Annotated in this window: 98 protein-coding genes and 1 riboswitch (1 of these 99 running past the window's edge); of the genes, 17 read left to right on the top strand and 81 right to left on the bottom strand. The window is 71.4% G+C overall.

What is annotated here, in order from left to right; translation table 11 throughout:
- Positions 1–239: 239 nt before the first annotated feature.
- From argH to AC2YHB_RS05750, 19 genes are all read right to left on the bottom strand, one after another.
- A complete protein-coding gene (gene argH / locus AC2YHB_RS05840) occupies positions 240–1,664 on the bottom strand; it encodes an argininosuccinate lyase (protein WP_036542885.1) in 1,425 nt (474 codons plus the stop codon).
- Positions 1,661–2,146, bottom strand: coding sequence for an NUDIX hydrolase (locus AC2YHB_RS05835; RefSeq protein ID WP_257026950.1), 486 nt, complete (start codon positions 2,144–2,146; stop codon positions 1,661–1,663). The genes argH and AC2YHB_RS05835 overlap by 4 nt, the downstream gene beginning before the upstream one ends.
- Positions 2,146–3,576, bottom strand: coding sequence for an argininosuccinate synthase (gene argG / locus AC2YHB_RS05830; protein WP_036542880.1), 1,431 nt, complete (start codon positions 3,574–3,576; stop codon positions 2,146–2,148). Before argG ends, AC2YHB_RS05835 begins: the two co-directional genes overlap by 1 nt.
- Positions 3,573–4,088, bottom strand: coding sequence for an arginine repressor (locus tag AC2YHB_RS05825; protein ID WP_487353652.1), 516 nt, complete (start codon positions 4,086–4,088; stop codon positions 3,573–3,575). Before AC2YHB_RS05825 ends, argG begins: the two co-directional genes overlap by 4 nt.
- A 2-nt stretch (positions 4,089–4,090) precedes the next feature.
- Entirely contained in the window at positions 4,091–5,017 is a 927-nt protein-coding gene (gene argF, locus AC2YHB_RS05820) for an ornithine carbamoyltransferase (protein ID WP_487353651.1), read from the bottom strand.
- A complete protein-coding gene (locus tag AC2YHB_RS05815; protein ID WP_487353650.1) occupies positions 5,014–6,219 on the bottom strand; it encodes an acetylornithine transaminase in 1,206 nt (401 codons plus the stop codon). Before AC2YHB_RS05815 ends, argF begins: the two co-directional genes overlap by 4 nt.
- Positions 6,216–7,151 carry an acetylglutamate kinase gene (gene argB, locus AC2YHB_RS05810; RefSeq protein WP_487353649.1) on the bottom strand — a complete coding sequence of 312 codons (936 nt, stop codon included), beginning with the start codon at positions 7,149–7,151 and terminating at the stop codon, positions 6,216–6,218. Before argB ends, AC2YHB_RS05815 begins: the two co-directional genes overlap by 4 nt.
- Positions 7,148–8,305 carry a bifunctional glutamate N-acetyltransferase/amino-acid acetyltransferase ArgJ gene (argJ, locus tag AC2YHB_RS05805; protein WP_036542868.1) on the bottom strand — a complete coding sequence of 386 codons (1,158 nt, stop codon included), beginning with the start codon at positions 8,303–8,305 and terminating at the stop codon, positions 7,148–7,150. Before argJ ends, argB begins: the two co-directional genes overlap by 4 nt.
- Before the next feature lie 23 nt (positions 8,306–8,328).
- Positions 8,329–8,742, bottom strand: a complete 414-nt coding sequence (locus AC2YHB_RS05800; RefSeq protein WP_036542865.1) for an ACT domain-containing protein — start codon at positions 8,740–8,742, stop codon at positions 8,329–8,331.
- On the bottom strand, positions 8,739–9,794 hold the full coding sequence (argC, locus tag AC2YHB_RS05795) for an N-acetyl-gamma-glutamyl-phosphate reductase (RefSeq protein WP_487353648.1): 1,056 nt from the start codon (positions 9,792–9,794) through the stop codon (positions 8,739–8,741). The genes AC2YHB_RS05800 and argC overlap by 4 nt, the downstream gene beginning before the upstream one ends.
- Positions 9,795–9,844: 50 nt before the next feature.
- On the bottom strand, positions 9,845–12,322 hold the full coding sequence (gene pheT, locus AC2YHB_RS05790) for a phenylalanine--tRNA ligase subunit beta (RefSeq protein WP_487353647.1): 2,478 nt from the start codon (positions 12,320–12,322) through the stop codon (positions 9,845–9,847).
- Positions 12,319–13,443 (bottom strand): phenylalanine--tRNA ligase subunit alpha, encoded by a 1,125-nt coding sequence (gene pheS, locus AC2YHB_RS05785; protein ID WP_036542855.1) that lies wholly within the window; start codon positions 13,441–13,443, stop codon positions 12,319–12,321. The genes pheT and pheS overlap by 4 nt, the downstream gene beginning before the upstream one ends.
- Before the next feature lie 59 nt (positions 13,444–13,502).
- Positions 13,503–14,114: a DinB family protein gene (locus tag AC2YHB_RS05780; protein ID WP_487353646.1), complete on the bottom strand. Its 612-nt coding sequence runs from the start codon at positions 14,112–14,114 to the stop codon at positions 13,503–13,505.
- A gap of 4 nt (positions 14,115–14,118) precedes the next feature.
- Positions 14,119–15,162 (bottom strand): sensor histidine kinase, encoded by a 1,044-nt coding sequence (locus AC2YHB_RS05775; RefSeq protein WP_308645663.1) that lies wholly within the window; start codon positions 15,160–15,162, stop codon positions 14,119–14,121.
- On the bottom strand, positions 15,159–15,941 hold the full coding sequence (locus AC2YHB_RS05770; protein WP_051931851.1) for a TrmH family RNA methyltransferase: 783 nt from the start codon (positions 15,939–15,941) through the stop codon (positions 15,159–15,161). The genes AC2YHB_RS05775 and AC2YHB_RS05770 overlap by 4 nt, the downstream gene beginning before the upstream one ends.
- 12 nt (positions 15,942–15,953) lie before the next feature.
- Positions 15,954–16,340 carry a 50S ribosomal protein L20 gene (gene rplT, locus AC2YHB_RS05765; protein ID WP_036542847.1) on the bottom strand — a complete coding sequence of 129 codons (387 nt, stop codon included), beginning with the start codon at positions 16,338–16,340 and terminating at the stop codon, positions 15,954–15,956.
- 40 nt (positions 16,341–16,380) lie between these two features.
- Positions 16,381–16,575 (bottom strand): 50S ribosomal protein L35, encoded by a 195-nt coding sequence (rpmI, locus tag AC2YHB_RS05760; RefSeq protein ID WP_028654205.1) that lies wholly within the window; start codon positions 16,573–16,575, stop codon positions 16,381–16,383.
- 33 nt (positions 16,576–16,608) lie between these two features.
- On the bottom strand, positions 16,609–17,229 hold the full coding sequence (infC, locus tag AC2YHB_RS05755) for a translation initiation factor IF-3 (protein ID WP_373366957.1): 621 nt from the start codon (positions 17,227–17,229) through the stop codon (positions 16,609–16,611).
- 302 nt (positions 17,230–17,531) lie between these two features.
- On the bottom strand, positions 17,532–18,122 hold the full coding sequence (locus AC2YHB_RS05750) for an SseB family protein (protein ID WP_487353645.1): 591 nt from the start codon (positions 18,120–18,122) through the stop codon (positions 17,532–17,534).
- Between the two features lie 26 nt (positions 18,123–18,148).
- Here AC2YHB_RS05750 and AC2YHB_RS05745 point away from each other — a divergent pair, with 26 nt between their 5' ends.
- The 4 genes from AC2YHB_RS05745 to AC2YHB_RS05730 are packed head-to-tail and all read left to right on the top strand — an operon-like array spanning position 18,149 to position 22,174.
- Positions 18,149–19,393, top strand: a complete 1,245-nt coding sequence (locus AC2YHB_RS05745) for an alanine racemase (RefSeq protein WP_487353644.1) — start codon at positions 18,149–18,151, stop codon at positions 19,391–19,393.
- Positions 19,371–19,928: a uridine kinase family protein gene (locus tag AC2YHB_RS05740; protein ID WP_487353643.1), complete on the top strand. Its 558-nt coding sequence runs from the start codon at positions 19,371–19,373 to the stop codon at positions 19,926–19,928. The genes AC2YHB_RS05745 and AC2YHB_RS05740 overlap by 23 nt, the downstream gene beginning before the upstream one ends.
- A gap of 23 nt (positions 19,929–19,951) precedes the next feature.
- Positions 19,952–20,842 carry an aldose 1-epimerase family protein gene (locus tag AC2YHB_RS05735; protein WP_487353642.1) on the top strand — a complete coding sequence of 297 codons (891 nt, stop codon included), beginning with the start codon at positions 19,952–19,954 and terminating at the stop codon, positions 20,840–20,842.
- 60 nt (positions 20,843–20,902) lie between these two features.
- Positions 20,903–22,174, top strand: a complete 1,272-nt coding sequence (locus AC2YHB_RS05730; RefSeq protein ID WP_487353641.1) for a hypothetical protein — start codon at positions 20,903–20,905, stop codon at positions 22,172–22,174.
- Between the two features lie 110 nt (positions 22,175–22,284).
- Here AC2YHB_RS05730 and AC2YHB_RS05725 read toward each other — a convergent pair whose 3' ends face one another.
- From AC2YHB_RS05725 to ribD, 13 genes are all read right to left on the bottom strand, one after another.
- Positions 22,285–23,145 carry a hypothetical protein gene (locus AC2YHB_RS05725; protein WP_487353640.1) on the bottom strand — a complete coding sequence of 287 codons (861 nt, stop codon included), beginning with the start codon at positions 23,143–23,145 and terminating at the stop codon, positions 22,285–22,287.
- Between the two features lies 1 nt (position 23,146).
- Positions 23,147–24,262 carry a cysteine protease StiP family protein gene (locus AC2YHB_RS05720; RefSeq protein WP_487353639.1) on the bottom strand — a complete coding sequence of 372 codons (1,116 nt, stop codon included), beginning with the start codon at positions 24,260–24,262 and terminating at the stop codon, positions 23,147–23,149.
- Entirely contained in the window at positions 24,259–25,539 is a 1,281-nt protein-coding gene (locus tag AC2YHB_RS05715; protein WP_487353638.1) for a phosphoribosyltransferase domain-containing protein, read from the bottom strand. Before AC2YHB_RS05715 ends, AC2YHB_RS05720 begins: the two co-directional genes overlap by 4 nt.
- Positions 25,536–26,693 carry an HpcH/HpaI aldolase/citrate lyase family protein gene (locus tag AC2YHB_RS05710; protein WP_179651091.1) on the bottom strand — a complete coding sequence of 386 codons (1,158 nt, stop codon included), beginning with the start codon at positions 26,691–26,693 and terminating at the stop codon, positions 25,536–25,538. Before AC2YHB_RS05710 ends, AC2YHB_RS05715 begins: the two co-directional genes overlap by 4 nt.
- 64 nt (positions 26,694–26,757) lie before the next feature.
- Positions 26,758–27,378: a TerD family protein gene (locus tag AC2YHB_RS05705; RefSeq protein ID WP_036542830.1), complete on the bottom strand. Its 621-nt coding sequence runs from the start codon at positions 27,376–27,378 to the stop codon at positions 26,758–26,760.
- 215 nt (positions 27,379–27,593) lie between these two features.
- A complete protein-coding gene (locus AC2YHB_RS05700) occupies positions 27,594–28,169 on the bottom strand; it encodes a TerD family protein (RefSeq protein ID WP_036542827.1) in 576 nt (191 codons plus the stop codon).
- A 165-nt stretch (positions 28,170–28,334) separates the two neighbouring features.
- Positions 28,335–28,793: a PH domain-containing protein gene (locus tag AC2YHB_RS05695; RefSeq protein WP_036542825.1), complete on the bottom strand. Its 459-nt coding sequence runs from the start codon at positions 28,791–28,793 to the stop codon at positions 28,335–28,337.
- A 5-nt stretch (positions 28,794–28,798) separates the two neighbouring features.
- Positions 28,799–29,641, bottom strand: coding sequence for an ATP phosphoribosyltransferase (gene hisG, locus AC2YHB_RS05690; protein WP_036542823.1), 843 nt, complete (start codon positions 29,639–29,641; stop codon positions 28,799–28,801).
- An 11-nt stretch (positions 29,642–29,652) separates the two neighbouring features.
- Positions 29,653–29,916 (bottom strand): phosphoribosyl-ATP diphosphatase, encoded by a 264-nt coding sequence (locus AC2YHB_RS05685; protein WP_036542821.1) that lies wholly within the window; start codon positions 29,914–29,916, stop codon positions 29,653–29,655.
- 59 nt (positions 29,917–29,975) lie between these two features.
- Positions 29,976–30,464 carry a 6,7-dimethyl-8-ribityllumazine synthase gene (gene ribH / locus AC2YHB_RS05680; protein ID WP_036542819.1) on the bottom strand — a complete coding sequence of 163 codons (489 nt, stop codon included), beginning with the start codon at positions 30,462–30,464 and terminating at the stop codon, positions 29,976–29,978.
- Between the two features lies 1 nt (position 30,465).
- The gene (locus tag AC2YHB_RS05675; protein ID WP_036542816.1) at positions 30,466–31,722 is read right to left on the bottom strand and encodes a bifunctional 3,4-dihydroxy-2-butanone-4-phosphate synthase/GTP cyclohydrolase II; all 1,257 of its coding nucleotides are present in this window, start codon (positions 31,720–31,722) and stop codon (positions 30,466–30,468) included.
- A complete protein-coding gene (locus tag AC2YHB_RS05670) occupies positions 31,719–32,339 on the bottom strand; it encodes a riboflavin synthase (RefSeq protein ID WP_036542813.1) in 621 nt (206 codons plus the stop codon). The genes AC2YHB_RS05675 and AC2YHB_RS05670 overlap by 4 nt, the downstream gene beginning before the upstream one ends.
- 2 nt (positions 32,340–32,341) lie before the next feature.
- Positions 32,342–33,355 (bottom strand): bifunctional diaminohydroxyphosphoribosylaminopyrimidine deaminase/5-amino-6-(5-phosphoribosylamino)uracil reductase RibD, encoded by a 1,014-nt coding sequence (ribD, locus tag AC2YHB_RS05665; RefSeq protein ID WP_487353653.1) that lies wholly within the window; start codon positions 33,353–33,355, stop codon positions 32,342–32,344.
- A 138-nt stretch (positions 33,356–33,493) separates the two neighbouring features.
- Positions 33,494–33,650: riboswitch (FMN riboswitch) on the bottom strand.
- A gap of 83 nt (positions 33,651–33,733) precedes the next feature.
- Between ribD and AC2YHB_RS05660 the strand changes: the two genes are divergently transcribed.
- A complete protein-coding gene (locus AC2YHB_RS05660; RefSeq protein WP_179651089.1) occupies positions 33,734–33,877 on the top strand; it encodes a hypothetical protein in 144 nt (47 codons plus the stop codon).
- Between the two features lie 32 nt (positions 33,878–33,909).
- Positions 33,910–34,404 carry a cupin domain-containing protein gene (locus AC2YHB_RS05655; protein ID WP_179651088.1) on the top strand — a complete coding sequence of 165 codons (495 nt, stop codon included), beginning with the start codon at positions 33,910–33,912 and terminating at the stop codon, positions 34,402–34,404.
- Positions 34,405–34,416: 12 nt separating this feature from the next.
- Here the strand turns inward: AC2YHB_RS05655 and AC2YHB_RS05650 are convergent, their stop codons facing one another.
- The 5 genes from AC2YHB_RS05650 to AC2YHB_RS05630 are packed head-to-tail and all read right to left on the bottom strand — an operon-like array spanning position 34,417 to position 39,080.
- Positions 34,417–35,589, bottom strand: a complete 1,173-nt coding sequence (locus tag AC2YHB_RS05650; protein ID WP_036542805.1) for a lipid-transfer protein — start codon at positions 35,587–35,589, stop codon at positions 34,417–34,419.
- Positions 35,586–35,993, bottom strand: coding sequence for a MaoC family dehydratase (locus AC2YHB_RS05645; RefSeq protein WP_179651086.1), 408 nt, complete (start codon positions 35,991–35,993; stop codon positions 35,586–35,588). The genes AC2YHB_RS05650 and AC2YHB_RS05645 overlap by 4 nt, the downstream gene beginning before the upstream one ends.
- Positions 35,993–36,379, bottom strand: a complete 387-nt coding sequence (locus AC2YHB_RS05640) for a Zn-ribbon domain-containing OB-fold protein (RefSeq protein WP_179651084.1) — start codon at positions 36,377–36,379, stop codon at positions 35,993–35,995. Before AC2YHB_RS05640 ends, AC2YHB_RS05645 begins: the two co-directional genes overlap by 1 nt.
- Positions 36,376–36,915 (bottom strand): FAS1-like dehydratase domain-containing protein, encoded by a 540-nt coding sequence (locus AC2YHB_RS05635; RefSeq protein WP_487353637.1) that lies wholly within the window; start codon positions 36,913–36,915, stop codon positions 36,376–36,378. Before AC2YHB_RS05635 ends, AC2YHB_RS05640 begins: the two co-directional genes overlap by 4 nt.
- Entirely contained in the window at positions 36,912–39,080 is a 2,169-nt protein-coding gene (locus AC2YHB_RS05630) for an acyl-CoA dehydrogenase family protein (RefSeq protein WP_487353636.1), read from the bottom strand. The genes AC2YHB_RS05635 and AC2YHB_RS05630 overlap by 4 nt, the downstream gene beginning before the upstream one ends.
- Positions 39,081–39,114: 34 nt before the next feature.
- Between AC2YHB_RS05630 and AC2YHB_RS05625 the strand changes: the two genes are divergently transcribed.
- Positions 39,115–40,041, top strand: coding sequence for an alpha/beta fold hydrolase (locus AC2YHB_RS05625; protein ID WP_179651078.1), 927 nt, complete (start codon positions 39,115–39,117; stop codon positions 40,039–40,041).
- A gap of 85 nt (positions 40,042–40,126) precedes the next feature.
- Here the strand turns inward: AC2YHB_RS05625 and AC2YHB_RS05620 are convergent, their stop codons facing one another.
- Together AC2YHB_RS05620 and AC2YHB_RS05615 are read right to left on the bottom strand one after the other, a co-directional pair.
- Positions 40,127–41,236: a DUF475 domain-containing protein gene (locus AC2YHB_RS05620; RefSeq protein ID WP_036542789.1), complete on the bottom strand. Its 1,110-nt coding sequence runs from the start codon at positions 41,234–41,236 to the stop codon at positions 40,127–40,129.
- Between the two features lie 74 nt (positions 41,237–41,310).
- On the bottom strand, positions 41,311–42,711 hold the full coding sequence (locus AC2YHB_RS05615; RefSeq protein WP_487353635.1) for a WS/DGAT/MGAT family O-acyltransferase: 1,401 nt from the start codon (positions 42,709–42,711) through the stop codon (positions 41,311–41,313).
- A 66-nt stretch (positions 42,712–42,777) separates the two neighbouring features.
- On the opposite strand from AC2YHB_RS05615, the gene AC2YHB_RS05610 reads away from it, so the two are divergent.
- On the top strand, positions 42,778–44,079 hold the full coding sequence (locus AC2YHB_RS05610) for an alpha/beta hydrolase fold domain-containing protein (protein ID WP_487353634.1): 1,302 nt from the start codon (positions 42,778–42,780) through the stop codon (positions 44,077–44,079).
- A gap of 36 nt (positions 44,080–44,115) precedes the next feature.
- Here AC2YHB_RS05610 and AC2YHB_RS05605 read toward each other — a convergent pair whose 3' ends face one another.
- Positions 44,116–46,155, bottom strand: coding sequence for an acyl-CoA dehydrogenase family protein (locus AC2YHB_RS05605; RefSeq protein WP_487353633.1), 2,040 nt, complete (start codon positions 46,153–46,155; stop codon positions 44,116–44,118).
- Positions 46,156–46,247: 92 nt separating this feature from the next.
- On the opposite strand from AC2YHB_RS05605, the gene AC2YHB_RS05600 reads away from it, so the two are divergent.
- Positions 46,248–46,925: a class I SAM-dependent methyltransferase gene (locus AC2YHB_RS05600; RefSeq protein WP_487353632.1), complete on the top strand. Its 678-nt coding sequence runs from the start codon at positions 46,248–46,250 to the stop codon at positions 46,923–46,925.
- On the opposite strand, the gene AC2YHB_RS05595 is transcribed toward AC2YHB_RS05600, so the two are convergent.
- The 3 genes from AC2YHB_RS05595 to AC2YHB_RS05585 are packed head-to-tail and all read right to left on the bottom strand — an operon-like array spanning position 46,896 to position 50,073.
- On the bottom strand, positions 46,896–48,041 hold the full coding sequence (locus AC2YHB_RS05595; RefSeq protein ID WP_487353631.1) for a prenyltransferase: 1,146 nt from the start codon (positions 48,039–48,041) through the stop codon (positions 46,896–46,898). The two genes, AC2YHB_RS05600 and AC2YHB_RS05595, sit on opposite strands and share 30 nt — an antisense overlap.
- Complete coding sequence (locus AC2YHB_RS05590) at positions 48,038–48,787, bottom strand: class I SAM-dependent methyltransferase (protein WP_487353630.1); 750 nt, start codon at positions 48,785–48,787, stop codon at positions 48,038–48,040. Before AC2YHB_RS05590 ends, AC2YHB_RS05595 begins: the two co-directional genes overlap by 4 nt.
- A gap of 2 nt (positions 48,788–48,789) precedes the next feature.
- Positions 48,790–50,073 carry a glycosyltransferase family 4 protein gene (locus AC2YHB_RS05585; protein ID WP_207010625.1) on the bottom strand — a complete coding sequence of 428 codons (1,284 nt, stop codon included), beginning with the start codon at positions 50,071–50,073 and terminating at the stop codon, positions 48,790–48,792.
- 151 nt (positions 50,074–50,224) lie between these two features.
- Here AC2YHB_RS05585 and AC2YHB_RS05580 point away from each other — a divergent pair, with 151 nt between their 5' ends.
- Entirely contained in the window at positions 50,225–50,836 is a 612-nt protein-coding gene (locus AC2YHB_RS05580) for a TetR family transcriptional regulator (protein ID WP_036542775.1), read from the top strand.
- A 77-nt stretch (positions 50,837–50,913) separates the two neighbouring features.
- Here AC2YHB_RS05580 and AC2YHB_RS05575 read toward each other — a convergent pair whose 3' ends face one another.
- From AC2YHB_RS05575 to AC2YHB_RS05505, 15 genes are read right to left on the bottom strand one after another with little or no spacing between them, the layout of a single operon-like run.
- Complete coding sequence (locus AC2YHB_RS05575; RefSeq protein ID WP_487353629.1) at positions 50,914–51,666, bottom strand: SDR family NAD(P)-dependent oxidoreductase; 753 nt, start codon at positions 51,664–51,666, stop codon at positions 50,914–50,916.
- The gene (locus AC2YHB_RS05570; protein ID WP_179651068.1) at positions 51,663–52,568 is read right to left on the bottom strand and encodes a 3-oxoacyl-ACP reductase; all 906 of its coding nucleotides are present in this window, start codon (positions 52,566–52,568) and stop codon (positions 51,663–51,665) included. Before AC2YHB_RS05570 ends, AC2YHB_RS05575 begins: the two co-directional genes overlap by 4 nt.
- 2 nt (positions 52,569–52,570) lie before the next feature.
- On the bottom strand, positions 52,571–52,765 hold the full coding sequence (locus AC2YHB_RS05565) for a ferredoxin (protein WP_036542766.1): 195 nt from the start codon (positions 52,763–52,765) through the stop codon (positions 52,571–52,573).
- Between the two features lie 11 nt (positions 52,766–52,776).
- A complete protein-coding gene (locus tag AC2YHB_RS05560) occupies positions 52,777–53,244 on the bottom strand; it encodes a pyridoxamine 5'-phosphate oxidase family protein (protein ID WP_207010623.1) in 468 nt (155 codons plus the stop codon).
- 1 nt (position 53,245) lies between these two features.
- Positions 53,246–54,238: an NAD(P)/FAD-dependent oxidoreductase gene (locus AC2YHB_RS05555; RefSeq protein WP_487353628.1), complete on the bottom strand. Its 993-nt coding sequence runs from the start codon at positions 54,236–54,238 to the stop codon at positions 53,246–53,248.
- A 19-nt stretch (positions 54,239–54,257) separates the two neighbouring features.
- Positions 54,258–55,088 (bottom strand): hypothetical protein, encoded by an 831-nt coding sequence (locus AC2YHB_RS05550; protein WP_487353627.1) that lies wholly within the window; start codon positions 55,086–55,088, stop codon positions 54,258–54,260.
- A gap of 17 nt (positions 55,089–55,105) precedes the next feature.
- Positions 55,106–55,687: a hypothetical protein gene (locus AC2YHB_RS05545; RefSeq protein ID WP_051931839.1), complete on the bottom strand. Its 582-nt coding sequence runs from the start codon at positions 55,685–55,687 to the stop codon at positions 55,106–55,108.
- Positions 55,684–56,955: an MCE family protein gene (locus tag AC2YHB_RS05540; protein WP_036542756.1), complete on the bottom strand. Its 1,272-nt coding sequence runs from the start codon at positions 56,953–56,955 to the stop codon at positions 55,684–55,686. Before AC2YHB_RS05540 ends, AC2YHB_RS05545 begins: the two co-directional genes overlap by 4 nt.
- Positions 56,952–58,298 carry an MCE family protein gene (locus AC2YHB_RS05535; RefSeq protein WP_308645660.1) on the bottom strand — a complete coding sequence of 449 codons (1,347 nt, stop codon included), beginning with the start codon at positions 58,296–58,298 and terminating at the stop codon, positions 56,952–56,954. The genes AC2YHB_RS05540 and AC2YHB_RS05535 overlap by 4 nt, the downstream gene beginning before the upstream one ends.
- Positions 58,295–59,539 carry an MCE family protein gene (locus AC2YHB_RS05530; RefSeq protein WP_179651060.1) on the bottom strand — a complete coding sequence of 415 codons (1,245 nt, stop codon included), beginning with the start codon at positions 59,537–59,539 and terminating at the stop codon, positions 58,295–58,297. The genes AC2YHB_RS05535 and AC2YHB_RS05530 overlap by 4 nt, the downstream gene beginning before the upstream one ends.
- A gap of 5 nt (positions 59,540–59,544) precedes the next feature.
- Positions 59,545–60,525 (bottom strand): MCE family protein, encoded by a 981-nt coding sequence (locus tag AC2YHB_RS05525; protein WP_036542750.1) that lies wholly within the window; start codon positions 60,523–60,525, stop codon positions 59,545–59,547.
- The gene (locus AC2YHB_RS05520) at positions 60,525–61,631 is read right to left on the bottom strand and encodes an MCE family protein (protein ID WP_179651058.1); all 1,107 of its coding nucleotides are present in this window, start codon (positions 61,629–61,631) and stop codon (positions 60,525–60,527) included. The genes AC2YHB_RS05525 and AC2YHB_RS05520 overlap by 1 nt, the downstream gene beginning before the upstream one ends.
- Positions 61,628–62,947, bottom strand: coding sequence for an MCE family protein (locus AC2YHB_RS05515; protein ID WP_036542743.1), 1,320 nt, complete (start codon positions 62,945–62,947; stop codon positions 61,628–61,630). Before AC2YHB_RS05515 ends, AC2YHB_RS05520 begins: the two co-directional genes overlap by 4 nt.
- Before the next feature lie 7 nt (positions 62,948–62,954).
- A complete protein-coding gene (locus tag AC2YHB_RS05510) occupies positions 62,955–63,794 on the bottom strand; it encodes an MlaE family ABC transporter permease (RefSeq protein ID WP_179651056.1) in 840 nt (279 codons plus the stop codon).
- On the bottom strand, positions 63,794–64,516 hold the full coding sequence (locus AC2YHB_RS05505) for an MlaE family ABC transporter permease (RefSeq protein WP_051931936.1): 723 nt from the start codon (positions 64,514–64,516) through the stop codon (positions 63,794–63,796). The genes AC2YHB_RS05510 and AC2YHB_RS05505 overlap by 1 nt, the downstream gene beginning before the upstream one ends.
- Before the next feature lie 254 nt (positions 64,517–64,770).
- On the opposite strand from AC2YHB_RS05505, the gene AC2YHB_RS05500 reads away from it, so the two are divergent.
- Positions 64,771–65,466: a potassium channel family protein gene (locus AC2YHB_RS05500; RefSeq protein WP_242530637.1), complete on the top strand. Its 696-nt coding sequence runs from the start codon at positions 64,771–64,773 to the stop codon at positions 65,464–65,466.
- Here the strand turns inward: AC2YHB_RS05500 and AC2YHB_RS05495 are convergent.
- The 16 genes from AC2YHB_RS05495 to AC2YHB_RS05420 form a co-directional block, all read right to left on the bottom strand.
- Positions 65,438–66,751, bottom strand: coding sequence for an MFS transporter (locus AC2YHB_RS05495; RefSeq protein WP_487353626.1), 1,314 nt, complete (start codon positions 66,749–66,751; stop codon positions 65,438–65,440). The genes AC2YHB_RS05500 and AC2YHB_RS05495 overlap by 29 nt on opposite strands.
- Positions 66,752–66,856: 105 nt before the next feature.
- Positions 66,857–68,986, bottom strand: coding sequence for an excinuclease ABC subunit UvrB (gene uvrB, locus AC2YHB_RS05490; protein ID WP_257026947.1), 2,130 nt, complete (start codon positions 68,984–68,986; stop codon positions 66,857–66,859).
- A 34-nt stretch (positions 68,987–69,020) separates the two neighbouring features.
- Positions 69,021–69,581: a carboxymuconolactone decarboxylase family protein gene (locus AC2YHB_RS05485; protein ID WP_487353625.1), complete on the bottom strand. Its 561-nt coding sequence runs from the start codon at positions 69,579–69,581 to the stop codon at positions 69,021–69,023.
- The gene (locus tag AC2YHB_RS05480) at positions 69,578–70,465 is read right to left on the bottom strand and encodes an SDR family oxidoreductase (RefSeq protein WP_179651052.1); all 888 of its coding nucleotides are present in this window, start codon (positions 70,463–70,465) and stop codon (positions 69,578–69,580) included. Before AC2YHB_RS05480 ends, AC2YHB_RS05485 begins: the two co-directional genes overlap by 4 nt.
- A gap of 15 nt (positions 70,466–70,480) precedes the next feature.
- Entirely contained in the window at positions 70,481–71,743 is a 1,263-nt protein-coding gene (locus AC2YHB_RS05475; RefSeq protein WP_242530634.1) for a phospholipase D-like domain-containing protein, read from the bottom strand.
- Between the two features lie 30 nt (positions 71,744–71,773).
- Positions 71,774–72,334: a hypothetical protein gene (locus AC2YHB_RS05470; RefSeq protein WP_036542725.1), complete on the bottom strand. Its 561-nt coding sequence runs from the start codon at positions 72,332–72,334 to the stop codon at positions 71,774–71,776.
- Between the two features lie 71 nt (positions 72,335–72,405).
- Positions 72,406–73,494 (bottom strand): MlaD family protein, encoded by a 1,089-nt coding sequence (locus AC2YHB_RS05465; RefSeq protein WP_179651049.1) that lies wholly within the window; start codon positions 73,492–73,494, stop codon positions 72,406–72,408.
- 1 nt (position 73,495) lies between these two features.
- The gene (locus AC2YHB_RS05460; protein WP_487353624.1) at positions 73,496–74,716 is read right to left on the bottom strand and encodes an MCE family protein; all 1,221 of its coding nucleotides are present in this window, start codon (positions 74,714–74,716) and stop codon (positions 73,496–73,498) included.
- 17 nt (positions 74,717–74,733) lie between these two features.
- On the bottom strand, positions 74,734–75,762 hold the full coding sequence (locus AC2YHB_RS05455; RefSeq protein ID WP_179651046.1) for an MCE family protein: 1,029 nt from the start codon (positions 75,760–75,762) through the stop codon (positions 74,734–74,736).
- Positions 75,762–76,739 (bottom strand): MCE family protein, encoded by a 978-nt coding sequence (locus AC2YHB_RS05450; RefSeq protein ID WP_179651044.1) that lies wholly within the window; start codon positions 76,737–76,739, stop codon positions 75,762–75,764. The genes AC2YHB_RS05455 and AC2YHB_RS05450 overlap by 1 nt, the downstream gene beginning before the upstream one ends.
- The gene (locus AC2YHB_RS05445) at positions 76,736–77,752 is read right to left on the bottom strand and encodes an MCE family protein (RefSeq protein ID WP_179651042.1); all 1,017 of its coding nucleotides are present in this window, start codon (positions 77,750–77,752) and stop codon (positions 76,736–76,738) included. Before AC2YHB_RS05445 ends, AC2YHB_RS05450 begins: the two co-directional genes overlap by 4 nt.
- Complete coding sequence (locus AC2YHB_RS05440; RefSeq protein ID WP_487353623.1) at positions 77,749–78,792, bottom strand: MCE family protein; 1,044 nt, start codon at positions 78,790–78,792, stop codon at positions 77,749–77,751. Before AC2YHB_RS05440 ends, AC2YHB_RS05445 begins: the two co-directional genes overlap by 4 nt.
- A gap of 9 nt (positions 78,793–78,801) precedes the next feature.
- Positions 78,802–79,671, bottom strand: a complete 870-nt coding sequence (locus AC2YHB_RS05435; protein WP_036542713.1) for an MlaE family ABC transporter permease — start codon at positions 79,669–79,671, stop codon at positions 78,802–78,804.
- Positions 79,671–80,495, bottom strand: a complete 825-nt coding sequence (locus tag AC2YHB_RS05430; protein WP_036542710.1) for an MlaE family ABC transporter permease — start codon at positions 80,493–80,495, stop codon at positions 79,671–79,673. Before AC2YHB_RS05430 ends, AC2YHB_RS05435 begins: the two co-directional genes overlap by 1 nt.
- Positions 80,495–81,454, bottom strand: coding sequence for an SCP2 sterol-binding domain-containing protein (locus AC2YHB_RS05425; RefSeq protein ID WP_487353622.1), 960 nt, complete (start codon positions 81,452–81,454; stop codon positions 80,495–80,497). The genes AC2YHB_RS05430 and AC2YHB_RS05425 overlap by 1 nt, the downstream gene beginning before the upstream one ends.
- A gap of 81 nt (positions 81,455–81,535) precedes the next feature.
- The gene (locus AC2YHB_RS05420) at positions 81,536–82,474 is read right to left on the bottom strand and encodes a DNA-3-methyladenine glycosylase family protein (RefSeq protein ID WP_487353621.1); all 939 of its coding nucleotides are present in this window, start codon (positions 82,472–82,474) and stop codon (positions 81,536–81,538) included.
- Positions 82,475–82,561: 87 nt separating this feature from the next.
- Here AC2YHB_RS05420 and AC2YHB_RS05415 point away from each other — a divergent pair, with 87 nt between their 5' ends.
- The 4 genes from AC2YHB_RS05415 to AC2YHB_RS05400 are packed head-to-tail and all read left to right on the top strand — an operon-like array spanning position 82,562 to position 86,375.
- Complete coding sequence (locus tag AC2YHB_RS05415) at positions 82,562–83,170, top strand: TetR/AcrR family transcriptional regulator (RefSeq protein WP_036542703.1); 609 nt, start codon at positions 82,562–82,564, stop codon at positions 83,168–83,170.
- 16 nt (positions 83,171–83,186) lie between these two features.
- A complete protein-coding gene (locus AC2YHB_RS05410; RefSeq protein ID WP_487353620.1) occupies positions 83,187–84,707 on the top strand; it encodes an ATP-dependent DNA ligase in 1,521 nt (506 codons plus the stop codon).
- 59 nt (positions 84,708–84,766) lie between these two features.
- Positions 84,767–85,465, top strand: coding sequence for a TetR/AcrR family transcriptional regulator (locus tag AC2YHB_RS05405; RefSeq protein ID WP_179651032.1), 699 nt, complete (start codon positions 84,767–84,769; stop codon positions 85,463–85,465).
- Positions 85,466–85,502: 37 nt separating this feature from the next.
- Positions 85,503–86,375 (top strand): hypothetical protein, encoded by an 873-nt coding sequence (locus tag AC2YHB_RS05400; protein ID WP_487353619.1) that lies wholly within the window; start codon positions 85,503–85,505, stop codon positions 86,373–86,375.
- 97 nt (positions 86,376–86,472) lie between these two features.
- Here AC2YHB_RS05400 and AC2YHB_RS05395 read toward each other — a convergent pair whose 3' ends face one another.
- A complete protein-coding gene (locus AC2YHB_RS05395; protein WP_179651027.1) occupies positions 86,473–87,753 on the bottom strand; it encodes an acetyl-CoA C-acetyltransferase in 1,281 nt (426 codons plus the stop codon).
- A 97-nt stretch (positions 87,754–87,850) separates the two neighbouring features.
- Here AC2YHB_RS05395 and AC2YHB_RS05390 point away from each other — a divergent pair, with 97 nt between their 5' ends.
- Both AC2YHB_RS05390 and AC2YHB_RS05385 read left to right on the top strand, forming a co-directional pair.
- Positions 87,851–89,185, top strand: coding sequence for a 3-oxoacyl-ACP reductase (locus tag AC2YHB_RS05390; protein WP_487353618.1), 1,335 nt, complete (start codon positions 87,851–87,853; stop codon positions 89,183–89,185).
- A gap of 1 nt (position 89,186) precedes the next feature.
- Positions 89,187–90,032: a MaoC family dehydratase gene (locus AC2YHB_RS05385; protein WP_179651023.1), complete on the top strand. Its 846-nt coding sequence runs from the start codon at positions 89,187–89,189 to the stop codon at positions 90,030–90,032.
- A gap of 178 nt (positions 90,033–90,210) precedes the next feature.
- On the opposite strand, the gene AC2YHB_RS05380 is transcribed toward AC2YHB_RS05385, so the two are convergent.
- The 6 genes in view from AC2YHB_RS05380 to dxs are tightly spaced (at most 53 nt apart) and all read right to left on the bottom strand, a layout consistent with a single transcriptional unit that may run on beyond the window.
- Positions 90,211–92,304: an elongation factor G-like protein EF-G2 gene (locus tag AC2YHB_RS05380; protein WP_179651021.1), complete on the bottom strand. Its 2,094-nt coding sequence runs from the start codon at positions 92,302–92,304 to the stop codon at positions 90,211–90,213.
- Positions 92,305–92,349: 45 nt separating this feature from the next.
- Positions 92,350–93,222, bottom strand: a complete 873-nt coding sequence (locus AC2YHB_RS05375) for an acyl-CoA thioesterase (RefSeq protein ID WP_340674251.1) — start codon at positions 93,220–93,222, stop codon at positions 92,350–92,352.
- Complete coding sequence (locus tag AC2YHB_RS05370) at positions 93,219–94,169, bottom strand: PAC2 family protein (RefSeq protein ID WP_487353617.1); 951 nt, start codon at positions 94,167–94,169, stop codon at positions 93,219–93,221. Before AC2YHB_RS05370 ends, AC2YHB_RS05375 begins: the two co-directional genes overlap by 4 nt.
- Entirely contained in the window at positions 94,166–95,665 is a 1,500-nt protein-coding gene (locus AC2YHB_RS05365; protein ID WP_487353616.1) for an amino acid permease, read from the bottom strand. Before AC2YHB_RS05365 ends, AC2YHB_RS05370 begins: the two co-directional genes overlap by 4 nt.
- A 53-nt stretch (positions 95,666–95,718) precedes the next feature.
- Positions 95,719–97,005, bottom strand: a complete 1,287-nt coding sequence (locus AC2YHB_RS05360) for a gluzincin family metallopeptidase (RefSeq protein ID WP_487353615.1) — start codon at positions 97,003–97,005, stop codon at positions 95,719–95,721.
- Positions 97,006–97,021: 16 nt separating this feature from the next.
- Positions 97,022–97,148, bottom strand: partial view of a 1-deoxy-D-xylulose-5-phosphate synthase gene (gene dxs, locus AC2YHB_RS05355; protein ID WP_487353614.1) — the final stretch only. Its footprint extends 1,784 nt past the window's final position; the window shows 127 of its 1,911 coding nt (coding positions 1,785–1,911); its start codon lies off the right edge, out of view; the stop codon is at positions 97,022–97,024.

The raw sequence follows: 97,148 nt of genomic DNA, 5'->3' as shown, positions 1-97,148 counted from the left end.
ATCCGCGCTTCGGACCCTGTCGGGCCTTCGGTCGCGGGGCAACCTGTGAAACGTTACTGGTTCAGGTCCTGGTCGTCAACTCCGGCGAACCGGGCTGTCGGACCGGGGGTCCGAACCGTGTCGCGGACATGGCGAAGACCTCTTGTTTGGGCCCTTGGCCCGGAGGTTTTCGCCGCGTTCCCCGCGACGAGAAGAACATTAACAGCACACGTCCCCCTCGTTGCAAATCGGGGTGCCCCTCAGCTTGCGGAGCGGGCCTCCTGAACGCGTTTGCGCAGGTCAGCGAGCTGTTCGGCCACTCGCACGGGTGCGGTGCCCCCCCGCCCGGAGCGCGACGCGACCGATCCCTCGACCGTCAGCACGAGTCGAACCTCGGGGGTCAGCGCCGGGGAGATGGCTGCGAACTCGTCATCGGTGAGGTCGGCGAGCTCCACTCCCCGGGCCTCCGCGACCCGGACACAGGCGCCAGCGACCTCGTGCGCCACCCGGAACGGGGTGCCCTCACGTACGAGCCACTCGGCGATGTCGGTCGCCAGGGAGAAGCCCTGCGGTGCCAGCTCGGCCATCCGCGCGGTGTTGTAGACCAGGGTCGCGACCTGTCCCGTGAAGGCGGGCAGCAGCACCTCGAGGGTGTCGATGGAGTCGAAGACCGGCTCCTTGTCCTCCTGGAGGTCGCGGTTGTACGCGAGCGGCAGGGCCTTGAGCGTGGTGAGCAGCCCGGTCAGGTTGCCGACCAGGCGCCCGGCCTTGCCCCGGGCGAGCTCGGAGATGTCCGGGTTCTTCTTCTGCGGCATGATCGACGACCCGGTGGACCACGAGTCGTGCAGCGTCACGAAGTCGAACTCCTTCGTCGCCCACAGGATGATCTCCTCGGCGATCCTGCTGACGTCGACACCGATCTGCGCGGCGACGAAGGCGAACTCCGCGACGAAGTCGCGCGAGGCGGTGCCGTCGATCGAGTTGGCCGTCGAGCCGGTGAAGCCCAGCTCGCGCGCGACCAGCTCCGGGTCGAGACCCAGGCTCTGGCCAGCGAGCGCCCCGCTGCCGTACGGCGAGTCGCTGACCACCCGCGCGTGCCAGTCCCGCAACCGGTCCACGTCGCGCAGCAGGGCCCACGCGTGGGCCAGCAGGTGGTGCGACAGCAGCACCGGCTGGGCGTGCTGGAGGTGCGTGCGTCCGGGCATGATCGCGCCCAGGTTGGCCTCGGCCTGGTCGGCGAGCGCCTGGACCAGGTCGAGGACGAGGCCGCTGACGACCCGTTCGTGGTCGAGCAGGTAACAGCGGAAGAGGGTCGCGATCTGGTCGTTGCGGGACCGCCCGGCGCGCAGCTTGCCGCCGACCTCCGGGCCGACCTCCTCGATCAGCATCCGCTCGAGGGCGCCGTGGACGTCCTCGTCGGAGTCCGCCGCCCACAGCTGTCCGGAGGTGTACCGCTCCGCGAGGACGTCGAGCCCGCGGTGCAGCTCGAGCTCCTCCTCCCCCGTCAGCAGCCCGGCTGCGCCCAGTGCCTTGGCATGGGCGTGGGAGCCGGCGAGGTCGTAGAGCGCGAGCCGCCAGTCGAAGTGGGTCGAGCGCGACAGCGCCTCCAGCTCCGGCGAGGGGCCGCCCTCGAACCGGCCGCCCCAGAGCTTGCCCTCGTTGGTCCCGCTGAGCTCGTTGCTCATTGCACTCCTCCCCGGACGTGCGCGATCGCCGCCCGCATGTGGTCGATCAGGCGCGGGTCCGCCGCGCGTCCGTCGTCGTCGAGCTCCTCGGGGGTCCACCAGCGGGCCTCGAAGATCGACTGCGACTCCAGGTGGTCGAGGCCGTCGAAGCTCACGGGTGTCTCCTCGAGCGCGACGGCGAAGAGGGTCGAGTCGTTGACGTAGGCACGGCCGTTCCAGGAGAAGCCGACCTCGAAGGTGCCGAACGGCTCCCCGAGGGCCGAGGGATCCACGGCGATGCCGGTCTCCTCGCGCAGCTCCCGCACGCCGGCGACGGCGAGCGACTCACCGTCGTCGGCGGCGCCGCCGATGGTGAACCAGTACCGGACGTCGGGCACCGCCGGGTCACAGCCGAGCAGGAGCAGGACCCTGCCCTCGCTGCTGACCGGCAGCACCCGTGCGACGGTACGACGGGTCGGTTCGCCCGGAAGGCCCGTGGACATCAGTCGGTGCCGATCTCCATCGCCACGTCCTCGAGGATCGCCTCGCCCTCGTCGCCGCCGTCGGGGTTGGCGGTGATCTGGTCGTAGCCGCCCGCCGGGAGCTCGCCGAAGAGGGTGCCGTTCTCGACGAGGACCGTGCCCTGGTCGAGCGGCTGGCCGGCGTACAGCTCGAGCTTGGCGCGCGAGTCGGCGATGTCGAGGTTGCGCATGGTGAGCTGGCCGATCCGGTCGGTGGGACCGAAGGCGGCGTTCTCGACGCGCTCCATCGACAGCTTCTCCGGGTGGTACGAGAAGTGGGGGCCCTCGGTCCGGAGGATCGTGTAGTCGTCGCCGCGGCGCAGCCGCAGGGTGACCGTGCCGGTGACCAGCGAGGCGATCCAGCGCTGGATGGACTCCCGCAGCATCAGCGCCTGCGGGTCGAGCCAGCGCCCCTCGTAGAGCAGCCGGCCGAGCTTGCGGCCCTCGAGGTGGTAGTTGGCGAGGGTGTCCTCGTTGTGGATCGCGTTGAGCAGCCGCTCGTAGGCGGCGAAGAGGAGCGCCATGCCGGGTGCCTCGTAGATGCCGCGCGACTTGGCCTCGATGATGCGGTTCTCGATCTGGTCCGACATGCCCAGGCCGTGGCGGCCGCCGATGGCGTTCGCCTCCAGCACGAGGGCCACCGCGTCGTCGTACCGCTGGCCGTTGATGGCGACCGGGCGACCGGCCTCGAAGGCGATCGTGACGTCCTCGGTCTCGATCGCGACGCTCGGGTCCCAGAACTTCACGCCCATGATCGGCTCGACGATCTCCAGCGAGACGTCGAGGTGCTCGAGCACCTTCGCCTCGTGGGTGGCGCCCCAGATGTTGGCGTCGGTGGAGTACGCCTTCTCGGTCGAGTCGCGGTAGGGCAGGCCGTGCTCGACGAGCCACTCGCTCATCTCGTGGCGGCCGCCGAGCTCGCGGACGAACTGCTCGTCGAGCCAGGGCTTGTAGATCCGCAGCTCGGGGTTGGCCATCAGGCCGTAGCGGTAGAACCGCTCGATGTCGTTGCCCTTGTACGTCGACCCGTCGCCCCAGATGTTGACGCCGTCGGCCTGCATCGCCCGCACCAGCAGGGTGCCGGTGACGGCGCGGCCCAGCGGCGTGGTGTTGAAGTAGGCCTTCGCGCCGGAGCGGATGTGGAACGCACCGCAGGCGAGCGCGGCGAGGCCCTCCTCGACGAGCTGCGGCTTGATGTCGACGGCGCGGGCGATCTCCGCGCCGTACTGCTTCGCCCGGACGGGGACGCCGGCGATGTCGGGCTCGTCGGGCTGGCCGATGTCGGCCGTGTAGGTGCACGGGATCGCACCCTTGTCGCGCATCCACGCCACCGCGACGGAGGTGTCGAGGCCGCCCGAGAAGGCGATGCCGACGCGCTCTCCCACGGGAAGGGAGGTCAGGACCTTGCTCAACTTTCGTTCCTTTCGGCAAGGGAGGTGAATCGGTGGGCCAGGGTGTCTCCCCCGGCGGGGTCGCGCCCGATGACGAGCACGGTGTCGTCGCCGGCGATGGTGCCGAGGACGTCGGAGATCTCGACCTTGTCGATCGCGCTGGCCAGGAACTGCGCCGCTCCGGGCGGGGTGCGGAGCACGACCAGGTTGGCGCTGGACTCGGCACTGACGAGCAGCTCCGAGCACAGCCGGGCGAGGCGGTGCTGCGAGGCAGGGCTCTCGCCGCCGACCGGTGTCCGGTCCCCGCCCTCGGCGGGTACGGCGTACACGAGCGCCCCGTTCGCCGAGCGCACCTTGACCGCGTCGAGCTCGACGAGGTCGCGGCTCAGCGTGGCCTGCGTGACGTGGACGCCACGCTGGCCGAGGAGGTCGGCGAGCTCGGGCTGCGAGCGCACGTCGCGGCTCTCCAGCAGCTCGACGATCATCGCCTGGCGGGCGTTCTTCGTCAGCGGGGTCAGGGCGTGCTCGCTCATGCTCAGACCTGCTCCGCGTGCGCCTGGAGCCAGGCCATGACGGCCTTCTGGGCGTGCCGGCGGTTCTCGGCCTCGTCCCACACGACGCTCTGCGGACCGTCGATCACGTCGGCCGCGATCTCGGAGCCGCGGTAGGCGGGCAGGCAGTGCATCACGATCGCGTCGGGCTTCGCGTGGGCGACCAGGTCGGCCGTGACGGCGTACGGGCCGAAGACCTCGCGCCGGGCGGCGGCCTCGTCCTCCTTGCCCATCGAGACCCAGGTGTCGGTGACCACCACGTCGACGCCATCCACGGCGGCCACGGGGTCGTCGAAGACGGCGACGGTTCCACCCGCGTCGAGGCCGGCGGCCCGCTCGAGGACCTCCGGGTCGGGCGCATAGCCCTCGGGGCACCCGAACCTGACGTGCATCCCCGCGGTGGCGCCCGCGAGGGCCCAGGAGTTGCCCATGTTGCAGGCGGCGTCGCCGAGGAAGGCGACGGTGAGGCCGGCGAGCGAGCCCTTGTGCTCCTGGACGGTCAGCAGGTCGGCCAGGAGCTGGCACGGGTGGAACTCGTCGGTGAGGGCGTTGATGACCGGCACACCCGACATCGCGGCCATCTCGTCGAGGTTGGTCTGCGCGTAGGTGCGCCAGACGATCTGCGAGGCCTGGCGACCCAGCACCCGGGCGACGTCGGCGACGGACTCGCGCTTGCCGATGCCCGCGAGCGACCCGTCGACGAGCATCGGGTTGCCGCCGAGCTCGGCGATCCCGGCCGCGAAGGACGCCTGCGTGCGCAGTGTCGCCTTGTCGAAGACCATCGCGACGGTGCGCGGGCCGGCCAGCGGCTTGTGGTCGTAGGGCTCGGCCTTGAGCTTCGCCGCGAGCGCGAGGACCTCGGCCTGCTCGGCCGGGGTCAGGTCGTCGTCGCGGAGGAAGGACCGGATCATCCCTGCACCCCCGCGCTGTCGAGGATGCCCGGCCACGCGGCGCCGAAGGCGTCGATGTCGGCGTCCGTCAGCACCAGCGGCGGCGCCATCCGCACCCGCTCGGGGGTCGCGCCGTTGACGATGAAGCCGGCGTCCTGGGCGGCCGTGACGACCTCGGCGGACTTCGGCTCGGCCAGCGTCAGGCCGACGAGCAGGCCGGCGCCGCGGGTCTCGACGACGCGCCGGTCGGCCGCCGCGACGGCCGTGAGCCGCTCTCCCGCCTCGGTGACCCGGGCCAGGAAGCCGTCCTCGCCGATCACGTCGAGGACCGCCAGCGCGGCCGCGGCGGCGATGGGGTTGCCGCCGAAGGTCGTGCCGTGGTTGCCGGGGTCGAAGAGCTTCCCCGACCCGTGGGTGGCGAGGCAGGCACCGATCGGGATGCCACCGGCAAGGCCCTTGGCCAGCGTCACGATGTCCGGTACGACGGGCGCCGAGACCAGGTCCGGGTGCTGGTGCGCGAACCACGCGCCGGTCCGGCCGATGCCGGTCTGGATCTCGTCGAGCCACAGCAGCGCGCCGTGGTCGTGGGCGATCCGCTGCGCAGCGGGGAGGTAGTCGCGCGGCGGCACGATCACCCCGGCCTCGCCCTGGACCGGCTCGATGAGCACGGCTGCCGTCGTGTCGTCGACCGCGGCCTCGAGGGCCGCCACGTCGCCGTACTCGACGAAGGTGACGTCGCCGGGCAACGGCTCGAACGGCTCGCGGTAGGCCTGCTTCGAGGTGAGCGCGAGCGCGCCCATCGTCCGGCCGTGGAAGGAGCCCGTGGTGGCGACGATCCGCGTCCGGCCGGTGCGCCGGGTCAGCTTGAAGGCCGCCTCGTTGGCCTCCGCGCCCGAGTTGGTGAAGAACACCCGGGCCTCGGTGCCGAGCAGCCCGACCAGCCGCTCCGCGAGCGCGATCTGCGGCTCGCTGGCGAAGAAGTTCGAGATGTGGCCGAGCGTCTGCAGCTGGGTCGTCACGGCCTCGACCAGCCGCGGGTGGGCGTGGCCGAGGGCGTTGACGGCGATGCCGCCGAGCAGGTCGACGTACTCACGGCCGTCGGCGTCCCAGACGTGCGCGCCCTCGCCGCGCGTGAGCACGAGCTTCGGCGGGCCGAAGGTGTTCATCAGCGCGCCGGTGTAGCGCTCGGTCCACGCGGCGTTGCCGGCGTCGGTCGCGGTCACTGGACGATCTCCCGGGCCTTGCGGGTCTTGGTGGTCACGCCGGGCAGCACCTGGGTGCCGACGCCCTCGTCGGTGAACAGCTCCAGCAGCACCGCGTGCTCCTGCCGGCCGTCAACGACCGTCGCGCGGCCGACCCCGCCGCGCACGGCCTGCAGGCAGGCGCTCATCTTGGGGATCATGCCGCTCGCGAGCGTCGGCAGGATCTCCTCCAGCGCCTCCGGGCTGATCTCGCCGATGACCTCCTCGGGGTCCGGCCAGTCGAGGTACAGGCCCTCGACGTCGGTCAGCACGAGCAGCTTCTCGGCACCCAGCGCGATCGCGAGCGAAGCGGCGGCGGAGTCCGCATTGACGTTGTGTACGACGCCGTCCGCATCGGGCGCGACGCTGGACACGACCGGCACGCGGCCGGCCTCGATCAGGTCGAGCACCGACTCGGGGCGGACCTGGGCGACCTCCCCCACCAGGCCGAGGTCGACCTCCTCACCGTCGACGACGGTGCCGGTCTGCTCGGCGGTGAACAGGTGGGCGTCCTCGCCCGAGAGGCCGACGGCCAGCGGGCCGTGCTCGTTGATCAGCCCGACGAGCTCGCGCTGGACCTGGCCGACCAGCACCATCCGGACGACGTCCATGGTCTCCGGCGTGGTCACCCGCAGGCCGCCCCGGAACTCCGACTCGATGCCGAGCCGGTCGAGCATCTGGGAGATCTGGGGGCCGCCGCCGTGGACGACGACGGGCCGGAAGCCGGCGAAGCGGAGGAAGGCGATGTCCTCGGCGAAGGCCCGCTTGAGCTTGTCGTCGGTCATGGCGTTGCCGCCGTACTTCACCACCACGACCTTGCCGTGGTAGGCCTTCAGCCACGGCAGGGCGCCCGCGAGGGTCGCCGCCTTGTAGGGGTCCGGCTTGCCGGGCTCGCTCATCTTGTCCTCGCTCATGAGCTGTAGGCGCTGTTCTCGTGGACGTAGGCGTGGGTGAGGTCGTTCGTCCACACCGTGGCCTCCGCGTCGCCGGCCTTGAGGTCGATGGTGACCGTCACGGCCCGGGGGCTCAGGTCGACGAGGGACGGGTCCTCGGCGGGGGTGCTGTTGCGGCACACCCAGACGCCGTTCATCGCGACGTCGAGGTCGGCGGGGTCGAAGGCGGCGCTCGTCGTACCGACCGAGGCCAGGACCCGGCCCCAGTTGGGGTCCTTGCCGAACACGGCGGCCTTGAAGAGGTTGCTCCGCGCCACGCTCCGGCCGACCTCGACGGCGTCGTCCTCGGTGGCGGCGTTCAGGGTGGTGATCGCGATCTCGTGGTCCGCGCCCTCGGCGTCGGCGAGCAGCTGGCGGGCGAGCTGGGTGCACAGGTCGGTCAGCGCCGCGGTGAACTCCTCGGCCGTCGGCGTCACCCCCGACGCGCCACTCGCCATCAGGGTCACGGTGTCGTTGGTCGACTGGCAGCCGTCGGAGTCGAGCCGGTCGAAGCTGACCCGGGTCGCGGCCCGCAGCGAGGCGTCAAGCTGCGCGGCGGGCACGACGGCGTCGGTTGTGATGACGACGAGCATCGTGGCCAGCGCCGGGGCCAGCATGCCGGCCCCCTTGGCCATGCCGCCGATCGACCAGGCGCCGTCGGGACCCTCGACGACCACCTGCTTGCTGACGGTGTCGGTCGTCATGATCGCCTCGGCCGCGTCGTTGCCGCCGTCGGCGGACAGCTGCGCGTGCAGGGTGTGGACACCGTCGAGCAGCTGCTGCCGGTCGTTGGCCAGGCCGATCAGCCCGGTCGAGCAGACCACGACGTCGCCGGCGCCGATGTCGAGGACCTTGCCGACCTCCTCGGCCACCTGGTGGGTGGTCAGGAAGCCCTCGGGACCGGTGTAGCAGTTGGCGCCACCGGAGTTGAGGATGACGGCGCGCACGACGCCGTCCTTGACGACCTGCTCGCTCCACAGCACCGGGTTGGCCTTGCACCGGTTGCTGGTGAAGACGGTCGCGGAGTCGAAGGTGGGACCCTGGTTGACGACGAGGGCGAAGTCCTTGTTGCCGCTGGCCTTCAGGCCGATCGCGGCGCCGGCGGCGACGAAGCCGGCGGGGTGGGTGACGCTCATGGTGGTGGTTCCTTTGCGGAGGGCTAGACGGGGACGGCGGGGGCGACGGTGTGCCCCGATCGTCGCCACGCCTCCTCGGCCCGGTCCGCGGCCGCGGTCGGCACCAGGATCCAGTCGGTGTCGAAGGTGGAGATGACGAAGACGTTGATGTCGTCGTCGGCCAGTGGGTTCAGCAGCCGGACCAGGATGCCCGGCACGGTCAGGTCGAGGGTGCCGTCGACGGCGAACGCCGTGAGCGGCTTCTCGTGGCGCGCCTTCTTCGGGACGCTCCGCCCGGCACAGACCAGGGACGTCTCGGTCGCGGTCGCGGTGATGGAGAAGACCGACGAGGACTCGGCCCACGTCGGGATCTCCGCGCCGGCGGGCAGCCGGACGACCGCGAGGGTCTCCGGGTAGCGCGAGAGGGAGAGTGGCTGCTCGGCCGCGGGGGTGCTCATGGTGCCAGTCCTACCGTCGTCAGGCCGGTGGTCTCGTCGAGACCGAGGGCGAGGTTCATGCACTGCACGGCGGCGCCGGCGGTGCCCTTGGCGAGATTGTCGACCGCTCCGACGGCGACCAGCCGGCCGGCCGCCGCGTCGACGGTGACCTGCAGGTGCACGGCGTTCGAGCCGAGGACCGCCTGCGTCTGCGGCCACTGGCCCGGGGGCAGCACGTGGACGAAGGGCTCGTCGGCGTAGGCCTTCACGTAGACGTCGTACGCCTCCTCGACGGTGACGTCGCCGGCGAGCGGGGCCGAGCACGTCGCGAGGATGCCCCGCGACATCGGCACCAGCAGGGGCGTGAAGCTGACCTTGACCGACTCCGGGCCGCCGGCGGCGAGCCGGCCGAGGTTCTGGGTGATCTCGGGCGTGTGGCGGTGGACTCCCCCGACGCCGTAGGCGCTCGTGTTGCCCATCACCTCGCTGCCGAGCAGGTGGGTCTTGGCGGCCTTGCCCGCACCGCTCGTCCCCGAGGCGGCGACGACCACGACGTCGGGGACGACGATGCCCGCGGCGACCGCGGGGGCCAGGGCCAGCGACGAGACCGTCGGGTAGCAGCCGGGTACGGCGACCCGGCGGGTCCCGCGCAGGGCCTCACGGTTGCCGGGGAGCTCGGGCAGGCCGTAGGGCCAGGTGCCGGCGTGGGCGCTGCCGTAGAACCGCTCCCACGCGGCCTCGTCCTCGAGCCGGAAGTCGGCGCCGCAGTCGACGACCACGACGTCGGCGTCGCGCTCCGTGAGCTCGGCGGCGAGCGCTCCCGACTGCCCGTGCGGCAGGCCGAGGAACACCACGTCGTGCCCGGCGAGGACGTCGGCCGTCGTCGGCTCCAGCACCCGGTCGGCCAGCGGCACGAGGTGCGGCTGGAGGGCGCCGAGGCGCTCGCCGGCGTTGCTCGCCGCCGTCAGGGCGCCGATCTCGACGCCGGGGTGGCCCAGCAGCAGCCGCAACACCTCGCCGCCGGCGTACCCACTGGCACCGGCGACCGCGACCCGAACCTTGCTCATGTGCATGAACATACAGGATGCTGCATGTTCTTGTGCAACCGGCTCACCGGTCGGACTCAGCGCTGGACGGCGCCCACCCGCTCGGCGGCCGCGGCGACCGCGGCGTCGCGCGCAGCGCCCGTCTCGGCCTCGGTCAGCGTGCGGTCCGGGGCCCGGAACCGGAGGGCGAAGGCCAGCGACTTCCGGCCCTCACCGACCTGCTCACCCCGGTAGACGTCGAACAGGCGCACCGACTCCAGCAGCTCCCCCGCGCCCTCACGCAGCGCGGCCTCCACCGCGGCGACGGTGACGGCGTCGTCGACGACGAGGGCGACGTCCTCCTTCGCGAGCGGCATCGTTGAGAAGACCGGGCCGGGCACGACGTCGACCGCAGCGGCCATCAGGGCGTCGAGGTCGACCTCGACCGCGGCGCTGCGCGCGGGCAGGCCGAACGCCTTGCACACGCTCGGGTGCAGCTCGCCGGCGTGGCCGATCACGACCTCGTCGACGGAGATCACGGCACAGCGGCCGGGGTGCCACGGCATCCGGGCGGCGCTGCTGACCTCGATCGCGACGCCGAGCTCGTCGGCGAGGCGGCGGACCACGGCCAGCGCGTCGCTCCAGCCGGCCTCGACGCCGCCCCCCCACCAGCCGGAGCGCAGGCGCTCGCCGGCGAGGACGACGGCCAGGTGCAGCGGCTGCACGGGCAGGGCCTCGAGGAGCTTGCCGAGCTCGGCCTCGGAGGGCCGCGTGTGCACGCCGTAGATCGGCGCCGGGCCGTTGTCCGACGGGAACGCGACGGTGCCGGTCTCGAAGAGCCCGACGCCCGGGGCGCCGCGGCTGATGTTGCGACCGGCAGCCTCGAGCAGGCCGGGCAGCAGCGTCGTCGTGTACGACGGCTCCTCGCTCGACAGCGGATTGGCGAGCCCGACCGTGGTGCGCAGCGGGTCGTCCGCCGGCAGGCCCAGGCGGTCGAAGGTGGCCGGCCCCACGAACGGGAAGCTGACGACCTCGACACAGCCCGCACCGGCGAGCGTGCGGCCGATCCGGCGACGCAGGCGCTGCGGGCGGGTCAGGCCGCGCCCGGTCGCCCGGCGCGGGAGGACGCTCGGGACCTGGTCGTAGCCGACGATCCGGACGACCTCCTCGACGAGGTCGTAGGGGTCGTTGACGTCGGGGCGCCAGGTCGGCGGGACGACCTCCAGGGCACCCGACTCGTCCTCGGTGACGGCGGCGCCGATCGCGCGGAGGTTCTCGACGGTCGTCATCGCGGAGATGTCGATGCCGCTGAGCCGGGCCGGCAGGTCCGGCTCGATGGTGATGGTCGGGCGCCCGGGCGCCGTGCCGACCAGGGTGAACCCGGGCTCGGCGGTGGCGCCGCCGTGCTCGACCATCAGCTCGACCACGCGGTCGGCCGCGACCCCGGGCAGCAGCGGGTCGACGCCGCGCTCGTTGCGCTTGCCGGCCTCGGAGGTCAGCTTGTGGCGCTTGCCCGTGCGGAACATCGACACGGCGTCCCAGTGCGCGGCCTCGACGAGCACGCGGGTCGTCGTCTCCGACATCTCGGTGGTGGCACCACCCATCACGCCGGCGAGGCCGATCGGACCGGAGTCGTCGGTGATGACGAGGTCCTCGGGGCTGAGCTCGCGCACCACGTCGTCGAGCGTGGTGAGCTTCTCGCCCTCCCGGGCGCGGCGGACGCCCAGCGCCCCGGAGACCTTGTCGGCGTCGTACCCGTGGATCGGCTGGCCGAGCTCGAGCATGACGTAGTTGGTGATGTCGACGGCGAGCGAGATCGACCGCATGCCGGCCTGCTCGACGCGGCGTTTCATGAACTCCGGCGTCGGGCGGCTCGGGTCGAAGCCGCTGACCAGGCGCGCGGCGAAGACCGGGCAGCCGGCCGGGTCCTCGACGTCGACCTGCCACGCCTTGCCGTCGACCTCCGGCACGGGCCGGTCGGCGGGGTCGGCGAACGGGACGTCGAAGCCGAGCGCGGCCTCACGCGCGACGCCGCGCAGCGAGAGCGCGTAGGCGCGGTCGGGGTTGATCTCGAACTCGATCACCTCGTCGTCGAGGCCGAGCAGGGCGAACACGTCGTCACCGGGCTGGCCGGCGTCGGGCGGCAGCACGATGATGCCGTCGTGGTCGTCGCCGAGGCCGAGCTCGCGCGCGGAGCAGATCATGCCGGCCGAGAGGTGGCCGTAGGTCTTGCGCTCGGAGATCGCGAAGCCGCCCGGCAGCACGCCGCCGGGCAGCACGACGACCACGAGGTCGCCCGGCCCGAAGTTGTGGGCACCGCAGACGATGCCCTGCGGCTCGCCGGTGCCGTTGGCGTCACCGACGTCGACGGTGCACCAGTTGATGACCTTGCCGTTCTTCTGCGGCTCCTTGTCCTGCGTCAGGACGCGGCCGATCACCAGCGGACCGGTGATGTCGGCCGCCTCGATCGCCTCGAGCTTGAGCCCGAGCGCGGTCAGCCGGTCGGTGAGGACCTCCGTCGTGACGTCGGCCGGCAGGTCGACGAGCTCGCGGATCCACGAGACTGGGGCCTTCACAGTTCACTCCCGAATGCAGTCGTGAAGCGCACGTCGCCCTCGAAGAGGGTGCGCAGGTCCTCGAGGCCGTGCCGGAACATCAGGGTCCGGTCGATGCCCATGCCGAACGCGAAGCCGGAGTAGCGCGTCGAGTCGACGCCACAGGCCTGGAGGACGCGCGGGTTGACGATGCCGCAGCCACCCCACTCGATCCAGCCCTCGCCGCGACAGGTGCGGCACGGGTCGGAGCCGGCGTCGTTGAGCCCGGTGCCCCGGCAGACGAAGCAGACCAGGTCGACCTCGGCCGACGGCTCGGTGAACGGGAAGTACGACGGCCGGAAGCGCGTCGTGATGCCCTCGCCGAACATCTGGCTCGCGAAGTGGTCGAGCGTGCCCTTGAGGTGGGCCATCGAGATGCCCTCGTCGATGGCGAGGCCCTCGACCTGGTGGAACATCGGCGAGTGCGTGGCGTCGTACTCGTCGGTGCGGAAGACGCGACCGGGGCACACGACGTAGATCGGGGCCCCTTCGCTGACACCGCGGGTCAGCATGGTGCGCGCCTGGACCGGGCTGGTGTGCGTGCGCAGGACGAGGTGGTCGTCCGCGGGGTCGGTCCAGAAGGTGTCCTGCATGGTGCGGGCCGGGTGGTCCGGGCCGAGGTTGAGCGCGTCGAAGTTGAGCCACTCGGCCTCGATGACCGGACCCTCGGCGACCTCCCAGCCCATGGCGACGAAGATGTCCGCGATCAGCTCGGAGCCCGTGGTGAGCGGGTGGCGCGCACCGACCGGGTCGCGGTCCGTGGGCAGCGTGACGTCCACGGCCTCCTCGACGAGGATGCGCGCCTCGTTCTCGGCCTCGAGCTCGACCTGCCGGGCGGCGAGCGCCTGGTTGACGGCACCCCGGGCCTGGCCGACCCGCTGGCCGGCCTCCTTGCGGGCCTGCGGCGGCAGCGCGCCGATCTCGCGGTTGGCCAGCGCCAGCGGAGAGCGGTCGCCGGCGTGCTCGGTGCGCACCGCCTTGAGCTGCTCCAGGTCGGCGGCGGCGGCGATCGCGGCCAGTGCGGCGTCGCGCGCGGCCTCCACCTCGGCAGGGCTCACGGCGGCGACCTCCACGGGGTCGTAGTCAGTGTTAGGGCCAGACATCGTGCGGCAAGTCTAGGAAGCAGGGGCCCCTGCCCGCGAACCGGTATCGGCTGGCGTCCTCAGCCGGCGTCGTCAGCCGGGAACTGCTCGGCGATCGTGGTGACCCGGGCGACGTACGACGGCCACCCGGCGGCGTCGGGGAGGTTGGGGACGGCGGGGGTCAGCCCGGCGGCGCCGTCGATGCCCTCCCGGAGGATGTCGGCGTGCCCCGCGTGGCGGTGCAGGTCGGCCAGCACGTGCACCGCGACCTGGTGCAGGCTCGCCTCGGCACGGCCCTCCGGCCACCACGGCACCCGGCCCCTGGCGTCGAGTGGGAGCTCGTCGAAGGCCGCGTCGGTGAAGGCGGCGACCCGGCCGTAGAAGGCGACGAGCTCGGCCGTGGAGATCTCGGCGGGGACGGTCCAGTCGGCCTGCGGGTCGGTGTCGTAGGCGTCCTCGGGCACGACCGCCGGGTGGTCGCGCTCCGGGAAGGTCCGCCCGAAGGCGGGGCCGAAGTAGCCGATCTCGACGTTGGCGCAGTGCAGCACGATGCCGAGCAGGCTGGTGCCCGTCGGCGTGCGCGGCAACCGCACCGCCCGCTCCCCCAGCCCGTCGAGCTTCCAGAGGATGGCCTCGCGCGCGCGGGCCAGGTAGGTCCGCAGGTCGTCGGCGGGCTGCGGCAGGTCGGTCATGTCGTCATTGTGCCGATGCCGCACCAGCGGCGACCGGCCACGCGGTGGTGACCCGCGCGCCCCCGCCCGGCCGGTCGTCGACGGTGACGACCCCGCCGTGTGCCTTCACGAGCCCGCTGACGATGTAGAGGCCGAGGCCCGATCCGCCGCCACGGCTCGCGGTCCAGAACTTCGTGAACACCCGCTTCCGCAGCTCGACGGGGATGCCCTCGCCCTCGTCGGTGACGGTCACCGCGACGTACGACGGGTCGTCGGCCCACGGCGCGACCCGCACGCGCACGGTGCCCTCGCCGTGGCGCACGGCGTTCTCGACGAGGTTGGTCAGGACCTGCATCACCTTGTCGGGGTCGGCGTCGACCGGCGGGATGCCGTCGGCGATGTCGAGCTCGACGGGCGTGGACGTCGCCTGCGTGATCGAGTCGTGCACGCGCGTCACCTTGAGCGCGAGGTCGGTGGGGCGCCGGTGCAGCTGGAGCCTGCCGGTGTCGATCCGCGCGACGTCGAGGAGCTCGGCGATCAGCCGGCTGAGCCGGTCGGCGTCGGCGCTGGCGGTGGTGAGCATCAGCCGCTTCTGCTCGTCGCTGAGCTTGTCCCACCGCGCGAGGAGGGCGTTGACGAAGCCCTTCACCCCGGTGAGCGGGGAGCGGAGCTCGTGCGCGAGGGTCGCCACCAGGTCCGATCGGTCCCGGTCGAGCCGGGCCCGGCCCCGGCCCGATCGCAGCGAGATGGCCACGGCCTGCACCGGTCCGATGCGCACGTCGCGATGGAGGCGGGCGGTGACGAGGACCTCGGTGCCGTCGGGGAGCAGCCAGGCCTGCTCGGGCACGGCCTTGCGGGTCGGCAGCCCGTCGTACGGCGCATTGGCGGCGGTCCACGCCTGCGCATCGTGGTCGGTGAGGGCGAGCACCTCGTCCAACGGGCGGCCGACGGCCGACCCGGCCGGGCCGACGTCCAGCATCTCGGCCGCGACCGCGTTGATCGCGGTCACCCGGCCCTCGGCGTCGGCGACGACGACGCCGTCGGGCAGGAGGTCGAGGGGGTCCGTCACCCCGCCATCATGGCGCGGGCACTGGCATAGAGACAGACCGCCGCGGCCGTGGCGAGATTGAGGGACTCGGCACGGCCGAGGATCGGGATGCTCACGCGATGGTCGGCGAGGGCCGCGAGCTCGTCGGGCAGGCCCCACGCCTCGTTGCCGAAGAGCCACGCGGTGGGGCGGGCGAGGAGGTCGTCGGCCGCGAAGAGGTCGACCTCTCCCCCGCCGTCGGCGGCGAGGACGGTGAGGCCGGCGGCCTGCGCGGCGCGCACGGCGGCGGCCGGGTCGCGCTCGACGGCGATCGGCAGGTGGAAGGCGCTGCCGACCGAGGCCCGGATCGTCTTGGGGTTGTAGAGGTCGACGGCGTCGCCCGCGAGGACGACGCCCGCCGCACCTGCGGCGTCGGCGGTGCGGATCACGGTGCCGGCGTTGCCGGGGTCGCGCACGTCGGCGCAGAGGGCGACCAGGCGCCCGTCGAGCGCCTCGGGAAGCGCGACGTCGAGGAAGTCGCAGACCGCCACGAGGCCGGCGGGGCTCACGCTGTCGCTGAGACCGCCCATGGCGCGCTCGTCGACCAGCGTGACGGGGGTGTCGCCGAGCAGGGCGGCGTACTCGACGGCCGCGGCCGGGGTCGCGAAGACCTCCCGGACGCGACCGGGCTCGGCGAGGGCACCTTCGACAGCCTTGGGTCCGTCAGCAAGGAAACACCGCCGCCCGGAGCGTTCCGGGCGGCGGTGCAGCTTCCGTGCTTCCTTGACCCTGGCGTTGCCGGCGGTCAGGGGCGCGGTCATGTCAGGACGCGATCAGGCAGAGACCTTGGGCGCGTTGACGTCCTCGGGCAGCGCGGCCTTGGCCTGCGCCACGAGGGCCGAGAAGGCGGCCGGCTCGTTGACGGCGAGGTCGGCGAGGATCTTGCGGTCGACCTCGATGCCCGCCAGGTTCAGGCCCTGGATGAAGCGGTTGTAGGTCATGCCCTCCGCGCGGGCGGCCGCGTTGATCCGCTGGATCCACAGGCGGCGGAAGTTGCCCTTGTTCTTCTTGCGGTCGTTGTAGCTGTAGACCAGGGAGTGGGTGACCTGCTCCTTGGCCTTGCGGTACAGACGCGAGCGCTGGCCGCGGTAGCCGCTGGCCCGCTCGAGGGTGGTACGACGCTTCTTCTGAGCGTTCACTGCGCGCTTGACGCGTGCCATCTCTTACTCCTTGTTTCGGTGCTCTGGTGCGTGGAGCCGGTCAGAGACCGAGCATCTTCTTCGCGCGCGGGACGTCGTTCTTGGCGACCTCGACCGTGCCGGTGAGGCGACGGGTGACCTTGGAGGCCTTCTTCTCGAGGTTGTGGCGCTTGCCGGCCTTCTCGCGAAGGATCTTGCCGCTGCCGGTCACCTTGAACCGCTTGCTGGCCCCGGAGTGCGTCTTGTTCTTGGGCATCTGTGTGTCCGCTCTGTCTCGTCGTACTTCGTCTTACAGGTCGATGTCGGGGTCGAGTGCCTCGTTCGCCCGCTTGGCCTTCTTGGTGCTCGAGGGCTGGACCGCGGTGCGCTCGGCGTGCTCGGCGGCCTTCTCGGCGTCGCGCTCGGCAGCGGCCTCCACCTTGGCGGCCTTGACCTCGGCCTTGGCCTCGGCCTTCTTCTTGTGCGGGCCCAGCACCATGATCATGTTGCGGCCGTCCTGCTTGGGGTTGGACTCGATGAAGCCCAGCTCCTGGACGTCCTCGGCCAGCTTCTGCAGCAGCCGGTAGCCCAGCTCGGGGCGGTGCTGCTCGCGGCCGCGGAACATGATGGTGATCTTGACCTTGTCGCCGGCCTTGAGGAAGCGAACGACGTGACCCTTCTTGGTCTCGTAGTCGTGCGCGTCGATCTTCGGCCGGAGCTTCATCTCCTTGATGATGACGTTGGTCTGATTGCGTCGTGCCTCACGGGCCTTCTGGGCGTTCTCGTACTTGAACTTCCCGTAGTCCATGAGCTTGCAGACGGGCGGGCGGGCCATGGGCGCCACCTCCACCAGGTCCAGGTCGGCCTCCTGGGCAAGCTTGAGGGCCTGGTCGGTGGGGACGATGCCGACGGTCTCGCCGTTGGGTCCCACGAGCCGGACCTCGGGAACCCGGATCCGCTCGTTGATACGCAGCTCGGTGCTGATGTGTCCTCCAAACTCGTTCGGTCGGGAGTCCTTCAGCGCTACAAATGAGAAGAGGCTCCCGCTGGTGCAAGCGGAAGCCAGTCACGAGCCCCGTGGATCCCGGAAGTCGTGCGCCCGGGCGGGGCTCTCCATGGACCGGACCCGACGACCTGGCGGCCGCTGCGGGTGGGAGACGATGGTGCTGGTCCCCGCTTGTGGATCTGCCATCCCCACTCGCGCGGGCATGACGGATCGGTCAACGCCAGATGCTACCCGAGTTGTTCCCCGGCGGGCGAATCCGCGGCACCCTCGCCCTCGGCGTCCCCTGCCGCGCCCAGCCAGGCCCAGGCGCCGTCCTCGAGCCGCACCGGGTGCCAGCCCGCGGCCACCCGGTGGAGGTCGTCGTCGGCGAGCACGAAGCGGTGCGGGCCGGCCACGTCCACGACCAGCGCGTGCGCGCCCTCCTGGACCGCCGTCGCGGCGGCCAGGTGGGCCGCCACCGGCACCGGGCGCGCCGCCGGGTCCCAGGCGGCGAGCGCCGCGAGGTCGGAGAAGGCCAGCAGCGCCAGCCGGCCGTCGGCACCGGTCAGCAGCACGGCCGCCATGTCGCTCGACTTGTCCCGCGCCAACCCGTCGGGGCCGGTCTCGACCTCGCCCAGCAGGGCCACCACGGGCACCAGCAGGCGGGCGCCGGCGAGCATGCCGAGCACCTCCGGGTACGACGTGGTGCCGGCGTCGTACCCCTCGAGCGCGGCGGCGAGGGCGGCATCGGCCGAGCCGTCGTCATCGACGTAGGCGGATCCCTGGAGGCGCTTGGCGTCGGGACGTTCGCCGGCGTCGGGATTCCGCGGTTCGCTCACCGGCGGATTCTCGCATCCGTGGAAGCATGACGGTCGTGCACCACTCGTTCGTCGCCCGCAACCGCCTCTGGCGGAGACTGGGTGAGGCCGTCCAGGCCTGGCCCGAGCCCCTGTCCACCCCGGCCTTCGTCGTCGACCTCGACGCCTTCGACGCCAACGCCGCCGACCTCGTCCAGCGCGCGGGCGGGACCCCGATCCGGGTGGCCTCGAAGTCGCTGCGCGTGCCCGCGCTGGTCAGCCGGGCGCTCGCGACGCCGGGTTTCGCCGGCGTGCTCGCCTACACGCTGGCCGAGGCCCTGTGGCTCGTCGACAACGACGTGAGCGACGACGTGGTCGTCGCCTACCCGAGCGTCGACCGCGCCGCGCTGGCAGCGTTGGTCGCCTCGCCGAGGGCGGCGTCGCGGATCGCGATCATGGTCGACGACGTCGCGCACCTCGACGCCGTGGACGCGCTCAGGGCGTCCACCGCGGTGCCGGTGCGGGTTGCGATCGACATCGACGCCGGTCTGCGGTGGGGCGGCCAGCAGGTCGGTCCGCGCCGCTCGCCGCTCTTCGACGTCGGTTCCGTCACCGAGCTGGCCCGCCACGTCATCGACCGTCCGGGCTTCCACCTGGTCGGGGCGATGACCTACGAGGGCCAGGTCGCCGGCGTCCCCGACGACGTGCCGACCCAGCGGGCGAAGTCAGCAGTGGTCCGCAAGATCAAGGAGCTGTCGGTGCGGCAGCTCGAGTTCCGTCGTACGGCGATCGCGGAGGCGCTCGACGCGCTCGCCGGCCATGGCGACTTCACCGGGCTGGCCTTCTGGAACGCGGGCGGCTCCGGCTCGATCGAGTCCTCCGCCGCCGACCCGGTCGTGACCGAGGTGACGGCGGGCTCCGGACTCCTCGGCCCAACGCTCTTCGACCACTACCGGTCGTTCAGCCCGCGCCCGGCCGCCTTCTTCGGGCTGCCCGTCACCCGGCGTCCGGCGGCGGACGTGGCCACCGTGCACGGCGGCGGGCTGATCGCCTCCGGCCCGACCGGTGCCGACCGGGCGCCGACGCCGTGGGCGCCGGCCGGACTGCACCTGACCGGCCTCGAGGGCGCGGGCGAGGTCCAGACCCCGCTCGTCGGCACCAACGCCGGCATCCTCGCGATCGGCGACCTCGTGTGGTTCCGGCACGCGAAGTCGGGCGAGCCCTTCGAGCACGGCCGCACCGTGCTGCTCGCCCGGGGCGACCGGTTCGTCGAGGAGGTCCCGACCTACCGTGGGCACGGACTCGCCTTCTGAGTCCCGCGCGGCCACGGTGCTGGCGCGCGCGCTCGCCGCTCCCCCGACGCTCGGCACCGGGCGCCTGATCTGCATCGACGGGCTCGCCGGGTCCGGCAAGACCACCCTGGCACGCGAGCTCGCCGCGCTGGCGCCCGACGCGGTGGTCCTCGGGACCGACGAGATGCTCGAGGGCTGGCGCGGGCTGCCCGGGCTCGGCGCCTCGGTCGAGGCGCTGCTGCGGCCGCTCGCGGCGGACCGCCCCGGGACCTGGCGACGCTGGGACTGGTACGACGACCGGTGGGACGGGACGCGGACGGTGCACCCGGTCCCGTTGCTGGTGCTCGAGGGTGTCGGCTCCGCGGCGGCGGCGTACGACGACCTGGTGACGCTGCTCGTGTGGGTCGAGGCCGACCGGGAGACCCGGTTGGCGCGGTGGCTGGCGCGCGACGGCGAGGACCAGCGACCGCACTGGGCCGACTGGCTGGCCGACGAGGCCGCCCTGCACGAGCGGGACGACACGCGGTCGCGGGCCGACATCGTCATCAGGACCTAGGGAACCTCCCTAGGGTTGGGCACGTGATCAGGCCGACCGGCGAGCAGTACGTCATCGCGTCCCACGGCTACCGAGCCGTCGTCACCCAGACCGGCGTGCTGCGCCGGCTGCGTCACGACGGGCGCGAGCTCGTCGACGGGTTCGCCGAGGACGCGATGCCGGCCGCCGGTCGCGGCCAGCTGCTGGTGCCGTGGCCGAACCGGATCCGCGACGGCCGCTACGAGTTCGGCGGGACCACGCACCAGCTCGCGCTGACCGAGCCGAAGCGGGGCAACGCCTCCCACGGGCTGGTCCGCTGGGCGTCGTGGTCGGTGTTCCGGCACGACCCGGCCCTCGTCGAGCTGCGCTACTTCCTGCCGGCCCAGACCGGCTATCCGTGGGCGCTCGACCTGCGGACCACGTGGGAGGTCGGCGCCGAGGGACTGACCGTGACCCAGGCCGCCACCAACCGCTCGGACTCCGCGGCGCCGTACGCCTCGGGCGCGCACCCCTACCTGCTGGCGGGCCCGGGACCCTGCGACGGGTGGGAGCTGGAGCTCCCGGCGGCGACCTACCTGACCGTCGACGAGGAGCGGCTGCTGCCGACCGGGCGGGCCTCCTTCGAGGGGATCGTCGGCGATCCCCTGGGCAGCACGGTGCTCAACCACGCCGTGACCGACCTGCAGCGCGACGCCGACGGCGTCGCGTCGGTCCGGCTCCGGAACGGGACCGACGGCACCGGCACCGAGCTCTGGGTCGACGCGCACCACCGCTGGCTGCAGGTCTACACCGGCGACGACACCCCGACCCCGCGGGTGAGCGTCGCCGTGGAGCCGATGACCGCTCCCCCGGACGCCTTCAACTCCGGCGAGGACCTCGTCGTCCTCGACCCGGGGGCATCATTCTCCGCGTCGTGGGGCATCCGTTCGCTGTGACCGTGCGGTCGATAACGTTGGACCGCGATCAGCCGCACTGACGGGACGGGACGGACGACGATGGCGACGAGCGATGCCGGGGGCAGCGGTGTCCGCTGGTGGCGTCGTTCCCGGGACCTCGCCCAGCAGCAGGCCCGCGCCGCCCAGGCCGACGCGGCGCAGGCGATGTCCCACCTCGAGTCGCTCGAGGTCGACCTCAACGAGCTGAGCGAGATCGACGCCGCGGCGGCGGCCGCGCGGGCCGGGGCCGAGCGCATCGGCTTCACGACACCGCTCTCGCAGGAGTGGGACCGGATCTCGGTGGAGACCGGCATCCCGGCGCTGCAGTTCTACGAGCTCGACGCGGCGTACGACGCCCGGGTGGACCACGAGGAGGACGAGGCCCGCCGGATCGCGGCCGGGTTCGCCGCGGCTGCGGCGCGGCTGCGCGAGCTCCTGCCCGAGGTCGAGCGCTTCCGTGCGACGCACGCCGATGCGCTCGCGGCCGCCGCGGCCATCCGCGAGGACACCCCGGGGCTCATCGACCGGGCCGACACGACGCGGACCGAGGCCAGCCTCGCGCTGGCAGCAGCGTCCAACCAGGGCCTGCGCGACGGCTCCGCGAGTGACGCCCTGGTGCGGGCCTCCACCCTCATCGGCACGGCCCGCGCGGCTGCCGAGGAGCGCCGGTGGGTCGACGCCCACACCGCCGCGACCGGAGCGGTCGCCGCCGCCGACGAGGCGCGCAGCCTGGCGACCGACCTCCCTGATCGGGCCGAGCGGATCCGGACCGGTCACCTGTCGGTGCGCACCCGGCGCGACGCGATCCTCACCCAGCAGGCCCGGCTCCCCGAGGTGATGAGCCAGCTGCGCCGCCGCTACACCGTGGACGCCTGGCGCGACGTCGACGGCGCGCCCGAGCGGGTGGCGGCCGCCCTCAAGCAGGTGGAGGACGGCCTGGTCGAGCTCGACCGGCTGGTCGCGCAGCGCCCGCTGGACGTCCCGGCCGGGACGACTCTCCTCGCCACGGTCCGCACGGCCATCAACGACGCCAACGAGGACCTGCGGGCCGCGACCGACCGGCTGCAGCGCCTCGACTCGCTGGCCGACGACCCGCAGGTGCTGCTCGAGCGGCTGCGCCGCCGCCTGGTCGACGCGCGCCGGTTCGTCTCGGCGCTGCCCGGGTCGGATCCGCACCGCTACGGCCCGACCCTCGACGCCCTCGCCCGGCGCACCGAGCAGCTGCGTGAGAAGGTCGGCGCGATCCGGCCCGACTGGGGCGCCGTGATCGCCGAGGCGGACGCGGTCGAGGCCGGCCTGGACGCGATGATCAGGACGGCACGGGGGCACTGACCGCGGAGGTCACGTGGTCCAGGGCCATGTCTTCCCATCCTCGGTGGAGGACCGGGGCGTCCAGTGCGTGCGATGACAAGGCGCCAGCGCGCAGGCAGCCTGGACGTCTGTCAAGCGTTGGCAACGCTGCCAGCGTGCGTGCTGGGCGCTCCGGGGTCCACCGAGGATGGGGAGACATGGCCCAGTGCCCAGGCGAGGATCTCCTCGCCGGCCAGGATGCCCGTGGTCGTGGTGACCCGGACGTGGTCCGCTGCCCAGCCGGCGTCGTGCAGCTCGCCGTGCGCGGGCCGCAGCGCGTGGTGGGCGACCTCGAGCATGCCCGCGTCGAGCAGGCTGTCGCCGCTGGCCAGGGTCACCGTCGACGCGCCGTCCGGGAGCCGCCGGACCAGTCGCTCGACGGCGCTGCCCTTGCCGAGCCCCTCGGGGACGACGTAGACCTTGCGCCCCTGCACCGAGACCCTCCAGCCGCCCTGCTCCGCGAGCGTCTCCAGCTCGGCGACCCACGCCTCGGGGATGGCCTCGCGGCTGTGGGCGACCAGGTAGCAGAACAGGTCCTCGACGTCGCGGACCAGCTTGACCCACGGTTCGTCGGCGACCGCGGCGAGCACGGCGTTCATCTCCGCCAGCGGCGCCGACCGGGCGGCGAGCGCGAAGGACTCGTCGCGCCACTCCGGGTCGGGGAGGCCGTCGACCAGCAGCGTGCCGCCGTTGGTGGTGATGGCGTGGCGCGGGACCGCGGGCAGGCCGACGCGCTGGTACTGGGCGACGCTGCGGGTCGTCACGGGGACGACCACGTCGAGGCGCATGAGGTCGCCGAGCAGCGACCACGAGCGCTGCGTCATGCGTGAGAGGGGCGCGCCGTCGTACACCTCGACGACGCGGGCGTCGGCGGGCGCGTCCGGGCCGGCGGAGCCGGCGGAGTAGATCAGCGTGCGGTCGAGGTCGAACGCCACGAGGAAGGAACCGGACACGTCAGGCCACCTGGCGGATGAGGCCGATGCAGGAGTACGGCAGGTCGGGCGTTGGTACGACGGGCACGTCGCGGGCCTCCGCGAGCGCGATCACGTGCCGCAGGTCCGGCAGGCGGTCGGGGCGGACGAGGACCTGCCACGGCACGCGGCGCAGCAGGACCCGGGTCGTCTCCCCCACGCCCGGCTTGGCGAGGTTGATGTCGCTGATGCCGAACTCGCGCGCGATCGCCTCGACGGCCCGGTGGCCGGCCCAGGTGACGGCACGGTCGGCCGGCGGCACCTCGAGCCCGGCGTCGACGTCGGCGCGGACGGCGTCGAAGCGGGAGGCGATCGTGTCGACGAAGTGGTTGGACACGTCGTCCTCGGCCCACTCGGCGTAGAACTTCGCGCCGTGGAACATGCCCTCGCCGATCAGGTCGTCGCGGTAGACGGTGCGCGAGACCAGGCCGGAGACGGTCGAGTTGAGGCAGGCGGACGGGATCAGGAAGTCGTCGCGGGTGCCGTGGATCGCGGTGCAGCCACCCGGGTCGGCGAGCACGGCGAGCTCGCCGTCGAGGCCGGCGTGCTCCGGGTGCGCGGCGACCCAGTCGGTCACTGCCACGTCGAGCTCGCGCTGGATCGCGCCCTTGCCGGTCCAGCCGTCGACGAAGGCCACCGCGCCGGCCGGGTGGCGCTCGAGCACGTGGGCCAGCGCCACCTCGTCGATGCCTCGGCCGCGGATGATCGAGATCGTGTAGTGCGGGACGGCGATCCCGCGGGTGGCCTCGTAGTAGCGCCGCAGCAGGACGCCGATCGGCGTGCCGGCCCGCGCGAGCGAGACCAGCACCGGCTGGTGGCCGCGCGCTGCGTGCCGCTCCCACAGCAGCTCTCCCACGACACCGACGGCCGTGGCGACCCGGTCGGCGCTCAGCTCGAGCGCCTCGTGGAAGAGCTCGAGGTAGGCGGCGTCGGGCTGGAACTCGACCGGCAGCATCTCCGAGTAGTGGGTGCCGCCCTGGATGGCGGCCTCCCGGTGCTCGGTGCTGCGCTCGAGGTCGACCCCGGACAGGTCGGTCAGCAGCCAGGTGACGTCGGCGGCGGGATAGGAGCCGAACAGGGCGGCGGCAGTGGCGGTCATCGGGGTCCTCCGGTGACGGTGACGACGTGCACGACGTCGGCGAACGGGCGCAACGCCTCGGCCAGCGGAGCCGCCGCGTCGGCCGGCGTGTCCACGACCACGACGACGTGGTCGTGGCTCAGGTCCGACCAGGCGGCGCCGTCGGGGACGGCGGCCGAGGGGTCCACGACGTTGTGGAGGCGGGCCGGTCGACCGGGCTCGGTCGGCGCGGCGAACTCGAGGGTGCGGCGCACGGCGTAGCCGGGCTGGTCGGCGGCATGCACCGGCGACCGCGTCGTCGACTGCGTGACCACGTCGAGCGCCGGGTGCTGGTCGGCGAGGTGGGCCGCGACCAGGGTCGGCAGGAACATCAGCTCCTCCGTCCCGACCACGAGCACCCGGCCCGACAGCTCCGGGCCCAGCCACCGGGCGACCCCCGCAGCGGCGTCGTCGAGGCGCGCGGTCTCCCCCGCGGTGAGGCCGTTGCGAGCACCCGTCGGCTGGTCCGCGGGCCACCTGTCGTCGTACACGTGGACGGGGGCGGGGGCACCCGCCGGCGACGGCGCGCCGGGGGCCAGCTCGGCACGGGCACGCGCCGCGCGGTCCAGCACGTCGTCCGGTACGTCGACCGCGATCGCCGCGAGCGACGCGACCCGCACGTCGACCCCGATCTCCGCGGCGCGCTGGTCGAAGGCCTCCCGCTGGGCGGGGGTCCGGGCGTCGATCAGCGCGGCGACGACATAGGCCGGGCGCGGGAAGCGGGCGTGGAGTGCCTCGATGGTGTTCAGCGCCGTGCGGCCGGTCGTCAGCTCGTCGTCGACGAGGACGAGCGGACCGGCCCCCGCGAGCCGGACGGAGGGCCCGGGCTGCAGGTGGTGCGCCACCGCATGGGAGTGCTCCTCCTCGAAGCTCACGGCCACGGGCAGGTCGGCCACCGGCTCGCGGGTCGAGTGGAGGTAGGACATGCCCAGCCGCTGCGCGACCGCGTGGCCCAGTCCGGTCGCGGTCTCGCAGTAGCCGATCACCAGCGCGTCGTCGACGTCGCCCGCCGGCCCCTGCGCGGCGAGCTCTGCCGCCACCAGGTCCGCGAGCCGGTGGCCGCCGTCGAGCACGGTCGCGCCCGGCACCGGGATGTGCTTGCCGAGGATGCGGGAGACGATCAGGTGCGCGCGTCGCGGGTTGTCGCGCAGCGCCAGCCCGGCGAGGTCGTCGAACGCGACCGCTCCGCCGGACCGGATGTCCAGTCCCAGGAGCGCGCGGACGTCCGCCGACGGCGACGCCGGCCGGGTCAGCGTCACGAGACCACCCGGACGGGCGCGTCGCCGAGGTTGAACTCGTCGGCGGTGACCCGCTGGCCGATCGCGAGCAGGTCGACGAGGGAGGCGTCGTCGGCGAGCACGCCGTAGACGGCGGCCCGGGCGAGCATCTGGTCCGCCCAGCGCCCGTGCGGCCCGACCTCGTTCATCCGGCCGTGGCGCGAGGCCGCCACCCCGCCACGCTCCCGCAGCTGGTCAATCGCCACCGCGTCGTCGTACTCGTCGACGTGGACGGCGAGCAGGCTGTTGACCACCGAGATGTGCGAGGGGTGGATGACGGTCTTGCCGTACATGCCGTTGGTCTTGTCGAGGTTGATCTCGCGCATCAGGCCGTCGACGTCGTTGTTGATCAGCTGGCGCCGCAGCGACGTCGCGTGGTGCTCCGCGAAGGGGGTCGTGCGCAGCTGGGGCTTGAGGAAGCGCGGGCCCGGGATGTGCTCCCAGACGGGGCCGGTCACGACGTGGTCGCCGTTGCGGGTGAACTGGTTGAGGATGTCGGAGAGCGCGTCGCGCACGACGGCGACGTCCCAGATCGTCGTGTCCCGGTCACGCCGGAGGCCGAAGATCCCCGACAGGTCGGTCCCACCGACCCGCACGCACAGGACGTGCTCGTCGTACGCCGCGAACAGCTCGGCGAGCTGGGCCAAGGCCGGTCGCCGCGACTCGACGTAGGCGATCTCCGGGCTCTCGAGGATCGGCATCGCGTACATCGGCCGGTGCAGCCCGGCGGAGACCTCGCGGGTCGCCGCAAGCATCGGCTCGACCCGGTCGACGGCCGACTTGGCGAGGCTGAACCCGGTCAGCCCGGTCAGCGCACCGCCGGCGGCCGCGGCGACCCGACGGATCTGGTCGGCGTCGCGGACCCGGACGAAGACCAGCGGCATCCGCGAGCGGCGGTGGGCCGGCATGGACCGGATCGACTCCAGCGCCTCGACCACGCCGCGCTCGGCACGCTCGACGGCATCGTGCTCGATGGCGTCCTCGAGGCACCACACGACCGAGGTGGCACCCACCGAGGCGACGCGCAGCGAGTCACCGACCAGGTCGGGCCGCGTCCCGGGCATGTACAGCGTCGCGCCGAGCGCGAGCGCGATGCGCTGCCGGTCGCTGTCGGGAGTGACGTCCTCGGGTGCCACCTCGAACAGACGATCCCGAACGTCGTCTGCGAGGTAAGCGAAGTGCTTCACCCCTCCGGCCGCTTCACTTGCGGGCGGCCGTCCAGTTCATGCCCCAGCCGTAGGCCTCGTCGACATTGCGCTGGGTGCCCGAGATGTAGCGGACCTCGCGGTCGATGCGCAGGTCGCCCCCCGTGTTGGTGAGCATCGCGATCGCACAGAAGCGCTTGTCGTTGGCGGCCTCGTCCAGACGGATCTCGATCGGGGCGGCGCCGACGGGGTACATGGTGACCACGCCGTCCGCGGCCGCCCAGTTCGGCACGCCCTCGTAGATGTAGGCGAACACCAGGACCCGGCGGATCTGGGCGAGGCGGTCAAGGTTGACGATGAGGTTCTCGCCGCCCGTGGCGGTGCCCGAGCGGTCGTCACCGTCGAGGAAGACGTACGGCGGCCGGTCGAGCGCACCGAACGCGTTGCCGAGGGCCTGGACGACACCCTTGTCGCCGTCCATGGTCTCCCACAGGCAGCCGAGGTCGAGGTCGACGCTGCCGCCGCCACCCATCGCCCGCTTGAGGAAGCCGCCGGCGGGCTTGCCGCCCTGCGACCAGTTGAGGTTGATGCGGAGCTGGCCGCTGGCGCCGCCGCCACCCTTGGTCAGGGACACGGTCGGGCTCGACTTGGTCAGCGACACCTTCGAGAGGTTCACGCCACCACCGGCGGGCGCGCCCGGGGGCGGCGGCGGAGGGGGCGGAGGAGTCGCCGAGGCGGGCGCCGGCGGAGGCGGCGGCGGGGGTGCCGAGGCGGGCGTCGGCTTGGGCCTCTTGACGTAGTCGACCATCGTGCTGCTCCTGGGGTACGGGGGGGTGGTGCCTCGGCGCGCCGGTCCGGTTCTCCCGGACCGGCACGCCGTCGAAGGGTGTGTCAGACGTTGACGCCGAAGTCCTGCGCGATGCCGCGCAGACCCGACGCGTAGCCCTGGCCGACCGCGCGGAACTTCCACTCGGCGCCGTTGCGGTAGAGCTCGCCGAAGACCATGGCGGTCTCGGTCGAGGCGTCCTCGCTGAGGTCGTAGCGGGCGATCTCGGCGCCGCCGGCCTGGTTCATCACGCGGATGTAGGCGTTGCGCACCATGCCGAAGTTCTGGCCGCGGGCGTCAGCGTCGTAGATCGACACGGGGAAGACGATCTTGTCGACGTCCGGCGGGACGACCCCGAGGTTGACCTTGAGGAGCTCGTCGTCGCCGTCGCCCTCACCGGTGGTGTTGTCACCGGTGTGCTCGAGCGAGCCGTCGGGGCTCTTCAGGTTGTTGAAGAAGATGAAGTGCGAGTCGGAGAGGGCCTTGCCGTCCGCCTTGAGCATGATGGCGGACGCGTCGAGGTCGAACTCGCCACCGGAGAACGAGTTCGCGTCCCAACCGAGGCCCACGTCGACGGCCGAGAGGCCCGGGGCCTCCTTGGTGAGGGAGACATTGCCACCCTTGGTGAGGGAAACAGCCATTGGTGCTTGGTCCTTTTCGCAGCAGGGATCGGGGTAGGTCTGACTCTAGACAACGGCACAACTGCCCACCATCGAACGCACCAAACAGTCGAAGAACCAACGAACGGCGAACGGGACGTGGTCGTGGGGCGAACGCTGCGACGGTCCGCGCGGCCCGATCCGGCCTCAGGCCGTGGTGTGTGCCGCGACCACCGCGCGCAGCTCGCGGATCGCGTCCGCCGCGCGCTGACCGTCGGACGCGTGGATCCCGAGCAGCGAGACCCGCTCGTCCTCACCCATGTCGAGGTGCGGCCACGGCGCCCCCTGGGGCATCCGGACGCGTCCGACCTCGCTCCACGCCAGCTCCCGCTTGCGGTAGCCGTTGACGATCGTCAGGCCGTCCTCGCGCGCCACGACCCGGGAACGGGCCAGTCCGTTCAGCAGTGCCAGGCCGAGCAGGACCAGGCCGATCACCGTGCCCCGCTCGTAGACGTTGACCGACGCCCGGGTGTCGTCGTCGAAGTTGACCCACAGCCACGCGAAGGCGCCGACGAGCACGACGCCGAAGACGACCGCCGCCATCCGCGGCCCGAAGGGTCGCCAGGTGTGCGGCAGTGCAGGGGGTACGACGGGCTGCTGGCTCATCGGACCTAGAGCCGGCAGGCGTGGATGTCGGTGGTGAGGATCGCCCGGGCGCCGAGCGCGAAAAGCTCGTCCATGACCCGCTGGGCGGTGGCTCGCGGCACCATCGAGCGGACCGCGACCCAGCCCTCCCGATGGAGCGGGCTGACCGTCGGGCTCTCGATGCCGGGCGTCAGCCCGATCGCCTGCTCGACCTTCTCGGCGCGGATGTCGTAGTCCATCATCACGTAGGCGCGGGCGACGAGGACGCCCTGCAGCCGGCGGGTGAAGACCTCGAGCGCCGACTCGTCCGCACCCTCACGGGTGATCATCACGGCCTCGGACTCGAGGATGACGTCGCCGAAGACCTCGAGCCCCGCGTTGCGCAGGGTGCTGCCCGTCTCGACCACGTCCGCGATCACGTCGGCGACACCGAGCTGGATGCTGGTCTCGACCGCGCCGTCGAGCCGGACGACGGACGCCTCGACGCCACGCTCGGCGAGGTAGCGCTTCACCACGCCGTCGTACGACGTCGCGATCCGCAGGCCCTTGAGGTCCTCGACCGTCTCGGCGGTGCCGGGGCGGGCGGCGAAGCGGAACTTGGACCGGCCGAAGCCGAGCTGCAGCGACTCGGCCGCCGTGGCGTGGGAGTCGAGCAGCAGGTCGCGGCCGGTGATGCCCGCGTCGAGGGTGCCCTCGCCGACGTACAGCGCGATGTCGCGGGGGCGGAGGTAGAAGAACTCGACCTCGTTGTCGGGGTCGATCTTGGTCAGCTGCTTGGACTCGGAGCGCTGGGCGTAGCCCGCCTCCCGCAGCATGCCCGAGGCGGCCTCGGACAGGGCGCCCTTGTTGGGGACGGCGATCTTCAGCATGGAGATGTTCCTCAGAGGTGGGTGTAGACGTCCTCGAGCGAGAGTCCGCTCGCGATCATGAGGACCTGGGCGTGGTACAGCAGCTGGCTGATCTCCAGCGCGGTGGCTTCCTTGCCCTCGTGCTCGGCGGCCATCCAGGACTCAGCGGCCTCCTCGATCAGCTTCTTGCCGATCGCATGGACGCCGGCGTCGAGCGCCCGGACGGTGCCGGACCCCTCGGGCCGCGTCTGTGCCTTCTCGCTGAGCTCTGCGAACAGCTCGTCGAACGTCTTCACGGGAGGTCAGCCTACGGCGTGGCCGCAGGCCGACCTGCGCCGGTCTCACCCCCGAGGGCTCAGCCCACGAAGCCGCGCGAGCGGATCTTCTTCAGCGTGGCCGCGGTCTGCAGCGCGGCGGAGGCCGCCTCGTAGCCCTTGTCCTCGTTCGATCCCTCGAGGCCGGCGCGGTCCAGCGCCTGCTGCTCGTTGTCGCAGGTGAGGACTCCGAAGCCGACCGGGGTGTGGTGGTCGAGCGAGACGCGGGTGAGCCCGTCCGTCGCGGCGTTGCAGACGTAGTCGAAGTGGGGCGTCCCGCCCCGGATGACGACGCCCAGCGCGATCACGGCGTCGTACGACGGCGCGAGGGCTCCGGCGGTGACGGGCAGCTCGAAGACGCCCGGGACCCGAACGACCACGGGCGCCTCGAGCTTGTGGTCGGCGAACGCCCGCTGGGCGCCGGCGATGAGGCCGTCCATCACCACGCTGTGCCAGCTGGCGGCGACGACCGCGACCCGGAGGTCGTGGCAGTCGATCGGGGCGATGTCGGGGGCGCCGTGTCCGGCCATGTCAGTTGGCTCCTTCGAGGTCGGGCAGGTCGTGCCCCATGCGGTCGCGCTTGGTCAGCAGGTAGGCAAGGTTGTGGTCGTTGGGGTGCGGCGTCAAGGGGACGCGCTCGGCGACCTTGATGCCGTAGTCCTCCAGTGAGGACACCTTGTCGGGGTTGTTGGTCAGCAGCCGGACCTCGTCGACGCCCAGGTCCTTGAGGATCTGGGTCGCGGCACCGTAGTGCCGTGCGTCGGCCGGCAGGCCGAGGTCGAGGTTGGCGTCGACGGTGTCGCGGCCGCCGTCCTGCAGCTGGTAGGCCTGCAGCTTCGCGACCAGGCCGATCCCCCGGCCCTCGTGGCCACGCAGGTAGACGACGACGCCGCGGCCCTCCTCGACGATGCGGTCCATCGCCTCGTTGAGCTGGGGACCGCAGTCGCAGCGGCTGGAGCCGAAGACGTCGCCGGTCAGGCACTCCGAGTGCACCCGGGTCAGCACCGGGCCGTCCTCGGTCAGGGTCGCCGGGTCGCCGTACACGAGGGCGACGTGCTCGCTGCCGTCGACGGTGATCGTGTAGCCGATGGCGGTGAAGTCGCCGTGGCTGGTGGGCAGCCGGGTCTCGGCCTCGCGGACGACGTGGCGCTCGACGCGCCGCCGGTAGCGGACCAGGTCCTCGATGGAGATCATCGCGAGGCCGTGCTCGTCGGCGAACGCGCGCAGCTCGGGCGCCCGCTTCATCGTGCCGTCGTCGTTGACGACCTCCACCAGCACGCCGGCCGGGGTGAGCCCGGCCAGGCGGCACAGGTCGACGGCGGCCTCGGTGTGGCCACGGCGGACCAGGACGCCGCCCTCGCGGTAGCGCAGCGGGAACACGTGGCCCGGGCGCGTGAGCTCCCACGGCTCGGTGGCCGAGTCGGCGAGAGTGCGCACGGTGCGGGCGCGGTCGGCGGCGGAGATGCCGGTCGTCGTACCGTCGCGGGCGTCGACCGAGATCGTGTACGCCGTCCGGTAGGCGTCCTTGTTGTGCGGGGTCATGAGCGGGATCTCCAGCCGGTCGAGCATGGCGCCCGGCATCGGCGCGCAGATCACGCCGCTGGAGTAGCGGATCGTCCACGCCATCAGCTCCGGCGTCGCCTTGCTGGCGGCGAAGATGATGTCGCCCTCGTTCTCGCGGTCCTCGTCGTCGACGACCACGACCGCCCTGCCGGCGGCGATGTCGGCGATCGCGCGCTCGACGTCGTCGAGGCGGACCTTGCCGCTGGGGCTGCTGGACTCACTCATGCGTTGTTCTCCTTGGTGCCGGCGCCGGTGTAGGCGCGGACGAGCTTCTCCACGTGCTTGGCGATGACGTCGACCTCGAGGTTCACCCGGTCGCCGGGGGCCCGGAAGCCGAGGGTGGTGCGGGCGAGGGTCTCGGGGATCAGGCTGACCGTGAAGGTGTCGTCCTTCGCCTCGACGACGGTCAGGGAGGTGCCGTCGACGGTGATCGAGCCCTTGTCGACGAGGTAGCGGCCCATCCCGGCGGGCAGCGAGATCTCGACGACCTCCCAGTGTTCGCTGGGGGTGCGGCTGACGACCTCGCCGACGCCGTCGACGTGGCCCTGGACGATGTGCCCGCCGAGCCGCTTCTCGGCGGTGACCGCACGCTCGAGGTTGACCCGGTCGCCGACGGCGAGGTCGCCGAGGCTGGTCTTCGCGAGGCTCTCCGCCATCACGTCGGCCGTCCAGGTGCTGTCGGTCCGCTCGGCGACGGTGAGGCAGCAGCCGTTGACGGCGATCGAGTCGCCGAGCCCGGCGTCGGACAGGGTGATGTCCGAGGCGATGGTCAGGCGGATCGCGTCCCCCTGGTCCTCGATCGCCTCGATGGTGCCGAACTCCTCGACGATTCCCGTGAACACGGTCAGCTCTCCTTGCGAGTGGGCCGGAGGAGCAGGCGGACGTTGGCGTCCGTGCCCTCCCCGACGACGGTGGTGTCGGTGATCTCGAGGCGCAACGCCTTGTCGATCGACCGGATTCCGAGCCGGCCGACGGCCGACCTGCCCGAGCCCAGCAGCAGCGGGGCGACGTAGGCGACGACCTCGTCGACGACACCGGCCTTGAGGAAGGCCGCCGCGAGCGTCGGCCCGCCCTCGAGGAAGACGTGGTGGCGGTCGTGGTCGGCGTAGAGGGTGCGCAGCGCCTCGAAGGGGTCGTGGGTGCGCAGGTGCACGGTCGGGGCCGCGTCGTCGAAGATCCGGCGCTCGGCCGGCAGGTCGCGGTCGCCCATGACGACGCGCAGCGGCTGGTTCGCCAGGGGCCGGTCGTCGTCGTCACGGACGGTCAGTTGCGGGTCGTCGGCCTCGACCGTGCCGGTGCCGACCATCATCGTGTCGCAGAGCCCACGGAGGAGGTGGGTGTCACGACGGGCCGGCAGCGAGGAGACCCAGCGGGAGCTGCCGTCGGACGCCGCGCTGCGGCCGTCGAGCGTGGTGGCGAACTTCCAGGTGACGAACGGGCGGCCGTTGCGGTGCGCGAAGGTCCACGCCCGGTTGACCTCCTCCGCCTCGTCGGTGAGCAGGCCGGCCTCGACCTCGAGGCCCGCCTCGAGCAGGGTCTCCATGCCGCCGGACGCGAGCGGGTTCGGGTCACGCTGGGCGATCACCACCCGGCGTACCCCGGCGGCGATGAGGGCCTGCGCGCACGGGCCGGTCCGGCCGGTGTGGTTGCACGGCTCCAGCGTCACGATCGCGGTCGCACCACGGGCGCGCTCGCCGGCCACCCGGAGCGCCTCGACCTCGGCGTGCGGCGTGCCCGCGCCGTGGTGGAAGCCCTCGCCCACGACGGTGCCGTCGTCGGCGAGCAGCACGCAGCCGACCCGGGGGTTCGGGTGGAGCGGGACGCCCGGGCTCGCGGCGAGGGCGAGCGCACGCCGCATGGCGTCGTACTCGCGGGCGAATCCCCCCGATGTGCTGGTCACTGCTGGCCTCTCGTCGTCCGTGGTGCTGCGGACTCCGGGGCTTGCAGGACGTCGGGCGGACGGCTGGCGTGAGGCCGGCTCGTCCGTCGGACGCTCGTGCGTGCACTTCCCATCCGGACTTTGACCGTCGGTCCAGGATTCGCACCTGGTCAACCGACCACTGGCTGTGATCGGGTCGCGGACTTGTGAGCGAGGCACAGGGCTTCGCTCAGTCACCGCCGGCTCGGAGTTTCACCGACCCCAGAGCACGCGAGCTCTTGGTCTCCATGGTGGCACAAGCGCGCCGGTTTACCGATGTGGGCCCGGTCACTGGGACACCGGGGCTAGGTTCGGAGCATGAACTGGACGTGGCTCGGCATGGGGTGCCTGACAGGCGTGCTGCTGTGGTTCACCACCGACCAGTTCGTGCTGCTCGTGCTCGGCGTGCTGCTGGGCATCGCGCTGGGCATCGGCTTCGGCGCCGGGTCGAAATCCGAGTGAGCCGGAGCGAGGGCCGCGCGTAGGTTGGCCCCATGTCGTATCCCCCACCCCTGTACGACGGAGCCGGCGGTGAGGCCTCGGCCTGGGTCCGCCCCCGTGACGCCGCCCCCGACCTCGTCTACCCGAACGGAAACAGGGTCCACCACCTCGCCCGGGGCGAGGCGACCGGTGGCCTGTTCGGCCTCTACCGCTGGGAGTTCTCGGAGGCCGTGAGCGGCCCGGGCCCCCACTTCCACCGCACCATCACCGAGTCCTTCTACGTCCTCGAGGGCGAGGTCCGGATCCATGACGGCAACGGCTGGGTGAGCGCGCGGTCGGGCGACTTCCTGCACGTGCCGGCCGGCGGCGTGCACGGGTTCCGCAACGAGTCGGGGGCGCCGGCGTCGATGCTGCTGCACTTCTCCCCCGGCGCCCCGCGCGAGGCCTACTTCGAGGGCCTGGACCGGCTCGCGCGCGGCGAGGAGTGGACGCCCGAGGAGTACGACGCGTTCATGCGCGCGCACGACAACACCTGGGTCGAGGAGTAGCGCCCCGGCAGCTCAGGCGCTGAGGATCAGTCCGCTCGTCGGCACGCCCGTGCCGGCCGTGACCAGGACGTTCTCCACGTCGGCCACGGGGTTGACCGAGGTGCCGCGCACCTGGCGCACGCCCTCGGCGATGCCGTTCATGCCGTGGATGTAGGCCTCGCCGAGCTGGCCGCCGTGGGTGTTGATCGGGAGCCGTCCGCCGACCTCGAGGGCTCCGTCGCGGACGAAGTCCTTCGCCTCGCCGCGGCCGCAGAAGCCGAGCTCCTCGAGCTGCATCAGCACGTAGGGCGTGAAGTGGTCGTAGAGGATCGCCATCGGCAGGTCGGCGGGCGTGAGGCCGGACTGCTTCCACAGCTCGCGGCCCACGACCCCGATCTCGGGGATGCCGATGTCGTCGCGGTAGTACGACGTCATCACGAACTGGTCGCGCGCCGAGCCCTGCGCGGCCGCGGTGATGTACGCCGGCTTCTGCGCGAGGTCCCTCGCCCGCTCCGCCGAGACGACGACGAGCGCGACCGCTCCGTCGGACTCCTGGCAGCAGTCGAGCAGGCGCAACGGGTCGGCGATCATGCGCGAGGCCTGGTGGTCCTCCAGCGTGATCGGCCTGCCGTGGAAGAACGCGGCCGGGTTGGTGGCGGCGTGCCGGCGGTCGGCGACCGCCACCCGGCCGAAGTCCTCCGAGGTCGCGCCGTACTCGTGCATGTAGCGGCGGGCCTGCATCGCGACCGTGGCGGCCGGCGTGGACAGCCCGAGCGGGTAGGTCCACGCGTTGTCGAGGCCATTGGTGTTGACCTGCGCGGCCGCCCACTTCGACACCTGGCCGAAGCGGTCGCCGGAGCGCTCGTTGAAGCCGCGGTAGGCGACGACCACGTCGGCGACCCCGGTGGCGACGGCCATCGCGGCCTGCTGGACGGTCGCGCAGGCAGCGCCGCCGCCGTAGTTGATCCGGCTGAAGAAGCGCAGCTCGGGGATGCCGAGCTCACGGGCCACCGCGATCTCGGAGGAGGTGTCCATCGTGAACGTGACCAGGCCGTCGACGTCGGCCGGCGTGAGGCCGCAGTCGGCCAGCGCGTGCCGGACGGCCTCGACCGAGAGCTGGAGCTCGGAGCGCCCGGAGTCCTTGGAGAACTCGGTCGCCCCGATGCCCGCGATGGCCGCCTTGCCGGAGAGGGTGCGCTCGCTCATGCCGCCTGCCCCCTCGGGTCGAGCACCGTCACCGTGCCGATGACGTGGTCGCCGAGCGAGACCGCGCCGACGACCTTGATCGTCGCCTCGCCGTCGGCGACCTCGGTGACCTCACCGGTGAAGGTGAACGTGTCGTAGGGGTACGCCGGCGCGCCGAGCCGGATCGCGATGCCCTTGATCTGCACGTCGGGTCCGGCCCAGTCGGTGACATAGCGCTCGCACAGCGCGGTCGAGGTGAGGATGTTGACGAAGATGTCCTTCGAACCCGCCGCCTGCGCGATGTCGCGGTCGTGGTGGACGTCCTGGAAGTCGCGGGTCGCGATCGCGGTCGAGACCACGAGGGTCGGCGTGATCGGGAGGCTCCACTCGGGCAGCCGGTCCCCCACGGTGAGCGTCGTGCCCATCAGTCCACCTTCGTCCAGATCGGGAGGGTCAGCTCGTCGTCGATCACGTTCCAGCCCACCTGCAGCCGGTCGCCGATCTCGACGGGACCGGTCACCTCGGCCACCATCCGCACGCCCTCGTCGAGGTCGAGCAGCGCGATGACCAGCGGCAGCTCCTTGCCGGGCACCTGCGGGGCGTGGTGGACCAGGTAGGAGAACACGGTGCCCCGGCCGCCGGCGACCACGTAGCCGCGGTCGAAGGCGCCGCAGTCCGGGCAGGCCGGACCGGGCGGGTGCCGGAGCACGCCGCACGCGTTGCACCTCTGGATGCGCAGCTCGCCGTTCGCCGTACCCTCGAAGAAGTAGGCGTTGTCCCGGTTGACGACCGGCCGCACCGGCCCGCTCATGCCTCGGCCTTCGCGCGCGGGATGAACTTGAGAACGCGGAAGAGCATGGTGGCGACCTTCTCCGAGGTGCCGTCCTCGTGCTCGACGTACCAGGTGTTGCGCGACGTCACGAAGTAGCCGACGCCCATGCCGGTCGCCTTCGGGCCGACGACCGAGTCCAGCGCCGTGGTGACGCGCAGCTGCTCGCCCACCCGCAGGTAGCGCTCGTAGGACTGCTCGCAGTTGGTGCCGAGGACGGCCGTGAACCCGGCGTCGGTCAGCGCGCGCATCATCGAGTGCAGGGGGTCGTCCTCGGACGGCCTGCCGCCCAGGCCGTACATGGTCCAGACCTGCGCCATCGACGGCGGCGCCTCGCCCACCCTGAAGCGGGGGTTGTCGAGGCCCATCGCCTCGAGCCAGTTGTTGATCGTCGGCTGGTTGACCTCGTCGCGGGCGAACCGCTCGGCGGCCTCGCCCCACGCCTTGATCCGCTCGGCCTCGGCCATCACCTTCTCGTGGACCGCCGGGTCCACGAGCTCCTGCGACGGGGCGCTCATCGCGGCACCCGCGGCAGACCGAGGCCGAACATCGAGATCAGCTCGCGCTGGACCTCCTGGACCCCGCCGCCGAAGGTGAGCACGAGGTTCCGCTTGGCCTGGGCGTCGAGGTAGTCGAGCAGGTCCTTGGTCGCCGGCTCACCCGCGTCTCCGTGGCGGTGCACGAGGGTGATCAGGTCGGCGAGCAGGTGCTGGACCTGGTCAGAGGCGAAGACCTTCGAGGACGAGGCGTCGGCGACCTTGATCTCGCCGGCCGCCGCGGCCCGCGCGACCTCCCAGTTCAGCAGCTCGTTGATCCGGAAGACCGCCGTGGTCTTGCCCAGCAGGTCGCGCACGTCGGGCTCGTCACGGACGCCGGCAGCGTCCGCCCAGCGCACGACGCGGTCACGCAGGCCCTCGATCCGGCCGGCGGGACCGAGCATGACCCGCTCGTGGTTGAGCTGGGTGGTGATCAGCTTCCAGCCTTGGTTCTCCTCGCCGACGAGCATGTCGACCGGGACCCGGACGTCGTTGAAGTACGTCGCGTTCACGTGGTGCGAGCCGTCGGCCGTGATGATCGGCGTCCAGGTGTAGCCGGGGTCGCTGGTGTCGACGATCAGGATCGAGATGCCCTTGTGCTTCGGGGCGTCCGGGTCGGTGCGCACCGCGAGCCACAGGTAGTCGGCCTGGTGGCCGCCCGTCGTCCACATCTTCTGGCCGTTGACGACGTAGTGGTCGCCGTCGCGGCGCGCGGTGGTCCGCAGGGAGGCGAGGTCGGTGCCGGCGTCGGGCTCGCTGTAGCCGATCGCGAAGTGCACGTCGCCCTTGAGGATGCGCTCGAGGAAGAGGTCCTTCTGCTTCTGGGTGCCGTACTTGATCAGCGTCGGGCCGACGGTCTGCAGGGTGACGGACGGCAGGTGCACGTCGGCGTACTGCGCCTCGTTGGCGAAGATCGTCTGCTCGACCTCGCCGAGCCCGTGGCCGCCGTACTCCTCCGGCCAGCCGACGCCCATCCAGCCGTCGGTGCCGAGGCGCCGGATCATCCGCTCGTAGGTCGGCCCGTGCCGGTTCCACGCGCCCTCGACCGGGTCGGGGTCGTGGAGGCCCTCGAAGTCGGCGGCGACGCCGCCGAAGTAGTCGCGCAGGCGGGCCTTGAGCGCGCGCTGCTCCTCGGTCAGCTCGAGGTTCTTCGCCGCGGGAGCCTCGACCCGGACCTGCGCCGCGGTGGTGTCGAGGGCGTGGGCGAGGTCGGTGCCCCACGTCGTCAGCGCGACGAGGGGGTACGTGATGTCCACGCCCATGCCGCCGTGCAGATGGTGGCAGGTGCGGAAGGCGTACGGCGCCACCTGGCTGGCCCAGTAGCCCGCCACAGCGAGGTCGTCGGCGGCCGGCAGGCCCTCGGCGACGCGCCACACCGCGTTGTCGGCGGCGAGGTCGAGGGTGCGCGAGGTGACGTAGACGTCGGCCATCTGCAGGGACACGGCCTGGAACTCCGCGAGCGCCCGGCCGAACTGCTGGCGACCCTTGACGTAGTCGGCGGTCAGGTCGCGCGCACCCGCGAGGACACCGGCGGCGCTCGCGGCCAGGCCGGCGCGGGCGAGGTCGTGCAACCGGGCAGCGGCACCGTCCTCGAGCAGCTCGGCCGGCGCGCCGTCGAGGACGACGGTGTGCTGGCGCCCGCTCGAGGCATGGGCCTCCAGCAGCTCCACGCCCGCGCCCCGGGGATCGACGAGGACGACGACGTCGCGGTCGCCCTCGGTCGCCGCGACCAGCAGCCGGTCGGCGAGGTCCGCGTGCGTCACGGCCAGCTTGCGGCCGGAGACCCGGCCGGCGTCGTACACGGCGGGGCCGCGGAGCGCCGGCGTCACGACGACCTCACCGGTCGCGATGCCCGGCAGCAGGTCCTTGCGCTGCGCGTCCGTGCCGTACGACGCCAGGGTCAGCGCGCCGCAGCACAGGGTCTCCCACGCGGGCACCTGCACGGCCCTGCACCCGGCCTCGCGCAGCAGCACGGCCACCTCGGACAGGCCGAGCCCCTCCCCGCCGTACTCCTCCGGGACCGGCAGCGCGGTCAGGCCGGCAGCGGCCCAGGCCGCCCAGTCGCGGGCGTCGGCCTCGCGCTCGAGCACCTCGCCGGCGACGGCGCGGACCGCCTCCCTCGCCTCATTGATCGCCTCAGCATCCACGACACAAACTGTAACGTGTTCTAGTCTGACGCGCATGGGTGTCGTCTCACTCGCGGATGTCGCGCGCAACCGGGTCTACCTGCCGTGGACCCCGATCCCGGCAGGCCGGATGGTCGAGCTGCCGGGACGCGGCGGTGCGACCTGGGTGACCGACACGCCCGGCCCGAGCCCCGACTCCCCCACCATCGTGCTGCTGCACGCGCTGGGGACGACCGGCCTGCTCACCTGGTTCCCGACGATCCGGCCGCTGTCGCGGCGGTTCCGCGTGGTGACCCTCGACCAGCGCTGGCACGGGCAGGGCATCCGCAGCGAGGAGTTCTCGCTCGCCGACTGCGCCGACGACGTCGCGGCCCTCGTCGAGGTGCTCGACCTGCGCGACGTGGTCGTCGCCGGCTACTCGATGGGCTCGATCATCGCCCAGCGGGTCTGGCGCCAGCACCCGGGGATCGTGCGGGGACTCGTGCTCGCCGCGACCACGGACCGCTTCCAGCTGACCCCCGCCGAGCGCGGCTTCTTCCTGGGGATGGGCTCCACCATGGTGGCGCTGCGAGGCGTGTCGCGCTCACGGACGGCCCTGAAGGCCGCACGGCTGGCAGCGCGCGGCGTCGACATCGAGGTGTCCGACATGCACGAGTGGGCGCTGCGGGAGTTCCGCTCCACCAGTCCCTGGGCCGTCGGGCAAGCGGTGGCCGCGCTCGGCCGCCACCACTCCCGCCCGTGGATCGGGCGGATCGACGTGCCGACGGCCGTCGTGGTGATGATGCGCGACCGGGTGATCCCGACCTCGCGGCAGATCGCGCTCGCCCGCTCCATCCCGGGCGCGACGATCCACGAGGTCGACGACGGGCACGCCGGCTGCGTGCTGGCGTCGGAGAAGTTCGTGCCGAAGCTCGTCGAGGCCGCGGCGACGGTCAACGCGCGCCGCCGCGACTTCCGGCAGCGCCCGTCGGCGCCCGCCTGAGCGACCACCTGAACGACCCTCGGGAAACGCAGAAGGGGCGCGACGTCGTACGACGTCACGCCCCTCGCCCGCGGACGGGCTGCGCTCAGGCGAGGGCCTCCTGCGGCTCCTCGTCGGTGTCGTTGTCGTCCGCGTCGCCCTCGCGGCGGTTGCGGGCGATGCTCATGATGAACGCGGCGCCGATGAACGCGACACCGATCAGGCCGGTGACGACCTCGGGGATCTCGTGGCCGATCGACACCATCAGCAGCACCGCGAGGGCACCGATGGCCCAGTGCGCGCCGTGCTCGAGGTAGACGTAGTCCGAGAGCGTGCCCTTGCGGACCAGGTAGATCGTCAGCGACCGCACGTAGAGAGCGCCCACGCCGAGGCCGATCGCGATGATGATCGGGTCGGTCGTGATGGCGAACGCGCCGATCACGCCGTCGAAGCTGAAGCTCGCGTCGAGGACCTCGAGGTAGAGGAAGAGGAAGAACGCCGCCTTGCCGACCGCCAGCGTCACCTGCCCGCCGTGCGCCTTGGTGTCCTCGTCGAAGCGCTCCTCGAGGACCTCCTCCTCGTGCTCGAACGCCGTCGCCAGGCCGTTGACCACGAGATAGGACAGCATGCCGAGCAGGCCGGCCGTCAGGACCGCCGCCTCGTGCTCACCCGCGAAGGCCTTGGCCGAGCCGAACAGGGCGGCGATGGCGATGATCACCGAGAGCGCGTCGATCTTGCCGGCCTTCTCCAGCGGCTTCTCGATGAAGCGCAGCCAGAGGATGTCCTTCTCCTCGAAGACCCAGTTGAGGAAGATCATCATCAGGAACATGCCGCCGAAGGCGGCGATCGTGTGGTGCGCGTGGGCGAGGATGTAGCCGTAGGTGCCGGGCGTGTCCGGGTCACCCTTCTCCAGCGCCAGGTCGATGACCTCGACCGGCGACAGGCTCGCCGCGACCGCGACGACCACGAAGGGGAACACCAGGCGCATGCCGAACACGGCGATCACGACGCCGACCGTCAGGAAGACGTGGCGCCAGAACTCCGACATCCGCTCGAGCACCTTGGCGTTCACCACGGCGTTGTCGAAGGACAGCGACACCTCGAGGACGATCAGGATCGCCGCGATGAAGGCGCCCTCGGCACCGCCGTACCACAGCGCTCCCAGTACACCGACGACAGTGAACAGGAACGACCACCCGAAGGTCCTCAAGATCATGGCGCGCAGCCTATCCGGGCAGGGCCGACCTCAACCATTCAACAGCGGACCGGCCCGGAGCGTTCACGACCCGTTCAGTCGCCGACGGCCTCAGTGAGCCGCTCGAGCTCGGCCGGGAAGTACCGGACCAGGGCGTCGGTGTCCGGCATCGACTCCCGGCAGGCGATGGCGCCGACGTGCATCTGGCCGGCGTTGGACATCACCGTGATGTTCAGCCCGGCGCCGTGGAAGACCGGCCCGAGCGGGCAGAGCGCCTCGATGCGCGCCCCCATGAAGTAGAGCGGGATCGGCGGGCCGGGCACGTTGGAGATGACGAGGTTGTGCACGACCGGGTGCCGCTCGGCGAGGCGCAGGTTGGCGTAGGTCCGCACCGCGAGGCCGAAGGTCCGCGGCGCGGCGAACTCCGCCCAGTCCTGCAGCGCGTCGGCGCTGATCGCGTTGTGGTGCTCCTTGGCGTTCTGGTTGCGCTCGGCGAGCATGTGCAGCCGTTCGAGCGGATCCTCGATGTCGGTGCCGAGCTTGGTGAAGAGGGCCGACACCTTGTTGGCACCCCCCGAGCGACGCGAGGAGTCGCGCACGCTCACCGGCACGGTGGCGAGCAGGGAGGACGACGGCAGCTCGTCGCGCTCGGCGAGGTAGGCCCGCAGCGCCCCTCCGGCGATCGCGAGGACGACGTCGTTGACCGTGGTCCCGGTCGCCTTCTTGATCCGCCGGATCTCGTCGAGGTCGAGGTCCGCCATGGCGATCGAGCGGTGCGAGGTGATCGTGCCGTTGAACGAGGTCCGCGGCGCGGAGAACGGGGCGGCCATCGCCGTGCCGCGGCGGGCGCGGCCGATGCTCTTGGTGACCAGCTCGGCCGACGGCTTGAGCACCTTGACGAGGGTGACCGGCCGGGTCGCCGTACCGATGACGGCACGGCCGAGCAGCTCGCCGCGGCCCGGGTCGCGGGGGTGGCGCTGCTCGACGGGCGCCAGCGGCGCGGCGTCCGGCTCGATCGAGCACAGGTGGGAGATCAGGTTGGCGCCGGAGACGCCGTCGACGGTGGCGTGGTGCATCTTGGCGAAGACGACGACCTTCTCGTCGCCGTCGGCGTCGCGGTACCCCTCGATCACCCACATCTCCCACAGCGGCCGCGAACGGTCGAGCGGGAGCGAGGCCAGGTGGGCGCACAGGTCCATCAGCTCGGCGTACCCGCCCGGGGTCGGGACCGCGAGCCGGTGCACGTGACGCTCGATGTCGAAGTTGCGGTCGCGCACCCAGACCGGGTGGTCCAGGCCGAGCGGGACGCCGCGGATCTTGCGCGTGAAGCCGGGGACGTCGCGGACGGCCTCGCCGATCCTGTCCTGGAGGGCCGCGAAGGTGTACGGCGACGTCATCGTCGCCGGGTCGAGCACCATCACCGCGCACACGTGCATCAGCTGCGCGGGCGTCTCGAGGTAGAGGAAGCTCGCGTCGAGCCCCGACAGCCGGTCCATTCCGTGACCCCCATAGAAACTAGAACGGGTATCAGTTTCTCACAACGATCCGGATACCCTCGGGTCATGGGATTCGTACGGCGCCAGGCGATCACCGCCGCGTTGACAGCCAACGCCATCCGTCCCCTCCCCGGCTTCCGCGCCGGCATCCCGGCCTTCTTCGCCGGCTGGCTCACCGGTGAGCTCGCCCCCCACGTGCTGGGACTGACCGCCGCCGATGCCGCAGCACACCTGCGCGCCTCGCGCCGGGACTGGCGGGGCTTGGCGCTCGCCGGCGCCTCGGCCGCCGGCCTGGCCTACCTCGTCAAGCAGAGCCGCGAGGCCGTCCGCGACGCGGAGGACGCGCTGGTCGAGGGGCTCGGCGTCGACTACGTGGAGCAGCTGGACGCCAAGCCGACCCCGGCCGACCTGGCCACGCCGTGGCGGAGCATCGCCAACCCGTTCGCCTTCGGCCGGGCCGCCCGCAGGGCCGGCGTCGAGGTGCACCGCAACATCCGGTTCGCGCCGCACGGCCGGCGCGGCCTGCTCGACGTCTACAACTCGGAGGTCACCCCCGGCAGCGGCGCACCCGTCCTGCTGCAGGTCCACGGCGGTGGCTGGACGATCGGCAACAAGGACCAGCAGGGTCTCCCGCTGATGCAGCACATGGCCGCCAAGGGCTGGGTGTGCGTGGCCATCAACTACCGGCTCGCCCCGCGCGACCCGTGGCCGGCGCAGATCATCGACGTCAAGGCGGCGATCGCGTGGATCCGGGAGAACATCGCCGACTACGGCGGCGACCCGTCGTACATCGCGATCACCGGCGGCTCCGCCGGCGGGCACCTCACCGCCCTGGCGGCCGTGACGCCCAACGCCCCCGAGTTCCAGCCCGGGTTCGAGGACGTCGACACCTCGGTCCAGGCGGCCGTGCCCTACTACGGGGTCTACGACTGGGCCGGCGCGACCGGGTTGCGGTCGGCCGAGCTGATGCGCGACAAGTTCCTCGCGCCCCGGATCGCGAAGCGCCGGTTCGCCGACGACCCGGAGCTGTTCGAGGCGGCCTCTCCCCTGCTGCGGGTGACGCCGGACGACCCGGACTTCTTCGTCGTCCACGGCTCCCGCGACACGCTCGTCGACCCCGGGCAGGCGCGCGCGTTCGTGCAGGCGCTGCGCGCCACGTCCAAGCGGACGGTCGTGTACGCCGAGCTGCCGGGCGCCCAGCACGCGTTCGACGTGTTCCCGTCGATCCGCTCGCAGCACCTCGTGCGCGCGACCGACCGGTTCCTGACCTGGCACTGGCTCCGCCATCGGGCCGAGCGCGTCTCCGGCACCGGTGGAGGCAGCAAGCTGCCGGAGAGTGCCTCTCGCCGCGCTGCCGGCCAGCCGTAGCGCCGGGAGCAGCAGGCTCCCGCGGAGCTCACCTGACTAGCGCGGCAGGCCCAGGATCCGCTCCCCCGCGACATTGCGCAGGATCTGCGTGGTGCCACCGGCGATCGAGAGGCAGCGGGTGTTGAGCTGCTCCCACACGTCGGCGGCGAGCGGGTCGCCCGACTCCTTGCCGATCGCGCCGAGCAGGGCGAGCTCGTCACCCTGCAGCCTCACGACCAGCTCGGAGGAGTCCTGACGGCTGCGGACGCCGAGCAGCTTCGCCACGCTCGACTCCGCGCCGGGGCCGTGCCCCCCGAGGGCGCGCAGGGTGGTCCGCACGCCGAGCAGCGCGCAGACCGTCGCCAGCGCGACCTGGTGGCCGACCTGGACCCGCGCGACGGCGCCGAGGTCGCGCGACGCGGCCAGCTCGACGGCCCGCTCGACGCTCTTGGTGAGCCGGGCGCTCGCCATCGCGACCCGCTCGTTGGCGAGCGTGGTGCGGGCCAGCCGCCAGCCGTCGCCGGGCTCGGCCACGACGCACTCGTCGGGCACGAACACCTCGTCGAGGAAGACCTCGTTGAAGAGCGCCTCGCCGGTGATCTCGCGCAGCGGGCGGACCTCGATGCCGGCCGAGCGCATGTCGACCAGGAAGTAGGTGATGCCCTTGTGCTGCGGCGCGTCCGCGTCCGTGCGCGCCAGGCAGATGCCCCAGTCCGCCCGCTCGGCCACCGACGTCCACACCTTCTGGCCGGTCAGCGACCAGCCGCCCTCGACCCGGGCCGCGCGGGTGCGCAGCGACGCGAGGTCGGACCCGGAGCCGGGCTCCGAGAACAGCTGGCACCAGGTCAGCTCGCCGAGCAGTGACGGTCGCACGAAGCGCTCTCGCTGGGCGTCCGTGCCGTGGGACAGGATCGTCGGGACCGCCCAGCCGGCGATCACCAGGTCCGGCCGTACGACGCCGGCCCGGCCCAGCTCCTGGTCGATCACGATCTGCAGGGTCGGATCGGCGCCGAGCCCGTAGGGCGCCGGCCAGTGCGGTGTCAGGTAGCCCGCATCGACCAGCGCCGCGCGCTGGTCCGCCGGCTCCAGCGACGCGATCCGCTCCGCGGTGGCCCGGGCCTCGGGTCGGACCGCGGCGTCGCGGCCCTCGAGGTCGACGTCGACTTGGCGTCGTACACCGGAGACGGCGGCGGCGGTGATCCGCTCGGCCGCGGCGTCGGAGGAGCCGACGAGCGCGCGCAGGGTCAGCGCCCGGCGCAGGTAGAGGTGGGCGTCGTGCTCGTAGGTGAACCCGATGCCGCCGAGCACCTGGATGCAGGACTTGGCGACCTCGACGGCGCCGTCGAAGCACGTGGCCTGGGCGACGTCGGCGGCGAAGGCCCACTGGACGTCGTCGCCTGCGCCCTCGTCCAGCGCCGTGGCGGCGGCCGCGGCGTCCCACGCGGCGGCGGTCACCGACTCGGCGGTCTCGAGCATCTGCGCACAGAGGTGCTTGATGGCCTGGAAGGCACCGATCCTCTGCCCGAACTGCTCGCGCACCTTCGCGTAGTCGACGGCGGTCTCGAGGCACCAGCGGGCCACGCCGGCGGCCTCGGCCGCAGCGAGGGTCACCGCGAGCAGGCGTCGTCGCTCGTCCGCCGCGGCTGGCGGCGTGCCACCCGACACGCGCGCGTGCCGGGCGCTGAGGTCGACGCCGAGCTCGGCCGTGACCTCCCCGTCGTCGAGCAGCAGCAGCTCGGTCGCCGTACCGCCGTCCCAGACCGCGCCACCGGGGTGGACCTGCACGCCATGGCGGCCCGGTCGGCCGGTGAGCACGCCGCCGATCGCCGCGCCGAGCAGGCCACCGGGGACCAGCTCGTGGGCGCACGCCTCGAGCGCGACCGCCTGGTCGAGGACGCTGCCGCCCCCACCGCCGGCCGACTCCGGGACGGCGATCGCCGCGACGCCCATCTCCTCGACGGCCGACCACACGGCTGCGAAGTCGGCGCCGGCGTCGCCCTCGGCCGCGCGCACGGCCTCGACCGGCCCGATGCTGGCGGCCCACTTGCGCAGGCTGTCGGCGAGCTCGACTTGGTCGTCACTGATACCGAGGGACATGGCACTCCTGGGGTCTCGAGGCTCGCTGCGCTCGCACCTCAACCAGCGGAGCGAGAAACTAGAACGCGTTCTAACTCTACTAGAGTGTGCGGGTGACCGACACCATGCCGTCCGACCTGCTGGAACACGCCCGCGACGCCAAGGGCTTCATGCCCGAGGACGAGGGCGCGCTCCTCCACCGGATCGCCCTCGAGCGCCTCCCGCAGGGTCCCGCCCTCGAGGTCGGCACCTACTGCGGCAAGTCGGGCATCTACCTCGGCGCGGCCGCGCAGCAGGTCACCGCCGCCACCGGTACGACGGCCGTCGTCTTCACCGTCGACCACCACCGCGGCTCCGAGGAGAACCAGGCCGGCTGGGAGCACCACGACGCCAGCGTCGTCGACCCCGAGCTCGGCCTGATGGACACCCTCGGCGAGTTCCGCAGGAATATCGCCCGGGCCGGGCTCGAGGACCACGTGATCGCGATCGTCGGCCAGTCGACGTCGGTGGCCGCGCACTGGCGCACGCCGCTGTCGCTGCTGTTCATCGACGGTGGCCACGGCGAGCAGCCGGCGCGCGACGACTTCGCCGGCTGGGCCCACTGGGTCGACGCGGGCGGCTACCTCGCCATCCACGACGTCTTCCCGGACCCGGCCGACGGCGGCCGCCCGCCGTACGAGCTGATCTACCTGCCCGCGCTCGCGAGCGGCGCCTTCACCGAGGTGGAGGCGGTCGGCTCGCTGCGCGTGCTGCAGCGCACCTCAGGCGCGGCCGGAGACCCGCTCGCTTGAGGGGCAGTCGCACTCCAGCGCGATCTCGTCGAAGTGCGGAGCGAGGGAGGTGCCGCGCATGATCCCTGACCCCGGGGTCGCGTGGCCGTAGGTCTCCCCCAGCGCATCGACGGCGAGCACCACGGCGGCCGCGGTGTACGTCGTGTGCTCGTGGGGCCAGTGCACGTTGCGGGGCTCGTCGTCGGGGGCGGGCCGGGCCGGGTCGTCGTACACCCATCCGGTCCAGTAGCGACCGTCGTCCTCGCGCAGGTGCTGCATGTCGCTGAGCAGGGCCAGCGCGCGCCGCTGGTCGCCGATGACGTCGAGCGCCATCGCCAGCTCACAGGTCTCCGCGCCGGTCACCCAGGGGTTGGTGTCGACGCAGTGGATGCCGAGCCCCGGCACGACGAACCGGTCCCAGCGCCGCTCGAGCAGCGCCCGCGCGGCGTCGCCGCGGACGGGGCCGCCGAGGACCGGGTAGTACCAGTCCATGGAGTACGTCGACTTGTCCGCGAACAGGTCGGCGTGCGAGCGGACGGCGTGGCCCAGGCGGCCGCCGGCCAGCTCCCACTCGGGCTGCGGGTCGTCCATCAGGTCGGCCAGCGCGACGCCCGCACGCAGTGAGTGGTAGATCGACGAGTTGCCGGTCAGCAGGCAGAAGTCGTCGACCGGCGTCCACCGGATCCCGCCGAAGGGCTCCTGCAGGGACACCACGAAGTCGAGGCCGGCGCGGACCGAGGGCCAGTAGCGCTCGACGAACCTGATGTCGCGGCGCACCAGCCAGTGGTGCCACAGGCCGACGGCGAAGTACGCCGACATGTTGACCTCGCCGCGCTCGTCGTCCGGCTCGCCGCCGACGATCTTCATCGGCCACGAGCCGTCGGCACGCTGCATCGTCGGGACCCAGGCGTAGGCGCGCTCGGCGGCCTCGACCTGGCCTCCGACGAGCATCGCCATCGCGGCCTCGACGTGGTTCCAGATGTCGACGTGCTCGCCCGTCGTCCACGGTACGGCGCCCCACGGCTCCTGCATCGCCGCGATGGCGGCCGCCGTGTCGGCGACCTCCTGCGCCGAGAGCACGCCCTCGACGTACGGCAGGCGGCTGAGCGGGACCTCGGGCGTGGTGTCCCGGGTCATGCGGCCTCCGGCTTCCGGAAGTACAGGACCATGCTCTTGCCGATCGTCGGGTCGAGCACCTTGCCGGCGAGCTGGAGGGCCTTGGGCTGCTTCATGATCTCCCACACGAGGAGCTTGTGGTAGGCCTTCGCGAGCGGGTGGTTGTCGTTGTCGACCCCGACGGCGCACTTGATCCACCAGTACGGCGTGTGCAGGCCGTGGGTGTAGCTCTTGCCCTCGAAGAGCATGGCGTCGCCGGGCGTGCCGTCGTTGGAGCGACCGCCCTTGGTGACCTTGTCGATGAGCTCGTGGTCGGTGTAGATGCGGATGTGGCCGCCCTCGGCGTTGTGGTAGTCGGCCGACAGGCGCCAGTTGACGACCTCCGGCAGCCAGCGGGGCACCGTCACGGCGAGCGTGCCGCCCGGGCGCAGCACGCGGATCAGCTCGCGGATCGCGGCGACGTCGTCGTGGATGTGCTCGAGCACCTCCGAGCAGACGATCCGGTCGAACTCGCCGTCGGCGAAGGGCAGGGCGAGCGCGTCACCCTGCTTGACGTCCGCCTCGGCGCCCTCGGGCACCTCCCCGGCCTCCTTCATCGCGACGAACAGGTTGCGGACGCCCTCGAGCTCCTCGGCGTCGATGTCGAACGCGATCACGTCCGCGCCACGGCGGTACATCTCGAAGCTGTGGCGACCGGCGCCGGCACCCATGTCGAGCACGCGGTCCCCGGCCTTGAGGCCCAGGCGGTCGAAGTCAACGGTCAGCACTTTCAGTTCTCCTTCTCGGCCGCGTACTCGGCGATGACGTCCTCCAGCACGGCCGCGGTGCTCGCCGCGACCGCGCTCCAGCTGAACAGCTCCTTCACGCGGCGGCGTCCCGCGGCGCCCATCTCGGCACGGCGAGTGGGGTCGTCGAGCAGCGCGGCGACGGCCGTGGTCAGGGCGCCCACGTCACCGGGCTCCACCACGTCGGCGCACAGGCCGTCGGGGCCGACGACCTCGGGGATCGCGCCGGCCCGGGACACCACGAGCGGGGTCTCGCAGGCCATCAGCTCCGCGGTCGGGAGCGAGAAGCCCTCGTAGAGCGACGGCACGCAGGCCAGCTCCGCGGAGCCCATCAGGGCGACGAGCTCGTCGTCGGTCAGGCCGCTGGCGAACGAGACCCGGTCGGCGATGCCGAGCTTGTCGATGAGCTTCTCGGTGACCCCGCCCTCCTTGGGCTTGGTGACCAGCACCAGCTCGAGGTCGCGCTCGACGACGAGCTTCGCGAAGGCCTCGAGGAGCACCGAGATGCCCTTGAGCGGCGCGTCGGCGCTGGCCATCGCGAGGATGCGTCCGGCCACGCGGGGCTCGGTCGGCGGCATGAAGCGGTCGTCGACGCCGAGCAGGATCGTCTCGATCCGGGCCGGGTCGACCTTGAACTCGCGTACGACGTCGCGCTTCGACGACTCCGACGGGACGATCACCCGGCGCAGCTGCGGGGCGGTGCGCTTCTGCTGGCCCAGGAAGGAGTACCAGCGCCACACGCCGATCTTCGGCAGCTCGAAGCGCCACCTCGAGCCGTGCTTGCGCTTGGCCCACACGGCCGACGCCAGCTCGATGCGGCGGTCCATCGTGATCGGGTGGTGGATCGTCGCCGCCAGCGGCAGGCCGATCGCCGGGTCCTCGACGCCGAGCAGCGGGGTGGCGAGGGTCTGGTTGTCGAAGACGATGTCGAAGTCGTCGCGACGCGCCTTCAGGAGCTTGACCACGCGCTTGCTGAAGGTGAGCGGCTCCGGGAAGGCGCCGCTGCGCATCGTCAGCCACTCCTCCACGTCCACCAGGTCGCGGAACTCGCGGGGGCGCGGGTTCCGGAACTCGTCGCCCGGCTTGTAGAGGTCCAGGCTCGGGACCTTGGTCAGCGTGACGCCCTCGTCGAGCTCGGGATAGGGCTGGCCGGAGAACACCTCGACCGTGTGACCCAGCGCCACGAGCTCGCGGGTCAGGCGGCGGATGTAGATCCCCTGCCCGCCCACGTGGGGCTTGCTGCGGTAGGACAGCATTGCGATTCGCATCAGGTACTTCTCCCCAAGTCATGCTCCCGGGGAGCAGGGATGTAACAAAATCGTGGTGGAACGTGTTCCAAATTATGCGCTACCTGCCGGTAGCCTATCGACTGGGTCCTCAACAGACCGCCTCGTCATCTTCACCCCAGGGGGACATTCCGTGAGCATCGCGAACCCGTCCACGTCCGAGGACCTCGGATCGGCAGCGCAGCGGGAGCGCCGCAAGCGGATCCTCGACGCCACCTACGAGCTGGCGAAGTCCGGCGGCTTCGACGCCGTGCAGATGCGCGCCGTCGCCGAGCAGGCCGACGTCGCCCTCGGCACGCTCTACCGCTACTTCCCGTCGAAGATCCACCTGCTGGTCAGCGCGCTGGGCCGCCAGTTCGACGAGGCCGCGGTGCGGCTCAACGAGCGCGAGATCCCCGGCGACACCCAGGCCGACCGGGTGCTCTACGTGCTCAAGCGGATGGCCCGCGGCATGCAGGGCGACCCCAAGCTGACCGAGGCGCTGACCCGCGCCTTCATGTTCGCCGACAGCAGCGTCTCCAACGAGATCCACGTCGTCGGCATGGCGATGACCTCGATCGTCACGCACGCCATGCACGGTGGCGAGCCCGCCGAGGGCGCGCTGACCGACCAGGACGTGGCGATCGCCCGCGTCCTCGGCGACGTGTGGCTGTCCGCCCTGGTGGCGTGGGTGACCGGCCGCTCCACGGCGGCGGAGACCGCGGCCCACATGGAGACCGCGGTGCATCTCATCTTGCGGGACTGAAGCGAGCGCGTCTACGCCGAAAGGGCGGCAGCGAGCTGCCGGGCGCCGGCTCCCGCCGCGCTGCCGCTCCATTCCCGCTATGCGCCGAAGGCGTGCGTGCTCGTCACGCCGCCGTCGACCGCGATCTCGGCACCGTTGATGTACGACGACTCGTCGCTCGCCAGGAACACGTAGACCGGGGCGATGTCCTCGGGCAGGCCGACCCGGCGCAGCGGGACCTTGCTGGCGCCGTACTCCATCGCGGCGTCGCCACCGTGCACCCGCGTCATCGGGGTGTCGATCATGCCGGGGTGCACCGAGTTCACGCGGATGCCCTTCGGCCCGAGCTCCATCGCCGCGCACTTGGTCATCCCGCGGATCGCCCACTTGGTGGCGGCGTACGCGGTGCACGACGGCATGCCGGCGAGCCCCTCGACCGACGAGGCGTTGATGATCGAGCCGCCGCCGTTCTTGCGCATGGTGCGGCTGACGGCCTGCATCCCGAGGAAGACGCCGAGCTGGTTGACCCGCCAGACCAGCTCGACCTCGGCGGCGGGCATCCGCTCGATGTCGCCGAAGCGGAGGATGCCGGCGTTGTTGGCGAGCACGTCGACGGGGCCGAAGCGGTTGTTGGTGTCCTCGACCAGCGCCGTCCAGGAGGCCTCGTCGCTCACGTCGTGGTGGGCGAAGTGGGCGTTCGCACCCAGCTCGTCGGCCAGCGCCTGGCCCTCGTCCTTCGCCACGTCGGCGATGACGACCTTCGCGCCCTCGGCGACATAGGCGCGGGCGATCGCGGCGCCCTGGCCCTGAGCGCCGCCGGTCACGATGGCGACCTTGTTCTCGAGTCTCATACGGTCAGCCTCATGATCGAGTCGGCGGCGAAGCCGACGTGCGGGTCCCGGTCGGCGAAGAAGCCGCCGAGCTGCTTGTCGAGGTCGTCGCCGGTCCACAGGTCCCCGGAGGCGTCGAAGCGCTGCTCCACGACCGGCGCCGCGACGAGGGCCACCATGCCGCCGTACACGACGAAGACCTGGCCGGTGATCCGCTCGGCGGCCGGCGAGGCGAGATAGGCGACGAGCGGCGCGACGTGGTCGGCGGAGTACGGGTCGACGGCCTCGCCGGACTGGTCCTCACCGAAGACGGCAGCCGTCATCGCGGTCCGGGCTCGCGGGCAGATCGCGTTGGCACGCACGCCGATCTTCGACAGGCCACGCGCCGTCGACAGGGTCAGTGCGGCGATGCCGGCCTTCGCCGCGGCGTAGTTGGCCTGGCCCGGCGAGCCGCCGAGGAAGGCCTCCGACGCGGTGTTGACGATGCTGCCGTAGACCGTGCCGGTCTCGCTCTGCTTCGACTGCTCGCGCCAGTACGACGCGGCGTTGCGCGAGAGCAGGAAGTGGCCGCGCAGGTGGACCGCGATGACCGCGTCCCACTCCTCGTCGGAGAGGTTGAAGAGCATCCGGTCACGCGTCATGCCGGCGTTGTTGACGACGATGTCGAGGCCGCCGAGCTGCTCGACGGCCGCGGCGACCATGGCGTCGGCGGTCTCGCGCCGGCTCACGTCACCCGGTACGACGACCGCCTCTCCCCCGAAGGCACGGATCTCCTCGACCGCCTCGTCCCCGGCCCCGGGGAGGTCGTTGACGACCACCCGTGCGCCGGCCCGGGCCAGCGCGACCGCCTCGGCGCGGCCGAGACCGGCCCCGGCGCCCGTGACGATCGCGACCTTGCCCTCGAGCGAGGTCCCTGCAGCCATGCTCACTCCTCCACCAGCGTGATCGCGGCCCGCGGGCACGCGGCGACCGCGCGCCGGACGTTCTCGATGTTCTCGTCGGTGGTCTCCTCGGTGTGCAGCTGGAGGAAGTCGTCGTCGTCCAGCTCGAACACCTCGGGGGCCATGGCCTCGCACAGCCCGTTCGACTCGCAGAGGTCGAAGTCGACCTTGATCTTCATCGTGTTGCCTCTCAGGTCATCTTCCGGTGGTCCCAGGACGCGACCCGCTCGGGATGGATGATCACGCCCACCCGCTTGGTCGCCTGCTTCTCGACGGTCTGCATCCCGAAGTCGCCGAGCGCCTCGAACGACTCGACGTTGAAGATGCGGGTCGAGACCGCCTTGCCGATCTCCAGGATCGCGTCGCGGTCGCGGACGATCTCGGCACGTCCCTCGATGGAGACGCCGCGCAGCTCGAAGTAGTCGACGCCGTCCTCCACGAGCGCGCTCACCCGCGGGTCGCGCTCGAGGTTGAGGATCTTCTGGCTCCGGCCGTACGTCCAGAAGGCGATCCTCCCGTCCATGACGACGTAGAAGAGCGTGGTCAGGTGCGGGAACCCGTCGCGGCCGTTGGCGGCGACCTGCACCTTCATGTTCTCCTTCAGGAGCTGCTCGACCTCCGCGTCGGTCAGCTTGACCTGGTCGCGTCCGCTGCTCATGTCAGCTCCCTTCCGAGGAGTGTCCGGGGAAGACGTGGGCCGAGGGGTCGATCACCACGGCGGCGTTGTTGACGGCGGTCGCGGCCTCGCCGAAGCCGACCGCGATCAGGCGCACCTTGCCGTCGTACTCGGTGATGTCGCCGGCGGCGAAGACCCGCGGCAGGCTGGTGCGCATCGCGGTGTCGACCACGATGTGGCGGCGCTGGGTCTCCAGGCCCCACTGCTGGAGCGGACCGAGGTCGGCGACGAAGCCGAGCGCCGCGACGACGGCCTGGACCGGACGCACGGTCGGCTCGCCGTCGACGGTGATCTCCACCTCGGCCAGCGCGCCCCGGTCGGAGCCGTCGGCGTCGCGGAGCGCGGTCACCTCGGCACGGGTGACGATGTCGACCGACGAGGCCTGGACCTGCTCGACGGTGCGCTGGTGGGCGCGGAACGCGTCGCGCCGGTGGACCAGGGTCACCGAGCGCGCGATCGGCTCGAGGTGGTGGGCCCAGTCGAAGGCGCTGTCGCCACCGCCGACGATGACGACGTCCTTGTCGGCGTACGGGTCGAAGCTCGGGACGAAGAACTCGACGCCCCGGCCGATCCAGCCCTCGGCGGCCGGCAGCGGGCGGGGGCTGAACTTGCCGATGCCCGCCGTGATGATGAGGGCCTTGGCCTTGACCAGGGTGCCGTCGTCGAGGGTGAGCTCCACGCCCGTCTCCTCGTCGACCTTCAGGGCCGAAGCGGTCCGGCCGAGCAGCTGGACCGGTTCGGCCGTCAGCGCCTGCGCGACGAGGCCGTCGACGAGGTCGCGCCCCTTGACGTCCGGGAATCCGGCGACGTCGAGGATCGCCTTCTCGGGGTACATTGCGGTGACCTGGCCGCCGAGCTCCGGCAGCGAGTCGACCAGGGCGACGCGCAGGCCGCGGAAGCCGGCGTAGTACGTCGCGAACAGTCCGGCAGGTCCGGCGCCGACGATGGCGACGTCACAGCTCACGGGGTGGTCCACACCCGAACTGTAACGTGTTCTAGTTTGTTTTGTCTTGCGCCGTGTTCGTGTCGAGACCGTCGACGAGCCAGCCCTGGTCGGTGTGGACCATGGTGACCAGCACCTTGAACGGCGTGGACACGACCTCGGCCTTGCCCTCGCGCGTGCGCTGCACGTTCTGGTCGAGGAAGACCAGGGCCTGCAGCCGGGTGCGATTGGCCCGGACCACACCCTGCGCGACGACGCTCGCGACCACGACGGTCTTGTTGGCGATGAAGTCCTGCTTGATCGCCTCGGCCGTCTTGCGGTAGCTCGACTCGAACGTGGTGGTCATCAGGTCGGCGGCCTCGTCGACCTCGGCGTCGTACTTCTGGAAGTCGACGGCGACGATGTCCTTGGCCGCCTTGGCCGCCGCGTCGACACCTTCCTTGACGTCGATGTCGGCCGCGACCACCGGCCGGCCCTCGGGCACCTCGACACCGGCGACGCCGCTCGCCTCGCGCGCCGCCGGCGGGTCGTCGTCGCCGATCTTGTCGAGCACGAAGAGCACGGTCTCGCTGCCCAGCGCCAGGGCCACCAGGATCAGGGTGGCGATGAGGACGCGGGTGGTCTTCTGCCGGGCGAGCACGCCCGGGCGGGGCGCGGGCAGGGGCGTGCCCGCGGCCTTCGCGAGCGACACGCCCGCGGTCCTCGGAGCCTTCGCGGTCGGGGCCTTCGCAGTCGGGGCCTTCGCGATCGGGCCCTTCGTCGAGGTCGCGGCAGGCTCGACCGCCTCGTCGGGCCGCGCGGTGTCGCGCTGGCCCGCGATCTTGCGGGGGCGCTGGACGCCGCCGCGCGAGCTGGCGGGGCGCCGGGGGGTGGAACCACTCATCGAAATCCGTCCTCGCCCTACGTCACGAACTGGAGGTCGCGGGTCAGCCACTTGCCCTTGTCGAGGACCAGCTCGATCTGGATGCGGTAGTTGTTCTCCCGCTCCTTGAAGTCCGTCTGCTTGTTGGAGACCGTGCCGGTCGTCGCCACGATCACGGTCGCCGAGTCCTTGTCGCCGGAGACCAGGCCGGTCCAGACGACCTTGCCGGTCATCGTCGACTTCGCCTGGGCGGCGAGCTTCTTGAGGTCCGAGGTCGCGGAGTTGTACTGCTTGAGGAAGTCGCCCGACGCGAGCGCCTGCACCGTCGTGATCGCCTTGTCGGGATCGCGGTAGTCGAGGTTCGTCATCGCCGCGGCCATCTCGCTGGCCGAGTCCAGCTGGGCGGCGACGCGCGCCTGCACGTCGTCCGGCGCCTCGCCGACCTCGGTGACCACGCCACGCCCCACGTCGGCGCCGAGCTGGGGCGTCGCCTCGTCGTCCTTGTCCTGCCACAGCACGAAGCCGAGGAAGATGGCCGCGCAGGCCAGCACGACCGTGGCGGCGTACAGGGTGATGTTGAGGCGGACCCGGCTGGAGCTGTCGGGAGACGTCGGGGTCACTTGCTCGCGACCGGACCGATCAGCAGCCACTTCCACGCATCCCCTCCCAGCACCGAGTAGTCCTCGGGCCTGTTCAACCGCACCTGCGTGCCCTCCCCGTCGACGAGCCCGGGGACGATGCCGGTCTCCGTGTCGTAGACGCCACTGTAGACGCGTCCCGGCGACGCCGATCCACCGCGCATGCCCGGAGCGTACTTGGCACCACGCATGTTGTACGGCGGCCCGGACGTGCAGCTGACGTCGGCGGGCTCGCGGTCGGTGAGGTCCTGCGTCGAGCGCCAGTCCTCCGGCGGCACGTAACCGGCCGTGCAGGGCGGCACGCTGTAGTCGTACTGCAGCGTCACGTGGCCCCAGCCGTCCGCGGTGCTGCCGGTCGGGCCGCCGGCGATCAGGGCGGGATAGGTCACCAGCAGCTGCTCGAGGCCCGGCAGCTCGCTCACCATGATCTGGCCGACCGTGACGAGGTCGCCGAGGAGGACCGGCAGGGTGGGCTCGAGGTCCTTCAGCAGCCGGTCGAGGGCGCGGGCGGCGCCGGGCGTGTCGCTCAGCACCGACTTGAGGTTGCCGTTCTGCCCGCGCAGCATCGTGGTGACCGTGTTGAGGTCGGCGGCGAACTTGCGGATGTTCTCCTTCTGGCCGCGCTGCGTGCGGAGCACGGTGAGGCTGTTGTCCAGGAGCGCGATCGTCTCCTCGGTGTGGGCGTTCGCCTCCTCGATGAAGGCCGAGCCGCCGTCGAGCAGGCGCTGCAGGTCGCGGCCCGTGTCGCCGAACATCAGCCCGAGCTCCTTGACGACCTTCTGCAGGCTCTCCTTGTCGACGGAGTCGACGAACCGGCTGAGGTCGACGAGCAGGTCGCCCTCGTCGACGGGCAGCGACTTCTCGTTGCCCTCGTAGCGGGCGCCGTCGGCGGCGTACGGGCCGTCGGTGCTCTTCGGCTGGAAGTCGAGGTACTGCTCGCCGACCGCGGAGAGGTTGTGCACGAAGATCTCGGCGTCGAGCGGCAGCTTCGTGCCGTGCTCGAGGTCCAGGGTCAGGTCGACGCCGTCCTCGGTCGCGTCCATCTTCGTGACCTTGCCGACCTTCACGCCGCGGTAGGTCACCTCGCTGCCCTCGAACAGGCCGCCCGAGCCGGGCAGGCTCGCGGTCACCGTGATGTTGCGGCCGGTCACCCGGTCGACGATGCCGAGATAGCTCGCGGTGATGTAGGTGATGCCGACGGCGCTGAGGACGACGAAGGCCATCAGCCGGATGCGTACGCCCTGGCTCATGCCGTGCCTCCGAGCAGCTCGTCGGTCGATCCGCCCTGCCGGGTGAGCCCCGGCTGGACGAGCCCGCTGGTCAGGCCCGACAGCATCCCGTTGGGCCCGAGCAGGCCGCCCTGCAGCAGCTTGCCGAGGTCGAGGTCCGGCAGGGAGTTGAGCAGCTTGCAGACCGGGCTGCCCTTGAGCGCCTGGGTCCGGCACTCCGCCTTGAGCTGCTTGAGCAGGTCGAGGTCGCTGAGCACCTTCGCGCACGCCGAGCTGGTGAGGCTGCCGCTCTTGAGGCAGCGCGTCACCTGGTTGACCACCTCGACGAGGTCGGGCAGCTGGAGGTCCGGGATGCCGAGGGAGTGGAAGACGTTGGCGAAGTTGAGGTCGGCGCGCGCGATCGTGTCGGCGTAGTCACCCTGCACGATCTTGTTGGCGGCCTGCGGGAACGGGAAGCTGACCAGCAGGTTGAGACCGGGCGCCAGCTGCTCGTCGGCCTCGCGCAGCTTGCGCAGGATCGGGCTCAGCTCCTCGAGGATCTTGAGCACGTCCTCCTTGCTGGCGTTGATGACGCGGGTGCCGACCTTGCCGAGCTGGTCGAGCGCCTTGAGCATCTCGATCAGCTCGTCGTGCTGGTCGGCGAGCACCTTGATCGCGGGGCCCGTCGCGTCGAGCGCGTCGCCGATGGTGTCCTTCTCCGCGTTGAGCGTCGCGGTGAGGTTGTTCATCGACTCGAGCGCGCTGATGATCTGGACCTTCTGCTGGTCCAGCGTGCCGACCACGGAGTCCAGCGACGACAGCAGGTTGCGCAGCCGGCCCTCGCGGCCCGACATCACCTGGTTGGCCTCCTGCGTGATGGTGCCGAGCTGGGCCACACCGCCGCCGCTCAGCAGGAAGGACAGCGCGCCGAGCACCTCCTCGACCTCCGGGTTGCGTCCGGTGGCCGCCAGCTCGATGGTGTCGCCCTCGGCCAGCCGGCCGGTCGGCTCCTGCTCGGTCGGCTCCTCCAGGGCGACGTACTTCTCACCGAGGAGGGAGACCTGCCGGATGTCGGCGATCGCGTTGTCGGGCAGCTCGACGTCCTTGCGGATGAGCAGCTTGACCTTGGCGTTCCAGCCGGCCCGCTCCACCTCGGAGACCTCGCCGACGGTGACGTCGTCGACCATCACCGGCGAGCGCGGTACGACGTTGAGCACGTCCTTGAAGTAGACGGTCACCTCGAAGGCGTCGTCGGCGTCCACCTCGTGCCCGGGCAGGGGAAGGTCGTAGGCGCCGTCGAAGCTGCTGCAGCCGGTCAGCACGACCAGCCCGGCGAGGGCCGCGAGCGTCTTCGCGCGCCAGCTGCGCGCGGCGGGGCGGGTCACGACGTACCTCCCAGGAGATCCTCGACGGTCGCGCCGTCACCGCTCGCGTAGGTCACCGGCGTGCTCTCCGGTCGCCGGATGCCCTGGCTGGTGTCCGCCCCGGCGGTCTTGGCCTTCGGCAGGTAGGACTTGTACTCCGGCGGCAGCCACGGGAGCTTGGCCAGGATCGGCTCCATGACCTTCTCGACCAGGTCGCACGCGGTGTCCTTGAGCGCCTTCGGCATGGTCGGGTGCTGCTGGATGATCGCGCAGACGATGCCGTCGGCGTCCCACACGTAGCCACCGATCGCGACCCGGCTGTTCTGGCCGTCGGCCACGTGGTCGAAGCCCATCTGGAGGTTGGCCATGGCGGTGGGGGCGATCTTCACCGCCGTCTCGATGTTGTCCTTCTCCGAGACGATCGTGTTCATGACGTCGGTCAGCTTGCGGACGTCGGTCACGAAGGCGTCGCGGTTGTCGTTGACGAAGCCCTTCACGCCACCGACCGCCTTGGCGACCGCGGCGACTGCCTGCTCGAGCTCGTCGCTCTCCTCGGCCAGCATGGCCGAGACGCCGGTGAGGTCCTGCATGAAGGCCCGGACCAGCTTGTCGTTCTTCGCCAGCGTGTCGGTGAACTTCGCCAGCTGGGTCACGGTCTCGAAGAGCGGCCCGGCCCCGTTGCCGAAGGTCTCGGCCGCCTGGGCGAGGTCCTCGATCATCTTGTTGCCGCGGGAGCCCTGGCCGTCGAAGGCCTTCTCCCCCGCCTCGAGCAGGTGGTCGAGCGTGCCGTCCTTGTTGACGCCGTTGGGGCCGAGGGCCTGGGTGAGGCTCTGCAGGCTGCTGTAGATCCGGTCCAGCTCCACCGGCACGGCTGTCTCGGGCAAGGCGATGTCGGCGCCGTCGGCCAGCACCGCGTCGCCGTCCTCGAAGACCGGCGTCAGCTGCACGAAGCGGTCGGCGACGAGCGTCGGGGTGACGATGACCGCCTTCGCGTCCTCCGGGATGCGGTACTGGGCGTCGTACTCCATCTCGACGCGCACGGAGTTGCCCTCCGGGATCACCGCGGTGACCTTCCCGACGTTGACGCCGAGCACCCGGACGTCGGTGCCCTCGAACACGCTGACCGCGCGCGGGAAGTGGGCGGTCACCGTCTTCATCTCCGCCGGCGAGCGCAGCAGGTTGAGCGACACGGCGACGAGCAGGACGACGGCGAGGAGCGCGAGCACCCGCCGGTCGATGCGCTTGAGGATCGTGGTCACCATCGCCATCACTCCGGGAACCCGGGAACGAACTCACCGGACGGCAGGGCCAGCAGGTTGGACGCGTAGGCGTCGAACCAGGGACCGGTTCCGATGATGTTGCTGAGGATGGAGACGTAGGGCCCGAGCGCGGCGAGCGTCTCCTTGAGCTTCTTCTTCTTCGACACCAGGAAGGACACCAGCCCGTCGACCTCGGCCAGCGCGGGTCCGATCTGCTTCTCGTTGTCCTTCACCAGGCCGCGCAGCTCGACGGCGAGGCTGCGGGCGTTGACGAGCAGGTCGTGCACTGCCGCCTTGCGCTTGGTGAGCTCCTTGAAGACGAGGTCGCTGTTCTTCATCAGCGAGACGATGTCGCCGCTGCGGTCGGCCAGCACCTTGCTCACCTGCTGCGAGCTGTCGAAGAGCGTCTGGATCTCGGCGTCGCGGGAGGCCACGCTCTGGGAGAGCCGCGCGATGCCGTCGAAGGACGCCTGGATCTCCGGCGCGGACACGTCGAGGGTGTCCGCCACCGTGTCGAGCGCCTGGGAGAGCTGCTCGGTGTCGATCTCCTCGGTCGTGGTCGTCAGGTCGCTGAACACCCCGACGATGTCGTACGCCGCCTCCGTGCGCTCGAGCGGGATGGTGCCCCCCGACGCGAGCTGGCCTCCTCCGGCCGGCTGGACGTCGAGGAACTTCTCGCCGAGGAGGTTGAGCACCTCGATCGAGGCGGTGCTCTCCTTGCCGAAGTCGACGTCGCCGTCGAGCTCGAACTTCACCTTGACCCGGTCACCGGACAGCGTCACGTCGGAGACCCGGCCGACGCGGATGCCGCCGACCTGGACGATATTGCCCTTGTGGATGCCGCTGGCGTCGGAGAACTCGGCGTAGTACGTCGTACCGCGGAAGCCCGGGAACTTGCCCAGGTTGAAGGTGGCGGCGGAGACCACGGCCATGACCACCAGGGTGATCACGCCGAGGCGCAGGATGCGGGCGTCGCTCGTGTTGGCCATCAATGGTCCTGGCACCGGGGAGCGGTGGACTTGAACGAGAACTCGGACAGGTAGCCGAAGATCCGCTTCAACAGCGCCTGCTCCCCCACGATCGGCAGTCGGATGGACGCGGAGACACCACAGACGTAGTACTGGTACCAGGAGCCGTAGGTGCCCGTGCGGGTCTGGTCGGTCATGGTCTCGGGCATCCGGTCGAGCAGCTGCGAGAGGTTCTTGCGGTTCTCGGGCCGGTTGAGCAGCTTCGAGAGGCTCCGCAGCGCCGCGATGTCCTCCTTGAGCAGCGGCCGGCCCCGACGCAGGAGGTCGGCGACCGTCACGGTCAGCTGCGAGATGTTGTCGAGCGAGGACCCGATCGTGTCGCGGTCCTTGGCGAGGTCGGTCATCCAGTCCTTGAGCTCGACGACCAGCGTGCTGAGCTGCTGGTGGCGGTCGTCGACCGTCTTCAGCGTCGACGACAGGTTCGTGATGACCTCGCCGATGAGCGCGTCGCGGTCCGCGAGGGTCGTCGTCAGGGAGGCGGTGTGGGCCAGCAGGCTCTTCACCGTGCCGCCCTCGCCCTGCAGCACCTGGACGAGGTTCATGCTCAGCTCGTTGACCTGGTCGGGGGTGAGCGCGGCGAACAGCGGCTTGAAGCCGTCGAAGAGGACGGTCAGGTCGAGGGCCGGCTTGGTGTTCTCGACCTTGATCGTGTCGCCGTCGTGCAGCGGATCGGCGCCGTCGGCGCCGGTGCCCTCCTCCAGCGCCATGTAGCGGTCGCCGACGAGGTTGAGGAACCGGATCTCCGCGCGCGAGGCGGTCGTCATGTGCACGCCGGCGTCGACCTTGAAGGTCACCAGCGCCATCGAGCGCTTGTAGTGCTCGACCTTGCTGACCTCGCCGACGTTGACGCCCGCGACGCGGACGTCGTCGCCCTTCTCGAGCATGGTCGCGTTGGTGAAGACCGCCTTGAACTCGTTGCGGTCACCGAAGCCGATGTTGCCCATGATCACCGCCAGCGTGCCGGTGACGAGGATCGAGACCGCGGTGAAGATGCCGAGCTTGATCGCGGCCGACGTGGTCGCGGCGTTGCGGCGGTTGAGGAGGTGGCTCGCGGACGTGTTGCTCATCCGGCCGCCCGCCCCTCACGCACGACGGGCCCGTAGAGCAGCGACCCCAGGGCGCCGTACGACGACGGCTCGCCCCCGGCCTTGCTCGCCAGCACCGCGTTCACCACCTTCTGGTCGGCCTCGCTGCCGGCGTACCCGCTGTCGAGGCTCACGTTGGGGTTCTCGACGCCGGGGATCGGGAAGGGCAGGTAGCCGCCCTTCTCGTCGATGTCGGAGCCCTGGTCCAGCGGCGTGGCGGGAGCCGGGACGGTGAACTTCGGCAGGCCCAGGCACCACGGACCGTGGCCGACCTCGCCGTACTCGGGCAGGTCGCGCTCGTCGTAGGCGCGGTACTGCGGGGTGCCGAGCTCGATGTACTGCTTCACCCAGTTGCCCTCGAAGGTCTTCGACAGGATCGGTGCGTAGTTGGCCGCGCCGCGGATCAGGCACGGGAACTCCGGCGAGTACTCCGCCAGGAGGGCCATGACCGGCTCGGTGACCTCGCCCATCCGGACCAGGTTCTGCTCGTTGGTGGTGAGGATCCGCGTGCCCGTCCTCGCCAGACCGGTGAGGTCGGAGAAGAAGGTGTCGAGGTCCTTCGCCTTCTCGGTGACCGTCTTGCTGGTGACGGTGACGTTGTCGAGCATGTCGAGCAGGTCCGGCGCGGCGAGGTCGTAGGCGTCGGCGACGTCGGCCAGCGCGATCAGGTCCTCGCGCAGCGTGGGCAGGTGGTCCTCGATGGCGCCGAGGTACTCCCCCAGCTGGTCCATCGTCTCGCCGATCTCGCTGCCCCGGCCCTCGAGCGCGGTCGCCAGCGCGTTGAGCGTCAGGTTGAGGTCGGCCGGGCGGACGGCGCGCAGCAGCGGGAAGAGGTCGGCGAGCACCTGGCTGAGCTCGACATTGGTCTCGACCCGGTCGGCGGGGATGACGTCGCCGTCCTTGAGCGAGGTCGAGGAGCCGCCGCCGTCGGGGCGCACGAGCGCGACGAACTTCTGGCCGAACAGGGTGGTCGGCAGGATCTGCACGTCGACGTCGGCGGGGATCTTCTTCGCCGCGTCCGGCTCGAGGGCGAGGGTGATCTCCGCCTGCTCGCCGTCCTGGTCGATCTTCTCGACCCGGCCGACCAGCACCCCGTGGATCCGGACGTCGCCGAACTTGGCGAGCTGCAGACCGGCCCGGTCGGCCTTGACCGTGATCGTCGTGGTGCTGTCGAACGCCTTGTTGTAGATCGCGATCGACAGCCAGATGAGCAGCGCGATCGCGGTGAGGAAGCCGATCCCGGCCACCAGGAGTCGATTGTGCTCCCGGGCGCTGTCGTGGTGGATGTTGACCAGCATCAGGCCCTCACCCCGTGATCCGGACCGTGGTCGTCGAGCCCCAGATGGCGAAGCTGAGGAAGAAGTCGGCGACGACGATGGTCACGATGCTGGTCCGGATCGCCTTGCCGACCGCGCGACCCACGCCGGCCGGGCCACCGGAGGCGGTGTAGCCGTAGTAGCAGTGGATGAGGATCACCGCGACCGCGAGGAAGAGCAGCTTGAAGAAGGACCACACCATGTCGATGGGCGGCAGGAACTGCAGGAAGTAGTGGTCGTAGGTGCCCGGCGACTGCCCGTAGATCAAGGTGACGATGAGCCGCGGCGAGAGGTACGACGCGCACAGGGCCACGATGTAGAGCGGGATCACCGCGACGAAGGCCGCGATCATCCGGGTCGTGACGAGGAAGGGCAGCGACGGGATGCCCATCACCTCGAGCGCGTCGATCTCCTCGGAGATCCGCATCGCACCCAGGCGGGCGGTGTAGCCGCAGCCGACGGTCGCGGCCAGCGCGATCGACGAGACCAGCGGGGCGACCTCGCGGGTGTTGAAGTAGGCCGAGATGAAGGCGCTGAACTTCGCGACGCCGATCTGGCTCAGCGAGGCGTAGCCCTGGATGCCGACCTCGGTGCCGGCGAAGAAGGCCATGAACGCGATCACGCCGACGGAGCCGGCGATCAGGCTCAGGCCCCCGGCCCCGAACGCGACCTCGGCGAGGGTGTTGCTGATCTCGCGCGGGTAGCGGCGGATGGCCCGCGGCGCCCAGACGAGCGCCTTGGCGTAGAAGAGCAGCTGGTCGCCGTACCCCTCGAGGCCGGAACGGCTGCTCTTGACCGCGCCGCCCACGATCTCCCCTGCGACGGCCATCAGAGACCCACCGGCGGAGCGATCTGGAAGTAGATGGCGGTGATCACGGCGTTGAGGAAGAACAGCGCCATGAACGCGATGATCACCGACTCGTTGACGGCGCGGCCGACGCCGCTCGGGCCGCCGCCGGCGCCGAGGCCCTTGTAGGCGCCGATGATCGCGGCCAGCCACCCGAAGATGACCGCCTTCACCATGGCGATGTAGAGGTCGGGCAGCGAGGCGAGCGCGGTGAAGGACGACAGGAAGGCACCGGCCGAGCCGCCCTGGACGATGACGGTGAAGAAGTAGCCGCCTCCGATACCGGTCCCGATGACGATGCCGTTGATCATCAGCGCGACGAACATGGTCGCGACGACCCGGGGAGCCACCAGGCGCTCGAGTGGGTCGATGCCCAGCACCTCCATCGCGTCGATCTCCTCGCGGATCTTGCGCGCGCCGAGGTCGGAGCAGATCGCGGACCCCGCGGCGCCGGCGATGATCATCGCCGCGGCCATGGGGGCCGCCTCGCGCACCGTGGCGAGCACCGCGGTCGCACCGGCGAACGACTGGGCGCCCAGCTGCCCGGTCAGGTTGCCGACCTGCAGCGAGATGACCGCCCCGAAGGGGATCGAGACCATGATGGTCGGCATCAGCGTGACGCTGGTGACGAACCAGGCCTGCTCGAGGAACTCCCGGAACTGGAACGGGCGGGTGAAGATCCGCTTGGTCACCTCGACGACCATCAGCGCGATCTCACCGGGGCCGCGAACGACCGAAACGGCGTTGAACGCCACGCCCGCGCTCCTCTCCCGTGCCTGCCCGACGCGCTTCCCTGAGCACGTCGCCGGGCAATATTAGAACACGTTCTTGTTGTGACCAACGCGACACCGTGTGACTGGAGCCACATGTGGTCACCCTCCAGGGAGCACAACTGCCCGCCGGCGGGTCGGGTCACGGGAGGCGACGGCATTCACAGGGTGCTCCCTAGGATCCTCCTGTGACGACGCCGATCTCCCGCCTGCCGGCGCCGGTGCGCGCGGTGGCGAGGCACCCCTCCGCCGTCCTGCTCGTGGCCCAGCTCGTGCTGGTGCTCGCCTACCCGGGTCTCGACGGCTCGACCTTCGGTCGCGCGGTCGTCGGTGTGGTCCAGATGCTGGTCGTGCTGGCCGCCGTGTGGGCCGTACGCCGCACCGAGGTCCTCACCTGGGTCGCCCTGCTGCTGGGCGCGCCCGCGGTGGTGCTCGCGGTCGCCGAGGCGGTCGAGCCGGACCTCGGCTGGGTCGTCGTCGCCTCGGCTGCGTTCCACGTCCCCTTCTACTTCTTCGTCTCCTACGCGCTGATCCGCTATCTCTTCCACGACGAGAAGGTCACCCGCGACGAGCTCTTCGCCACGGGCGCGGCCTTCACCGTCGTCGCCTGGGGCTTCGCCTACCTGTACGCCGCCGCGCAGGTCATCTGGCCCGGCTCGTTCGTGGGCTGGAGCAGCCCGGACGCCAGCACCGACCTGCCGTGGTTCGAGCTGCTCTACCTGTCGTTCACGACGCTGACCAGCGTCGGCCTGTCCGACATCTACCCCGTCGTCGCCCAGGCGCGCTCGTTGGTGATGCTCGAGCAGGTGGCCGGCGTCTTCTACGTCGCGCTGGTGGTCGCCCGCCTCGTCGGACTCACGCGCTCGGGCGCGGCCCGGGACTGATCTCGACCATCGAGCTGCCGGCGGCGACCTGCTCCCGGGTGGTGAGCGAGCGGATCCGCCGCCGGTAGCGCAGGATCTGCACCGTCCCGAGCCCCCACAGGACGTACTGCACGGCCATCGCCCAGCGGAACGCCTCGGGCGGGTAGCTGCCGTCCGAGCCCGGCGACAGCGCGTCGAGGACGATCCCCACGCCCACGATCACCAGCAGCGAGGACGTGAACCCGCCGACGTTGATGATGCCGCTCGCGCTCGCCGTGCGGTGGTCGGGGTTGCTGGTGCGCGCCACGTCGAAGCCCACCATCGAGCCCGGCCCGCCCGCACCCGTGACCAGGATGAGGAGGACCAGCAGCCACAGCGGGGCGTCGCCCGGCCACAGCAGCACGCTCGCCCACACCGACGCCATCGCGCCGATGATCACGAGCCCGAGCGTCGAGCGGTGCCACGGGTGGCGGCCGACCAGCCAGCCGAAGAACGGCCCGTAGAACAGGTTGGTCAGGAACAGCAGCGAGATCAGGGCACCGGCGGTCGCCTCGGAGCGGTGCTCGGCGCTGACCAGGAACGGGAAGCCCCACAGCAGGCCGAGCAGGGCCGGGCTGAACGGCGTCGAGAAGTGGATCCAGAGGCCGAGCCGGGTGCCCGGCTGCTCCCAGGAGGCGGCGAGGCTGCGCGCCAGCGCCCGTGCGGACATCGGGACCCCGCGCAGGTGGGCCTGGGTCGGCGAGTCGTGCAGGACCAGGCGCAGCACGACGAGCATCACCAGGCCGGCGACAGCGCCCGCGAGGTAGGCGCGCGTCCAGCCGAACTGCCCCAGCGCCCAGGTCATCGGCGCGGCCGCGCCCAGGGCGCCGAGCTGGCCCAGGTTGCCCGTCAGCTGGCTGACCAGCGGCACCTGCCGCGCCGGGAACCAGGACGTCACCAGGCGCAGGACGCAGATGAAGGTCATCGCGTCGCCGACGCCGACGAGCGCCCGGGCCACCAGCGCCGTCGGGTAGTCGCCGGCGAAGGCGAACGCCGCCTGACCGGTGCTCACCACGGCGACCGCGGCCGTCAGCACGGTCCGCGAACCGTAGCGGTCGACCATGAGGCCGACCGGGATCTGCATCGACGCGTAGACCAGCAGCTGCAGCATCGTGAACGACGCCAGCTGGCTGGCGGAGATGTCGAACCGCTCGGTCGCCGCGAGACCGGCGACGGCGAGGCTGCTGCGGTGGAAGACCGCGAGGGCGTAGACGACGAGGCCGACGCCCCAGACCAGGTAGCGACGCGGCGTCCCCGGTTGACTCACCAGCCGAGATTATCGACTACGCCGTCGCCGCCGCTCGCCGGGGCTCGCGCGCTCCCGCGCTCGTCGGGAGTGCTTCGAGCTCGTTCCTCGCTCGGCACTCCCTCCTCACTTCGTCGCCTCCATCATCTGGCGCAGCTCCTTCTTGAGCTCGCCGATCTCGTCGCGCAGCCGCGCCGCCAGCTCGAACTGCAGCTCGGCCGCGGCGGCCTTCATCTGGTCGGTGAGGTCCTGGATCAGCTGGGCGAGGTCGGAGCTCGGCAGGCCGGCCAGCTCGGCGGCGTGCCCGCCGATGTCGGTCGAGCGCAGCTGCGGGGTCGGCGACTTCTTCGGCTTCACCCCGCCGGCGCGCCCCTTCTGGCCGACGTCGGCCCAGGTCTGGAGCAGCTCCTGGGTGGTCTCGTCCTCGCGGGCGAGCATCTCGGTGATGTCGGCGATCTTCTTGCGCAGCGGCTGCGGGTCGATGCCGTTGGCCTCGTTGTAGGCGACCTGCCGCTCCCGGCGGCGGTTGGTCTCGTCGATGGCCGCCTCCATCGACGGGGTGACCCGGTCGGCGTACATGTGCACCTCGCCGGACACGTTGCGGGCCGCGCGACCGATCGTCTGGATCAGCGACTTGTCCGAGCGGAGGAAGCCCTCCTTGTCGGCGTCGAGGATCGACACGAGGGACACCTCGGGCAGGTCGAGGCCCTCACGGAGCAGGTTGATGCCGACCAGGACGTCGTAGAGGCCGAGGCGCAGGTCGCGCAGCAGCTCGATGCGCTTGAGGGTGTCGACCTCGGAGTGGAGGTAGCGGGTGCGGATGCCGGCGTCGAGGAGGTAGTCGGTGAGGTCCTCGGACATCTTCTTGGTCAGCGTCGTGACCAGGACCCGCTCCTCCTTCTCGGCGCGGGTGCGGATCTCGTGGATCAGGTCGTCGATCTGGCCCTTGGTCGGCTTGACCACGACCTGGGGGTCGACGAGGCCGGTCGGGCGGATGATCTGCTCGACGACGTCGCCCTGCACCTTGTCGAGCTCGTAGTCGCCCGGCGTCGCCGAGAGGTAGACGGTCTGGCCGATCCGGTCGAGGAACTCCTCCCAGCGCAGCGGCCGGTTGTCCATCGCGCTCGGGAGCCGGAAGCCGTGCTCGACGAGATTGCGCTTGCGCGACATGTCGCCCTCGTACATGCCGCCGATCTGCGGGACGGCGACGTGGGACTCGTCGACGACGAGCACGAAGTCCTCGGGGAAGTAGTCGAGCAGCGTGTTCGGCGCGCTCCCCCGGCTGCGGCCGTCCATGTGCATCGAGTAGTTCTCGATGCCGGAGCAGGAGCCGACCTGTCGCATCATCTCGACGTCGTACGTCGTGCGCATCCGCAGCCGCTGGGCCTCGAGCATCTTGCCCTGCCGCTCGAAGGTGGCGAGCTGCTCGGCCAGCTCGGCCTCGATGCCGCGGATCGCGCGCTCCATGCGCTCCGGGCCGGCGATGTAGTGGCTGGCCGGGAAGACGTAGAGCTCCTGGTCCTCGGTCAGCACCTCACCGGTGACCGGGTGGAGGGTCATCAGCCGCTCGATCTCGTCGCCGAAGAACTCGATGCGCACCGCGAGCTCCTCGTAGACCGGGAAGATCTCGAGGGTGTCGCCGCGCACCCGGAAGGTGCCGCGGGTGAAGGCGAGGTCGTTGCGGGTGTACTGGATCTCGACGAGGCGGCGCAGCACCGAGTCGCGGTCGTGCTCCTCGCCGACGCGCAGGCGGACCATCCGGTCGACGTACTCCTGCGGGGTGCCGAGGCCGTAGATGCAGGACACCGTGGACACCACGATCACGTCGCGGCGGGTGAGCAGGCTGTTGGTCGCCGAGTGCCGCAGCCGCTCCACCTCCTCGTTGATCGAGGAGTCCTTCTCGATGTAGGTGTCCGTCTGCGGGACGTAGGCCTCGGGCTGGTAGTAGTCGTAGTAGGACACGAAGTACTCGACCGCGTTGTCCGGGAACAGCTGGCGCAGCTCGTTGGCGAACTGGGCCGCCAGGGTCTTGTTGGGCTGCAGCACGAGCATCGGACGCTGCACCTGCTCGGCGACCCACGCCACGGTCGCCGTCTTGCCCGTGCCGGTCGCGCCGAGCAGGACCACGTCCTGGACGCCGTCGTTGAGCCGCTTCGTGATCTCCTTGATGGCGGCCGGCTGGTCGCCCGATGGCGTGTAGTCCGACTTCACGTGGAAGGGGGCGACACGACGCTCGAGATCGGTGACCGGACGCATGGATCCAGCGTACGGGCGGCCACCGACAGCGGGCCTACCGTGGCCGGTCGGGCTGGACCCGCAGCGCGTGCAGCGCCGTGGCGAGCATCGCGTAGTGCCCGACGAGCATCACGATCTCGATCCGCTCGCGGTCGTCGAACTGCCGGCTGAGCTCGCTCCACAGCCCGTCGGTCAGGTCGCCCTCGGACAGCAGCTCGTCGGCGGCGCGGAGCAGCAGCACCTCGCGGTCGCTGAAGGCTCCCTCGACCGCCCCCGCCTCGATCGCTGCGATCTCGTCCACGGACAGCCCGGCGCGGCGCCCCAGCCGCCGGTGCTGGGTCAGCTCGTACGACGACCCGCGGCGACTCGCGACGCGCAGGATCACCAGCTCCGACTCCCGTCGGGACAGTCGTCCGCCGGGCATCAGTCGGCCGGCGAAGTGCAGCCACCCCCAGAACAGGCGGCGGTGCCGCCCGAGGGTGAGGAACACCGCCGGCGGCTCGGTCCCCTGCACCCGGCCGGCGACGCGGGCGAACAGAGCGACGAACAGGCCGACCTCGCGCCAGCCGCCCGGCTGGATGCGCGGCTGCGCCGGCGGGGTGTCCGGCGTGCTCATGCCAGGTCCGAGCGCCGGGCCTGCTCGACGGCCGGGAGCACCCGGTTGGCCCCGTAGTTGAACACCCGCATCGCCACCGCGTAGCCGGGCGGGAAGTAGCGCTGCAACCAGTGCACGAGCCGGATGTCCGGCGAGGTGTACACCCAGTAGCGGTTGCGCAGCGCGCCCCTCCAGATCGACTCGGCGGCCTGCTGCGGCGACACCGCCCGCTTCTGGAACTGGCGCCGGGCGCGGACGAAGGACCTGCTCTGCTGGTCGATGCCGGCGATCCGGATCGTCTCGACCAGGCCGGTGTCGACACCGCCCGGGCAGACCAGGCTGACCCCGATCCGGTGCTTGCGCAGGTCGTAGCGGAGCACCTCCGACACACCGCGGAGGCCGAACTTCGTGGCGCTGTAGGCCGCGTGCCACGGCATCGCGATGATGCCGGCGGCCGACGACACATTGACCAGCTGGCCGCCGCGCCCGCCGTCGATCATCGGCGGGAGGAACTCCTCGATCACGTGGATCGGACCCATCAGGTTGACGTCGACCAGTCGCTGCCAGTGCTCCGGCTCGAGGCTGCGCACCGTGCCCCACACCGCGATGCCGGCGACGTTGAGCACGACGTCCATCGGCCCCGACCGCTCGGTCACCCCTCGCGCCAGGTCCCGGACCTGCGCATGGTCGGAGACGTCGGCCGCCTCGGCCGTGGCCACCTCTCCCCCGCCGGCCCGGATCGCCTCGGCGACCTCCGTGAGCAGCTCGCCCTGCAGGTCGGTCAGGTGCAGGACCGCGCCGCGTGCGGCGGCGTACTCCGCCACGGCACGGCCGATCCCGCTGGCCGCACCGGTGACCAGGACCTGCTTGCCGGCGAGGTCGCGGACGGGGGCTCGGAACCACATGGGTCCTCCTGGGAGCTAGAGGAGCGGGCGGAGCGGCGCCAGGACCAGCTCGGTGAACTTGCGGTGCATGTCCCGCGCCTCCCACTCCCCGCTGGTGAGCTCGAGGCAGTGGGACTGGTCGACCTCGAAGATCGCCTCGAGCTCCTTGGCGAAGGACTCGTCGATGACCTCGATGTTGATCTCGAAGTTGCCCTGGAGGCTGAGCCGGTCGATGTTGGCCGTGCCGACGGTGGCCCACGTCCCGTCGACGGTGGCGGTCTTGGCGTGCACCATCGCGTCGCGGTAGCGCAGGATCCGCACGCCGGCGTCGAGGAGCTGGCTGAAGTAGCCCCGCGAGATCCAGTCGGCGACGATGTGGTTGGACTTCAGCGGCAGCAGGAGGCGTACGTCGACGCCGCGCCGGGCCGCGTCCTTCACCGCGTCGATGAAGTCCTCGTCGGGCAGGAAGTAGGCCTGGGTCAGCCACACGTTGCGGCTGGCCCGGTTGATCGCCTCGATGTACATCGCCCGGATCGGGAACATCCACAGCCGCGGCACGTTGCGCTGCACGCGCACGCGGGGCTCCCACGTCGACGCCGTCTCGAGCAGCAGGGGCCGCTCCGAGCCGCGCAGCCGCCGGCGACGGTTCAGGTTCCAGAAGTCGGCGAACGCCCGCTTGAGGTCCCACACGGCCGGGCCGGTGATCCGGACGTGGGTGTCGCGCCACTCGGTCTCGTAGGCCGAGCCGATGTTGTAGCCGCCGACGAAGCCCACGTTGTCGTCGACGACGAGGATCTTGCGGTGGTCGCGGCCGTAGCGGCGCAGGTCGAAGAAGCGCCAGCCCGCCGTGTAGACCGGGTAGCGCAGGACCTTGACGCTCGAGGGGAACCGCTGGAACGCCGGCGAGACCACGAGGTTCGCGAAGGCGTCGTAGATGCAGTAGACGTCGACGCCGCGCTCGGCCGCCGCGATCAGCGCGCGCTTGAAGCGCTCGCCGGTCGCGTCGCCCTTCCAGATGTAGGTCTCGAAGAGGATCTGGTGCTCGGCGCCGTCGATGGCCGCCAGCATGTCGTCGTACAGGTCACGACCGTAGGTGTAGGTCGTCATCTCCCCGTCGCCGACGGTGACGGCCCGCGGCTCCCGGGTCGGGAAGGGCTTGGGCCGCTTGCCGCGACGACGGTAGGAGTCGACCAGCGACATCGCGATCGCGACGAGGAACGGTACGCCGACCAGCGTGATCAGCGTCCGGCGCAGGACGGTCCTCAGCCCGGCGAGCGGGTCGGGTTCACGGTGCGCCACAGGCGTCACAGTAGTGGGACGGCCCAGCGGTCAGGAGCCGACCTGGCTGAGGAACTGCAGCGAGTCGACCTTCCAGTCGGCGCCGATCAGCTTCATCGTCATCAGGATGCTGCCGTCCTGGACGCTCACCTCGCCGCTGTCGTCGGTGATCGCCTGGCTGTAGTAGGCGAGCACCTCGACCTGCTCGGCGCTCACGACGCGCCCGGCGGCCTCGACCACCTGGCCCTTGGCCGAGGTCTTGCTGACCTCGATGGCCTTCTTGAGGTCGGCGACGTTCTTCTCGAGGCGCTCGCGGACCTCCTTGTTCTGCAGCTCGTCGATCCACGCGAAGTCGTGCTTGCCGTCCTCGTAGGAGTAGCTGGTCGCCTTGGTCACGAAGGCGCTCGCGGCGGTGATCGCATCCTTGTTGGCGGCCTTCTCGGCCTGGAGCTCACGGACCTGGCTGCGCGCGTCGGCACCGTCGTCGCCGGACTGGCGGTCGACGAGCAGCCACGCGCAGGCGGCGAGCGCCACGACCAGTGCCGCAGCGAGGGCGATGACCAGGTTGCCCGGTCCGGCACCCTTCGTGCTGTTCGTGCTCGCGCTGCTCACCGTGCTTGCTCCCGACCCCTCCGTGCTCGCAGGCTCGACACCCGGCTTGTCCAGGCTGGCCCTCCCTGCGCTCACCGTACCGGCCCCGGAGCGTTGGCAGCGCCACGCTGCAGGGTGGCGAACGATGCCGAGCACCGTCCGTCCTTCTGCAGGGCCCGGCGCTCGTTGACCCGCGGGTCGAGGCGCGAGGTGCCGTAGTTGCAGCGCGGGTCGGACTTGGTGATGATCTGGATGCGCAGCTCGCCGCCCTTGACCTTGGCCAGCACCGAGCGCAGGCCCGGTCCGTAGTTCTGCAGCAGCGCCCGCAGGTGCGGCTCGTAGGAGCGGAACACGTCGGTGAAGCTGACGCCCGTGGCCAGGAAGCCGGGCAGCACCTCGTTGGCGTCCTTGATCAGCTTGACCAGCTCGTTGATCTGGCCGGGGCCACGCTTGAGCATCCGCCGTAGCTCCGGGTCGTACTCACGCAGGAACTGCGCGAACTGCTTGGACGAGCGCGCCAGCTGGCGCAGCGAGTCGGCGTTGTCGGTGGCGATGCCCAGCACCGTGCCGGAGCTGCTGATCACGCGGTCCGTCTCGGGCCACACGGCGTCCAGGGTCTCCAGGATCGCCGTGCCCTGGTCGAGGATCTGGCCGAGGTCGTCGCCCGTGCCCTTGAGGCCCGTGCTGAGCTCGCTCAGCACCGTGCGGAGCTTCTTGTCGTCGATCTGGCGCAGCACGTTGTTGACCGCGACGACCGTCGAGCTGAGGCTCTTCGGCAGGTCCGTCGACTCCGCAGGTACGACGTCGCCGCTGGCCAGGAAGGGACCGCCGTCCTTCTTCGGCTGGAAGTCGAGGTACTGCTCGCCGACGGGCGAGAGGCTGCGGACCTTCGCGATGGAGTCCTTGGGGATCTCGGTGCCGGACGTGACCGCGATCGTCGCCACGACGCCGGTCTCGGCGTCGGGCACGATCGACCGCACCTTGCCGACCTTGATGCCGCGGTAGGTCACCGCGGACCCCTCGAACAGGCCGCCGGTCTGCGCGAGCTCGACCTTCACCTCGACCGGCCGTGAGGTGAGCGGCTGGTCGAGGACGGCGGCGAACACGTAGGCGACGGCGAACACCAGCACCAGGATGATGCCGATCAGGCTCAGGTAGAGCTTGTTGCCCAGGATCTTCATGTCAGTTCCCCCCGCCGAGCAGGCCGTTCAGGAGCGAGCCCAGGCCCAGCGGATCGCTGCTGCCGCCCGACGATCCACCGGACGAGCCGCCCGAGGAACCGGACTTGCCGGACTTGCCGGACGTGCTCGCCGGCTTGCCGAGGCCGAGCAGGCCGCCCAGTCCGAGGTTGTCGAGCAGGTTGCCGAGGCCGGGCGCCGAGGTGTCGATGCCGAGGAGCTTCAGGATGTTGGCCAGCGTCCCGCCGACCACCCCGCCTGCGTCGATCCCGTCCAGGTGCAGCTGGAGCGAGATGTTGAGGTAGTCGGTCGCGATGATGTTGTCGGCGGCGCCGGACGCCTTGATGATCCGCTGCAGCGAGGTGTCGAACGAGCCGTTGTTCTTGGCGAACTCGGCCAGCACCGGCTCGATCTCCTTGAGCAGCGTCAGCAGCTGGGAGCGGGTCGCCGTGACGGTGTCGTTGGCGGCACCGGTGAACTTCTCGACCTCGGCCAGCAGCTCGGTGAACTGCGGGGTCTTCTCCCGCAGCACCTTCGCCGCGGGCGCGATCTCGCGGACTGCCCGGTTGATCGTGTCCTCGCGCGAGTTGAGCGTCTTGGACAGCGAGTTGAGCGAGGTCAGCACGGCGTCGATGCTCTGGCTGGTCGCGTTGGCCTGGGTCAGGAAGACCGACGCCCGGTCGAGGAGCGTGCGGTAGTCGCCCTCGTTGCCGTTGAGGGCGGTGTTGAGCTCCTCGGTGACCGTCTGCAGCTGCTCGAGGCCACCTCCGTTGATGAGCAGCGACGCCTGCGCGAGGGCGTCCTCGACGGTCGGCGCCGTCTCGGTGTCCTTGCGCTCCAGCGTGGCGTCGTCGCCCAGGAGCTTCCCGTCGGCGGGGTTGGTGACGTCGACGAAGAGCTCACCGAGGGGGGTCGTGTAGCGCAGCCGCGCCTTGGCCCCGTCGCGCAGCTCGGCGTCGGCCTTGAGCGTCAGCGTCGCCTCCGCGACGAAGTCGCTGACGGTGATCTCCTTGACCTTGCCCATGTCGACGCCGTTGACCTTCACCGGCGCGCCGACGGCGAGGTTGAGCGCCTCGTCGAACTGGGCCTTCACCTCGATGGTGTCGCCGGAGACGCCGGTGCCCGGGATCGGCAGGTCGCGCATCGTCGTCCCGCAGGCGCTCATCGTGCCGACCCAGAGGGCGAGCACGGCGGCGGCGCAGGCGCGTGCGGTCTTGGTTCGCATCGTCGTCCTCATCGTCATCACCCGACCGGTCCGGTGAGGAACTGGCACAGGTTGAGCGGCAGCTGGTTGCACACCGTCTGCAGCACTCCGCCCAGCGGGTCGAGGATCAGCGGGTTGATCCGGACCGGGAGCCGGTCGCCCTGGATCATCCGCAGGTTCTGCAGCGCCACGGGCATGACCCGCAGGATCTCGGCCAGGCGCTCCTGCTTGGAGAGCACCGTCTTCATGAGCCTGGTGGAGCCGTTGACGTTGTCGACGATCGCCTGGCGGTTGTCGACGGCGAACTTCGCGACGGTGGTGACCGCCGAGTCGAGCGAGCGCAACGCCTGCCGGAAGTTCTCCCGCTCGTCGGCGAGGAGCTTCGAGGCCCGCGACACCTGCTGGATGAACGCGCGCGCCGTCGACTCGTTGCTGGCGATCGTCGTCAGCAGTACGTCGAGCGACTTGAGCGTGGCCGCGACGTCCTCGCGCTGCGAGGCGATGCCGTCGACGCCGTCGGCCAGCGAGTGGATCGTCTGGTTCAGCAGCGGACCGCGACCCTGGAGGGCTCGCGTGCCGGCGTCGATGAAGCGCTGGACGGCCTTGGTCGTCTTCTTGTTGCCGCCGATGCCGGTGGCGAACTCGTTGAGCGAGGCCAGCACCTGGTCGAAGTCGACCGGCGTCTGGGTCTTCTCCAGCGGGATGGTGGTGTCGTCCGCCATCTTCTTGTCGCCCTCGTGGAACACCGGCGTCAGCTCGACATAGCGGTCGGTGGCCACCGAGCGGGCGACCACGACGGCGCCGGCGTCGGCCGGGACCGGCTGGTCGCCGTCGATCTCCATCGTGACGAGGACCTTGTCGCCCTCGGGCTCGATGGCCGTGATCTCGCCGACGGTCACGCCGAGGATGCCCACGTCGTTGCCGACGAACAGGCCGGCCGAGTCGGCCAGGTAGGCCTTCACGGTGATCTTGTCCCCACCACCGACAACGCTGCACCCGGAGGTCAGCAGGATCGCGGCGACGGCGACGAGGGCGCCGATCGAACGGAGGATGTGCCTGGTGCGCATCAGCATGCCCCCTGCAGCTTGCAGGTCGAGTCGTCGGCGGGGATCGCCGGCGGCTTGAGGTAGAGCGGGATGAACGGACCGCTGCCGGTGGCGTTGGCGACGTACCGGACGGCCGGCGCCATGACCTCGAGCAGGTGGGTCAGCTGCTTGCTCTGTCCGTTGAGTGTCCTGATCACGGCGTTGAGGTCGGTCAGCGCCGGCTTCAGCTTGCCGTCGGTCGACTTCACGACCGCGGTCAGCGCCTTCGCGAGCTCGGTCGTCTCGACCAGGAGCCGGTGGATCGCCTCCTTGCGGGCGGTGATCTCGCTGACGACGAGGTTGGCCTGCTTCATCAGCCCGACGATGTCCTGGCTGCTGTCGGAGAGCTGGTCGGTGACCTTGCGCGTCGACTCCAGCAGGTCGCCGACCTGGTCGGACCGCTTCGAGATGACCTCGGAGAGCCGGGCGACGCCCTCGAGCGCCGGCCCGATCTCCTTCTCGCTCGCCCCGAGCGTGCCGGCCATCGCCGTCAGCGCCTGGGCGAGGAGGTCGGGGTCGAGCTCGTCGAGCGCCTGGGACCCCTCCTCGATGACGTCCTGGAGGTTGTAGGGGACGGCGGTCCGCTCCAGCGGGATCCGGTCGTCGGCCAGGCCGCCCGAGCCCTTCGGGTCGACCTCCAGGTAGTGGCTGCCGAGGAGGGTGGCGACCTTGACGGTGGCGGTGGTCCGCTCCCCCAGCTCGATGTCCGAGTCGAGGGCGAAGGTGACCAGGACGTGGTCGTCCTGGAGCTCGATGCCGGTCACCTTGCCGGAGTTGACCCCGTGCACCTGCACGTCCTCGCCCTTGCGCAGGCCGGCGGTGTGCTCGAGCACGGCGGTGTAGGTCTTCGTCCCGAAGTTCGCGACGCTCAGCAGCACGACGGAGGCGCCGATGAGGCCGATCACGATCAGGGTGATGACGCCGATCCGCAGCGGATCGCGCTCGTTCATGGGCTTCATCGGCACACCTGCCGCCAGGGGCCGTTGTTGCCGGCCGGGTTGATGCCGCTGCTGTTGGCGCCGATGGCGATCGACAGCGAGCAGACGTACACGTTGAGCGCGTTCTCGTACGACGTCGCACGACCCAGCGACTCGAAGACGGTCGAGAAGGCCGGGATCGCGTCCTTCAGGTCGCCGCGGGAGCGCTCCAGCATGTCGGCGACGGTGACGAGCCGGTCGGTCGCCCGGACCAGCGGCACCTTCACCTCCTTCAGCAGGGAGCTCGTCGCGCCGACCAGTCGGCTGACGCCGTCGATCGAGGCACCGATCGACTTCCGGTCGCGGGCCAGGCCGGTCATCAGGGCCCGCAGCTCGCGCACCGTCGTGGTGAGCTCGTCGCCCTGGCCGGCGAGGTTGTCGAGCACCGGCTTGAGGTTGGTCATCACCTCACCGATGACGCCGTCGCGGTCCGCGAGGAAGTTCGTGAGCTGGCCGGTCTGCGCGAGCAGCTGCTGGACGTTGCCGTCCTCACCCTGGAGCACCTTGATCAGCGAGGTGGCCAGCGTGTTGACGTCGCCCGGCTGCAGCACCCGGAACAGCGGCCGGAAGCCGTTGAGCAGCTCGGTGAGGTCGAAGCCCGGGTCGGTCTGGGCCATCGGCACCGTCCCGCCCTCCTCGATCTCCTTGCCGCGCTCGGTGGGCTGCACCAGGCCGATGTAGCGCTGGCCGAGCAGGTTCTGGTAGCGCATGACGAGCTTGGTGTTGTCGAGCAGCGCCTGGTCCTCGACCAGCTCGATCTTGATGATCGCGCCCTCGTCGGAGGCCTTGATGTCCTTGACCTGGCCGACGCGCACGCCGGCGGCCTTGACGTCGTCGCCCTTGCGCAGGCCGCTGACGTCGGCGAACTCGGCCGAGAACTCGCGGGTCCCGCCGCTGATGCCGTTGTTCATCGTGTTGACGAGCAAGATCATCAGCAGCCCGCTGACGACGGCGAACGCGGCGAACTTGACCGCGATCGTGCGGATTCCGGTCATCGCTCGGCCCCCAGTGCTCCGAAGCCGACCGCGGACGAGCGGAACCTCGGCTTGCTGGTGTAGTACGGCGGGGAGGACAGCTTGATCGTGCCGTCGGTCTTCACGAATCCTTCTCGGACGGCCTCGGGCAGCGTCGTGCCGAGGGCGATGTTGATGGCGATCGCGTCGGTGATGCCGGCCTGGCGGTTGTCGTGGACCGCGTCGAGCAGCACGGCCGAGCCGTTGATGAAGCGCACCAGGTTCTTCTGGTTCTTGGCGAGGAACGCGCTCGAGGTCCGGGCGAGCGTCGTACCACCGCTGATGAGCGCGGTGAACGCCGCCTCCTGGGTGACGATGGTGTTCATCGTGACCAGCACGTCGTCGGTCGCGTCGAGCAGGTCGGGCGCGATCTCGTTGACCAGCCGCGTCGTCGACGCGAGGGCCTGGAGGTCGGCGCGCACCTGCGGCATCCGCGGGTTGAGGCGGTCGAGGTAGGAGTTGAGGGTCTTGACCGTCGTACCGATCTGGTTGCCGCGGCCGTCGAGCGCCTCGGCGGCCGAGCCGATCGCGGACGCCAGCTCGGCCGGGCCGAGTGCCTTCACCAGGCGGTCGATGTCGTCGAGCGCCTGCTGGAGCTCGAGCGTCTCCTGCGAGGCGTCGGCCTTGATCTGGTCCCCGGCCTTGATCTCTCCGCTGGGGGTGCCGTGGACGACGAGGTCGACGAAGGTCGTGCCGAAGACGGTGGCCGGCAGGATCCGGGCCACGACGTTGCCGGGCACCGAGTCCATGTCGTCCTCGGACATCGCCATCTCGACGGTGACGCCCCGGCCGTCGTCGGAGCGGCGGATCTCGGAGACCTTGCCGACGATGACGCCGTTCATCTTGACGTCGGAGCCGGCGCGGAGCGCGCCGCCGGCGTTGGCCACGTCAGCGGTGACGTGCGGCTGCGAGCCGAACGTCCCGTTGCTGCGCAGGGTGACGAAGGCGCCGATGACGGCAATCGCCACGAGGGTGATCAGTCCGCGCCGGGCGAGCTGGTTGCGGGTGACTACGCGTGCCATGTCGTCACCTCAACCCGAGATCCGGAAGCCCGGGTCGCCACCCCAGAACAGCAGGGTGAGGACCATGTCGAGCACGACGATGGACACGATGCTGGCCCGGATCCCCGTGCCGGTGGCCTCTCCGACCGCCTGGGGGCCGCCCGAGACGCGCATGCCGTACCAGCTGTGGATCAGGGCCACGGCAAGCGAGAAGATCAGGATCTTGATGATCGAGAAGACGATGTCGCGCCCCTGGATGAAGGTGGAGAAGTAGTGGTCGTACTGGCCTGGTGACTGGCCGAACAGGATGACGACCGAGGCCTGCGAGGCGATGTAGGAGCCGATCAGGCCGATCATGTAGAGCGGCAGGATCGCTACCATGCAGGCGATCACGCGGGTCGTGACGACGTAGCGCATCGCGCTGACCGCCATCACCTCGAGCGCGTCGACCTCCTCGTGCAGCTTCATGGAGCCGATCTGGGCGGTGAAGCGGCAGCCGACCTGGGCGCCGAGCGCGAGGGCCGCGATCAGCGGTGCGAGCTCGCGGGTGTTGGCACTGGCCGAGATGAAGCCGGTGAGCGGGGCGAGGCCCACGATCTCCAGGCCGTTGAAGCCCTCGATGCCGATCGACGTACCGGCCGCGACCGACAGCAGGATCATGACGCCGACCGTGCCACCGCCGACGAGCAGCGCGCCGCTGCCCCAGGCGATGTCCTTGATCTGGCGCAACGTCTCCTTGGGGTAGAGGGCGATCGTCGCCGGCACCTCGCGGAAGACCTTGATGGCGAAGGTGACGAAGTCGCCGAGCGTCGCCAGGCTCTTCATCACCCCGTCGGTGAAGCCCACCAGGGCGTCGGACACGCGCGAGCCGAAGCTGCGCCCGAGCTGGACCTCAGACATCAGGCACCTCCGGGGAAGAGCATCACGTAGGCCTGGGTCAGGCCGACGTTGATCACCGCGAGCAGGATCACGCTGAGCACCACGGCCTGGTTGACGCCGTCGGCCACGCCCTTCGGGCCGCCGCGGGCCGTGAGGCCCTTGTGGGCGGCCACGATGGTGGCGACGAAGCCGAAGATGAAGGCCTTGAACTCGGCGAGGACGAAGTCGGCCGGCTGGGCGAGCCCCACGAAGGAGTCGAGGTAGGTGCCGGACGAGATCTGTCCCTGGCCGACGACGATGATGAAGGCGGTCGTCATCGCGGTCATCGCGACGATCACGGTCAGGAGCACCGACACCAGCAGCGCGGCGAGGATGCGCGGCGCGACCAGGCGCTGGATGGGCGAGATGCCCATGACCTTGAGGGCGTCGATCTCCTCACGCACGGTCCGCGCGCCGAGGTCGGAGCAGATGGCCGCCCCGACCGCGCCGGCGATCATCAGCGAGGTCACCAGCGGTGCGCCCTGGCGCAGCACGCCGATGCCGTTGACCGCCCCGATGAAGGACTGTGCGCCGATCTGGTTGGCCGCCGCACCGATCTGGACCGAGGTGATGATGCCGAACGGGATCGAGACGAGGATCGTCGGGAGCAGCGCGACCCGGGTCATGAACCAGCACTGCAGGAGGAACTCGCTCCACGAGAAGCGGCGGGCGACGATGTCGGAGAAACCCCACTGGATCGACTCGACCGCGAGCTTCACCAGCTCGCCGGTCGTCACGACGCCGGCCTTGAACCGTCCGGTCAGGTTGTCGACGACGGAGCGCCCCGAGGCCACCACCGCGCTCATCAGGCAACCGCCGTCGGGATGTCGAACGCGGCGTTCAGCCGGAGGGCGGCGGCCTTGTCGCCGCGCACCTTGAGCTGGCCGCGCAGCACGCCGGACACCGCGCTGAGGTGCCCGGTCACCAACCGCAGGAAGTCGGCCGCCTCGCACGTCACGGTCGCATGGCGGTCCTCGCGGCCGACGGCATCTGCCGCCGCACCGGCGAGAACGGTCGCCCGACCGTCTCTGAGTCGGAGCACGTAACGGTCCACCTCTCCGTCGGGGCGCCCGGTCAGCCTGAAGCCGACCGTGATCTGGACGCCTGCTGCCTTTCGGCCGTTCACGAAGCCCGGCATCCGCCCGAAGATCTCCTCGAGGATGACCGGCCTGAAGTCCGACGCCATGACCGACCGGAGGTGGTCGGCGGGGACGCCGTGGAGGACCCGGGCGATGTCGACCGGGTCGATGTCACGGACGTCGACGGGCACTCCGGTGACCGGGGGCGTGCCGTCGACGGTGAAGAGGGAGGCCAGGGCCAGCGCGACGCTGCTCGCGCCCGTGATGCCGATCTGGTTGCCGAGATAGGCGACGGCGACGTCGAGCTGGCCGGCGACCAGCCGCAGCAGCTGCAGGTCGCTCCCGTGTACGACGACGTCCGGGCCCGCACCGGCGGCGGCCTCGACCTCGGCGACCCCGCCGTGGAGGCACAGCGTGGTCGCCTCGCCCGGGCGCTGGGTGGACTCCCACCGCACCCGGCCCTCGGCCTGCGCCAGCAGGGCCGGGACGGCGATCTCACCGATCCGACGCATCACGCCCTCGACAACGGGCGAGCCCGGTGCCGCGTCATGGGTGGCGGCGACGAGCTCGGCATCGCTCGCGGCGCGGATGGACTCGACCAGGGCGACCGGTGCGGTGTCGCGGAGCAATGCCGCGACGTCCTCGCGAGTGGCGTGCCCGAGGGCAGCCCAACTCACCGTCGCCATGCGTCACCCCTGTCCGTTCACCGCCGCCTGGGAGCCTGCGGTCCTGCCTGAACGTCTGCCTGTTGCTCGGTGTAACAGATATCACGCGATTTGGTCACGTGTCGTCAGATGACCACGCGGCGACATGCGCGGACCGCGCCGCGGACGGTACAACCCGGCGGCCGCCACCAGGAACGGGACGCGCCCGCGCTGACCCCGCCACGGCTGGAGGTACGACGCCAGCCGGGCGTCGTCGAAGGGCTCGCCCTCCAGCGCCCAGCCCACGTCCTTGGCCACGTGGTAGTCGCCGAAGGAGACGGCGTCCGGGTCCCCCAGCGCCCGCTGCCGCACCTCGGCGCTCGTCCACACGCCCACACCGGGCAGGCTGCGCATCCTGCGATCGCTCTCAGATCCGGTCACGCCGACGATTCGCTCGAGTGCCTCGGCGTGGCGTGCAGCGGTGACCACCGCCCGGGAGCGGGCCGGGTCGATGTGCAGCGCGAGCCACTCCCAGGACGGGATCGCGCGCAGGGTGGCGGCGTCGGGCTGCACCATCAGCCGGAGCCCGGCACCCGGCCCGGGGGCCGGCACGCCGTGGCGTCGGACGAGGGCGCGGAAGCCGGCGAAGGCCTCCTGGCCGGTGACCTTCTGCTCGATGATCGCCGGCACGATCGCCTCCAGCACCCTGTCGGTGCGGCCCAGGCGCAGGTGCGGATGGCGCCGACGCGCCTCGGCGAGGACCGGGTGGCGTGGTTCGAAGTCGCTCCAGTCGTCGAGGTCGCCGAGCAGCGCCGGGAGCTGGTCGAGCGCCCAGGCGGCGCCGGGCCCCCACGCCTGGGCGTGGACGTCGCCCGCCCCGTCCTGGGCCGCGACGGCGAGCGTGACCGGCCCCTCCGGCGTACGGCTGGTGCGCCAGTGGCGGCCCTCGACGTCGAGCCGGTGGGTCGGGTCTCCCCCGCCGCGCCGCTGCTGGCGCAGGATCGCCGCGACCGGCACCGGCCGTCCCGGGCGCCACACCCGCTCGGCGTCCGGCACGTTCATTCGGCGCAGCCTAGTCGTCCGCTTTGGACTAGGCTCTCTCGCGCAGGAACGAATCCCTTTCACCGCACTCAGGCTCCCGGAGGGCAGTTGACCATCGAATCCACGCGTGGACGGCGCGGCCGCCTCGACCAGGAGGCCGTGCTGCAGGCCGCCGAGGCGCTCGTCGACCGCGACGGGTACGACGCCCTCACGATGACCTCGCTCGCCGCCGAGCTCGAGGCACGGGTCTCCTCGCTCTACAACCACGTCGCCAACCTCGAGGACCTCCGCGCGCTCGTGCAGGTCCGCGCGATGCGGATGCTCGGCGAGCACGTCCGGGCGGCCGCGATGGGCCACGCCGGCCTCGACGGGCTCCGCGCGCTGAGCCGGGAGCTGCGGGTCTTCGCGCGCACGCACCCGCAGCGGTACGCCGCCCTCACCCGCCCGCCCATCGACCGCGAGGGCTTCTACGCCGCCGCGCTCGAGGCGATCGAGGCCCTCGCGGTGATGGTCCGCTCGGCCGGGCTGCCCGAGGAGCGCCTGCTGCAGACGGCGATGGCACTCTTCGCCTCGCTCCACGGCTTCGTGTCGCTCGAGGTCGCCGGCTACTTCGGCGACCTGTCCGGCACCAGCGCCGGCCTGCTCGACCTCGACGAGGTCTACGAGCAGGTCATCGACGGCGCGGTCAGCGCAGCGGTGCTCGAAGCGAGCCACTGAGTCCCCGGGGCCTTCCATGCTGCTGCGAGCCCTGGTCGACACGTCCGGCGCCGTGGGCGCCACGCGGTCCCGCAAGGAGAAGGTCCGCCTGATCGCCGACCTGCTGCTCGCCGCCGACCCCGGCGAGCGCTCCCTCGTCGCCCACTACCTCAGCGGCCGGTTGCGGCAGCGGCGCACCGGCCTGGGCTGGAGGAGCCTGCGCGAGCTGCCGGAGCCGGCGACGGACGCCACGCTCGAGGTGGTGGCCGTCGACGCGGCCTTCGCCGCGATGGCCGAGCTGTCCGGTCCCGGGTCGGCCGGCGCCCGGGCCGGCCTGGCCGCGTCGCTGTTCGGGCAGGCCACCGCCCCCGAGCAGGCGTGGCTGCGCTCGGTCGCGGTCGGCGAGGTCCGGCAGGGGGCGCTCGAGGCGGTCACGACGGAGGCGCTCGCCCTGGCGGCCGAGGTGCCCCTGCCCGTCGTACGACGGGCGGCGATGCTGGCCGGCGGCACGACGTACGTCGTCGACGCGGCCTTCGAGGGCGCCGACGCCCTGGCCCGGGTCGGCCTGACCGTCGGGCGCCCCGTGCTCCCCATGCTCGCCTCCTCCGCGCCCGACGTGGCCGCCGCGATGGACAAGGCGGGAGGCGCCGACGGCACGTGCGGCGTCGACGCCAAGCTCGACGGGATCCGGATCCAGGTCCACCGCAGCGGCGACGACGTGGTCATCGCGACCCGCAGCCTCGACGACATCACCCAGCGACTGCCGGAGGTCGTCGACGTCGTGCGCGCACTTCCCGCGCGCGACCTGGTGCTCGACGGCGAGGCACTGTGGCTCGACGCCGACGGCCGGCCGCGGCCCTTCCAGGAGACCGCGTCCCGGACCGCCACGCAGGGCGCCGACCTGGCCGCGGTGACGCCGTACTTCTTCGACCTGCTGCACCTCGACGGCGCCGACCTCCTCGACCGGCCGGCGGACGAGCGGTGGGCGGCATTGGAGGGCCTGGTCCCCGAGGCCCACCGGGTACGCCGCTGGGTCGGCACCGACCGTGCCGCCGCGGAGTCGTTCGCGACCCAGGCGCTGGCGGACGGCCACGAGGGCGTCGTCGTCAAGGACGCCGCCGCCCCGTACGACGCCGGGCGGCGCGGCGCGGCCTGGGTGAAGGTGAAGCCGGTGCACACCCTCGACCTGGTCGTGCTCGCCGTCGAGCACGGCTCCGGCCGGCGCCGCGGCTGGCTGTCGAACATCCACCTCGGCGCCCGCGACCCGTCCTCGCCCACCGGCTTCGTGATGCTGGGCAAGACGTTCAAGGGCATGACCGACGAGATGCTCGCCTGGCAGACCGAGCGCTTCCGCGAGCTGGAGGTCGCCGACGACGGCTGGGTCGTGACCGTGCGGCCCGAGCAGGTGGTGGAGATCGCCTTCGACGGCCTGCAGCGCTCGACGCGCTACCCCGGTGGGCTGGCGCTGCGGTTCGCACGGGTGGTGCGCTACCGCGACGACAAGGGCGCCGAGGAGGCGGACACGATCGAGACGGTGCGATCCCTGGCCGGTGGCTGACCCGCCGATCTCGTCACAGATGTTGCAACACCGAGTTGCACGAGCCGTACACTCAGCCCATGACGAACGCACCGGCGACCGACGGGCGCCGCAAGGCCGCGGCCGCGCGTCGGCGTGCCCGGCAGGCCGAGATCATCGCGGCGACCCGGGAGATCTTCGACTCCAAGGGCGTCCGCGACGTCCAGATCGAGGAGGTCGCCACGGCCGTCGGGATCAACCGGGCGATCGTCTACCGGCACTTCACCGGCAAGGAGGAGCTCTTCGCGCTCACCCTCGTCGGCTACCTCGAGGAGCTCCACGACGCGATGGCCGCGGCTGCTGCGGGCACCGACGTGCCGCGCGAGCAGCTGGCCGCGATCGTCGGCGCCTTCGTCGACTACGGCGTCGCGCACCCGGCCTTCGTCGACTGCGCGCAGGCGCTCATGGTGCGCCCCGGGGACGAGCTGCTCGACGAGATCGCGGAGGGCCCGTTGTTCCGGCTCGGCCGGGGCATCACGTCCTGCCTCACCGTGCTGTCCGAGACCCTCGCCGGCGGCGTCGAGAAGGGTGCCTTCGCGCTCAGCGACGACCCCGTCCTGCTCGCCAACGCCCTCTACGCCTCCGGCCTCGGCGCACTGCAGCTGGCCCGGCTCGGCATCCTCGTCAGCGAGATCGCGCCCGGCATCCCCACGGTCGGCGAGATCTCCGCCGCCCAGGTGCGCGACTACATGGTCACCTCGGCCCTCGCGCTGGTCTCCCCCACCCGCACCAACGCCTGACGTTTCAGGACCACGGGCATCGCGCACGATGCCCGTCATGCCCGCCCACGCCCCGCGTCGCACCGAGCACCAGGTCCTCGCCCTCTGCGGCAGCCTCGCCCTGCTCCTCCCGCTCCGCCACGCCCTCGCCGCGACCAGCCCCCGCGGGGTGGTGATCGCCGTCGTGGCGGGTGTCCTCGTCGCCGCGCTCGTCGGCATGGCCCTGCGCCCCGAGGAGCGGCGCGGCGGAGCGGTCAGCGGCCTGGCGGTCGCGGTGTCCTTCTGGCCGATCGCACTGGTGGTCGCGTGGGTCCTCGGGCCGCACACGGACCCGACGGAGCTGACGCTCCTGTCCGGTCTCCCGGCCGCGGCGCTCACGGCCGTCGCTCTCGGGGAGTTGCTGCGGGACGACGAGGTGACCGGCGGCTTTCGGACCGTTGCCGGGCTCGGCGTCGTCATGCTCACCCTCAGCGTGCTGGTCCCGGGGACGGCGGTGCGCCACGACCGGGAGCGGGCGCTGGTCGCCGCCGAGATCGGTGCCGAACTGGCCAGCGTCGGCATCCAGCCCTGGCTCCCCGAGGTCGACGGCTACGAGCGCGCTGAACGGTCGGTGAGCCCGGAGCACCCCCGCGAGCCGGCGGACGGCTACGTGCTCAGCTACGAGTCGGGCGACCACACCCTCTCCGTGTTCGCCGCTCTCCGGGACCCCGACGAGGTCTGCGACGAGGACCAGGGCTGCACCGCGCACGAGGGCTTCACGATCGACAGGTCCGACATCAACGCCACGGTGGCGGCGCTGCATGGCGACACCGAGCTCTCCGCCTCGGTGGCCGGCTCCGGCCTGTCGGCCGAGGAGATCGGCCGAGCACTGCGGGACGCACGCCCGGCCGCCTGGCAGGACATCATCCAGGTCGACCTCGACGCGGACTGACCCTTGAAGGCCAACGGCCCGCCCGGATCACTCCGGGCGGGCCGTTGCTGCGTCTCGTGACGGTCGCTGCGCGACCTCCTCGACGACCGGGAGCCTGTCAGCGCTCCATGATCGCGACGACGCCCTGGCCGCCGGCCGCGCAGACCGAGATCAGCGCCCGGCCGCCGCCGTTGGCCTTGAGCAGCTTGGCCGTGTTGGCCACGATCCGGCCACCGGTGGCCGAGAACGGGTGGCCCGCGGCGAGCGAGGAGCCCTTGACGTTGAGCTTGCTGCGGTCGATCGACCCCAGCGGCGCGTCGAGGCCGAGGCGCTCCTTGCAGAACACCGGGCTCTCCCACGCGGCGAGCGTCGAGAGCACCTGCGAGGCGAACGCCTCGTGGATCTCGTAGAAGTCGAAGTCCTGCAGGGTGAGGCCGTTGCGCTCGAGCATCCGCGGGACGGCATACGCGGGAGCCATGAGCAGGCCCTCGGCACCGTTGACGAAGTCGACCGCCGCGACCTCGGAGTCGACGAAGTAGGCGAGGACCTCGAGGCCGTGCTCGGCGGCCCACTCCTCGGAGCCGAGCAGGACGGCGGAGGCGCCGTCGGTCAGCGGGGTCGAGTTGGCCGCGGTCATCGTGGCGGCCTCGCCCTTGCCGAAGACCGGCTTGAGCTTCGCGAGCTTCTCCAGCGACGAGTCGGCGCGGAGGTTGTTGTCGCGCTCGAGGCCGCGGAAGGGCGTGATCAGGTCGTCCTGCCAGCCCTCGTCGTACGACGCCGCGAGGTTGTGGTGGGAGGTGACGGCCAGCTCGTCCTGGGCCTCGCGGGTGATCTGCCACTCGAGGGCGGTCAGCGCCTGGTGCTCGCCCATGGAGAGCTTGGTGCGCGGCTCGCCGTTGGACGGGATCGCCAGGCCGATGTCGCCGGGACGGATGGTCGCCAGGATCGCGAGGCGGTCCTTGGTGCTCCGGGCGTTGTTGAGCTGGATCAGCTTCTTGCGCAGCTTCTCCGAGATCGCGATCGGCGCGTCGGACGTGGTGTCCACGCCGCCGCCGATGCCGGAGTCGATCTGACCGAGCTTGATCTTGTTGGCGATGTAGTTGATCGCCTGGAGGCCGGTGCCGCAGGCCTGCTGCAGGTCGACGGCCGGCGTCTCGGGGGCGAGGCGGGTGCTGAGCACCGACTCGCGGACCAGGTTGAAGTCGCGGCTGTGCTTGAGGACGGCGCCACCGGCGACCTCACCGAGACGTTCACCCTCCAGTCCGAAGCGCGCCACGAGCCCGTCGAGGGCAGCGGTCAGCATCTCCTGGTTGGAGGCGGTGGCGTACGCGCCGTTGGAGCGCGCGAACGGGATGCGGTTACCGCCGAGTACGGCGGCGCGGCGAACAGTCTCAGTCATGGAGCAATCCTCACTCAGCGTGGCCCTCGGGAGAACCCTTTGAGGGCGAGATCACGAAATGTGGACTCAGAGTTACACATCTAGTTACATGGTGCACATGACTGACAAGTACCAGGGCTTCGTGAGCTCCCCGATCGGCAAGCTCCTCGTCAAGAACCTCGGACTGCCGAACCCGACCAAGCTGGACCGCTACAAGGCCGGCGACCCGCTGGTCAACGGCACCGTCCTCGTCGGCGGCCGTGGTCGCCTCGCCGAGTCCCTGCCCGGTCTGCTCGACGTGCTCGGGATCGCCTCGGTCGGCGCCCAGACCGAGGGCGAGAAGTACAAGGGCCTCGTCTTCGACGCCACCGGCATCAGCACGGTGGAGGAGCTCGTCGAGCTCCAGGCCTTCTTCACCCCGGTGCTGCGCAGCCTGAAGAGCTGCGCCCGGGTCGTTGTCATCGGTACGCCGCCGGCGCTCGTCGAGGGCAGCGAGCAGATCGCCCAGCGCGCGCTCGAGGGCTTCACCCGCAGCCTCGGCAAGGAGATCGGCAAGGGCGGCACCGTCCAGCTGGTCTACGTCGCGGACGGCTACGAGGACTCGGTCCTCTCGACGCTCGGCTTCCTGCTGAGCCCCAAGTCGGCGTACGTCTCGGGCCAGGTCGTCCGGATCGGCGCGCACGACGAGAAGCACGGCTCGGCGCTCGCCGACTGGACCCAGCCGCTGGCCGGCAAGGTCGCCTTCGTCACCGGCGCCAGCCGCGGCATCGGCGAGGAGATCGCCCGGGTGCTGCACCGTGACGGCGCCAAGGTCGTCGGCCTCGACGTCCCGCAGGCCGCCGACGACCTGGTCAAGGTCATGAACGAGCTCGACGGCGACTGGCTCACCCTCGACATCACCGCGGCCGACGCGCCGCAGCGCATCGCCCACCACCTCAAGGAGAAGCACGGCGGCGTCGACATCGTCGTGCACAACGCGGGGGTGACGATGGACAAGAAGCTGGCGAACCAGACGCCGGAGCGCTTCGGCAAGGTCCTCCAGATCAACCTCGAGGCGCCGGAGCGGATCACCGCCGAGCTGCTCGAGCAGGGCGTCATCAACGACAACGGCCGGATCATCGGCGTCGCCTCGATCGCGGGCATCGCCGGCAACCTGGGCCAGACCAGCTACGCCGCCTCCAAGGCCGGCGTCATCGGCTTCGTCGACTCGCTGAGCGACAAGCTGAAGGACGGCATCACCATCAACGCCGTCGCGCCCGGCTTCATCATCACCCAGATGACGGCCGCCGTGCCGTTCGCGACCCGCGAGGTCGGCCAGCGCCTCAACGCGATGGCCCAGGGCGGCCTGCCCGTCGACGTCGCCGAGACCATCGCCTGGTACGCCTCCCCCGCCTCGACCGCCGTCAACGGCAACGTCGTGCGGGTCTGCGGCCAGATGATGCTGGGTGCCTGACATGGCGCTCCCCGTGATGCTCAAGGCCGCACTCCCCGCGGTCCCCGGCGTGAACCAGCTGCCGGGCATCAAGAAGACCGGCGGTGCGCTCCCGGACCTCGTCCTCGAGCGCAACGACGTCGTGGTCGAGCGTGCCGCCGTCGACCGGTACGCCGCCGTCTGCGGCTTCCCGACCCGCGACGTCGCGCCGGTCCCCTACCTGCACATGCTGGCCTTCCCGCTGCACATGCAGCTGATGACCGACGCCACGTTCCCGTTCCCGGCCATCGGCTCGGTGCACCTGGAGAACACGATCGTCCAGCACCGCCCGGTCGCCATCGGCGAGACGGTGTCGCTGAGGCTCGTGGCTGACAACCTGCGCGCCAGCACCAAGGGCCGGGCCTGGGACATGAACGTCACCGGCACCGTCGGTGACGAGGTCGTGTGGGAGTCCGTGTCGACGTACCTGCGCGTGGGCAAGGGCGACAAGGAGAACGGCGACCCGGGGATGTCCCTGGCGTCCGTCGACGCCAAGGGACCGGTCTGGTCGCTGCCCGACAACCTGGGCCGCACCTACGGCGCCGTCTCCGGCGACCGGAACCCGATCCACCTCTACCCGCTGACCGCGAAGGCGCTGGGCTTCCCGCGCCACATCGCCCATGGCATGTGGAGCAAGGCCCGCTGCATCGCGGCGCTGGAGAACCGGCTCCCCGACGCGGTCAAGGTCGAGGTCGCGTTCAAGAAGCCGATCTTCCTGCCCGGCAAGGCGCAGTTCGGTGCCGAGAGGACGGCGACCGGCTACGACTTCACGCTGGTCAACCCGAAGAGCGGCGCGCCCCACCTGCTGGGTCGGACCACCGCACTCTGACCTTCCGGTCGAACGCCTAGGGCGTGTCTCCCAGGTCCCCGCCTGCTGCGCGACGCTTGCGACTCGATCTGGCGGCGTTGGCGTCGCTCGCAGGGCGATCCAGCACGACGTCGCTCCGCCGCCTTGCCAGATCGGCCGCAAACGCCGCTCGCGACGGCGCCGACCTGAGAGACACGCCCTAGTGGTGCAGGCGCGGCGTCACCTGCCGCGCCTGCTCCTCGGGCATCGCCTCGTAGTGGGCGAAGGTGCGCGTGAACGTGCCCGCACCCCGGGTCGCGGCGCGGAGGTCGACGGCGTACCGGACCAGCTCGCGCTGCGGGACGTGCGCGGTCACCAGCGTCCGGCCGCCCTCGACGTTGTCGTTGCCGAGCAGCCGGCCCCGCCGCGCGGACAGGTCGCTCATCACCGGGCCGACGAGGTCGTCGGGCACCAGCACCCGGACCTCGTCGTACGGCTCCAGCATCGCGACGCCGGCGACCTCCGCCGCCTCGCGCAGGGCGAGCGCACCGGCACTCTGGAAGGCCATGTCGGAGGAGTCCACGCTGTGCGCCTTGCCGTCGACCAGGGTGACCCGCAGGTCGACCACGGGGTAGCCGTTGCGCAGGCCCCGCTCCAGCTGGCCGCGCACCCCCTTCTCCACGCTGGGGATGTAGCTGCGCGGGACCGCGCCGCCGACGACCTTGTCGACGAACTCGAAGCCGCTGCCCTCGGGGAGCGGCTCCACCTCGAGGTCGCAGATCGCGTACTGCCCGTGGCCGCCGGACTGCTTCACGTGGCGCCCGTGCCCGCGCCCCGGCCCGGCGAGGCACTCGCGGAGGGGCACGAGCAGCTCCCGCTGCTCGACGGACACCCCGTGCCGCGCCGCGAGCCGCTCGAGTACGACGTCGGCGTGCGCCTCGCCCATCACCCACAGCACCAGCTGGCCGGTCTCCGCGTTGTGCTCCACCCGCAGGCTCGGGTCCTCGGCGGCGAGGCGCGCCAGCGCCTGCGACAGCTTGTCCTCGTCGGAACGGGTGGCGGCCTCGATCGCGACGGGCAGCAGCGGGTCGGGCATCGACCACGGCTTGAGCACCAGCGGGCGGTCGACGGCCGAGAGCGTGTCGCCGGTCTCCGCGCGGGACAGCCGCGCCACGGTCCCGAGGTCGCCGGCCACCACCCGTGCGGCGGGCACCTGGGTGGCCCCGAACGGGTGCCCGAGCGCGCCGATCCGCTCGTCCTCGTCGTGGTCCTCGTGGCCGGCGCCGTCGGCGAAGAAGGACGAGAAGTGGCCCGAGACGTGCACGGGGGTGTCCGGGTCGAGGGTGCCGGAGAAGACCCGGACCAGGCTGATCCGCCCGACGTACGGGTCCCCGGCGGTCTTGACCACCTCGGCGACCAGCGGCCCGCCGGGGTCGCAGGCCACGACGCCCACCGAGGCGCCGGCCGGGGTGAAGACGTCGGGCGAGGTGTGCTCCAACGGTGAGGGGAACCCGTCGACGCAGAGGTCGAGCAGCTCGGCGAGCCCGACGCCGGTCGCCCCGCACACCGGGATCACGGGGTGGAAGCTGGCCCGGGCGACCGCCGTCTCCAGGTCCTTGACCAGCACGGTGGCGTCGATCTCCTCCCCGCCGACGTAGCGGTCCATCAGGTCCTCGTCCTCGGACTCCTCGATGATCGCCTCGATCAGCTCGCCGCGGCGCGGGTCGTCGGTGCCGTCCCCGCCCGTGATCAGCCCCGTCAGGCCGCTCACCCCGTCGGGGCCGGCGACGTAGACGGGCAGCACCTTGCCGTCGAGCGCGGCCCGCGCCTGGGCGACGACGGCGTCCACGTCGGCGCGGGGATGGTCGAGCTTGGAGACCACGACCGCCCGCGGCATCCCCACCTCGGCGCACTCGCGCCACAGTGTCCGGGTCGCCTCGTCGACCTCCTCGTTGGCGGCGACGACGAACAGGGCGCAGTCCGCGGCCCGGAGGCCGGCGCGCAGGTCGCCGACGAAGTCGACGTACCCGGGGGTGTCGACCAGGTTGACCTTCACCCCGCGGTGCACCAGCGGCGCGACCGCGAGCGAGATCGACCGCCCGTGGCTCTTCTCCGCGTCCTCGGTGTCACAGACCGTGGTGCCGTCGGCGGTGCTGCCCGCCCGCGTGATCACCCGTGCATGGGCGAGGAGTGCCTCCACGAGGGAGGTCTTGCCCGACTGGGAGGGCCCGACCAGGACCACGTTGCGGATCCGGTCGGGCCCGGGCGCCGCGAGGTCGTGCTCGCCCCGCCTCTCTGCGTGCTTGTCCGCCATGGCCCCACGTAACTCCTGCTGCGCGCGGGAGACAAGGGGCACGGCTCACCTGCTGGGGCGGATCAGCCCTTCCTGCGCGACCGTGGCGACGAGGGTGCCGTCCTGGGTGAAGACGCGGCCGAGCGCGAGCCCGCGACCACCGCTCGCCGAGGGCGACCACTGGTCGTAGAGCCACCACTCGTCGGCGCGGAAGGGCCGGTGGAACCAGATGGTGTGGTCGAGCGAGGCCATCTGCACCTTCTGCGGGCCGTGCTCCGGGTGCGCCGCGAGGGTCGCGCCGAGCAGGGACACGTCGCTGGCGTAGGTGAAGGTCGCCAGGTGCTCCATCGGGTCGTCGCTGAGCCGGCCGTCGACGCGGATCCACACCTGTGCCTTCGCGGGGTGCATCGGGTCGGGGTCCAGCCCGTACGCCGAGCTGCCGAGCCAGCGCACGTCGAGGGCCGCCCACTCCTTGCTGAGCCCGTCGTCGGTGCCGCGCTCGGCCATCAGCTGCATGAGGTCGAGGCCCTCCTCGGGCGGCTTGACCTCGGGCATGACGTCCTCGTGCTCCAGCCCCTCCTCGTGGCGCTGGAAGTTGAGCGACTGGTAGTAGATCGGGCGGCCGTGCTGGCGCGCAAGCACCCGCCGGGTGGCGAACGACTTGCCGTCGCGGATCCGCTCGACGTCGTAGATGATCGGGACGTTGTAGTCGCCGGGCAGCAGGAAGTACGAATGCAGCGAGTGGACGTGGAAGCCCTCGTCGACCGTGCGGGAGGCGGCGATCAGCGCCTGGGCGGCCACCTGGCCGCCGTACACGCGCTGCCGGATGGTCTCCGGCTGCTGGCCCCGGAAGAGGTCGGTGTCGAGCTTCTCCAGGTCGAGGAGCGCGACCAGCTTCTGCGTCGCCTCCCCCATCACCCTCGACGCGCTGTCGCTCACGCCTGCCCTCCGGTCTCGTCGGGGCCCTCGAGCCCGGCCAGGAACTGCTCGAACTGCCGGCCGATCTCCTCGCCGGTCGGCAGCGGCTCGTCCTCGGCGAGGAGGCTGCTGCCCTCCGCCTCGGCGCGGGCGAAGGTGTCGTACTGCTGCTCGAGCGCGGTCACGACCTCCTGCACCTCGTCGTTGGCCGACAGGTAGCGGGCGATCTCCTCCTCGCGCTCCTCGGCGAGCTCACCGAGCTCGGTGAGCTCGATGGTGAGGCGCGCGGCGAGCTCGACCTGCTCCAGCAGGCCCTGCGCGGCGCGCGGGTAGTCGAGCTGCGCCAGGTAGTGCGGCACGTGCGCGACGAAGCCCTGCGCGTCGTGCCCCCACTCGCCGAGGCGCACCTCGAGCAGTGCCTGCGCGCTGCTCGGGACCCGCAGCTCGCCGCGCCACGGGCTGGTGCCGGTGAGCAGGCCGGCGTTGTTGGCGTGGTGGGTGATCGCGATCGGCCGCGTGTGCGGGACCGCCATCGGCACCGAGCCGACCGAGACCACCAGGGTCACCCCGAACCGCTCGACGACCTCCAGCACGGCGCGGCAGAAGGCCTCCCAGCGGATGTCGGGCTCGGGCCCGTGCAGCAGGAGGTACGGCGTCCCGCCGGCGTCGTGCAGCAGGCGGACGACGAGCCGCGGGGCCTCGTAGCCCTCGTAGTGGTCGCGGGCGAAGGTCATCGGGGGTCGCCGGGCGCGGTAGTCGTGGAGCTGGTCCACGTCGAAGGTCGCCACGACGACGCCACCGCCGTCGGGCGAGGAGGCGCCGGTGCGGACGAGGTGCCGGCAGGCGAGCGCGCCCGCGTTGCCCGCGTCGAGGAAGCCGTCCAGCGCGACGACCATCGGCAGGCCCTCGACCTCGGCCAGCTCGGGCACCTCGTCGACGATGTGGACGAGGCGGGTCGGCGAAGTCACGTGGAAAGACTATTCCCCACGGCCTCTTCCCGGTGGCCCAGGCGGCTGTGACCTCTGCCGTACACGAAGTAGACGACGACGCCGACCGCCATCCACACGAGGAACCGGATCCACGTGTCACCGGTCAGGTTGAGCATCAGGTAGCCGCACATCAGCACCGAGATCGTCGCCACCACGGGCGCGAGCGGGGTGCGGAAGCCGCGGGGCAGGTCCGGCCGGGTGCGGCGCAGGACGACCACGCCGATGCTCACCAGGAGGAAGGCGAACAGGGTGCCGATGTTGACCAGGTGCGCCAGCGTGCTGAGGTCGACGAAGCCGGCGAGGGCGGCGACGGCGATCCCGGTCAGGACCGTGATCCGGTACGGCGTCCCGTAGGTCGGGTGCACCTTGGCCAGCGGCCGCGGCAGCAGTCCGTCACGGGCCATCGCGAAGGCGACCCGCGACTGGCCGAGCATCAGGATCATCGCGACCACGACGAGCCCGATGCAGGCGCCGACCGAGATCAGGTCGGGCATCCAGCCGACCCCGGCGTCCTCGAAGGCGTCGGCCAGCGGCGCGGCGCTGTCGGGGTCGATGTCCCGGTAGCTGCGCAGGCCGGTGACGACGAGGCTGACGGCGGCGTACAGGACGGTGACGATGGCCAGCGAGCCGAGGATCCCGATCGGGACGTCGCGCTGCGGGTTCTTGGTCTCCTCCGCAGTGGTCGCGACGATGTCGAAGCCGATGAACGCGAAGAACACGATCGCGGCGCCCGAGATGACGCCGGCGAGGCCGAAGACCGCGGGCTCCAGGCCGAGCAGGGTGGTGATCAGCGGGACGTCGGCGAAGCCGCCGCTGGACTCGGGCGCGGGCTGGGCGTCCGGGATGAAGGGCACCCAGTTGCCGGTGTCGATGTGGGCGACGCCGACGACGATCACGGCTGCGACGACGACCAGCTTGAGCGCAACCACGACCTGGTTGAAGCGGCTGGAGAACTTCGTGCCGCGGATCAGCATCCAGGTCACGAGCAGCGCGATCACCACGGCGGGCAGGTCGATCACGCCGGTGGCGGCGGAGCTGATCTGCGAGGGCAGGGTGACGTCGACGATCTCGAGGACCTGCTGCAGGTACGCCGAGAAGCCGGTCGAGAGCGCCGCCGCGCCGACGGTGAACTCGAGGACGAGGTCCCAGCCGATGATCCAGGCGACCAGCTCGCCGAGCGTGGCGTAGCTGAACGTGTAGGCGCTGCCGGCGACCGGCACCGTCGAGGCGAGCTCGGCGTAGCAGAGCGCGGCCAGCCCGCAGGCGACCGCGGCGATCACGAAGCTCAGCGCCAGCGCCGGGCCGGCGTTGCTCGCGGCCACGGTCCCGGTGAGGACGAAGATGCCGGCGCCGATGATGACACCGACCCCGAACACGGTCAGGTCCAGCGCGGACAGGTCCTTGCGGAGCCGGTGGTCCGGCTCGTCGGTGTCGGCGATGGACTGCTCGACGGACTTGGTCCGGAAGAGACTCACGGGTCCTCCTCGTTGCTCAGCGGCGGGCACCCCGAGCACCCGCCCGCCGGACGTTACCCGCCGTAGCCGCCGTAGCCGCCGTCGGCACCGTCGCCGTAGGTCGTCGTCATGAGCGCGACGCCGCGCTGCGCGAGCTGGGCGCCGCTGAGCCCGAGGACGTCCTGCAGCACCTTCTCCTGGTCGGCGCCGCCGGCCAGCCGGTCGAGCAGCGCCAGCAGCACCTCCTCGCCGTAGGTGGAGGCGACGTACTCGCACACCCACCAGGACACGGCGTACCACGCCTCGGCGTCGCCGCCCGCGAACTCCGCCTCGCCGGGAAGGCCGGTGACCGTCTCGCCGATGTCGAGGGCGCGCGCGGGCAGGCGCCGCTTGCCGGGCGCCATCGGCCGCACGGAGACGTACTCGGCGATGCCCTCGTTGAGCCACAGCGGCGCGCCGCGGCCGCGGGGGCCGAGCACCGCGTGGGTGAGCTCGTGGCGCACCAGCCGTCCGACGACGGTGTCCGGCTCGTCGAGCACCCGCGGGTTCACGAAGATCCGGTACGACGCCACGCCCTTCCCCGGCGCCAGTGAGTCCACCGGCACGGCGATCGTGAGCCCGTCGGCCCGGTCGGGGTCGCCGACCGTCTGCCCGGCGAGGCCGTCGAGGAAGGTCGGGTCCTGCAGGGAGTAGACGACGACACCGCTGACCTTGTCGTCGTCGGAGCCCACGACCGCCCGCACCTCGGAGCGGCCGGTGCTCGCGGCGTCGAGCACCTCGTCGGCGTCGTCGTCGGTCCAGTCGTCGAAGATCCCGAGCACGCCGGGGGCCTGCTCGACGTGGATCGCGCCGAGGTCCCACGGCTGGGCGTTGCCCGGGTGCTCCTCCTCCCAGCCGTAGTCGGTCGTGGAGCCCACGAGGAGGCGGGAGCCGTCGGCGGTGGGGACGAAGCGGTAGCGGTCGCGGGTCTGGACCGGCGCGGCGTCGTACCCGTCGAGGCGCAGGGCGACGACCACCTCGGCCCAGTACTCCGTCCCGCCGTCGAGGTCGGTGCCCTCGATCGGGGTGATGGTGTCCTCGACGACCCGGATCCGCAGCCGGCCGACGGGCAGCTGGGCGATGTTGTCGAAGTAGACCTGCTCGCTGTCGAGCAGTCCCGCGTCGGTGCGGTCGAGGGTGCGTCGGAAGCGGGTGGCGTCGTCGGCCGTCAGCGCGGCCGCGCGCTGGTTGAGCGTGCGCTGGATGAGCGTGGCCACGTCGTCGTACCCGCCGCCCGAGTAGGTCGGTGGCGGCAGGTCGTCGGAGCAGGCCGCCAGCGGCAGGAGGGCCGCGCAGGTCAGCGCGACGAGGGTCCCCCTCACCCCCAGATCGCTCAGCTCACCGGCTCCCGTCGACGTCGAGGAGCGCCCGGTCGCCCGGCGCCGGCTCCGCGGTGATGTCGTGGACGGCCTGCAGCGCGATCGCCGCCGGGGACAGCCCGATCTGCTCGAGGATCGCAGCTCGC

The organism is Nocardioides sp. SRI_004 (assembly GCF_057586415.1).
The sequence above is the reverse complement of the archived record's forward strand: the minus strand, read 5'-3'. Positions and strand labels throughout refer to the sequence as shown.

Coding starts and splice junctions, on each gene's coding strand:
- argH (WP_036542885.1), bottom strand. CDS start 1,664: ATGAGCAACGAGCTCAGCGGGACCAACGAGGGCAAGCTCTGGGGCGGC.
- AC2YHB_RS05835 (WP_257026950.1), bottom strand. CDS start 2,146: ATGTCCACGGGCCTTCCGGGCGAACCGACCCGTCGTACCGTCGCACGG.
- AC2YHB_RS05825 (WP_487353652.1), bottom strand. CDS start 4,088: ATGAGCGAGCACGCCCTGACCCCGCTGACGAAGAACGCCCGCCAGGCG.
- argF (WP_487353651.1), bottom strand. CDS start 5,017: ATGATCCGGTCCTTCCTCCGCGACGACGACCTGACCCCGGCCGAGCAG.
- argB (WP_487353649.1), bottom strand. CDS start 7,151: ATGAGCGAGGACAAGATGAGCGAGCCCGGCAAGCCGGACCCCTACAAG.
- argJ (WP_036542868.1), bottom strand. CDS start 8,305: ATGAGCGTCACCCACCCCGCCGGCTTCGTCGCCGCCGGCGCCGCGATC.
- AC2YHB_RS05800 (WP_036542865.1), bottom strand. CDS start 8,742: ATGAGCACCCCCGCGGCCGAGCAGCCACTCTCCCTCTCGCGCTACCCG.
- argC (WP_487353648.1), bottom strand. CDS start 9,794: ATGCACATGAGCAAGGTTCGGGTCGCGGTCGCCGGTGCCAGTGGGTAC.
- pheS (WP_036542855.1), bottom strand. CDS start 13,443: ATGTCTGGCCCTAACACTGACTACGACCCCGTGGAGGTCGCCGCCGTG.
- AC2YHB_RS05780 (WP_487353646.1), bottom strand. CDS start 14,114: ATGACCGACCTGCCGCAGCCCGCCGACGACCTGCGGACCTACCTGGCC.
- AC2YHB_RS05770 (WP_051931851.1), bottom strand. CDS start 15,941: ATGACCGCGCCCCTGACCGCCGGCAACGCCAGGGTCAAGGAAGCACGG.
- rplT (WP_036542847.1), bottom strand. CDS start 16,340: ATGGCACGCGTCAAGCGCGCAGTGAACGCTCAGAAGAAGCGTCGTACC.
- rpmI (WP_028654205.1), bottom strand. CDS start 16,575: ATGCCCAAGAACAAGACGCACTCCGGGGCCAGCAAGCGGTTCAAGGTG.
- AC2YHB_RS05745 (WP_487353644.1), top strand. CDS start 18,149: ATGACGGTCGTGCACCACTCGTTCGTCGCCCGCAACCGCCTCTGGCGG.
- AC2YHB_RS05730 (WP_487353641.1), top strand. CDS start 20,903: ATGGCGACGAGCGATGCCGGGGGCAGCGGTGTCCGCTGGTGGCGTCGT.
- AC2YHB_RS05720 (WP_487353639.1), bottom strand. CDS start 24,262: ATGACCGCCACTGCCGCCGCCCTGTTCGGCTCCTATCCCGCCGCCGAC.
- AC2YHB_RS05700 (WP_036542827.1), bottom strand. CDS start 28,169: ATGGCTGTTTCCCTCACCAAGGGTGGCAATGTCTCCCTCACCAAGGAG.
- AC2YHB_RS05695 (WP_036542825.1), bottom strand. CDS start 28,793: ATGAGCCAGCAGCCCGTCGTACCCCCTGCACTGCCGCACACCTGGCGA.
- hisG (WP_036542823.1), bottom strand. CDS start 29,641: ATGCTGAAGATCGCCGTCCCCAACAAGGGCGCCCTGTCCGAGGCCGCC.
- ribH (WP_036542819.1), bottom strand. CDS start 30,464: ATGGCCGGACACGGCGCCCCCGACATCGCCCCGATCGACTGCCACGAC.
- AC2YHB_RS05675 (WP_036542816.1), bottom strand. CDS start 31,722: ATGAGTGAGTCCAGCAGCCCCAGCGGCAAGGTCCGCCTCGACGACGTC.
- ribD (WP_487353653.1), bottom strand. CDS start 33,355: ATGCGGCGTGCGCTCGCCCTCGCCGCGAGCCCGGGCGTCCCGCTCCAC.
- AC2YHB_RS05660 (WP_179651089.1), top strand. CDS start 33,734: ATGAACTGGACGTGGCTCGGCATGGGGTGCCTGACAGGCGTGCTGCTG.
- AC2YHB_RS05655 (WP_179651088.1), top strand. CDS start 33,910: ATGTCGTATCCCCCACCCCTGTACGACGGAGCCGGCGGTGAGGCCTCG.
- AC2YHB_RS05650 (WP_036542805.1), bottom strand. CDS start 35,589: ATGAGCGAGCGCACCCTCTCCGGCAAGGCGGCCATCGCGGGCATCGGG.
- AC2YHB_RS05645 (WP_179651086.1), bottom strand. CDS start 35,993: ATGGGCACGACGCTCACCGTGGGGGACCGGCTGCCCGAGTGGAGCCTC.
- AC2YHB_RS05640 (WP_179651084.1), bottom strand. CDS start 36,379: ATGAGCGGGCCGGTGCGGCCGGTCGTCAACCGGGACAACGCCTACTTC.
- AC2YHB_RS05635 (WP_487353637.1), bottom strand. CDS start 36,915: ATGAGCGCCCCGTCGCAGGAGCTCGTGGACCCGGCGGTCCACGAGAAG.
- AC2YHB_RS05625 (WP_179651078.1), top strand. CDS start 39,115: ATGGGTGTCGTCTCACTCGCGGATGTCGCGCGCAACCGGGTCTACCTG.
- AC2YHB_RS05620 (WP_036542789.1), bottom strand. CDS start 41,236: ATGATCTTGAGGACCTTCGGGTGGTCGTTCCTGTTCACTGTCGTCGGT.
- AC2YHB_RS05615 (WP_487353635.1), bottom strand. CDS start 42,711: ATGGACCGGCTGTCGGGGCTCGACGCGAGCTTCCTCTACCTCGAGACG.
- AC2YHB_RS05610 (WP_487353634.1), top strand. CDS start 42,778: ATGGGATTCGTACGGCGCCAGGCGATCACCGCCGCGTTGACAGCCAAC.
- AC2YHB_RS05605 (WP_487353633.1), bottom strand. CDS start 46,155: ATGTCCCTCGGTATCAGTGACGACCAAGTCGAGCTCGCCGACAGCCTG.
- AC2YHB_RS05595 (WP_487353631.1), bottom strand. CDS start 48,041: ATGACCCGGGACACCACGCCCGAGGTCCCGCTCAGCCGCCTGCCGTAC.
- AC2YHB_RS05585 (WP_207010625.1), bottom strand. CDS start 50,073: ATGCGAATCGCAATGCTGTCCTACCGCAGCAAGCCCCACGTGGGCGGG.
- AC2YHB_RS05575 (WP_487353629.1), bottom strand. CDS start 51,666: ATGAGACTCGAGAACAAGGTCGCCATCGTGACCGGCGGCGCTCAGGGC.
- AC2YHB_RS05570 (WP_179651068.1), bottom strand. CDS start 52,568: ATGGCTGCAGGGACCTCGCTCGAGGGCAAGGTCGCGATCGTCACGGGC.
- AC2YHB_RS05565 (WP_036542766.1), bottom strand. CDS start 52,765: ATGAAGATCAAGGTCGACTTCGACCTCTGCGAGTCGAACGGGCTGTGC.
- AC2YHB_RS05560 (WP_207010623.1), bottom strand. CDS start 53,244: ATGAGCAGCGGACGCGACCAGGTCAAGCTGACCGACGCGGAGGTCGAG.
- AC2YHB_RS05550 (WP_487353627.1), bottom strand. CDS start 55,088: ATGAGTGGTTCCACCCCCCGGCGCCCCGCCAGCTCGCGCGGCGGCGTC.
- AC2YHB_RS05540 (WP_036542756.1), bottom strand. CDS start 56,955: ATGAGCCAGGGCGTACGCATCCGGCTGATGGCCTTCGTCGTCCTCAGC.
- AC2YHB_RS05530 (WP_179651060.1), bottom strand. CDS start 59,539: ATGGTGACCACGATCCTCAAGCGCATCGACCGGCGGGTGCTCGCGCTC.
- AC2YHB_RS05525 (WP_036542750.1), bottom strand. CDS start 60,525: ATGGCCAACACGAGCGACGCCCGCATCCTGCGCCTCGGCGTGATCACC.
- AC2YHB_RS05520 (WP_179651058.1), bottom strand. CDS start 61,631: ATGAGCAACACGTCCGCGAGCCACCTCCTCAACCGCCGCAACGCCGCG.
- AC2YHB_RS05515 (WP_036542743.1), bottom strand. CDS start 62,947: ATGCTGGTCAACATCCACCACGACAGCGCCCGGGAGCACAATCGACTC.
- AC2YHB_RS05510 (WP_179651056.1), bottom strand. CDS start 63,794: ATGGCCGTCGCAGGGGAGATCGTGGGCGGCGCGGTCAAGAGCAGCCGT.
- AC2YHB_RS05505 (WP_051931936.1), bottom strand. CDS start 64,516: ATGGTCGTCGAGGTGACCAAGCGGATCTTCACCCGCCCGTTCCAGTTC.
- uvrB (WP_257026947.1), bottom strand. CDS start 68,986: ATGCGTCCGGTCACCGATCTCGAGCGTCGTGTCGCCCCCTTCCACGTG.
- AC2YHB_RS05485 (WP_487353625.1), bottom strand. CDS start 69,581: ATGAGCACGCCGGACACCCCGCCGGCGCAGCCGCGCATCCAGCCGGGC.
- AC2YHB_RS05480 (WP_179651052.1), bottom strand. CDS start 70,465: ATGTGGTTCCGAGCCCCCGTCCGCGACCTCGCCGGCAAGCAGGTCCTG.
- AC2YHB_RS05465 (WP_179651049.1), bottom strand. CDS start 73,494: ATGAAGATCCTGGGCAACAAGCTCTACCTGAGCCTGATCGGCATCATC.
- AC2YHB_RS05460 (WP_487353624.1), bottom strand. CDS start 74,716: ATGCGAACCAAGACCGCACGCGCCTGCGCCGCCGCCGTGCTCGCCCTC.
- AC2YHB_RS05455 (WP_179651046.1), bottom strand. CDS start 75,762: ATGCGCACCAGGCACATCCTCCGTTCGATCGGCGCCCTCGTCGCCGTC.
- AC2YHB_RS05450 (WP_179651044.1), bottom strand. CDS start 76,739: ATGAAGCCCATGAACGAGCGCGATCCGCTGCGGATCGGCGTCATCACC.
- AC2YHB_RS05445 (WP_179651042.1), bottom strand. CDS start 77,752: ATGACCGGAATCCGCACGATCGCGGTCAAGTTCGCCGCGTTCGCCGTC.
- AC2YHB_RS05440 (WP_487353623.1), bottom strand. CDS start 78,792: ATGGCACGCGTAGTCACCCGCAACCAGCTCGCCCGGCGCGGACTGATC.
- AC2YHB_RS05435 (WP_036542713.1), bottom strand. CDS start 79,671: ATGTCTGAGGTCCAGCTCGGGCGCAGCTTCGGCTCGCGCGTGTCCGAC.
- AC2YHB_RS05430 (WP_036542710.1), bottom strand. CDS start 80,495: ATGAGCGCGGTGGTGGCCTCGGGGCGCTCCGTCGTCGACAACCTGACC.
- AC2YHB_RS05425 (WP_487353622.1), bottom strand. CDS start 81,454: ATGGCGACGGTGAGTTGGGCTGCCCTCGGGCACGCCACTCGCGAGGAC.
- AC2YHB_RS05420 (WP_487353621.1), bottom strand. CDS start 82,474: ATGAACGTGCCGGACGCCGAGCGGGTGTGGCGCCCGGGACGGCCGGTG.
- AC2YHB_RS05410 (WP_487353620.1), top strand. CDS start 83,187: ATGCTGCTGCGAGCCCTGGTCGACACGTCCGGCGCCGTGGGCGCCACG.
- AC2YHB_RS05405 (WP_179651032.1), top strand. CDS start 84,767: ATGACGAACGCACCGGCGACCGACGGGCGCCGCAAGGCCGCGGCCGCG.
- AC2YHB_RS05400 (WP_487353619.1), top strand. CDS start 85,503: ATGCCCGCCCACGCCCCGCGTCGCACCGAGCACCAGGTCCTCGCCCTC.
- AC2YHB_RS05395 (WP_179651027.1), bottom strand. CDS start 87,753: ATGACTGAGACTGTTCGCCGCGCCGCCGTACTCGGCGGTAACCGCATC.
- AC2YHB_RS05390 (WP_487353618.1), top strand. CDS start 87,851: ATGACTGACAAGTACCAGGGCTTCGTGAGCTCCCCGATCGGCAAGCTC.
- AC2YHB_RS05385 (WP_179651023.1), top strand. CDS start 89,187: ATGGCGCTCCCCGTGATGCTCAAGGCCGCACTCCCCGCGGTCCCCGGC.
- AC2YHB_RS05380 (WP_179651021.1), bottom strand. CDS start 92,304: ATGGCGGACAAGCACGCAGAGAGGCGGGGCGAGCACGACCTCGCGGCG.